This is a genomic window from Ruegeria sp. YTSA226 (assembly GCF_059609905.1).
Window position 1 is genome coordinate 227,152 of sequence record NZ_JBXWMQ010000003.1, and the last position, 109,014, is coordinate 336,165.

124 protein-coding genes (2 of these 124 cut by a window edge) are annotated in these 109,014 nt (G+C 57.7%); 59 read left to right on the plus strand and 65 right to left on the minus strand.

The genetic code is table 11. The annotated features are described in order from the left end of the window. Both AC2FFF_RS06075 and AC2FFF_RS06080 read left to right on the plus strand, forming a co-directional pair. Positions 1-825: the 3' portion of a sulfite exporter TauE/SafE family protein gene (locus tag AC2FFF_RS06075; protein WP_142635531.1), read on the plus strand. 96 nt of this gene lie to the left of the window's left edge; only the last 825 of its 921 coding nucleotides appear in the window; its start codon lies off the left edge, out of view; it ends in the stop codon at positions 823-825. Between the two features lie 2 nt (positions 826-827). Further along, the gene (locus tag AC2FFF_RS06080) at positions 828-1,595 is read left to right on the plus strand and encodes a TIGR02186 family protein (RefSeq protein ID WP_142635529.1); all 768 of its coding nucleotides are present in this window, start codon (positions 828-830) and stop codon (positions 1,593-1,595) included. Positions 1,596-1,599: 4 nt separating this feature from the next. Here AC2FFF_RS06080 and AC2FFF_RS06085 read toward each other — a convergent pair whose 3' ends face one another. The 6 genes from AC2FFF_RS06085 to AC2FFF_RS06110 form a co-directional block, all read right to left on the minus strand. After that, a complete protein-coding gene (locus AC2FFF_RS06085; RefSeq protein ID WP_142635527.1) occupies positions 1,600-2,328 on the minus strand; it encodes an SDR family oxidoreductase in 729 nt (242 codons plus the stop codon). After that, the gene (locus AC2FFF_RS06090; RefSeq protein ID WP_142635525.1) at positions 2,325-3,857 is read right to left on the minus strand and encodes an ATP-dependent DNA helicase; all 1,533 of its coding nucleotides are present in this window, start codon (positions 3,855-3,857) and stop codon (positions 2,325-2,327) included. Before AC2FFF_RS06090 ends, AC2FFF_RS06085 begins: the two co-directional genes overlap by 4 nt. Positions 3,858-3,918: 61 nt before the next feature. Continuing rightward, positions 3,919-4,557 (minus strand): acyl-homoserine-lactone synthase, encoded by a 639-nt coding sequence (locus tag AC2FFF_RS06095; protein WP_281972535.1) that lies wholly within the window; start codon positions 4,555-4,557, stop codon positions 3,919-3,921. An 82-nt stretch (positions 4,558-4,639) separates the two neighbouring features. Beyond that, positions 4,640-5,359 carry a helix-turn-helix transcriptional regulator gene (locus AC2FFF_RS06100; protein ID WP_142635521.1) on the minus strand — a complete coding sequence of 240 codons (720 nt, stop codon included), beginning with the start codon at positions 5,357-5,359 and terminating at the stop codon, positions 4,640-4,642. A 367-nt stretch (positions 5,360-5,726) separates the two neighbouring features. Further along, positions 5,727-7,013, minus strand: a complete 1,287-nt coding sequence (ccrA, locus tag AC2FFF_RS06105; RefSeq protein ID WP_142635517.1) for a crotonyl-CoA carboxylase/reductase — start codon at positions 7,011-7,013, stop codon at positions 5,727-5,729. Positions 7,014-7,128: 115 nt separating this feature from the next. Then, positions 7,129-8,514, minus strand: coding sequence for a 1-acyl-sn-glycerol-3-phosphate acyltransferase (locus AC2FFF_RS06110; protein ID WP_281972536.1), 1,386 nt, complete (start codon positions 8,512-8,514; stop codon positions 7,129-7,131). A gap of 129 nt (positions 8,515-8,643) precedes the next feature. On the opposite strand from AC2FFF_RS06110, the gene AC2FFF_RS06115 reads away from it, so the two are divergent. From AC2FFF_RS06115 to deoD, 3 genes are all read left to right on the plus strand, one after another. After that, complete coding sequence (locus AC2FFF_RS06115) at positions 8,644-10,626, plus strand: protein meaA (RefSeq protein ID WP_281972639.1); 1,983 nt, start codon at positions 8,644-8,646, stop codon at positions 10,624-10,626. A gap of 125 nt (positions 10,627-10,751) precedes the next feature. Beyond that, positions 10,752-11,069 (plus strand): H-NS histone family protein, encoded by a 318-nt coding sequence (locus tag AC2FFF_RS06120; RefSeq protein ID WP_281972537.1) that lies wholly within the window; start codon positions 10,752-10,754, stop codon positions 11,067-11,069. Between the two features lie 17 nt (positions 11,070-11,086). Continuing rightward, positions 11,087-11,797 (plus strand): purine-nucleoside phosphorylase, encoded by a 711-nt coding sequence (deoD, locus tag AC2FFF_RS06125; protein ID WP_281972538.1) that lies wholly within the window; start codon positions 11,087-11,089, stop codon positions 11,795-11,797. A 39-nt stretch (positions 11,798-11,836) separates the two neighbouring features. Here deoD and AC2FFF_RS06130 read toward each other — a convergent pair whose 3' ends face one another. The 3 genes from AC2FFF_RS06130 to AC2FFF_RS06140 all read right to left on the minus strand — a co-directional run bounded on the left by AC2FFF_RS06130 (position 11,837) and on the right by AC2FFF_RS06140 (position 13,141). After that, positions 11,837-12,034 (minus strand): hypothetical protein, encoded by a 198-nt coding sequence (locus AC2FFF_RS06130; RefSeq protein WP_142635508.1) that lies wholly within the window; start codon positions 12,032-12,034, stop codon positions 11,837-11,839. 50 nt (positions 12,035-12,084) lie between these two features. Then, a complete protein-coding gene (locus AC2FFF_RS06135) occupies positions 12,085-12,225 on the minus strand; it encodes a hypothetical protein (protein ID WP_185956642.1) in 141 nt (46 codons plus the stop codon). 136 nt (positions 12,226-12,361) lie between these two features. Beyond that, positions 12,362-13,141: a succinate dehydrogenase iron-sulfur subunit gene (locus tag AC2FFF_RS06140; protein WP_142635506.1), complete on the minus strand. Its 780-nt coding sequence runs from the start codon at positions 13,139-13,141 to the stop codon at positions 12,362-12,364. A 254-nt stretch (positions 13,142-13,395) separates the two neighbouring features. Between AC2FFF_RS06140 and AC2FFF_RS06145 the strand changes: the two genes are divergently transcribed. Both AC2FFF_RS06145 and AC2FFF_RS06150 read left to right on the plus strand, forming a co-directional pair. After that, on the plus strand, positions 13,396-14,367 hold the full coding sequence (locus AC2FFF_RS06145) for a glycosyltransferase family 4 protein (RefSeq protein WP_281972540.1): 972 nt from the start codon (positions 13,396-13,398) through the stop codon (positions 14,365-14,367). Beyond that, a complete protein-coding gene (locus AC2FFF_RS06150; protein WP_281995216.1) occupies positions 14,360-15,226 on the plus strand; it encodes an FkbM family methyltransferase in 867 nt (288 codons plus the stop codon). The genes AC2FFF_RS06145 and AC2FFF_RS06150 overlap by 8 nt, the downstream gene beginning before the upstream one ends. Positions 15,227-15,304: 78 nt before the next feature. On the opposite strand, the gene sdhA is transcribed toward AC2FFF_RS06150, so the two are convergent. From sdhA to AC2FFF_RS06190, 8 genes are all read right to left on the minus strand, one after another. Next, positions 15,305-17,113 carry a succinate dehydrogenase flavoprotein subunit gene (gene sdhA / locus AC2FFF_RS06155; protein WP_281972542.1) on the minus strand — a complete coding sequence of 603 codons (1,809 nt, stop codon included), beginning with the start codon at positions 17,111-17,113 and terminating at the stop codon, positions 15,305-15,307. A 25-nt stretch (positions 17,114-17,138) separates the two neighbouring features. Further along, positions 17,139-17,510: a succinate dehydrogenase, hydrophobic membrane anchor protein gene (locus AC2FFF_RS06160; RefSeq protein ID WP_142635498.1), complete on the minus strand. Its 372-nt coding sequence runs from the start codon at positions 17,508-17,510 to the stop codon at positions 17,139-17,141. Positions 17,511-17,521: 11 nt separating this feature from the next. Further along, complete coding sequence (gene sdhC, locus AC2FFF_RS06165) at positions 17,522-17,905, minus strand: succinate dehydrogenase, cytochrome b556 subunit (RefSeq protein ID WP_142635496.1); 384 nt, start codon at positions 17,903-17,905, stop codon at positions 17,522-17,524. A 199-nt stretch (positions 17,906-18,104) separates the two neighbouring features. Next, positions 18,105-18,767 (minus strand): DUF1194 domain-containing protein, encoded by a 663-nt coding sequence (locus AC2FFF_RS06170; protein WP_142635494.1) that lies wholly within the window; start codon positions 18,765-18,767, stop codon positions 18,105-18,107. Positions 18,768-18,817: 50 nt separating this feature from the next. Continuing rightward, complete coding sequence (locus tag AC2FFF_RS06175) at positions 18,818-19,846, minus strand: MaoC family dehydratase (RefSeq protein ID WP_142635492.1); 1,029 nt, start codon at positions 19,844-19,846, stop codon at positions 18,818-18,820. Further along, a complete protein-coding gene (locus AC2FFF_RS06180; RefSeq protein ID WP_281972543.1) occupies positions 19,846-20,052 on the minus strand; it encodes a DUF1737 domain-containing protein in 207 nt (68 codons plus the stop codon). Before AC2FFF_RS06180 ends, AC2FFF_RS06175 begins: the two co-directional genes overlap by 1 nt. A 12-nt stretch (positions 20,053-20,064) precedes the next feature. Next, positions 20,065-20,619, minus strand: coding sequence for an NnrU family protein (locus tag AC2FFF_RS06185; RefSeq protein WP_142635488.1), 555 nt, complete (start codon positions 20,617-20,619; stop codon positions 20,065-20,067). A gap of 6 nt (positions 20,620-20,625) precedes the next feature. Further along, positions 20,626-21,483 (minus strand): HpcH/HpaI aldolase/citrate lyase family protein, encoded by an 858-nt coding sequence (locus tag AC2FFF_RS06190; protein WP_281972544.1) that lies wholly within the window; start codon positions 21,481-21,483, stop codon positions 20,626-20,628. Between the two features lie 171 nt (positions 21,484-21,654). Here AC2FFF_RS06190 and AC2FFF_RS06195 point away from each other — a divergent pair, with 171 nt between their 5' ends. After that, positions 21,655-21,954, plus strand: coding sequence for a hypothetical protein (locus AC2FFF_RS06195; protein WP_271948426.1), 300 nt, complete (start codon positions 21,655-21,657; stop codon positions 21,952-21,954). Here the strand turns inward: AC2FFF_RS06195 and AC2FFF_RS06200 are convergent. Beyond that, positions 21,951-22,706: a sulfite exporter TauE/SafE family protein gene (locus tag AC2FFF_RS06200; RefSeq protein WP_271948427.1), complete on the minus strand. Its 756-nt coding sequence runs from the start codon at positions 22,704-22,706 to the stop codon at positions 21,951-21,953. The genes AC2FFF_RS06195 and AC2FFF_RS06200 overlap by 4 nt on opposite strands. 161 nt (positions 22,707-22,867) lie before the next feature. Here AC2FFF_RS06200 and mdh point away from each other — a divergent pair, with 161 nt between their 5' ends. The 13 genes from mdh (at position 22,868) to lpdA (ending at position 36,032) form a co-directional block, all read left to right on the plus strand. Beyond that, entirely contained in the window at positions 22,868-23,830 is a 963-nt protein-coding gene (gene mdh / locus AC2FFF_RS06205; protein WP_142635480.1) for a malate dehydrogenase, read from the plus strand. A 69-nt stretch (positions 23,831-23,899) separates the two neighbouring features. Further along, positions 23,900-24,748 (plus strand): putative nucleotide-diphospho-sugar transferase, encoded by an 849-nt coding sequence (locus AC2FFF_RS06210; protein WP_281972545.1) that lies wholly within the window; start codon positions 23,900-23,902, stop codon positions 24,746-24,748. A gap of 216 nt (positions 24,749-24,964) precedes the next feature. Next, positions 24,965-26,158, plus strand: coding sequence for an ADP-forming succinate--CoA ligase subunit beta (gene sucC, locus AC2FFF_RS06215; RefSeq protein ID WP_281972547.1), 1,194 nt, complete (start codon positions 24,965-24,967; stop codon positions 26,156-26,158). A gap of 214 nt (positions 26,159-26,372) precedes the next feature. After that, positions 26,373-26,621, plus strand: coding sequence for a hypothetical protein (locus AC2FFF_RS06220; protein ID WP_281972548.1), 249 nt, complete (start codon positions 26,373-26,375; stop codon positions 26,619-26,621). 72 nt (positions 26,622-26,693) lie between these two features. Next, positions 26,694-27,575 (plus strand): succinate--CoA ligase subunit alpha, encoded by an 882-nt coding sequence (gene sucD, locus AC2FFF_RS06225; RefSeq protein WP_496882889.1) that lies wholly within the window; start codon positions 26,694-26,696, stop codon positions 27,573-27,575. Between the two features lie 204 nt (positions 27,576-27,779). Next, positions 27,780-28,028, plus strand: coding sequence for a hypothetical protein (locus tag AC2FFF_RS06230; protein WP_281972550.1), 249 nt, complete (start codon positions 27,780-27,782; stop codon positions 28,026-28,028). 27 nt (positions 28,029-28,055) lie between these two features. Then, positions 28,056-28,598 carry a DUF805 domain-containing protein gene (locus AC2FFF_RS06235; protein ID WP_425595585.1) on the plus strand — a complete coding sequence of 181 codons (543 nt, stop codon included), beginning with the start codon at positions 28,056-28,058 and terminating at the stop codon, positions 28,596-28,598. Between the two features lie 57 nt (positions 28,599-28,655). Further along, positions 28,656-29,354 (plus strand): sulfotransferase family 2 domain-containing protein, encoded by a 699-nt coding sequence (locus AC2FFF_RS06240; RefSeq protein ID WP_281972552.1) that lies wholly within the window; start codon positions 28,656-28,658, stop codon positions 29,352-29,354. Between the two features lie 37 nt (positions 29,355-29,391). Continuing rightward, on the plus strand, positions 29,392-32,349 hold the full coding sequence (locus tag AC2FFF_RS06245; protein WP_271948442.1) for a 2-oxoglutarate dehydrogenase E1 component: 2,958 nt from the start codon (positions 29,392-29,394) through the stop codon (positions 32,347-32,349). Between the two features lie 2 nt (positions 32,350-32,351). Continuing rightward, positions 32,352-33,854 carry a 2-oxoglutarate dehydrogenase complex dihydrolipoyllysine-residue succinyltransferase gene (gene odhB / locus AC2FFF_RS06250; RefSeq protein WP_271948445.1) on the plus strand — a complete coding sequence of 501 codons (1,503 nt, stop codon included), beginning with the start codon at positions 32,352-32,354 and terminating at the stop codon, positions 33,852-33,854. A 2-nt stretch (positions 33,855-33,856) separates the two neighbouring features. Beyond that, positions 33,857-34,126: a hypothetical protein gene (locus tag AC2FFF_RS06255; RefSeq protein WP_142635953.1), complete on the plus strand. Its 270-nt coding sequence runs from the start codon at positions 33,857-33,859 to the stop codon at positions 34,124-34,126. A 43-nt stretch (positions 34,127-34,169) separates the two neighbouring features. Further along, on the plus strand, positions 34,170-34,559 hold the full coding sequence (locus AC2FFF_RS06260) for an MAPEG family protein (protein WP_142635462.1): 390 nt from the start codon (positions 34,170-34,172) through the stop codon (positions 34,557-34,559). A gap of 84 nt (positions 34,560-34,643) precedes the next feature. After that, positions 34,644-36,032 carry a dihydrolipoyl dehydrogenase gene (gene lpdA / locus AC2FFF_RS06265; protein ID WP_142635460.1) on the plus strand — a complete coding sequence of 463 codons (1,389 nt, stop codon included), beginning with the start codon at positions 34,644-34,646 and terminating at the stop codon, positions 36,030-36,032. Positions 36,033-36,048: 16 nt separating this feature from the next. Here lpdA and AC2FFF_RS06270 read toward each other — a convergent pair whose 3' ends face one another. Further along, positions 36,049-36,627 carry a TetR/AcrR family transcriptional regulator gene (locus tag AC2FFF_RS06270; RefSeq protein ID WP_142635458.1) on the minus strand — a complete coding sequence of 193 codons (579 nt, stop codon included), beginning with the start codon at positions 36,625-36,627 and terminating at the stop codon, positions 36,049-36,051. 99 nt (positions 36,628-36,726) lie between these two features. Here AC2FFF_RS06270 and AC2FFF_RS06275 point away from each other — a divergent pair, with 99 nt between their 5' ends. Beyond that, positions 36,727-37,320: an NAD(P)H-dependent oxidoreductase gene (locus tag AC2FFF_RS06275; RefSeq protein ID WP_142635456.1), complete on the plus strand. Its 594-nt coding sequence runs from the start codon at positions 36,727-36,729 to the stop codon at positions 37,318-37,320. Positions 37,321-37,422: 102 nt separating this feature from the next. Here AC2FFF_RS06275 and AC2FFF_RS06280 read toward each other — a convergent pair whose 3' ends face one another. From AC2FFF_RS06280 to AC2FFF_RS06300, 5 genes are all read right to left on the minus strand, one after another. Next, the gene (locus AC2FFF_RS06280) at positions 37,423-38,475 is read right to left on the minus strand and encodes a sterol desaturase family protein (protein ID WP_271948450.1); all 1,053 of its coding nucleotides are present in this window, start codon (positions 38,473-38,475) and stop codon (positions 37,423-37,425) included. A 91-nt stretch (positions 38,476-38,566) separates the two neighbouring features. After that, the gene (locus AC2FFF_RS06285; RefSeq protein WP_281972554.1) at positions 38,567-39,172 is read right to left on the minus strand and encodes a pyridoxamine 5'-phosphate oxidase family protein; all 606 of its coding nucleotides are present in this window, start codon (positions 39,170-39,172) and stop codon (positions 38,567-38,569) included. After that, entirely contained in the window at positions 39,159-39,899 is a 741-nt protein-coding gene (locus tag AC2FFF_RS06290; RefSeq protein ID WP_496693568.1) for a lysophospholipid acyltransferase family protein, read from the minus strand. Before AC2FFF_RS06290 ends, AC2FFF_RS06285 begins: the two co-directional genes overlap by 14 nt. Then, complete coding sequence (locus AC2FFF_RS06295; RefSeq protein ID WP_281972556.1) at positions 39,899-40,801, minus strand: cell division protein FtsX; 903 nt, start codon at positions 40,799-40,801, stop codon at positions 39,899-39,901. Before AC2FFF_RS06295 ends, AC2FFF_RS06290 begins: the two co-directional genes overlap by 1 nt. Beyond that, complete coding sequence (locus tag AC2FFF_RS06300; protein ID WP_142635446.1) at positions 40,798-41,475, minus strand: cell division ATP-binding protein FtsE; 678 nt, start codon at positions 41,473-41,475, stop codon at positions 40,798-40,800. Before AC2FFF_RS06300 ends, AC2FFF_RS06295 begins: the two co-directional genes overlap by 4 nt. Before the next feature lie 182 nt (positions 41,476-41,657). Here AC2FFF_RS06300 and AC2FFF_RS06305 point away from each other — a divergent pair, with 182 nt between their 5' ends. Then, the gene (locus AC2FFF_RS06305) at positions 41,658-42,392 is read left to right on the plus strand and encodes a zinc-ribbon domain-containing protein (protein WP_142635444.1); all 735 of its coding nucleotides are present in this window, start codon (positions 41,658-41,660) and stop codon (positions 42,390-42,392) included. On the opposite strand, the gene AC2FFF_RS06310 is transcribed toward AC2FFF_RS06305, so the two are convergent. The 5 genes from AC2FFF_RS06310 to argH form a co-directional block, all read right to left on the minus strand. Then, the gene (locus tag AC2FFF_RS06310; protein WP_281972557.1) at positions 42,393-44,930 is read right to left on the minus strand and encodes a TIGR02302 family protein; all 2,538 of its coding nucleotides are present in this window, start codon (positions 44,928-44,930) and stop codon (positions 42,393-42,395) included. A gap of 37 nt (positions 44,931-44,967) precedes the next feature. Next, positions 44,968-46,233: a diaminopimelate decarboxylase gene (gene lysA, locus AC2FFF_RS06315; RefSeq protein WP_271948459.1), complete on the minus strand. Its 1,266-nt coding sequence runs from the start codon at positions 46,231-46,233 to the stop codon at positions 44,968-44,970. 65 nt (positions 46,234-46,298) lie between these two features. After that, on the minus strand, positions 46,299-46,454 hold the full coding sequence (locus AC2FFF_RS06320; RefSeq protein WP_185956656.1) for a hypothetical protein: 156 nt from the start codon (positions 46,452-46,454) through the stop codon (positions 46,299-46,301). Between the two features lie 82 nt (positions 46,455-46,536). Next, the gene (locus AC2FFF_RS06325) at positions 46,537-46,719 is read right to left on the minus strand and encodes an argininosuccinate lyase (RefSeq protein ID WP_281972558.1); all 183 of its coding nucleotides are present in this window, start codon (positions 46,717-46,719) and stop codon (positions 46,537-46,539) included. After that, the gene (gene argH, locus AC2FFF_RS06330; protein ID WP_281972559.1) at positions 46,719-48,107 is read right to left on the minus strand and encodes an argininosuccinate lyase; all 1,389 of its coding nucleotides are present in this window, start codon (positions 48,105-48,107) and stop codon (positions 46,719-46,721) included. The genes AC2FFF_RS06325 and argH overlap by 1 nt, the downstream gene beginning before the upstream one ends. Before the next feature lie 21 nt (positions 48,108-48,128). Between argH and AC2FFF_RS06335 the strand changes: the two genes are divergently transcribed. The 11 genes from AC2FFF_RS06335 (at position 48,129) to yddG (ending at position 56,492) form a co-directional block, all read left to right on the plus strand. Beyond that, positions 48,129-48,695, plus strand: a complete 567-nt coding sequence (locus AC2FFF_RS06335; protein ID WP_281972560.1) for a TlpA disulfide reductase family protein — start codon at positions 48,129-48,131, stop codon at positions 48,693-48,695. Positions 48,696-48,761: 66 nt separating this feature from the next. Continuing rightward, complete coding sequence (locus AC2FFF_RS06340) at positions 48,762-49,127, plus strand: hypothetical protein (RefSeq protein WP_281972561.1); 366 nt, start codon at positions 48,762-48,764, stop codon at positions 49,125-49,127. 117 nt (positions 49,128-49,244) lie between these two features. Continuing rightward, entirely contained in the window at positions 49,245-49,631 is a 387-nt protein-coding gene (locus AC2FFF_RS06345; protein ID WP_281972562.1) for a hypothetical protein, read from the plus strand. Continuing rightward, positions 49,628-50,599 (plus strand): sterol desaturase family protein, encoded by a 972-nt coding sequence (locus AC2FFF_RS06350; RefSeq protein WP_142635430.1) that lies wholly within the window; start codon positions 49,628-49,630, stop codon positions 50,597-50,599. Before AC2FFF_RS06345 ends, AC2FFF_RS06350 begins: the two co-directional genes overlap by 4 nt. Before the next feature lie 88 nt (positions 50,600-50,687). After that, on the plus strand, positions 50,688-50,876 hold the full coding sequence (locus AC2FFF_RS06355; protein WP_142635428.1) for a hypothetical protein: 189 nt from the start codon (positions 50,688-50,690) through the stop codon (positions 50,874-50,876). A gap of 85 nt (positions 50,877-50,961) precedes the next feature. Continuing rightward, entirely contained in the window at positions 50,962-51,795 is an 834-nt protein-coding gene (locus AC2FFF_RS06360; protein WP_142635426.1) for an EAL domain-containing protein, read from the plus strand. A gap of 179 nt (positions 51,796-51,974) precedes the next feature. Next, positions 51,975-53,150 carry an acetyl-CoA C-acetyltransferase gene (locus AC2FFF_RS06365; protein WP_142635424.1) on the plus strand — a complete coding sequence of 392 codons (1,176 nt, stop codon included), beginning with the start codon at positions 51,975-51,977 and terminating at the stop codon, positions 53,148-53,150. 7 nt (positions 53,151-53,157) lie between these two features. Further along, on the plus strand, positions 53,158-53,544 hold the full coding sequence (locus AC2FFF_RS06370; protein ID WP_496882890.1) for a hypothetical protein: 387 nt from the start codon (positions 53,158-53,160) through the stop codon (positions 53,542-53,544). A 113-nt stretch (positions 53,545-53,657) separates the two neighbouring features. Further along, positions 53,658-54,380, plus strand: a complete 723-nt coding sequence (gene phbB, locus AC2FFF_RS06375) for an acetoacetyl-CoA reductase (protein WP_271948478.1) — start codon at positions 53,658-53,660, stop codon at positions 54,378-54,380. 301 nt (positions 54,381-54,681) lie between these two features. Continuing rightward, the gene (locus AC2FFF_RS06380; protein ID WP_142635418.1) at positions 54,682-55,629 is read left to right on the plus strand and encodes a transcriptional regulator GcvA; all 948 of its coding nucleotides are present in this window, start codon (positions 54,682-54,684) and stop codon (positions 55,627-55,629) included. Continuing rightward, positions 55,626-56,492 carry an aromatic amino acid exporter YddG gene (yddG, locus tag AC2FFF_RS06385; protein WP_496882891.1) on the plus strand — a complete coding sequence of 289 codons (867 nt, stop codon included), beginning with the start codon at positions 55,626-55,628 and terminating at the stop codon, positions 56,490-56,492. Before AC2FFF_RS06380 ends, yddG begins: the two co-directional genes overlap by 4 nt. Here the strand turns inward: yddG and AC2FFF_RS06390 are convergent. The 3 genes from AC2FFF_RS06390 to AC2FFF_RS06400 all read right to left on the minus strand — a co-directional run bounded on the left by AC2FFF_RS06390 (position 56,489) and on the right by AC2FFF_RS06400 (position 57,760). Beyond that, positions 56,489-56,653, minus strand: coding sequence for a YdcH family protein (locus tag AC2FFF_RS06390; RefSeq protein ID WP_142635414.1), 165 nt, complete (start codon positions 56,651-56,653; stop codon positions 56,489-56,491). The two genes, yddG and AC2FFF_RS06390, sit on opposite strands and share 4 nt — an antisense overlap. A 121-nt stretch (positions 56,654-56,774) precedes the next feature. Beyond that, positions 56,775-57,548, minus strand: a complete 774-nt coding sequence (locus AC2FFF_RS06395) for a tRNA1(Val) (adenine(37)-N6)-methyltransferase (RefSeq protein ID WP_281972565.1) — start codon at positions 57,546-57,548, stop codon at positions 56,775-56,777. Beyond that, positions 57,545-57,760 (minus strand): putative signal transducing protein, encoded by a 216-nt coding sequence (locus AC2FFF_RS06400; RefSeq protein WP_281972566.1) that lies wholly within the window; start codon positions 57,758-57,760, stop codon positions 57,545-57,547. Before AC2FFF_RS06400 ends, AC2FFF_RS06395 begins: the two co-directional genes overlap by 4 nt. Positions 57,761-57,816: 56 nt before the next feature. Here AC2FFF_RS06400 and AC2FFF_RS06405 point away from each other — a divergent pair, with 56 nt between their 5' ends. Then, a complete protein-coding gene (locus tag AC2FFF_RS06405) occupies positions 57,817-58,815 on the plus strand; it encodes a polyprenyl synthetase family protein (protein WP_281972567.1) in 999 nt (332 codons plus the stop codon). Here AC2FFF_RS06405 and AC2FFF_RS06410 read toward each other — a convergent pair. The 4 genes from AC2FFF_RS06410 to soxR all read right to left on the minus strand — a co-directional run bounded on the left by AC2FFF_RS06410 (position 58,808) and on the right by soxR (position 63,673). Then, entirely contained in the window at positions 58,808-59,629 is an 822-nt protein-coding gene (locus AC2FFF_RS06410) for a 4-(cytidine 5'-diphospho)-2-C-methyl-D-erythritol kinase (protein WP_281972568.1), read from the minus strand. The genes AC2FFF_RS06405 and AC2FFF_RS06410 overlap by 8 nt on opposite strands. Continuing rightward, a complete protein-coding gene (locus AC2FFF_RS06415) occupies positions 59,619-61,331 on the minus strand; it encodes a tetratricopeptide repeat protein (RefSeq protein ID WP_281972569.1) in 1,713 nt (570 codons plus the stop codon). Before AC2FFF_RS06415 ends, AC2FFF_RS06410 begins: the two co-directional genes overlap by 11 nt. A gap of 103 nt (positions 61,332-61,434) precedes the next feature. After that, on the minus strand, positions 61,435-63,081 hold the full coding sequence (locus tag AC2FFF_RS06420; protein WP_281972570.1) for an electron transfer flavoprotein-ubiquinone oxidoreductase: 1,647 nt from the start codon (positions 63,079-63,081) through the stop codon (positions 61,435-61,437). Between the two features lie 136 nt (positions 63,082-63,217). After that, positions 63,218-63,673, minus strand: coding sequence for a redox-sensitive transcriptional activator SoxR (gene soxR, locus AC2FFF_RS06425; protein ID WP_142635400.1), 456 nt, complete (start codon positions 63,671-63,673; stop codon positions 63,218-63,220). A gap of 86 nt (positions 63,674-63,759) precedes the next feature. Between soxR and AC2FFF_RS06430 the strand changes: the two genes are divergently transcribed. The 3 genes from AC2FFF_RS06430 (at position 63,760) to AC2FFF_RS06440 (ending at position 65,859) form a co-directional block, all read left to right on the plus strand. After that, on the plus strand, positions 63,760-64,140 hold the full coding sequence (locus tag AC2FFF_RS06430; RefSeq protein WP_271948494.1) for a VOC family protein: 381 nt from the start codon (positions 63,760-63,762) through the stop codon (positions 64,138-64,140). A gap of 238 nt (positions 64,141-64,378) precedes the next feature. Further along, positions 64,379-64,849 carry a transcription elongation factor GreA gene (gene greA, locus AC2FFF_RS06435; RefSeq protein WP_142635396.1) on the plus strand — a complete coding sequence of 157 codons (471 nt, stop codon included), beginning with the start codon at positions 64,379-64,381 and terminating at the stop codon, positions 64,847-64,849. 17 nt (positions 64,850-64,866) lie between these two features. Next, on the plus strand, positions 64,867-65,859 hold the full coding sequence (locus tag AC2FFF_RS06440) for a hypothetical protein (protein ID WP_142635394.1): 993 nt from the start codon (positions 64,867-64,869) through the stop codon (positions 65,857-65,859). Here AC2FFF_RS06440 and AC2FFF_RS06445 read toward each other — a convergent pair. Genes AC2FFF_RS06445 through AC2FFF_RS06465 form a run of 5 tightly spaced genes read right to left on the minus strand, consistent with a single transcriptional unit; the run spans position 65,856 to position 69,667 of the window. Next, on the minus strand, positions 65,856-67,121 hold the full coding sequence (locus tag AC2FFF_RS06445) for a molybdenum cofactor synthesis domain-containing protein (protein ID WP_281972572.1): 1,266 nt from the start codon (positions 67,119-67,121) through the stop codon (positions 65,856-65,858). The genes AC2FFF_RS06440 and AC2FFF_RS06445 overlap by 4 nt on opposite strands. After that, positions 67,118-67,609, minus strand: a complete 492-nt coding sequence (gene mobB, locus AC2FFF_RS06450) for a molybdopterin-guanine dinucleotide biosynthesis protein B (protein WP_271948498.1) — start codon at positions 67,607-67,609, stop codon at positions 67,118-67,120. The genes AC2FFF_RS06445 and mobB overlap by 4 nt, the downstream gene beginning before the upstream one ends. Next, positions 67,606-68,250 carry a molybdenum cofactor guanylyltransferase MobA gene (mobA, locus tag AC2FFF_RS06455; RefSeq protein ID WP_281972573.1) on the minus strand — a complete coding sequence of 215 codons (645 nt, stop codon included), beginning with the start codon at positions 68,248-68,250 and terminating at the stop codon, positions 67,606-67,608. Before mobA ends, mobB begins: the two co-directional genes overlap by 4 nt. After that, a complete protein-coding gene (locus AC2FFF_RS06460) occupies positions 68,247-68,783 on the minus strand; it encodes a hypothetical protein (RefSeq protein ID WP_281972574.1) in 537 nt (178 codons plus the stop codon). Before AC2FFF_RS06460 ends, mobA begins: the two co-directional genes overlap by 4 nt. After that, the gene (locus AC2FFF_RS06465; RefSeq protein ID WP_281972640.1) at positions 68,780-69,667 is read right to left on the minus strand and encodes a formate dehydrogenase accessory sulfurtransferase FdhD; all 888 of its coding nucleotides are present in this window, start codon (positions 69,665-69,667) and stop codon (positions 68,780-68,782) included. The genes AC2FFF_RS06460 and AC2FFF_RS06465 overlap by 4 nt, the downstream gene beginning before the upstream one ends. A 49-nt stretch (positions 69,668-69,716) precedes the next feature. On the opposite strand from AC2FFF_RS06465, the gene AC2FFF_RS06470 reads away from it, so the two are divergent. Next, positions 69,717-70,427: an AzlC family ABC transporter permease gene (locus AC2FFF_RS06470; RefSeq protein WP_281972575.1), complete on the plus strand. Its 711-nt coding sequence runs from the start codon at positions 69,717-69,719 to the stop codon at positions 70,425-70,427. Further along, positions 70,424-70,756, plus strand: coding sequence for an AzlD domain-containing protein (locus AC2FFF_RS06475; RefSeq protein ID WP_142635382.1), 333 nt, complete (start codon positions 70,424-70,426; stop codon positions 70,754-70,756). The genes AC2FFF_RS06470 and AC2FFF_RS06475 overlap by 4 nt, the downstream gene beginning before the upstream one ends. Here AC2FFF_RS06475 and AC2FFF_RS06480 read toward each other — a convergent pair. The 7 genes from AC2FFF_RS06480 to AC2FFF_RS06510 form a co-directional block, all read right to left on the minus strand. Beyond that, a complete protein-coding gene (locus tag AC2FFF_RS06480; RefSeq protein WP_271948503.1) occupies positions 70,745-71,377 on the minus strand; it encodes a hypothetical protein in 633 nt (210 codons plus the stop codon). The genes AC2FFF_RS06475 and AC2FFF_RS06480 overlap by 12 nt on opposite strands. A 21-nt stretch (positions 71,378-71,398) precedes the next feature. After that, positions 71,399-71,533 (minus strand): aa3-type cytochrome c oxidase subunit IV, encoded by a 135-nt coding sequence (locus tag AC2FFF_RS06485; RefSeq protein ID WP_142635378.1) that lies wholly within the window; start codon positions 71,531-71,533, stop codon positions 71,399-71,401. 68 nt (positions 71,534-71,601) lie between these two features. Then, complete coding sequence (locus tag AC2FFF_RS06490) at positions 71,602-72,162, minus strand: hypothetical protein (RefSeq protein WP_281972576.1); 561 nt, start codon at positions 72,160-72,162, stop codon at positions 71,602-71,604. Then, positions 72,149-74,014 carry a glycerophosphodiester phosphodiesterase gene (locus AC2FFF_RS06495; RefSeq protein WP_281972577.1) on the minus strand — a complete coding sequence of 622 codons (1,866 nt, stop codon included), beginning with the start codon at positions 74,012-74,014 and terminating at the stop codon, positions 72,149-72,151. The genes AC2FFF_RS06490 and AC2FFF_RS06495 overlap by 14 nt, the downstream gene beginning before the upstream one ends. A 36-nt stretch (positions 74,015-74,050) precedes the next feature. Next, positions 74,051-74,500: a DUF6173 family protein gene (locus AC2FFF_RS06500; protein ID WP_142635374.1), complete on the minus strand. Its 450-nt coding sequence runs from the start codon at positions 74,498-74,500 to the stop codon at positions 74,051-74,053. A gap of 5 nt (positions 74,501-74,505) precedes the next feature. Continuing rightward, the gene (locus AC2FFF_RS06505; RefSeq protein ID WP_281972578.1) at positions 74,506-75,552 is read right to left on the minus strand and encodes an MBL fold metallo-hydrolase; all 1,047 of its coding nucleotides are present in this window, start codon (positions 75,550-75,552) and stop codon (positions 74,506-74,508) included. Further along, on the minus strand, positions 75,552-77,258 hold the full coding sequence (locus AC2FFF_RS06510) for an acyl-CoA dehydrogenase (RefSeq protein WP_281972579.1): 1,707 nt from the start codon (positions 77,256-77,258) through the stop codon (positions 75,552-75,554). Before AC2FFF_RS06510 ends, AC2FFF_RS06505 begins: the two co-directional genes overlap by 1 nt. Positions 77,259-77,396: 138 nt before the next feature. Here AC2FFF_RS06510 and AC2FFF_RS06515 point away from each other — a divergent pair, with 138 nt between their 5' ends. Further along, positions 77,397-78,347: an L-threonylcarbamoyladenylate synthase gene (locus AC2FFF_RS06515; protein WP_281972580.1), complete on the plus strand. Its 951-nt coding sequence runs from the start codon at positions 77,397-77,399 to the stop codon at positions 78,345-78,347. Here AC2FFF_RS06515 and AC2FFF_RS06520 read toward each other — a convergent pair whose 3' ends face one another. Beyond that, positions 78,348-78,902 (minus strand): YqgE/AlgH family protein, encoded by a 555-nt coding sequence (locus AC2FFF_RS06520; protein ID WP_142635367.1) that lies wholly within the window; start codon positions 78,900-78,902, stop codon positions 78,348-78,350. It lies immediately after the preceding gene. A 145-nt stretch (positions 78,903-79,047) separates the two neighbouring features. Here AC2FFF_RS06520 and AC2FFF_RS06525 point away from each other — a divergent pair, with 145 nt between their 5' ends. Both AC2FFF_RS06525 and AC2FFF_RS06530 read left to right on the plus strand, forming a co-directional pair. Then, on the plus strand, positions 79,048-79,860 hold the full coding sequence (locus AC2FFF_RS06525) for a protein-disulfide reductase DsbD domain-containing protein (RefSeq protein WP_281972581.1): 813 nt from the start codon (positions 79,048-79,050) through the stop codon (positions 79,858-79,860). A 7-nt stretch (positions 79,861-79,867) separates the two neighbouring features. Continuing rightward, positions 79,868-80,284: an NUDIX hydrolase gene (locus AC2FFF_RS06530; RefSeq protein WP_345741806.1), complete on the plus strand. Its 417-nt coding sequence runs from the start codon at positions 79,868-79,870 to the stop codon at positions 80,282-80,284. Here AC2FFF_RS06530 and AC2FFF_RS06535 read toward each other — a convergent pair. From AC2FFF_RS06535 to AC2FFF_RS06560, 6 genes are all read right to left on the minus strand, one after another. Continuing rightward, on the minus strand, positions 80,281-83,679 hold the full coding sequence (locus tag AC2FFF_RS06535; RefSeq protein WP_271948515.1) for an efflux RND transporter permease subunit: 3,399 nt from the start codon (positions 83,677-83,679) through the stop codon (positions 80,281-80,283). The genes AC2FFF_RS06530 and AC2FFF_RS06535 overlap by 4 nt on opposite strands. A gap of 5 nt (positions 83,680-83,684) precedes the next feature. Continuing rightward, positions 83,685-85,139 carry an efflux RND transporter periplasmic adaptor subunit gene (locus AC2FFF_RS06540; protein ID WP_282021656.1) on the minus strand — a complete coding sequence of 485 codons (1,455 nt, stop codon included), beginning with the start codon at positions 85,137-85,139 and terminating at the stop codon, positions 83,685-83,687. A gap of 104 nt (positions 85,140-85,243) precedes the next feature. Further along, positions 85,244-85,786 carry a molybdenum cofactor biosynthesis protein B gene (gene moaB, locus AC2FFF_RS06545; protein WP_281995252.1) on the minus strand — a complete coding sequence of 181 codons (543 nt, stop codon included), beginning with the start codon at positions 85,784-85,786 and terminating at the stop codon, positions 85,244-85,246. 6 nt (positions 85,787-85,792) lie between these two features. Next, positions 85,793-86,413: a LysE family translocator gene (locus AC2FFF_RS06550; RefSeq protein WP_281995253.1), complete on the minus strand. Its 621-nt coding sequence runs from the start codon at positions 86,411-86,413 to the stop codon at positions 85,793-85,795. Continuing rightward, positions 86,413-87,009 carry a metallophosphoesterase family protein gene (locus AC2FFF_RS06555; RefSeq protein ID WP_496750605.1) on the minus strand — a complete coding sequence of 199 codons (597 nt, stop codon included), beginning with the start codon at positions 87,007-87,009 and terminating at the stop codon, positions 86,413-86,415. The genes AC2FFF_RS06550 and AC2FFF_RS06555 overlap by 1 nt, the downstream gene beginning before the upstream one ends. Next, positions 87,009-87,773 (minus strand): uracil-DNA glycosylase, encoded by a 765-nt coding sequence (locus AC2FFF_RS06560; protein WP_281995292.1) that lies wholly within the window; start codon positions 87,771-87,773, stop codon positions 87,009-87,011. The genes AC2FFF_RS06555 and AC2FFF_RS06560 overlap by 1 nt, the downstream gene beginning before the upstream one ends. Positions 87,774-87,857: 84 nt before the next feature. Here AC2FFF_RS06560 and AC2FFF_RS06565 point away from each other — a divergent pair, with 84 nt between their 5' ends. The 10 genes from AC2FFF_RS06565 to AC2FFF_RS06610 all read left to right on the plus strand — a co-directional run bounded on the left by AC2FFF_RS06565 (position 87,858) and on the right by AC2FFF_RS06610 (position 95,267). Continuing rightward, on the plus strand, positions 87,858-88,472 hold the full coding sequence (locus AC2FFF_RS06565) for a scavenger receptor class F, member 2 (RefSeq protein WP_142635943.1): 615 nt from the start codon (positions 87,858-87,860) through the stop codon (positions 88,470-88,472). A 74-nt stretch (positions 88,473-88,546) separates the two neighbouring features. After that, a complete protein-coding gene (locus AC2FFF_RS06570) occupies positions 88,547-89,482 on the plus strand; it encodes an aspartate carbamoyltransferase catalytic subunit (RefSeq protein WP_142635354.1) in 936 nt (311 codons plus the stop codon). Then, positions 89,479-89,997, plus strand: a complete 519-nt coding sequence (locus tag AC2FFF_RS06575; protein ID WP_496882892.1) for a hypothetical protein — start codon at positions 89,479-89,481, stop codon at positions 89,995-89,997. Before AC2FFF_RS06570 ends, AC2FFF_RS06575 begins: the two co-directional genes overlap by 4 nt. Further along, entirely contained in the window at positions 89,982-90,368 is a 387-nt protein-coding gene (locus tag AC2FFF_RS06580) for a hypothetical protein (protein WP_142635350.1), read from the plus strand. Before AC2FFF_RS06575 ends, AC2FFF_RS06580 begins: the two co-directional genes overlap by 16 nt. Next, complete coding sequence (pyrC, locus tag AC2FFF_RS06585) at positions 90,365-91,645, plus strand: dihydroorotase (protein WP_281972588.1); 1,281 nt, start codon at positions 90,365-90,367, stop codon at positions 91,643-91,645. The genes AC2FFF_RS06580 and pyrC overlap by 4 nt, the downstream gene beginning before the upstream one ends. Further along, complete coding sequence (gene plsY, locus AC2FFF_RS06590) at positions 91,645-92,253, plus strand: glycerol-3-phosphate 1-O-acyltransferase PlsY (RefSeq protein WP_142635346.1); 609 nt, start codon at positions 91,645-91,647, stop codon at positions 92,251-92,253. The genes pyrC and plsY overlap by 1 nt, the downstream gene beginning before the upstream one ends. A gap of 81 nt (positions 92,254-92,334) precedes the next feature. Next, positions 92,335-92,877 (plus strand): GbsR/MarR family transcriptional regulator, encoded by a 543-nt coding sequence (locus tag AC2FFF_RS06595; protein ID WP_281972589.1) that lies wholly within the window; start codon positions 92,335-92,337, stop codon positions 92,875-92,877. A gap of 65 nt (positions 92,878-92,942) precedes the next feature. Continuing rightward, positions 92,943-93,779, plus strand: a complete 837-nt coding sequence (locus tag AC2FFF_RS06600) for a fatty acid desaturase (protein WP_281972590.1) — start codon at positions 92,943-92,945, stop codon at positions 93,777-93,779. A 216-nt stretch (positions 93,780-93,995) separates the two neighbouring features. Beyond that, positions 93,996-94,472, plus strand: a complete 477-nt coding sequence (locus tag AC2FFF_RS06605) for a YHS domain-containing (seleno)protein (protein WP_271948672.1) — start codon at positions 93,996-93,998, stop codon at positions 94,470-94,472. Positions 94,473-94,733: 261 nt separating this feature from the next. After that, on the plus strand, positions 94,734-95,267 hold the full coding sequence (locus AC2FFF_RS06610; RefSeq protein ID WP_271948532.1) for an outer membrane protein: 534 nt from the start codon (positions 94,734-94,736) through the stop codon (positions 95,265-95,267). Positions 95,268-95,311: 44 nt separating this feature from the next. On the opposite strand, the gene AC2FFF_RS06615 is transcribed toward AC2FFF_RS06610, so the two are convergent. Further along, positions 95,312-96,295, minus strand: a complete 984-nt coding sequence (locus AC2FFF_RS06615; protein WP_281972591.1) for a quinone oxidoreductase family protein — start codon at positions 96,293-96,295, stop codon at positions 95,312-95,314. Between the two features lie 195 nt (positions 96,296-96,490). Between AC2FFF_RS06615 and AC2FFF_RS06620 the strand changes: the two genes are divergently transcribed. After that, a complete protein-coding gene (locus AC2FFF_RS06620) occupies positions 96,491-97,348 on the plus strand; it encodes a DUF2189 domain-containing protein (protein WP_496882893.1) in 858 nt (285 codons plus the stop codon). 9 nt (positions 97,349-97,357) lie between these two features. Here the strand turns inward: AC2FFF_RS06620 and AC2FFF_RS06625 are convergent, their stop codons facing one another. Both AC2FFF_RS06625 and AC2FFF_RS06630 read right to left on the minus strand, forming a co-directional pair. Then, positions 97,358-98,344: an NAD(P)H-quinone oxidoreductase gene (locus AC2FFF_RS06625; RefSeq protein ID WP_271948536.1), complete on the minus strand. Its 987-nt coding sequence runs from the start codon at positions 98,342-98,344 to the stop codon at positions 97,358-97,360. 62 nt (positions 98,345-98,406) lie between these two features. Further along, positions 98,407-99,099 carry a COQ9 family protein gene (locus tag AC2FFF_RS06630; RefSeq protein ID WP_271948538.1) on the minus strand — a complete coding sequence of 231 codons (693 nt, stop codon included), beginning with the start codon at positions 99,097-99,099 and terminating at the stop codon, positions 98,407-98,409. Between the two features lie 111 nt (positions 99,100-99,210). Between AC2FFF_RS06630 and rpsU the strand changes: the two genes are divergently transcribed. Together rpsU and AC2FFF_RS06640 are read left to right on the plus strand one after the other, a co-directional pair. After that, a complete protein-coding gene (gene rpsU / locus AC2FFF_RS06635; RefSeq protein WP_005614280.1) occupies positions 99,211-99,417 on the plus strand; it encodes a 30S ribosomal protein S21 in 207 nt (68 codons plus the stop codon). A 267-nt stretch (positions 99,418-99,684) separates the two neighbouring features. Further along, the gene (locus AC2FFF_RS06640) at positions 99,685-100,812 is read left to right on the plus strand and encodes a CAP domain-containing protein (protein ID WP_142635328.1); all 1,128 of its coding nucleotides are present in this window, start codon (positions 99,685-99,687) and stop codon (positions 100,810-100,812) included. Positions 100,813-100,870: 58 nt separating this feature from the next. On the opposite strand, the gene ppk2 is transcribed toward AC2FFF_RS06640, so the two are convergent. Continuing rightward, positions 100,871-101,788, minus strand: a complete 918-nt coding sequence (gene ppk2 / locus AC2FFF_RS06645; protein ID WP_142635326.1) for a polyphosphate kinase 2 — start codon at positions 101,786-101,788, stop codon at positions 100,871-100,873. 276 nt (positions 101,789-102,064) lie between these two features. Between ppk2 and AC2FFF_RS06650 the strand changes: the two genes are divergently transcribed. After that, positions 102,065-102,904 carry a CPBP family intramembrane glutamic endopeptidase gene (locus tag AC2FFF_RS06650; RefSeq protein WP_496882894.1) on the plus strand — a complete coding sequence of 280 codons (840 nt, stop codon included), beginning with the start codon at positions 102,065-102,067 and terminating at the stop codon, positions 102,902-102,904. 1 nt (position 102,905) lies between these two features. Here the strand turns inward: AC2FFF_RS06650 and AC2FFF_RS06655 are convergent, their stop codons facing one another. Next, positions 102,906-103,364 (minus strand): Lrp/AsnC family transcriptional regulator, encoded by a 459-nt coding sequence (locus tag AC2FFF_RS06655; RefSeq protein ID WP_142635322.1) that lies wholly within the window; start codon positions 103,362-103,364, stop codon positions 102,906-102,908. Positions 103,365-103,500: 136 nt separating this feature from the next. On the opposite strand from AC2FFF_RS06655, the gene ald reads away from it, so the two are divergent. Further along, positions 103,501-104,619, plus strand: coding sequence for an alanine dehydrogenase (gene ald / locus AC2FFF_RS06660; protein ID WP_271948547.1), 1,119 nt, complete (start codon positions 103,501-103,503; stop codon positions 104,617-104,619). Positions 104,620-104,813: 194 nt separating this feature from the next. On the opposite strand, the gene AC2FFF_RS06665 is transcribed toward ald, so the two are convergent. Then, entirely contained in the window at positions 104,814-105,623 is an 810-nt protein-coding gene (locus tag AC2FFF_RS06665; protein ID WP_281995264.1) for a mechanosensitive ion channel family protein, read from the minus strand. Positions 105,624-105,721: 98 nt separating this feature from the next. Continuing rightward, positions 105,722-106,150 (minus strand): large conductance mechanosensitive channel protein MscL, encoded by a 429-nt coding sequence (gene mscL, locus AC2FFF_RS06670; RefSeq protein WP_142635318.1) that lies wholly within the window; start codon positions 106,148-106,150, stop codon positions 105,722-105,724. A 134-nt stretch (positions 106,151-106,284) separates the two neighbouring features. Here mscL and AC2FFF_RS06675 point away from each other — a divergent pair, with 134 nt between their 5' ends. Continuing rightward, entirely contained in the window at positions 106,285-106,983 is a 699-nt protein-coding gene (locus tag AC2FFF_RS06675) for a glutathione S-transferase family protein (protein ID WP_281972595.1), read from the plus strand. A 36-nt stretch (positions 106,984-107,019) separates the two neighbouring features. Here AC2FFF_RS06675 and AC2FFF_RS06680 read toward each other — a convergent pair whose 3' ends face one another. From AC2FFF_RS06680 to pheT, 3 genes are all read right to left on the minus strand, one after another. After that, the gene (locus AC2FFF_RS06680; RefSeq protein ID WP_271948554.1) at positions 107,020-107,469 is read right to left on the minus strand and encodes a YtoQ family protein; all 450 of its coding nucleotides are present in this window, start codon (positions 107,467-107,469) and stop codon (positions 107,020-107,022) included. Positions 107,470-107,533: 64 nt separating this feature from the next. Then, positions 107,534-108,493 (minus strand): hypothetical protein, encoded by a 960-nt coding sequence (locus AC2FFF_RS06685; protein ID WP_496882895.1) that lies wholly within the window; start codon positions 108,491-108,493, stop codon positions 107,534-107,536. Positions 108,494-108,756: 263 nt separating this feature from the next. Beyond that, positions 108,757-109,014 carry the end of a phenylalanine--tRNA ligase subunit beta gene (pheT, locus tag AC2FFF_RS06690; RefSeq protein WP_496882896.1) on the minus strand. 2,139 nt of this gene lie beyond the right edge of the window, so 258 of the gene's 2,397 nt are visible here — the last part of the coding sequence; its start codon lies beyond the right edge, outside the window; it ends in the stop codon at positions 108,757-108,759.

Consider the following 109,014-nt stretch of genomic DNA (forward strand, 5'->3'; position numbering starts at 1 on the left):
GTCGGCGGCGGGTTTCTGATGACCCCGCTGTTGTTTTTCATTGGCATCCCACCAGCAGTTGCCGTAGCCACCGAAGCGAACCAGATTGTCGCCTCGTCATTTTCTGGTGTTCTGGCCCATTTCCGCCGAAAGACGGTCGACCTGAAGATGGGCACGGTATTGCTGGTCGGGGGACTGATCGGAGCTGCGTTCGGGGTGGTGATCTTCAACTATCTCAAAAGCCTCGGACAAGTCGATTTGCTCGTAACCCTGTGTTACGTGGTCTTTCTGGGCGTCGTCGGCAGCTTGATGTTCATCGAAAGCTTGAACGCGCTGCGTAAATCCAAAAAGGGCACCGCCGCCCCTGTTGCACGTCGTCAGCGCGGCTGGATTCACGCGATGCCGTTCAAAATGCGGTTCCGTACATCGGGCCTCTATATCTCGGTCATCCCCCCCGTCCTGGTCGGGCTTAGCGTAGGTATCCTTTCTGCGATCATGGGTGTCGGAGGCGGCTTTATCATGGTTCCTGCCATGATTTACCTGCTGGGAATGCCCACCAAAGTCGTTGTCGGCACCTCCCTGTTCCAGATTATTTTCGTAACAGCGTTCACCACGATGCTGCACGCGACAACCAACTACACAGTCGACATTGTTCTGGCTGTGTTGTTGCTGGTCGGCGGCGTGATCGGGGCGCAGATCGGAACGGTGATCGGCGCACGAATGCCTGCCGAGCAGCTGCGCGTATTGCTGGCTGCACTGGTCTTGGTGGTTTGTGGCAAACTGGCGCTGGATCTGCTTCTGGAACCCTCCGAGCTCTATTCGCTCGGCGTTGCAGGGGGGCACTGATCATGCTGAGACGGTTGATCCTGCTACTCGCCCTCTGTGTCACCCCGGCCATCGCCGAGGAGGAACAGGTCGTGCTTGGCCTAAGCCAAGACCGGGTTGCCATCACGGCGAATTTCGATGGCTCGGAAATTCTTATTTTCGGTGCCGTGAAACGTGAAACGCCGATCCCTTCCGGCCCACCGCTTCAAGTTATCGTGGCCGTTGCAGGCCCCTCGAGCCCAGTGACGGTCCGGCGAAAAGAACGCAGGCTGGGTATCTGGGTCAACACCGACAGCGTCTTGGTCGACCTTGCGCCCAGTTTTTATGCGGTTGCCACCAGCGCTCCGCTTACAGAAATCCTGTCAGATACAGAAGACCTGCGGTACAGGATCTCGATTGAACGGGCCATTCGATCAGTGGGTGCCGCGATGAATATCCGGGGCGCGCAGAATTTTGCCGAGGCCGTCGTTCGCATCCGTGAGGATGAGGGCCTGTATTCTATCCGCGAAAATACGGTTGCGGTGGACGAGCAGACATTGTTCCGAACATCAATCGACATGCCAGCCGATTTGACCGAAGGCGCCTATTTCGCGCGCATATACCTGACCCGCGGCCGAGAAGTTGTTTCCCAGTTCGAGACCACAATCGACGTGCGGAAGGTCGGGCTGGAACGGTTCCTCTACAACATGTCCCGTCAGCAGCCGGTCTGGTACGGCCTGATGTCTTTGGTCATCGCCATCGCGGCGGGTTGGGGAGCGTCCACAGCCTTCCGACTATTGCGCGAGAACTAAAGCCCTATCCACGCCCGATATAGGGCATCGTAGTGGCCATGACGGTCATGAACTGGACGTTTGCCTCTGCAGGCAAAGACGCCATGTGCAGTACAGAACGTGCGGCATCGTCAACAGCCATCGTCGGGTCGGGCTGCTGCCCTCCCGCGATGGCGTTTTCAACCAGGTTTTGCACCATCTGTGTTCGCGCGTTGCCAATATCGATTTGACCACATGCGATACCAAAGGCGCGCCCGTCCAGTGATAGGCTGCGTGTCAGGCCTGTTATCGCGTGTTTCGTAGCGGTGTAATGGACCGAATTCGGACGCGGTACATGCGCGGCGATCGAACCGTTATTGATGATCCTTCCCCCTTGCGGGGCCTGATGCCGCATGATGCGAAAGGCTTCGCGCGCGCTTAGGAACATCCCGTTCAGGTTCACGCTGACGCTCTGGTACCAATCCTCCAACTGGATTTCGTCTATCGTGCCGCCGGGGGCAAAGATTCCGGCATTATTGAATAATACGTCAAGACGTCCCGTCTCATTCTGGAATGTCTCGAAAGCACCCGAAACAGCGGTGGGGTCGGTAACATCGGTCACCAAGGGGATCGCATTCTTGTGCCTTTCAGCCAATTTGCTCAGCACATCCGCGCTGCGCGCCAGCAGCCCGACCGCCCAGCCCTCGGCCAAAAACAGCTCGGCAGTTGCCCGTCCGATACCTGAACTGGCGCCTGTGATTATGATAGATTTCATATCTCTTCGGCCTCCAGGGTCAGCGTCGCCGCCGGAGCCGCGCGCAAGTCATCCACGCGCAACGGATAAGTGGGCTTGGCCAGCCTGTTGCGCACCACCCAAATCAACCTTTCTTGCGCCCGCGTGATCGCAACATAAGCCAGACGTTTCCACAAAGGTTGCCCAGCCTCGGTTCGCCCCATCCGAGCAGCCGCATATATATCCGGCGCAAACACCTGTACCGTGTCCCACTGCGACCCCTGCGCCTTGTGTATGGTCACTGCTGCGCCATGCAAAAAGGTAGCCCCCATTCGCGCAGCAAATGGAATAAACGGTTCTTCCTCATCAGGCATTTCGATTTTGACAATCGACGCTGCGCTGACCTGCGGATCCTCGGCCCCCATCACATGCAGGCGCGAAAACCCCGGTTTTCGTCCTGGCCCCAGATAGATGACCTGAGCACCCTTGATTAGCCCGCGCGCCTCAAGATCCAGCCTTTTCTTGCGGTGCTTCAGCGGCAGTTCGATTCCATCGCAAATCAGCGGCTCTCCCGCCAGAAGCTCGGTGTCGGGTGCAGCGTGAACATTGCGGAAGGCCTGAATCAAGCGAATTCGGGTGGCATTTCGCCAGACCAGAACCGGGCTGCGGGCCATCAGGTCAACTTCAACACGCTGCCCCCAAACAACACGGTCATCCTGTCGGGCGGTCTGTTCGACAAGCCGTTCAAAATCCTCAAACCCCATCTGAGGGTCGGCCAGCGCATGCGCGAGGTCCAGGATCGGGTTGTCTGCCGTCTGCCTGTGGACCCTGTGCAATACCTGCTTTCGCGGCTCGGGCAGCGTCTCAAATACCATGCTGCCAGACTGATTGACCGGGGCGAGCTGCGCCGGATCGCCAAAAAGCAACAGGGTCGGAAAGATCTCTTTCAGGTCTTCGAACTGCCGGTCATCCAGCATCGAGGCCTCATCTACAAAGCCTATGTCCAGCGGCTCCTCCCGACGTTTCCAGCCGGTGATAAAGTCGGACCCACGAAGGCCCGCAGCGGCCAGCGCGCCGGGGATAGACTTGTTGTTCTGATAAAAAGCAGCCGCCCGGTCCAGGGCTTCGTCAGTCAGCCCTTCAACCTCGGGGCGTTCATCGTTGCCCGCCAGCCATTCGGCAATGCGTTCATATTCCGGGTCATAAACCGGCGTATAGAGGATGCGGTGGATCGTGGTCGCAGGCACACCCCGCAGGCGCAAAACACTGGCGGCCTTGTTCGTTGGCGCAAGAATGGCCAAGCTGCGTTTCTCGCGCGCTTTGCGGCTTTCGAAATCACCGGAAACGATCTGAAGACCCGCGTCAGCTAATGCTTTGTAAAGCTCTGCCAGCAGTAGCGTTTTCCCTGAACCCGCCTTGCCGATCACGGCCATCACCCCGGATTCGCCATTGCCGGGCATTTTCAGCAGGGCATCATCATCCAGGTCTACACCAGCAGATTTCAGCATCTCGGAAATGCTGTCATAGGCGGCGGCTTGATCGTCAGAAAAGGTTACTGTGGGTATAGACATGGCGCGACCCTACAGGGCCACGCCAGCTATCGCCAGATATGGAATTGGCTTTCAGACCCCGTCAGGCGGACAGGGCAAACCGGTGTTGCCGGACAGTGCCAAACGCGGCTTTGAACCACATCCTGGACAGCTCACGTGGGATGCCCGCCCGTTCAGCCACCCGATTGCAATCCTCGGGCGAATAGGGCCAGAGCCCAACCGAAATCTGATCACGCCCTTTCCCTCGTGACCCCAGAACGACTGGAGACGATCCGATCAGACGGTAGATCCGAATCATGCGCGCATCAAAGACGCCAGCAATATGGGTCAGCCCGAACCCTTCCATGATTTCGCCGCCACTCAGCATGATGGCACCGGCAGTATGGGCACTGGCCGTTCGTGACAGGCAGAATCGCGTCACCTCCCAGATCAGCGGGCTGTGGACAGGCTTACCTCCTGTCAGATGCCCAAACACCTCATTCACCATGACAGGTCCTGTCGTCGGCAAAACCCGCATCGACCCCCCATGGCTGCCATCCTCTTCTTCCCAGATGACATAGAGCGGATTCAGGTCATCATACTGATCCCGCTCTTCTCCTTTTTCGTCCACGTGAACATCCCAGCCCAGACGTGTTTTGAACTGATCCGCTCGATCCCGGAACATCCCTTGGGCCAAATTCGGAAACTTATGTAGTTCGTCGGCAAACAAATAGCGCAACATGACTTTTCCCCTTGTCGTCCTGTGCAGGAACGAAGGGGGTACAAAGTCGTGGTTAATTTCCCGTTTTTGGCGCGCGCGCTTGTTAAACCACTATTAATCCACGGCTGAGTGCTGTTGCGATGGCATGGGTTGTGTTCTGCGCCCCAAGCTTGGCACGCGCACTTTCAATATAGACACGCAGCGTATGTTCCGAGATTGACAGTGAGTGCGCGACTTGTGCCCGGCTGTATCCAAGCGCCAGCAAGGTCATGGCATCCGTCTCACGAGGCGACAGGCCTCGGGTCGTATCCGGCTGCCTGTCGGTTTCGAACTCCAGAGCCTTTCGGTTAAAGTAATGCGCGATCAAAATCAGCTCGCGGCCATGGGCCTCGATGAAGGACTTCCATTTCTCATCATCACATGAGTGATTCACTGTGAATAAGGCAAACTGGCCGTTCGGCCCCCGGATGGGGATCGAATAACCCTGATTGCCAACCCCATGTTCAAGCGCATCCTGCAAAAAGGCTTTCGCCACTTTTCCAGACCAGTCCAGAAATTTCCAGTCAACCGGGTGGAACCGTTGGAAACACCCAAGGATCACTGGATCTATGCGGTGATAATTCCGCTCCCGGTATCGCTCGGCCCAAGCGTCCGGGTAAGTTGTATAGCCGTATTGATCCCCGGCACCATCAACCCAATGATAGATAAGATGTTCAACCTGCAGCCGGTCGCGCAATCGAACGGCTACATCGCCCAACTCGTCAAGCGTGTTGGTGCTTTCCAAGTCCTCTAGGACCTGACTCATGTCGAGTTGTGTTCCCATTCGCGGGCGCCTGTGCCTTATCTTGCATGGACGCAATCTCGGCCGCTGCGATCAACTTGGTATCATCAAGCTGCTCGGCAAGTGCGGTCAAACCGTTTTCAACAGCGAAGGCGTTGAGGTCCGACAAAACGTCCAGTATCCACTCATTATGCGCCATCTAAAGTCACTCCGAAACGGTTAACGAAGGGTTAACACAACCGTAACATGTGAGATGATTTTAAGCCTATTCACTGGTTTCTACTCCCCAAAACTAGCGGGTCACGATTCTGTAACCCACTGTAATTATTTCCTTATGCCTCTAAATAGATACACCCGCGCTCGCTCGATGCGATTCGCGGGTGCTAATATTCTATTCTTTTTGGGGGGCTCAGCCTTTTGCGTCTAGAACCTCTTCAAGCGTGCGCAAGCCCGTCTGCGGCGCCTGAACCAGAACCGACATGTTGCCTGGTTTATGCTCATTCCGCATCATCTTCATATGCGCGTCGGGCAATTCACCCCAGGCAAACACTTCGGACATGCAGGGATCCAGACGGCGTTCGACCATCAGTTGGTTCGCGGCAGCAGCCTGCTTGAGATGCGCAAAATGCGAACCTTGCAGACGTTTCTGATGCATCCACATATAGCGAACGTCGAAAGTCAGGTTATAGCCGGTGGTACCGGCGCAGATCACAACCATACCACCTTTTTTCACGACAAAGGTCGACACCGGAAATGTGCTTTCGCCGGGATGTTCAAACACCATGTCGACATTCTTGCCTTTGCCGGTGATTTCCCAGATCGCCTTGCCGAATTTGCGCGCCTCTTTGAACCAGTCCGCATATTCCGGTGTGTTTACTGTGGGCAACTGACCCCAGCAGTTAAAGTCTTTGCGATTCAGCACGCCCTTGGCGCCCAGACCCATGACAAAGTCACGCTTGCTTTCGTCCGAGATCACGCCGATTGCGTTGGCGCCTGCGGTATTGATCAGCTGGATCGCATAAGAGCCAAGGCCGCCCGAGGCACCCCAGACCAGAACGTTCTGGCCCGGCTTCAGATCATGCGGCTCGTGCCCGAACAGCATCCGATACGCGGTCGCCAGCGTCAGAGTATAGCAAGCGCTTTCTTCCCATGTCAGGTGCTTGGGGCGCGGCATCAACTGCTGGGCTTGAACATTGGTGAACTGTGCAAAAGACCCATCCGGCGTTTCATAACCCCAGATCCGCTGGCTGTCCGAATACATCGGATCGCCACCATTACAATGTTCGTCGTCGCCATCGTCCTGGTTGCAGTGAATGACAACCTCGTCGCCGACTTTCCAGCGCGTTACTTTCGAACCCACGGCCCATACGATCCCCGAAGCGTCAGAACCGGCGATATGATACGGGGCCTTGTGGCCGTCAAAGGGCGAGATCGGCTTGCCCAGGGATGCCCAGACGCCGTTATAGTTAACGCCCGCCGCCATCACCAGAACCAACACCTCGTGGCTGTCCAGCTCTGGTACGTCCACGACTTCCTGGACCATCGCAGTATCCGGTTCCCCGTGGCGTTCCTTACGGATTGCCCATGCATACATTTTCTTAGGCACAAACCCCATCGGAGGGATTTCACCCATTTCATAGAGGTCTTTTTCCGGCGCGTCGTAAGTTGCGATACCGCTGTCGGTGTCCAGAGCCATGTTGGCCTCCTTATTTCTCATTCCTGTTTGCCGCGATGCAGAAGCGCTTGCGTTGGATGATGAGATATTGGCCTGAAGGAAATAATGCAATAGATTTTGCATCATTTTTGTAATTTTATGACCCAGCGCCTGCAGAAATTTCTTTCGCTGCCGCAGCATCAGGCCAGCCGTCGCCAATCGGGGCTGAGGCTGCATAGTAGTCGAGCAGATCAACCCTTTGCCCGGATTGAGATATTTTCCCACCTTCTCGTTTCAGAATTCTGCGTTCGACCAGCTGATCCAAGGCAGCTGAAACCGCAGACTCATCCTGATCACCCAAAGTTCCGTCACGTTGCAAAAACCCGGTGATCAAGCTTTTAAGCTCGTCTTCGGGCATTTCTCCTTTGGTGCGAACCAGCCAGCACGCTGCAGGAACAGGCGCCTGCGGAATCGCTTCTTTGATCCGTTGCATGAGTTCGCGCGCGAGATCAGTCATCACATCGTCATGGGCGGTGCGGAATTCCTTCAATGAAATAGGGTGACCATATCGCACCCCAGCAAATCCAAACCGCTGGTAGCGACCGGTCAGACGCCTACCTATCTGTTTCAACATCCACCCAGTTATGACCCCGATCCGGGCACGAAATTGCCTTTGATTGCCGAGTGCGGCCTTGGTCAGGATCGTATCTTCAAGAACCCGGTCATAGTTTAGCGCAACGGGAACAAACACCACATCCGCCCCATCCGCGCTGGCACCATCGATTATGTATTTCAAAAGCCCCAGCTTGGGGCGTGCCATAGCCCCCGTCAGGCTCAGCCCGCCTTCGGGGAACATAGCCTGTGTGACACCGGCATCGGTGGCATGCCGGACATAGCAGGCCAATACCTGACGATAGAGTTCGCTGCCGGACTTGCGGCGAATAAAATAGGCCCCCATCGCACGAATCAACCGACTGAGCGGCCAAACACGCGCCCATTCGCCAACAGCATAAGACAAAGCCGATTGCTGGGCCGCCAGATAGGTGACCAGCACATAATCCATGTTGCTGCGGTGGTTCATCACAAAAACAACTGTCGCATTTGGATCAATATCTTTCAGGGCATCTTCATCCTGATAACTAAGCCGTACATCATAAAAGGCGTTGCTCAGAATCCGCGCCAACCGGATGGCGATACTGAAATAGGCAACGGCGGAAAAAGAAGGCACGATCTCGCGCGCATACCGCTGGGCCTGTTCAAAGGCGACCGCTTCGGGGATGCCTTCTTCACGTGCGTGCTGCTGCACGGCCTGCCCTACTTGAGGATCATAGATCAGGCGTTGAATCATATCGTGGCGTCGGGCCAGCTTGAACGGCTGTATCGGGCGCTGCAGGCGCGTGTTCAGGCGTTTGACCGCGCGCTCCAACCTACGACGAAAAAACCACCGCACAGACGGAAACAGAAAATGCGAGGCCAGTGTGACCGCGGCGAATACCAGGATCAACAAAAACAGCCAAAGCGGAAGTTCCACGGTCTGTGTCATAAATGCACCCTGCCACCAATCGCTGCATCCCACAATCGGCACAACCGGAAATGCCGCGACGCAGCGAATTGACATGTCCCGAAAATTGCGCTTTAGAACCCATGAACGTAATTTTCTTGCCCACCCGCAATACGAGGCCCAGTTATGACGCAGACGCAGAAAGATCGCCCCTGGCTCATCCGAACCTATGCCGGTCATTCCACCGCCAAAGCGTCCAACGCGCTGTATCGCGGGAATCTGGCCAAGGGTCAGACGGGTCTGTCAGTGGCCTTCGATCTGCCGACGCAAACCGGCTATGACAGCGATCACACGCTGGCACGCGGCGAGGTTGGTAAAGTGGGTGTACCGATCGGCCATCTGGGCGACATGCGGGTTTTGTTCGACCAGATCCCGTTGGAACAGATGAACACGTCGATGACGATAAACGCCACGGCTCCTTGGTTGCTAGCGCTCTATATAGCGGTTGCCGAGGAACAGGGCGCGGACGTGTCGAAACTGCAGGGCACGGTTCAGAACGATCTGATCAAGGAATACCTGAGCCGCGGCACCTATGTGTGTCCGCCGAAACCGTCGCTGAAGATGATCGCGGATGTGGCCGAGTATTGCTATTCCAATGTGCCGAAATGGAACCCGATGAATGTGTGTTCCTATCACCTGCAAGAGGCCGGCGCGACGCCGGAACAAGAGCTGGCCTATGCGCTGGCCACAGCCATCGCCGTGTTGGATGAGCTGCGCCCGCGCGTCCCAGCCGAGGATTTCCCAGCATTGTGCGGACGGATTTCGTTCTTTGTGAATGCCGGCATCCGCTTTGTCACCGAGATGTGCAAAATGCGCGCCTTTGTGGATCTTTGGGATGAAATCTTGCAACAACGTTATGACGTAGAAAACCCGAAATTCCGCCGCTTCCGTTATGGGGTGCAGGTGAACTCACTGGGACTGACCGAGCAGCAGCCGGAAAACAACGTCTACCGTATCCTGATCGAAATGCTGGCGGTGACCTTGTCGAAAAAGGCCCGTGCCCGCGCGGTTCAGCTGCCCGCATGGAACGAGGCCCTTGGCCTGCCCCGCCCGTGGGATCAGCAGTGGTCGATGCGGATGCAACAGATTCTTGCCTATGAAACCGACCTGCTGGAATATGGCGATCTGTTCGACGGCAACCCGGCCGTAGACGCCAAAGTCGAAGAATTGAAACAGGGCGCGCGGGCCGAACTGGCGAACCTGGATTCGATGGGGGGTGCTGTCGCTTCGATCGAATACATGAAGTCCCGTTTAGTCGATTCCAACGCAGAGCGCCTCAACCGGATCGAGCGCAACGAGACCATTGTGGTCGGCGTGAACAAATGGGTCGAGGGCGAGCCCTCACCCCTGGAAACCGAAGACGGCGGCATCATGGTCGTTGATCCGGCAGTAGAGCAGGAACAGATCAACCGCCTGAACGAATGGCGCACCGAACGGGATGGCGCGGCAGTTGCAGCAGCGCTGGCCGCTTTGCGTGAGGCCGCACAATCCGGTGCGAATGTAATGGAACCGTCAATCGTCGCCGCCAAGGCTGGCGTCACCACCGGCGAATGGGCCGAAGAGATGCGCAAAGTCTATGGCACATATCGCGGCCCGACCGGCGTTTCCGGCTCGGTCTCAAACAAAACCGAAGGGCTGGAGGACTTGCGCTCGGCCGTTGACGCGGTCAGCGACAAGCTTGGACGTCGCCTGAAATTCCTGGTCGGTAAGCCCGGCCTGGACGGTCATTCAAACGGCGCCGAACAGATCGCCTTCCGCGCCCGCGATTGCGGCATGGACATCAGCTATGACGGCATCCGTCTGACACCCGAGGAAATTGTGGCCGCCGCAATCGAGGACAAAGCCCATGTGATCGGCCTGTCGATTCTGTCCGGCAGTCACATTCCGTTGGTTCAGGACGTTCTGAACCGTCTGCGCGAGGCGGGCCTGAAACATGTTCCTGTTGTTGTCGGTGGCATTATCCCAGATGACGATGCTGAAAAGCTCAAAGCGATGGGTGTGGCCAAAATCTACACGCCAAAAAACTTCGAGTTGAATGCAATCATGGGCGACATAGTTTCCTTGGTTGATCCGCAAAACCTGGCCGCTGAATAACCGCCGATTTGCCACCCATTTTCCCCGTATCTATCGCCTTCGCGAAAGGGATAGATAATGGATGCTTTTAGAACTACGGTGACTCTTCGGGGACATTGTAATTCGGTAACATCAGGGGAATGTAAATGGGAATGAATCTCGAAAAGATGACGCGCAATGAACTGTTGGAATTGCGTGCCAATGTAGATGTGGCGCTGAAAGCAGCCGAAAGACGTGATAGGAAAGAGGCTTTGAAAGCCGCTCAGAAAGCCGCAGCGGAATTTGGGTTTTCCCTTTCCGAACTTTCTGATGGGTCCTCGAGATCTCTTAAGATTTCGAAAACAAAAGCAAAATACCGAAATCCATCCAACCACGATCAAACCTGGTCGGGACGCGGTCGCAAGCCGCATTGGGTACACGAAGCTTTGAAAGCCGGAGCGGATATTTCGGATATGGAAATCTGAATGGAATTGATAACGAAATGACGATTCATATAGGCGCCGAAAAAGGCGAAATCGCTGAAACAGTTCTTTTACCCGGTGATCCTTACCGGGCAAAATGGGCGGCAGAAACTTTTCTGGATAACGCCAAACTGGTGAATGACGTGCGTGGCATGTTGGGCTTCACCGGAACCTGGAAAGGTAATCCGGTCACGATTCAAGGCAGCGGTATGGGAATGCCCTCGCTGTCAATTTACGTGAATGAATTGATCCGCGATTTTGGCGCCAGAACTTTGATCCGTATTGGGTCATGTGGCGGGATGCAGGACAGTGTGAACATTCGTGATGTCATTTTGGCGATGACTTCGACCACGCTCAGCACGCCGTCTCGGGGGATCATGAAAGAGCTCAACTTTGCACCTTGCGCGGATTGGAGCCTGTTGCAGGCCGCCTTTGAGGCTGCGGCAAACAAAGGAACACCAACTCATGTTGGCGGGATTTATTCCTCGGATGTGTTCTACGATGAACGTCCCGATCTGAACGAACAGATGGTGCGTCACGGCATTCTGGGCGTCGAAATGGAAGCCGCCGAACTTTACATCCTGGCCGCGCGCCACAAGTGCCGGGCCCTTGCCGTGCTGACCGTTTCCGACCACTTGCTGACAGGAGAAGCTCTGCCATCGTCCGAACGTGAAAGCAGCTTTGGCGACATGGTTGAGATCGCACTTCAGGCGGCGTTTCCAAAGGCTTAGAAAACGGGTTGGGGCAGGGTCGACCCTGTCCCGCATCGGCTATCCACCGGTCGATCCCTTTAAACACTGCTTGGGGCTTTCCGCCCCATCGGTCTGAGCACCGCAAAACGAACAGACCCATTGCCCTTCTTTTCGGTGCTGGCGCCAACGGCATTCACGCGTCAGTGACGAAGTACGGGCGCGCCACAGAAAATAGGCGAATACGGCGGCGGCAAGAAGCAGAAGAAAAACAGGCATTCTCCTGCTTTGCTGATCAGTCGGTTGTTTTCAAGCCCTGCAATCGCAGATCAGGCAGCATTTGCGTATTCGAACAGCTCTGGCATCCGCTCTGAAGTGGGGATTACCGTTTCCGGCGTATAATAGGCCCATGCCTGTTCCAGCAATTCCAGGGCTTCGGCGGCATCAGCGGAGTTGGTTTTGGTTCTCATCGGAGTGATCCCATTGTGACATAATCACTCCTCCCTGAGCCAAACATAGGACAGGCTGCAGGCGTTCACACCACATATTCTTGCAAATGGGAATTGCACCTGCCGCAACAGAGCAGGCACATGGATCAAGCCCGCCTCACACCGTGCGTTCGACCATCATCTTTTTGATCTCGGCGATTGCCTTTGCAGGGTTCAGACCCTTCGGGCAGGTCTTGGCGCAGTTCATGATCGTGTGGCAACGATACAGCTTGAACGGATCTTCCAACTCATCCAGGCGCTCACCCGTTGCCTCATCTCGACTGTCAATGATCCAACGATATGCATGCAGCAGAGCCGCCGGGCCAAGATAGCGGTCGCCATTCCACCAATAACTTGGGCACGAGGTCGAGCAGCTGGCACACATCACACATTCATAAAGACCATCCAGCTTTTTGCGGTCTTCAATGGATTGCTTCCACTCTTTCGCAGGCCGGTTGGTCTTGGTTTCTAGCCAGGGCATGATGCTTGCGTGCTGGGCATAGAAATGGGTCAGGTCCGGAATCAGGTCCTTGACCACAGGCATATGGGGCAAAGGATAGATTTTCACATCGCCCTTGATCTCATCCATGCCATAGATACAGGCCAGCGTGTTGATCCCGTCGATATTCATCGCACAGGACCCACAAATGCCCTCGCGACAAGACCGGCGGAAGGTCAAGGTTGGGTCGATCTCATTCTTGATCTTGATCAGCGCATCCAAAATCATCGGACCGCAGCTGTCCATATCGACGAAATAGGTATCCACCCGGGGATTTTGACCGTCGTCAGGATTCCAGCGATAGATCTGGAACTTGCGCACATTCGTCGCGCCCTCTGGCTTGGGCCATGTCTTTCCGGTGGTAATCCGAGAATTTTTTGGCAGGGTGAGTTGTACCATTTCCGACCTCGCTAAATTCCCGTGTATAGATACACGCTGCAAGTGCGAAAGCCAACCATTTAGCCTTGAAAACAGTCAATAAAGATGGGTGATTTCACCTTTACATTGAGCTTATGTGCATGGAGTCTGCACCCGAGAAAGCAAAAGCTGAGTGCCGTATGCAGACACGAGTATTGAATATTCCCTACGGCACCAAAAACCCCTATCAAAACATGATGTACAGCGCATGCGAACCAGAGTTTTCTCTAGCTGCAATGAAACAGCTGAACTTTGCAGAGATTGCGAAACCAGAATTTCAGACCGAACACGGAATCCTGCATATCCAATGGGATGACAGGCTGTTTCCGATCAAGGATGGTGAAGATTCCGCGAACAACGCCCTGTTTCAAGATGCCGTGTCGGGACTTGAACTGTATAAATCAAACGGTGGTCGCGTCATCTGGACCATTCACAATCGCACCGCGCATTCAGCGCGTGAGGGCAACGATGGATTTCACGCAGCGCGACGCAAGTTGGCGGAGCTGGTCGATATGATCCATGTCCATACCCCAAATGCGCGGCAACATATGATCGCCCAATATGACGCGGAACCGAATAAGATTTGCCTGATCCCTCACCCAAGCTATCTAGGCGTTTATGAAAGCGCCGAAATCACGCTTGCACGCCTGATGCAACCACGCAATCAGACCCATTTTTTGACATTTGGCGCGATGCGCGGAAACCGCGAGTTGGACCGGCTTCATTTCGCCATCCGGAAGCTAACCAACAGGGGTTTCGACTTTCATATGTCAGTGGTAGGCCGAGTCTTTCGGCCCAGTCGGCGATTGGTACGACGGCTGGACGCCATTTCAAACGTAACCGTGATAGGCGAACGCGTAGAAGATGAGGCTATTCCGAGTGTTTTTTCCCAAGCTCACGCCTATGTTTTGCCATCTACACAAACCTTCACCTCTGGAACCGCAATGCTTGCCATGACCTTCGGCTTGCCAGTTGTCGCTCCGGACATTGAACCCCACCGGCAGACGACCCCGGAATCCTGTCATGATCTACTGTATCCGGCACAAAACCCACGAGGCCTGATCCGCATGATGATGAAGGTGATGGAAATGTCCGATTCAGAACTCGCTGAAAAACGTAGGGCGTGCTTCGAATTCGCTCAGGAACGCGCGCCAGAGCGGATCAGCCGCAAGTTGGCCGAAGCGCTTACGGTTCTAAGAAATGGATAATCTTTTCAGCGCCCGCATTTCTGCTTTGTACAATCTTCTGGATTTGACCAGTTTTGTACGCATTGCCGATATTGGCGCCAATCCAATGCGCCATGACGCCCCTTACCGTGATTTGCTAAAGAACGACCTCTGCAATGTCGTCGGTTTTGAACCTCAGGAAGACACGATGAAAGAGGTCGTCCGCAATAAAGGTGCAAATGAAGAGTATTTCAACTTTGCAGTCGGAGACGGCAAACCGGCCTTGTTGAATATCTACAAGGGCTCGGGTTTGACATCCTTGCTGAAAATAAGGGAAAAAACACTTTTTTACCTACGTGGCCTACGCAATGCTGCAAGGCAAATTGGCAGTATGGAGATGCAAACCCAGCGGCTGGATGATATCGCAGGTTTGGGTCCAGTGGATTTTCTGAAAATTGACATTCAGGGTGCCGAACTTTCGGTGTTTACCTCGGCGGAAAACACGCTGAAAAATGTCGCCGCTATACAGACCGAAGTATCGTTTTTTCCATTGTACGAGAATCAGCCAGGTTTTGGCGAGGTTGACACATTTCTCAGAAAATTGGGGTTTTTGCCCCATAGTTTTGCGCATATCGAGAACAGGCTGGTCGTATCGAAATGGTCGGGAGTTCTTTCGGACTTTGAATCGACACAAATGCTGGACGGGGACATTATCTATCTCAGGGACTTGTCTGATCCTGCAGAGCTGAACAGCCAGATACTAAAGCGACTGGCAATTCTAACCGAAGGTGTTTTTGGGTTCACAGATGTCAGCCTGAAAATTCTCGACATATTGGCACAGCGTCAGGAAATCTCTGAAGCCGATGTGAATCAGTACATTGAAACATTCATCTCGCCATAGCCGATTGGCTAAGTACAGATATTACTGACCCATAGAATTTGAGCAGTCCGGTGGTTGGTCGCGGACTGCCCAATCACATCAGAAAGTCCGCGCCTTGGGCGCGATTTTCTTCAGACTGATTCCGCCTTCTGCTTCGGTGCTCAGCGGATCGACGATCACCGGGCGATAGCTGAGGTTCACTTTATTACCGTCCACGCGGGACACCGTGTGAACGCGCCAGTTTTTGTCGTCGCGTTCGCTGAAATCCTCATGCGCATGGGCACCACGGCTTTCCTTACGCGCTTCGGCACCGACGATGGTGGCCAGCGCACTTGGCATCAGGTTGGTCAGTTCCAGCGTTTCCATCAGATCGCTGTTCCAGACCAACGAGCGGTCGGTGACTTTCAGGTCGTCCATTTTGGCGGCAATCGCCGTCATCTTTTCAACGCCTTCGGCCATGGTTTTGGCGGTGCGGAATACGGCCGCGTCAGCCTGCATGGTCTTTTGCATCTCAAGCCGCAGATCGGCGGTCGGGATCGCTCCGCTTGCGTTACGGACGGTGTCAAAGCGATCAAAGGCTTTGTCGACCGACCCCTGGTTCAGAACCGGGTTGGCGCTATCGGAATCCACAACCTTGCCGGCCCGGATCGCCGCCGCGCGGCCAAAGACCACCAGATCGATCAGCGAGTTTGAGCCCAAACGGTTCGCCCCATGGACCGAGGCGCAGCCCGCCTCACCCACGGCCATCAGACCGGGGACCACGGCGGTGGGGTCCTTGGCGGTGGGGTTCAGAACTTCACCCCAATAGTTGGTCGGGATACCGCCCATGTTGTAATGCACGGTCGGCAGAACCGGGATCGGTTCTTTGGTCACGTCCACACCGGCAAAGATCTTGGCGCTTTCGGAAATACCCGGCAGACGCTCGGCCAAAGCCTCGGCAGGCAAGTGGCTAAGGTTCAGGTGGATGTGGTCGCCCTCTGCACCCACACCGCGCCCTTCGCGGATTTCCATAGTCATTGAGCGCGAGACATAGTCGCGCGGTGCCAGGTCTTTGTACTGAGGCGCATAGCGCTCCATGAACCGTTCGCCTTCGGAATTGGTCAGGTACCCGCCCTCACCCCGCGCACCTTCGGTGATCAGACAGCCCGAGCCGTAGATGCCGGTCGGGTGAAATTGAACGAACTCCATATCCTGCAGCGCCAGACCCGCGCGGGCCACCATACCGCCACCGTCACCGGTGCAGGTATGGGCCGAAGTGGCGCTGAAATACGCCCGGCCATAGCCGCCGGTCGCCAGCACCACCATCTTGGCGTTGAAGACATGCATGGTGCCATCGTCCAGCTTCCAGCAGACGACACCCTGACACTGTCCGTCGTCGGACATGATCAGGTCGATGGCGAAATATTCGATGTAGAACTCAGCATTGTTTTTCAACGACTGACCATAGAGCGTGTGCAGGATTGCGTGGCCGGTCCGGTCAGCAGCGGCACAGGTCCGCTGAACCGCGGGGCCTTCACCAAATTCGGTGGTGTGGCCGCCAAAGGGACGCTGATAAATCTTGCCTTCCTCGGTCCGGCTGAAGGGCACACCGTAATGCTCTAGCTCATAGACCGCCTTGGGTGCCTCACGTGCGAGGTATTCCATCGCGTCGGTGTCGCCCAGCCAGTCCGAGCCCTTGACCGTGTCGTACATATGCCACTGCCAGTGGTCAGGACCCATATTCGACAGCGACGCCGCGATGCCGCCCTGCGCGGCAACCGTGTGCGAGCGGGTCGGGAACACCTTGGTCACGCATGCCGTACGCAGACCCTGTTCCGCCATACCCAGCGTTGCGCGAAGACCTGCACCACCTGCGCCTACGACAACGACGTCGTATTCGTGGGTTTCGTATTCATATGCTGCTGTCATTGTTCTTATTCCTTACCGCGCATCATCACAGGGCGAGTTTCACCAGGGCGAACAGCCCCGCAACCATCAGCGTGTAGCCAAACGCCCACATCGCAACCAGCGTCACTTTTTCGGCGACACCATGGATATAGTCTTCGATGGCCTCCTGCGCTTCGTACATCAGCTGCAACAGGGCAACGATCAGTGTCAGCGCGCATACGATCGCCGGGAAGGGACGACTGAAATAAGCCAGAACCTCTTCGTAGGTTCCGCCCAGACCGGCACCAAATGTGAAGATGAAGAGAGGAATCAGAACGGTCAGGATCATGGCCCGGACCATTGTGTTCCAATGTGTTTGGGTTCCGGATTTGCCCGCTCCCAGACCCTCGGCGCGTTTACGGTCAGTCAGGTATCGCATCGAACGTCTCCTTAAACCACAAGAACGGTGATGATGGTCAGGATCGTGGCACCAACGAACATGCCCCATCCCAGCTTTTCAGAGAGATCAACATCCAGGCAGTAGCCGAAATCCCAAAAGACATGACGCAAGCGGCCCAATGTGTGGTACCACAAACCCCAGGCCGCTCCGGTCATGACAAGATCACCGAACCAGCTGCGCAGAAATCCGTCTATGCCTGCAAAGGCCGCCTCAGAGGTTGCCGCCGCCAACAGCCACCACACCACAAGTGCTGCGATTGCGAACACGGCCAATCCAGTCATCCGAACCATGATCGATGACAGAGACGTCATCTGTGGGCGGTAGATGCGGATATGCGGTGAGAGCGGGCGGTTGCCCCGATTTACATCGCTCATGGCGGCTCCTTTTCGGTTGGCTTCCGAAGGTTTTACTGGTTTTTGCGACACTGTCACGTGCTGCAGCTGCAAAAAAGCTCAGAATTCGCGCAAAATGACAGATTAAGCGATAAAGTGATCACACAAAATATTCTTGTGATCACAAATCAAATAAGACGAAACAGATGTTAGCGCCTGCAGCTCCGAATCCCTGCCACACTTATTTCAGACCGGCCGTTTGCTGGGTCACTTCCCGCAACAGTTTCTTTCGGATGCGGGCCGGATAATCCTCGAACCCGGCCGCCGAAACGACAAACGCTCCCTCACCTACAATGACGTTCTCAAAGAAATAGGCCGTCAAGTCGGGTTCGCTTTCCTCGATGGCGATGGCATTTACCGTGACACCTTTCCCACGCAACACATCGTGAATCTCGGACGGTTCAACCCCTTCGTTGGAAACCCCATCACCCGAAATATCAATCAGGTGCCGTTTGCATTCGGTTACCTCGCTGAAACTGGACATTGTGGTCTCAAGCGCCTCACCGATTGCAGTCGAAAAATTGCGCCAGACTCTGGCATCCGCAGCCACCTGTCTGGCGAAGCTATCTATGGCTTCAAAGCTATCCATATGTGTCCAGGGGATCGTCACCTTCTGACGAGAGGCTCCGGTCCATTGGACCAGCATCAACCGCGCATTCCCGCGCACCAGCGCCTCGGAGACGATGGGGTCACGCAATCCAGCGGCCAGGCCGTCCATTTGTATGCGGTATTCGTTCGAATCCACCGATCCCGAGACATCAACGGCCAGAGCCAAAGCAAGATCACACGCCTCGGCGGTCGGGGCCAGAAAGAAACAGGCGACGAAAGAGCGAAGCAGAGACATGGTTGCAGCCTAGCACGAATATTGCAGGCTGCGTTCAAATGAATGTGGGGTCAGACTGGCATCAAAGCCCAGTAGTCGAGGTCCAACAGAACGTTGGGCAGATATCGGCCATCGTCATTTTTCAACTCGAATGGCTCTCCACCCTTCGTGGCGACCAGCCGCAACCGGACCGCCCCAACGCCGGGGATGCCAGTTTCGGCTTTGTCCAGCACCTCAGACCAGGCCTTAATGGTATAGCCTGAGAAGCAAGGGTTGGCATGGGCGCCACCGTTCAACCCGACGATCATCTGCGCATTTGCCAATCCATTGAACGACAGGGTCCGCGCCATCGAGATCACGTGCCCGCCATAGATCAGACGGCCTTCGGGGCGGAAGGTCAGATCGAAATGAACCTTGGCAGTGTTCTGCCAAAGCCGCGTGGCCAGCATATGCTCGGCTTCTTCCACCGTGACGCCGTCCACATGATCAATCTTTTCACCAATCGCGTAATCGCCCCACCGATGCGCTTCACCGGCCTGAACAAATTCATAGGAGGAAAAGTTCAGCCCTTGTGGCACTACCAGATCCTGAGGCTCCAGCGCCTGTTTCAACTCGGGCACCACCGTGTCCGGGGCGGGCGCGTCAGGGTTCGATTTGCGCACCATCACCCAGCGGACATACTCAATAACCACCTCATCGCGCTGGTTCAGGCCACGGGTTCGCACCCACACCACACCGGTTTTTCCGTTCGAGTTCTGCTTGACCCCAATCACTTCGGATTCCGACCGCAGCGTATCGCCGGGATAAACCGGCTTCAGCCAACGCCCCTCAGCATAGCCCAGATTGGCCACTGCATTCAGCGATACATCAGGGACAGTCTTGCCAAACACCACGTGAAACGCCGCCAGATCATCAATCGGGCTTTGCGGCAGGCCACAATTCCGGGCGAACTCATCCGAGGAATACAGAGCATGACGCGCCGGATAGAGCGCATGATACAACGCCCGTTCGCCATCGGTCACGGTGCGAGGCACCGCGTGGTGCAGCACTTGCCCTACAGAATAATCCTCGAAGAAACGGCCCGGATTGGTCTTTGCCATTATTGCTGTCCCAGTTTCATTTCAGGGGAATAGTCGGCCGCAACCTCTTTGGTCACGGCCTGCGCACAACGCATCACGTTGTTTGCAGTGTCAAAGGCATAGGACGGGTCGCCATACAGCTCCCACCCTTTTGCCAGCGCGTCCGACACTTTGTGACAGAAGGCTGCGGTGTCTTCCTCGGTCAGCAGACGATAGAGTGTTGCCATGTTGTCAAACCTTTATGAACCAAACGGCGACGGGCCGACCAACCCGTGAATATAGCCGATAATGCCCAGCAGAACGATCGACGCGATAAAGAACATCGCATCCTTGCCGTAAGTGCCCGGCTCGCCCGGTGTCCAGTCCGGCTCGGATTTGTTGATCACGATCACTTCGACCACCGCCCAGGCCAGCAAGCCGCCAAACAGGACGATTGAGGCCAGATCACCATTGACCAGCAAATGCGCAAAGGCCCAGAGCTTCATGCCGCCCAGCATCGGGTGACGCAGCTTGTTCAGCAAACGACCCTTTTGGCCTGCGGGGCTCATCATATAGATGGCGATCAGCACCAGCAGGTTGTTGACGTGGATCAGAAAGGTCGGCGGCGACCAGATTGGGATGAAATCGGTCATGCGATAACCGAAGATCATCAACAGGATTGACGCCAGCAGCGCCAGCGCCACCGCGCCCGCACCGCCTTTGCCCATCGCCGCGCGCTGGTCCGGCATCACGCGTTTGAACAGATGTGCGGCCCACCAGAGCGCCACACCAAGAATCAGAAGAACAAAGCCCATGCTGGCTTACCCCGCTTGCAAAGCTGAAATCGCCTCTGCTTTTGCCAGAATTTCACGGGCGGTTGCAACGTGCAGGTTTTCCACGATCTTGCCATCGACGACCGCGACGCCCTGCCCTTGTGCTTCGGTCTCTTCAAACGCGGTGATCTGGCGGCGGGCCAGATCGATTTCCTCATCCGATGGGGCGAAGGCGTCGTTGGTGACATCGACCTGTGCGGGATGGATAAGGGTCTTGCCGTCAAAGCCCATATCGCGGCCCTGCGCGCATTCGGCCGCCAGGCCTTCGCTGTCCTTGAAGGCGTTATAGACGCCATCGACGATGATCAGCCCCTCAGCCTTGGCGGCTAACAGGCACAGGCCCAGCGACGTCTGCAACGGCAGGCGGTCTGGGTGGAACCGTGTCTGCAATTCCTTGGCCAGATCGTTGGTGCCCATGACGAAGCCCGCCATCTGCGGATGCGCGGCAATTTCGGCGGCGTTCAGCATCCCGCGCGGCGTCTCCATCATGGCCCATATCGGCAGATCACCGGTTATTGCGGCCAACGCATCCACATCTGCGGCAGAATTCACTTTGGGCAGCAGAACCACATCCACGTCCATGTCCCGCACGGCTAGGGCATCGGCCCGGCCCCATTCGGTATCCAGGCCATTGATTCGTACGATCTTGACCCGCGCCCCATAACCGCCAGCAGCCAAGGCAGCCCCCAGCGTTTCACGCGCGTTGTTTTTTTCGTCCGCCGCGACCGCATCTTCGAGGTCAAAAATAACCGCATCAACAGGCAGGTTGCGGGCCTTGTCCAACGCCCGGTCTTTGGAACCGGGAATGTACAATACGGAACGGTAGGGTCGCTGACGGGAGTCCATTGGCTTCGGCCTCTTGAAATAATGTTGCGCAGAATGGGGCATTTTCTGCAGGAAAGTTCAAGCGCAAACTTGCCGCACCGCAGCATTAACGACGCAACGTGCGTTCCTTTAACCGTATTTCGGTCTGCACCGGTCACCGTCTTGGCAGATCGCAATCAAAAGGGTTCACCGATGAGCAAGACGCTGTTCAATATGACAATGGGGCTGGGTATCATGGTTCTGGCCGCCCAGCAGGTGCAGGCTCAAAGCTGCGCCCCCCGCGACGAGGTCATAACTCGACTGGCCGAGACTTATGGCGAAACGCGTAAGAGCATTGGCATCGCCCGACAAGGTGCGGTGATGGAAGTCTTTGCCTCTGATCAAAGCGGAAGCTGGACTATTACGGTGACATTACCGGATGGAATGACCTGCCTTGTGGCTTCGGGCCAGTCCTACGAAGATATGGCCGAAGCACTGCCGCCCAATGTCTAGCTCAGGGCCTCCCAGATCAGTTTTGTTCCGGTCAGCATCAGCAAAACGTAGGCAATACCGAAGAACAGGCGTTCGGATATCATGAAATGCGCGCGCACACCTAGCCATGCACCAAGCACGGCAAATGGAGCCAGCAACAAGTCGGCCAGCGCAGTGTGCCATGTGAACAGACCCAGATAGGCATACGGAATGAATTTAGCGACATTGATGACCCAGAAGACCAGCACTGTGCTCGCCTGAAACTCGGTTTTAGACAGACGCTGCGAGATCAGATAGACGGCGGCGGGTGGGCCGCCCGCATGACTGACAAAGCTGGTGAATCCGGCGACCAACCCCGCAAGAATTCCCGCAAATGGCGGCAGGCGATTGGCAAAGCCGCGGATCCAGCCCTTTCTCTGGGCCACATGCCAGATCACGAACCCCACTGAAATCCCTCCGATCAGCAGGCGCAGAAGGTCGTCATTCGTGGCGCGATACAGCCAGGCGCCCACAGCCACACCCGGCACTGCCCCCACGATCAGCAGGCGTGAATCCGGCCAGCTCCAGCGTTTCCAATAGGGGCCCAGCGTAGCGACGTCGATTACCATCAGAATTGGCAACATCAGTGCAAGCGCCTGTCCCGGTGTCAGGATCAGTGCCAGAATCGATGACGCGGCAAACGCCACCCCCGAGCCGAACCCACCCTTCGAGATGCCGGCGAAGATCACAGCAGGGATCGCCACGGCAAAAAACATCAGGTCCATCTCGAACATGCGGCGTCCCGTAAATATGCATGAGTCACAGGCGGTTTAGCGCAATCGGTAGGAGACATGCAAACGGTATGCGGTGGCATGCCGCGCCGCAGAAGGCTTGCGCAGCGCCGGTTTTAGGACTAGCAAAACCGCGATTTCAATACCGACCGGAGATTTTCCAAATGGCCAGACCCAAGATCGCGCTGATCGGCGCAGGTCAGATCGGCGGCACGCTCGCCCACCTCGCAGCAATGAAGGAACTCGGTGACGTCGTGCTGTTCGACATCGCCGAGGGCACTCCGGAAGGCAAGGCGCTGGATATCGCAGAATCCGGCCCTTCCGAAGGGTTCGACGCCAAGCTGAAAGGCACCCAGTCCTACGAGGACATCGCAGGCGCCGACGTTTGCATCGTCACCGCAGGTGTCCCACGCAAGCCAGGCATGAGCCGTGATGACCTGCTGGGCATCAACCTGAAAGTCATGAAGTCGGTCGGTGAAGGCATCGCCGCCAACGCGCCCGATGCTTTTGTCATCTGCATCACCAACCCGCTGGACGCGATGGTCTGGGCTCTGCGTGAATTCTCGGGCATGCCGCACAACAAGGTCTGCGGCATGGCGGGCGTTCTGGACTCAGGCCGTTTTGCCCACTTCTTGTCGGAAGAATTCAACGTGTCCATGCGCGACGTCACTGCCTTTGTTCTGGGTGGCCACGGCGACACCATGGTTCCTTCGGTTCGTTATTCTACCGTTGCGGGCATCCCGCTTCCCGATCTGGTCGAGATGGGCTGGACCACACAAGAGAAACTGGACGCAATCGTGCAGCGCACCCGAGACGGCGGAGCTGAAATCGTTGGCCTGCTGAAAACAGGTTCGGCTTTCTATGCGCCTGCCACATCGGCAATCGAAATGGCCGAAGCCTATCTGAAAGACCAGAAACGCGTCCTGCCCTGCGCCGCTTATTGCGACGGAGAGCTGGGTGTCGAAGGCATGTATGTCGGCGTCCCCACCGTGATCGGCGCAGGCGGTATCGAGCGTATCGTCAACATCAAGCTCAACGAAGAAGAGCAGGCCGGTTTCGACAATTCGGTCAACGCCGTGAAGGGCCTGATCGAAGCATGCAAAGGCATCGACAGCTCTCTGGCCTGATCCGTCTTATACGGTTAAACAGAACCCGGCTCACCCATGGTGGGCCGGGTCATTTTTTGGAAGATTGCCATGTCGTCTCAGGGATTTGTCATTGCCGCAAGCGGTAAGGATTACATCGAAACAGCGGTGGCAGCGGCTCGGTCGTTAAAGGTCGCCATGCCGGATGTATCGGTCGACCTGTTCACCGACCTCGAAAACATCCCGGGAACAGAAGTGTTTGACCAAATCCACATGCTGGACAAAAGCTGGTTCCGACCCAAGTTCGAAAGCCTTGTGCGGTCCCGGTTCGAAAAGACGGTCTATTTGGATGCCGATGTGCGCTGTCTGGCAGATATGTCGGATATCTTCACCGTCCTAGAGCAGTTTGATATCGCGATGGTCCATGACCCTTTGCGCAACTCGGCCCATGCGCAACGTGTTTGGAAAACTCCGCTGCCCAACGCATTTCCCCATCTCAATGGCGGGCTGGTTGGAATTCGCACTTCGGACGCAGTGCTGGATTTCCTGCGAGATGTACAAGAGACTATCATCTCGGAAAACCTGACCTCAGATCAGGCGCTGATCCGCGAAAAGCTGTTTGCCAGCGCGTTGCGACTGGCAGTTCTGCCACCCGAGTACAACTTCCTCGATTATCGTCAGGCCGAGATGTTCGGTTTTCTCCACAGCGCCCCGCGCCTGCTGCATCACTACAAATTTCACAGCCGTCACGACAAGCGGCTGGACAGCGCTAGAACTGTCGCCGGTTTGGTAGGGCCCGATCTCGAACGTCATATCAACAGCCTTATCGAAGCCGACGCACAGCTCACGCCCGGCGCGTCGAAAAAAGTCCGACCACTGGTCGACAAAGGCTTGTTGGGCAAACTGCGCAAACTGGTGATGTCTGTGAAAAAGGGTATCGTCCGCCTCAGACGCGGATAGGTTAGCGCTAGCTTGAAAACGTCATATTCTATTGGGTGAATTTCCTGCCGAATCAACGCTCAATACCAGCTCAAGTTTTGTGATCACACCCTGAAAAGCTGTGATCACAAATAATGAAAATCTTCGTGAAAAACCTCCTTTACGTCAAAAAAGCCTTTAAACTTACCCCTTAGACACGCCTATATCGGTCAATCGTAGTCAGACGGGACAGTTTCGATGAACATTCACGAATATCAGGCCAAAGCGCTTCTTCGCAGCTATGGCGCCCCGGTTTCCGACGGTCGCGCGGTCCTGCGCGCCGAGGAAGCTAAAACCGCAGCCGGTGAGTTGGACGGACCTCTTTGGGTCGTCAAAGCGCAGATCCACGCGGGCGGCCGCGGCAAGGGGTCTTTCAAGGAATCCGATGCCGGTGAAAAGGGCGGTGTCCGTCTGACCAAGTCGGTTGAAGAGGCCGCGGAGGAAGCCAAAAAGATGCTAGGCCGCACACTGGTCACGCATCAGACCGGTCCTGCGGGCAAACAGGTCAACCGCATCTATATCGAGGCCGGTTCCGGCATCGAACGCGAACTGTACCTGGCCCTGCTGGTAGACCGCCAGACCAGCCGCATCTCATTCGTCTGCTCGACCGAAGGCGGCATGGATATCGAAGAGGTGGCCGCAGCCACGCCTGAGAAAATCTTGTCCTTCTCGGTTGACCCAGCCACAGGCTATCAGCCCTATCATGGCCGCCGCATCGCCTTCTCGCTGGGCCTGGAGGGCGCGCAGGTCAAACAGTGCGTCAAACTGATGAGCCAGCTGTACGCTGCCTTCGTCGAGAAGGACATGGAGATGCTGGAAATCAACCCGCTGATCGTGTCCGACAAGGGCGACCTCAAAGTGCTGGACGCCAAAGTCGGTTTTGACGGTAATGCGGTCTACCGCCATCCGGATATTGCCGAGCTGCGCGACACGACCGAGGAAGACCCCAAGGAACTTGAAGCCTCTAAGTACGACCTGAACTACATCGCGTTGGATGGTGAGATCGGCTGTATGGTGAATGGTGCCGGTCTGGCGATGGCGACAATGGACATTATTAAGTTGTATGGCGCCGAGCCTGCCAACTTCCTCGACGTGGGTGGCGGTGCCACCAAAGAGAAAGTGACCGAGGCGTTCAAGATCATCACCTCTGACCCGCAGGTTAAAGGCATCCTGGTCAACATCTTCGGCGGCATCATGCGCTGTGACGTCATCGCCGAAGGCGTTGTCGCCGCGGTGAAAGAGGTCGGTCTGCAGGTTCCGCTAGTCGTGCGTCTGGAAGGCACGAACGTTGAGAAGGGCAAAGAGATCATCAACACATCGGGCCTGGACGTAATCGCGGCGGACAACCTGAAAGACGGTGCCGAGAAGATCGTGAAGGCGGTTAAGGGGTAAATTCGTGGGTCTTTTCAGTAAGCCACTGTTGTTTGCAGGCGCACTGCTTAGCTTGGCCGCCTGTCAAACAACAACTGAGAGCACGTCACCGTCGAACCCGCCAGAAATCAAGCGGTCATCAAACGCGGGTCCAGGCGCCAATCCGGTCTCGGCCGGACAAGCTACGGCGTATTTCCGCGCGCTGTGTGGTCAGGCAGAATTGGGACGCAGTGCTTTGGAAGACGCAGCGGCGGCAAATGGATTTGTCCAGAACTCGAAAACAACGACATACTTTCATCAGAAACAAGATCTTTCGGTCAAACTGACCGATACTGCCTGCTCAATTGTGTTTGTGTCCAACGAAAATCCATCAACGGTCAATGGGACTTTTAACGCTTTGCAAAGCGACTTGGGTCCGATCAGCATCCGGGACGTGGGTGTACTCGGCGGCGAACACTACTTCAGCGCACGGATCAAAGTTTGAATGGGCGTGAGCCTACAACCAATACCTTAAGGGTCACCTGACCCATCAATGGTAAAAATAGGAGAACGCCAAATGGCAGTCCTCATCGACGAAAATACCAAAGTGATCTGTCAGGGCTTTACCGGCTCGCAGGGCACATTCCACTCTGAGCAGGCCATCGCCTATGGCACCAAGATGGTCGGCGGCGTGACCCCCGGCAAAGGCGGGATGGAACATCTGGGCCTGCCTGTGTTCAACTCGGTCCATGAGGCCAAGCATGTGACTGACGCGAACGCCAGCGTGATCTATGTTCCGCCGCCGTTTGCAGCCGACTCGATCCTTGAGGCGATCGATGCCGAGATGGAGGTGATCGTCTGCATCACCGAAGGCATCCCGGTTCTGGACATGATGAAGGTGAAACGCGCGCTGGAAGGCTCAAGCTCGCGCCTGATCGGCCCGAACTGCCCCGGTGTCATCACACCAGACGCCTGCAAAATCGGCATCATGCCCGGCCACATTCACAAGCGCGGCTCGGTCGGCGTTGTGTCACGTTCGGGGACCCTGACTTATGAGGCCGTCAAACAGACCACCGATGTGGGTCTGGGTCAGTCCACTTGTGTGGGCATCGGCGGCGACCCGATCAAGGGTACCGAGCATATCGACGTGCTGGAATGGTTCCTGGCCGATGACGAGACTCACTCGATCATCATGATCGGTGAGATCGGTGGCTCGGCCGAAGAAGAAGCCGCGCAGTTCCTGGCGGATGAGGCCAAGAAGGGCCGCTCGAAACCCACCGCCGGCTTTATCGCAGGCCGCACGGCCCCTCCGGGCCGCCGCATGGGCCACGCGGGCGCGATTGTTGCCGGTGGCAAAGGCGGAGCCGAGGACAAGATCGAAGCCATGCGCGCAGCCGGTATCGTCGTGGCCGAAAGCCCGGCGCAGCTGGGTGAGGCTGTGCTGGAAGCGATCGGGTGAGCTGTGACTCCCTGTTGCCCATATGAGCTGAGGGCGGCGCCCAACTGCGGGTGGGTGCGAAGCACCTGCCCGTCAATTCTTTGGTTTGCCTTCGGCAAAACGGGGTGGACGGACGCTGCCCGGCGATGCCGCTGGGCAGGACTCGTTGTAGCGGTCGCCTGCTTAGGTAACCTAGCCAGCGCCGACGCATCTAGTGAAGCACCGATGGATCAATTCATCGTTCGCGCCATTCCTGGCGTCACAGGTGGCTCGACAAAAACATTGGGCGATGACCACATCTCATTTACTTATTTGAGCATTCGTGTCGACGATGAAGAGTTGCAAGCAGCTGCCGATTTTTGGTGCTCGCAATTTGAAGGATCCGCTAGACTTGTTTCCGATACTTCGGTCGGCAGCTCACTTCTGCTATTTGAACGCCGCCAGTCAGTTTTCGACTGCCCGGTCCAAAATTAGGGGCAAGGCATGAGCCAAACAACAACCATGACCTTCTCTGACGCCATCCGCACCTGTTTCGCCAAGTTCTTCACCTTCTCAGGGAGAGCCTCGCGGCCCGAATACTGGTTCTTTTTCCTGTTCATCCTGATCTGGAGCATCATCGCCGGGATCATCGACGCGCAGTTCTTCACGCAAGTCGCTGTGACTGAAACCGAGACGTCCAGATCCGTGTCCGTCACGTCTTCGCAGCCTGTGCAGGGTATTGTTGGTCTAATCGTGTTCTTCCCGCATCTGGCCGTCGCCTGGCGGCGGATGCATGATACCGGGCGCAGCGGGCTGTATGCGCTGCTGCCAATCCTGCTGTTCTTTGGCGCCGGGGCCGTGATGGTCTTTGGCATCGGCCTCGCCTCGCATTTCCAGCATGGCGGCAATCTGGACATCCTGTTCACCCGCGCCACTCTGTTGATCGTCATTCCGACGCTTCTGATCCTGTTTGTGTCGCCCCTCCTGGTCCTATGGTGGCTGACCCGCCCCAGCCAGCCAGGCACCAACCAATACGGTCCCAATCCTTCAGAGGTCCCTCAATGAACCTGCTGAGCGTAAACTCTCTACAAGCGGCCCCTGTGGCCAGAAAGGCCATCTGACATGGTTTTGGTTTGCCATGAGCACAAATTCATCTATCTCAAGACGACGAAGACTGCGGGAACCTCTACCGAGATAGCGCTACAGCCTTTATGCGAAGAACCCGGTCTTCCGCGGCTTGAAAATGGGCAAATCCGCGTATCGAAATACGGTATTGTCGGTGCTCGTGGGAAAACTGCAGGTTTGGTCCGGCCAAAATGGCAGTTTTGGCGCAAATACGCATGGCGCAACCATATGCCTGCGAAACAGGTTCGAGCCAATCTTGGGTCAAAGACCTTTGATTCCTATACAAAGATCGCCAACGTACGAAATCCTTTCGATCGTGCTGTATCCGACTACCACTTTCGGAAACATCAGCAAGGATTGCCCTCGGAAGACCCGCAGACCGAAATTGCTCAGTTCAAAGAGTTCATCCGGTCAAAGGCCTGGGGCAATAACTGGGAGATAGTCTCGATCAACAACAAGCTGATCGTGGACAAGTTCGTCCGCAAGGAAAACCTGCAGTCAGATCTGAAAGAGATTTATCGCTCCTTTGGGTTGCCGGAAGACAGCTTTGAATTGCCGCACGAAAAGTCGATGGCCGAACGACGAAAAGGCATTCCAGTGCCCGATTATTTCGACGCAGATACGATAGACATCGTTCGACGAAGAATGACCTGGGTATTCGAGGCCGGAAACTACCCCGAAGATCCGCAAGACTAAATCCTACCAAATCCGAAATCGCATTTGAGGTCCTACAATGACCGAACATTCGCCCAACTCTGCCTTCCACGCCTCAAGCTTTATGCAGGGGCATAATGCCGAATATCTGGAGCAGCTCTACGCCCAGTATACCAAGAACCCCGGCGCGGTGGATGCCGCCTGGGCCGAGTTCTTCAAGGCCATGGGCGACGCCTCGCCTGATGTCCAGCGCGAGGCCGAGGGGCCTTCGTGGGCGCGGTCCGACTGGCCGCCGATGCCGACGGATGATCTGACCGGTGCGTTGACTGGCGAATGGGCCGAGATCGACGCCAAGGCGGCGGGCAAGAAGATCAAGGAAAAAGCCGCCGACAAAGGTGTTGCCGTCAGCGAAGACCAGATTAAACGCGCAGTTTTGGACAGTCTGCGGGCGCTGATGCTGATCCGGGCCTATCGTATTCGGGGTCATCTGGCCGCCGATCTGGACCCGTTGGGCATGCGGGCTGCCAGCACGCATCCGGAATTGGACCCCAAGACTTATGGGTTTACCGATGCCGATATGGATCGCCCGATCTTTATCGACAACGTGCTGGGCCTGCAGATGGCCAGCATGCGCCAGATCGTCGAGATCGTGAAACGCACCTATTGCGGCACCTTCGCGCTGCAATACATGCATATTTCGAACCCGGAAGAGGCTGCCTGGCTGAAGGAACGGATCGAAGGCTATGGCAAGGAAATCGCGTTCACCAAAGAGGGCCGCAAGGCCATCCTGAACAAGATGGTCGAGGCCGAAGGGTTCGAAAAGTTCCTGCACGTGAAATACATGGGCACCAAGCGCTTTGGTCTGGACGGCGGCGAAGCATTGATCCCCGCGATGGAACAGATCATCAAACGCGGCGGGGCCCTAGGCCTAAGCGATATTGTCATCGGCATGCCACACCGCGGACGTCTGAACATTCTAGCGAATGTAATGGCCAAGCCATACCGCGCCATCTTTAACGAATTCCAGGGGGGCAGCTTCAAGCCTGAGGACGTGGATGGCTCGGGCGATGTGAAATACCACCTTGGTGCCTCAAGCGACCGTGAATTTGACGGCAACAGCGTCCACCTGTCGCTGACCGCCAACCCAAGTCACCTTGAGGCGGTGAACCCGGTTGTTCTGGGCAAGGTTCGCGCCAAGCAGGATCAATTGAACGACACCGACCGGACCAGAGTCATGGCCATTCTGCTACATGGCGATGCGGCCTTTGCCGGTCAGGGTGTCGTTGCCGAAGGATTCGGCCTGTCCGGCCTGCGCGGTCACAGGACCGGCGGCACCATGCATATCGTGGTGAACAACCAGATCGGCTTTACCACTGCACCGCATTTCTCGCGCTCCAGCCCTTATCCCACAGATATCGCACTGATGGTTGAAGCCCCGATCTTCCACGTGAATGGCGACGACCCCGAGGCGGTGGTACACGCAGCCAAGGTTGCGACCGAGTTTCGCCAGAAGTTCCACAAGGACGTGGTTCTGGATATATTCTGCTATCGCCGGTTCGGGCATAACGAGGGCGACGAGCCCATGTTCACCAACCCGATCATGTACAAGAAGATCAAGACCCATAAGACCACGCTGTCACTATACACGGAACGGCTGGTCAAGGACGGGTTGATCCCCGAAGGCGAGATCGAAGATATGAAAGCCGCCTTCCAGGCCCATCTGAATGATGAGTTCGAAGCCGGCAAAGACTATAAGCCCAACAAGGCCGACTGGCTGGACGGGCGTTGGGCGCATCTGGATAAGAACAAAGACGAATATGTTCGCGGCGATACTGCGATTGCACCAGAAACCCTGGCCGAGGTTGGCGCATCGCTAACCCGGGCCCCCGAGGGATTTGCACTCCATAAAACTGTCGGCCGCCTGCTGGACCACAAAAAGCAGATGTTCGAAACCGGCAAAGGCTTTGACTGGGCCACGGGTGAGGCGCTGGCCTTTGGGTCATTGCTGACCGAAGGCTATCCAGTTCGCCTGTCGGGACAGGACGCAACGCGCGGTACGTTCAGCCAGCGCCATTCCGGCTTTATCAATCAGGAAACTGAAGAGCGGTACTATCCACTGAACAACATCCGGGCTGGTCAATCACAATATGAGGTGATCGACTCGATGCTGTCGGAATACGCGGTTCTGGGCTTTGAATACGGCTTTTCCCTGGCTGAACCCAACGCTCTGACCCTGTGGGAGGCGCAATTCGGCGATTTCGCCAACGGTGCGCAGATCATGTTCGATCAGTTCATCAGCTCGGGCGAAAGCAAATGGCTGCGCATGTCCGGTCTGGTGACCCTGCTGCCGCACGGGTTCGAAGGGCAAGGGCCTGAACACTCGTCCTCGCGTCTGGAACGTTTTCTGCAGATGTGTGGTCAGGACAACTGGATCGTAGCCAACTGCACGACGCCTGCGAACTACTTCCACATCCTGCGCCGTCAGCTGCACAGAACCTTCCGCAAGCCGCTGATCCTGGTGACACCGAAATCGCTGTTGCGCCACAAGCTGGCGATCAGCACGGCCGAGGATTTCACCACCGGCTCCAGCTTCCACCGGGTGCTGTGGGACGACGCGCAAAAGGGTAACTCGGACACAACCCTGGTCAAGGATGACAAAATCAAACGGGTCGTGATGTGTTCCGGCAAGGTCTATTTCGACCTGCTGGAAGAGCGTGACGCGCGCGGCATAGACGATGTCTATCTGATGCGAATCGAACAGTACTATCCGTTCCCCGCGCATTCGCTGATCAATGAACTGGAACGGTTCAAGGGAGCCGAAATCATCTGGTGTCAGGAAGAGCCCAAGAACCAGGGGGCGTGGTCCTTTATCGAACCCAATATCGAATGGGTCCTGACCCGGATCGGCGCCAAGAATACCCGCCCGGTCTATGTCGGCCGCGCCACCTCGGCCTCGCCTGCAACGGGTCTGGCCAGCCAACATAAAGCCCAACAAGAAGCGCTGGTGAACGAAGCGCTGAGCATTGAAGGAAAGTAATGATGTCCATTGAAGTTCGTGTTCCCACGCTGGGCGAATCCGTTACCGAAGCCACCGTTGCCACCTGGTTCAAGAAACCCGGTGATGCAGTCGCGGTCGATGAAATGCTGTGCGAGCTTGAAACCGACAAGGTCACGGTCGAGGTCCCCTCGCCCGCCGCTGGCGTGATGGGTGAGGTTGTCGCCGCCGAAGGCGAAACCGTAGGCGTCAATGCCCTGTTGGCAACAATCGTCGCCGGAGAAGGTGCCGCCCCGGCCCCAGCCGCCGCACCTGCGCCTGCCGCAGCACCGGCAGCCTCGGGCGGCAGCGTTGATGTGATGGTGCCCACGCTGGGCGAATCCGTGACCGAAGCGACGGTCTCGACCTGGTTCAAACAGGTCGGTGACAGCGTCGCACAGGACGAGATGCTGTGTGAGCTGGAAACCGACAAGGTCTCGGTCGAGGTTCCCGCCCCTGCGGCGGGTGTTCTGGCAGAAATCGTTGCCCCTGAAGGCGCAACTGTAGACGCCGCAGCCAAGCTGGCGGTGATCTCGGGTTCAGCAGCAGGGGCGGCCGCCGCTCCGGTCGTAGCCGCTCCGGCGAGCGGCGGGGATTCCGTTGGTGGCAAGGACGTCGCCAATGCGCCTTCGGCCCAAAAAGCCATGGCCGAGGCTGGCCTGTCCGCTGATCAGGTCACCGGCACCGGTCGCGATGGTCGTATCATGAAAGAAGACGTAGCCAAGGCAGTCGCCGCCCCGGCGGCCGCAGCGGCGGCACCTGCACCAGCGGCCCAAGCACCACGCGCACCCGTTGCCGCACAGGATGCCAGCCGCGAGGAACGCGTGCGCATGACCCGTCTGCGCCAGACCATCGCCAAGCGCCTGAAAGACAGCCAGAACACCGCCGCCATGCTGACCACCTATAACGAGGTGGACATGACAGAGGTGATGGCCCTGCGTAACCAGTACAAGGACCAGTTCGAGAAGAAGCACGGCGTCCGTCTGGGCTTTATGTCCTTCTTCACCAAGGCCTGCTGTCATGCACTGAAAGAAGTGCCCGAAGTGAATGCCGAGATTGATGGCACCGACATTGTCTATAAGAACTTTGTGCATATGGGTGTCGCCGCAGGCACGCCGACCGGTCTTGTTGTTCCGGTCATCCGTGATGCAGATTCGATGTCATTTGCCGCGATCGAAAAGGCAATCGCCGAAAAGGGCAGGCGCGCCCGTGACGGCAAGCTGAGCATGGAAGAGATGCAGGGCGGCACCTTCACCATTTCGAACGGCGGCGTCTATGGCTCGCTGATGTCCTCGCCGATTCTGAACCCGCCGCAGTCGGGTATTCTTGGTATGCACAAGATTCAGGACCGTCCGATGGCCATCAACGGTGAGGTCAAGATCCGCCCGATGATGTATCTGGCTCTGTCCTATGACCACCGGATCGTGGACGGCAAAGGTGCTGTGACCTTCCTAGTGCGCGTGAAAGAGGCACTGGAAGATCCACGCCGCTTGCTGATGGATCTATGACCATGGCAACTCATGTTCTCTGGCAGGCTGACGTTGCTGATTTTGATGTCTGGCTGAAAGTGTTTCGCGAAGACAAGCCAATGCGGGAGGCCGCGGGTATCCGCGACCTCCACATCTGGAAAGACCCCGATCAGCGTGATCATGCCGTTGCAATGTTTGAGGTGGTTGATCTTGAAAAGGCCCTGAGTTTCTTTGATTCCGAGGAATTGGCCATGCATCACGAACGTGGCGGGATCGCGCATATTCAGGTGAAGCTTCTGACGCCAGTTTAAACCGATTTATCGCATCCGTTCCTAGTGCGAGGAAACAAACTGAATGACCACGGAATTGACCGTCTTGTCGCTGGCAGCCCTTCTTTGGGTCGCTCAATTTGTCGCCTATTTGATCTCTGGCCACGGTAAGGTCGATGTGCTGCACGCGTTGGGACCTCGTGATACCCCGTTTGACAAACCTGCTGCAATGGGACGTCTGCACCGTGCACTTAGCAACCATTCCGAAGGGTTGGTTTTGTTCTCTATCGCATCTTTGGTCATTACGACCTCGGGGCAATCCAGCGCTTTTACTGCCGCCTGTAGTTGGGTCTACCTGATCGCACGCGCTTCCTATGTTCCGGCCTATGCATTTGGCTGGACACCATGGCGTACGGTGATCTGGATGATCGGGCTGCTGGCGACCACTGCAATGCTGTTGGCAGCTGTGTTTTGATTCGAGCTGCCGCATAGATTATTCAATGGGGGTGCATTGCGCGGACAAGCGCATCCGACCCCACCAAATACAAGGACCGGACAAATGGCAAACTATGACGTCATCGTAATCGGAGCAGGCCCCGGCGGCTATGTCTGCGCCATCCGCTGCGCGCAGCTGGGGTTGAAAACCGCCGTGGTCGAAGGGCGTGAGACGCTGGGCGGCACTTGCCTCAACGTGGGCTGCATTCCGTCCAAGGCGCTGTTGCATGCCAGCCATCAGCTGCACGAGGCCGAACATAACTTTGCCAAGATGGGCCTCAAGGGCAAAAGCCCTTCGGTCGATTGGAAGCAGATGCAGGCCTATAAGGACGAAGTCATTGACGGCAACACCAAGGGCATCGAATTCCTGTTCAAGAAGAACAAGATCGACTGGCTGAAAGGCTGGGGTTCGATCCCGGCCGCTGGGCAGGTCAAGGTGGGTGACGAGGTGCATGAAGCCAAGAACATCATCATCGCGTCCGGGTCCGAGCCATCCGCGCTGCCCGGTGTCGAAGTGGACGAAAAGGTTGTCGTGACCTCGACCGGTGCGTTGGCGCTGGGAAAAATCCCGAAAAAAATGGTCGTCATCGGCGCAGGTGTGATCGGGCTTGAACTGGGCTCGGTCTACAGCCGTCTGGGCGCCGAAGTGACAGTTATCGAATTCCTCAAGGAAATCACCCCGGGCATGGACCCTGAGGTTCAGAAAACCTTCCAGCGCATCCTCAAGAAACAGGGCCTGAACTTTGTCATGGGTGCTGCGGTGCAAAAGACCGAAGCCACCAAGACCAAGGCCAAGGTAACTTATAAGCTGCTGAAGGATGACAGCGAGCATGTGATTGACGCCGATACCGTCCTTGTCGCTACTGGGCGCAAACCGTTCTCGGATGGTTTGGGGCTGGACGCTTTGGGTGTTGAAATGACACCCCGCGGTCAGATCAAGGTAGGCGCCGATTGGCAGACCAACGTCCCCGGCATCTACGCCATCGGCGACGTGACCGAAGGCCCGATGCTGGCGCATAAGGCCGAAGACGAAGGCATGGCCGCTGCCGAACAGATTGCGGGCAAGCATGGGCATGTGAACTATGGCGTCATTCCGGGCGTGATCTACACCTGGCCCGAGGTCGCCAATGTCGGCGAGACCGAGGCGACGCTCAAGGAACAGGGCCGTGCCTATAAGGTCGGAAAGTTCATGTTCATGGGCAATGGCCGCGCCAAGGCGAACTTTGCCTCGGATGGTTTCGTCAAGATTCTGGCAGACAAGGAAACCGACCGCATTCTGGGCGCGCATATCATTGGCCCGGCTGCGGGTGATTTGATTCACGAGGTCTGCGTGGCGATGGAATTCGGCGCCTCGGCCGAAGATCTGGCGCTGACCTGTCACGCGCATCCGACATATTCCGAAGCGGTGCGTGAGGCGGCCCTGGCCTGCGGTGACGGGCCAATTCACAGCTAAAAAAGGACCCCGGTGACTAGGTCGCCGGGGTCAACCATGCATCGAGATAGACCCTCAACCGGTCGGTAAAACCGGTCGAGGCGTGCAAGGCGCAGAACTTAAGGGACATGGCCTGAATGGCAAAGGCCTGAACACCTTCGGCCAACAGCTCGGTCGGAATGTCCTGTCGGACATCCGCAGCGTCAAGCCACATCATCACCACACGAAAGTAGCGCTCAAAGCAATATGCGATCGGTCCGATATCGGCGATAGCCGTCGCCCCCGAATATCTTATCAACAAGTCAAAGACATACCGTTCGGATGTCATGAAGCTGTGAACCGGCTGCAGGGCGGTCATGATATCATTCACCGATTTGGGCGCTGTCCCAGCCTCGGCCTGATCGAGGCAGGCATTCAGCCGATCTGCGATCAGAAGCTCCATCAAGGCATCCTTGTCGCGAAAATGCGCGAAGAACGTCCCTTTGGCGACGCCAGCGCTCTGGACGACCTCTTCTACCCTCAGCGCCTCGTATCCGCTGTTTTCAATGAGCGCCTCGGCAGCCGCCAAAAGCCGGGCCCGAGTTTTGAGAGTTCGTTTCTGGGGTGGTTTTTGCATATGGTTTGCTCGCATGTTTTCTGACCATGGTCAAATTTTTATTGACCGCGGTCATTTTCTGATTCTATAAGTGACCATGGTCATTTTCAGGAGAGCCCCATGCAACCGAAGAAAATACTCGTCCTCGACGGACACCCCGCCGATAGCAGCCTGTCGCGGACCTTTGCTGAAACTTATGCCGACGCCGCCCGAGGCAAGGGACATGACGTACGTCTAGTCCATCTGAGTGAGATGCAGTTCGACTTTGATTTTGGCCAGGGCAATTATCACGATTTCAAACCGCTAGAACCGGTTCTTGAGCAGGTATTGCAAGATTTCGAATGGAGCGAGCATCTGGTCTTGACCACACCAATGTGGTGGGGCGGATTGCCCGCAAAACTCAAAGGTCTGATCGACCGGATGTTCATCCCCGGACGCACCTTTGACACGCGAAACACCACTAAGATTGGATTGCCCGCCCCGATGCTGAGCGGACGCACCGCGCGCGTCATTCTGACATCAGATACGCCGGGTTGGTTCATGCGCCTGATCTATCGCCAGGCCCTGATCCGCCAGGTACGCGATCAGATATTGGGATTTGTTGGCTTCAAGCCGACCCGGTTCACCTATTTTGCCGGGGCAAGTTATCCCAAACCGGGTCACGTGGACCGCTGGGTCAGCAAGATCGCCAAGATCGGAGCCGCCGCGGCTTGAGGGCGTTTGCGTCACTATGCCCAGCCGAAACCACCGCCAAGGCGTTGCCGGGCACAGGCGATCAGCGGATCACGTCAGGCCGGCAACCACCGCAGATGCTCGCTATTTGACCGAATGGCGACTGGCGGCATCTGCATCGGGCGCTTGGTAAGACGATGGCCGCCGTTTCTTGTTCAGAATACGCCACGCATCTCTGAACGGCAGGAAATAGAGCTTCATGCAGGTGTCCATCTCGTGACCCTTGTCCTTCTCGGTCACGCCGAATTTCACGTCCCTGTTATCCTCGGGCATGATGTAGGTGCCGAACAACACATCCCAGAACGGAAACATGAAGGCGAAGTTTTTGTCCAGATGGTCCGGGTGGCAACTGTGATGCACGTGGTGATGCGCCGGCGAGGGAAAAACTTTCGACCACACACCCGGCCAACGCAACCAGATATGGGAATGTCGCAGATTATAGCCTCCGACATTGAACAAGAACATCAGCACCGGCACGCCCAGCAATGCCGGCATGTTCGGCTGGTACCCTAACAGTCGAAACGCAAACCCGGTTACTGCGCCAGCACCAAACCCAATCGCAACATTGTAGAGGATATTGTCTATCGGATGTTCGCGAAAATTCGACAACGGGTGCATCACCTCGGCGCTGTGATGAACTTTGTGAAATTGCCACAACAGCGGGACCTTGTGCTGCAGGTAATGGGCTGCGTAGCCGATGAAATCCATAATCAGGAATAGAATGAGCATGTAGGTGAAGGTAGCCAAAGCCCCCAACCAGCCAACCAAGGGCTCTGCCCGGGGTGAGTTATTGGGGTCAAGCCCACCGCTTGCCCATTGATAGGACAAGGCGGCTGATCCGGCCAGCAGACCCAATATCAGGAAATGCCCGATCAGTTTGTGGAAAAAGAAATAGCGGATATCGAGCCATGCCGAAGGGTGGTCCCAGACCTTGCGGGGAAACAGAAACCCCAGAAAGCTGCTCTCACCGTCGACATGTGACGCGTTTCTGCGCTTCACGGCATAGATGGCGAAGGCAATCAGCAGAGAACTGCCGACATAGACATAGAAAATCCGGTTCGTGGGATCCAAAGGAGACGTAAACACATAGCGGGCGTGGTTCAGAAAAGAATCCCAAACTGAACTAAGCTGCTCCATTGACGGCTCCTGTAACCTGTATTTGCCTCACGGTTCTCTACTTACCTATCCGTGTGACGATTCTTTGACCAAACCTTGATAAGTAAACAGGCTACCACATCGTTTTTGCGGCGCGTTGCCCCCAGGCCTCATCATATTGCGTGCCACCTTCCTCGCCGTCTGACGCTTCGGCCAGGATTTCACCCATTGTCGGCAATATGGCGGCTTCGTCCCCGCTGCTCCAAGTCCGCGCACGCATCAGCGCACGGGCACACTGAGTGTAGACCTCGGTAATGTCGATGACGATCACGGTGGCCGGAAGCCTGCCTTGTTTTTCGAACCGGGTTCGAAGGTCTTGGTCCGCTGTCAGTCGGGCCGACCCGTTGACGCGCACAACATTGTTCGACCCTGGGACCATGAACATCAAGGACACACGCGGATCGCGCACGATATTGCGCAAGCTGTCCAGCCGGTTGTTTCCGCGCCAGTCGGGCATCGCCAATGTCTTTGGATCCAGTTCCAGAATCACCGGACCATCATCGCCACGTGGGCTGCCATCGACCCCTTCGGGCCCAACCGTACTGAGTACGCATAGCCGCGAAGCCATGACCCATTGCCGGTACAGAGGCGTCAACCGGTGCGCTACTTTACGCAATGATGGGGCGCCCGGTGCGCTGTAATGTCCATCGAGCGTTTCGATATCGTCAATGAACTGCATCAGGATCAAACCCCACTTCTGTCATCAAAGCGTTCGAGCGCGTCTCGATCACATCTTCCAATCGGTCCAGAAAGCGCGCACGTTCGACGCCGGGTTCGATCGGATCAAGGAAGTCGACGATCGCAAGGCCGGGTTTGCGCATCACGCCGCTTCGGGGCCAGAACACTCCGGCATTTGTTGCAACAGGTACGCAAGGGATTCCCAAGCCTTCGTACAGGACGGCAGTTCCAACCTTATACGGTTTGTGAACGCCTGGCGCGACACGGGTGCCCTGCGGATAGATCACCAACTGGCCAGGTTCTGTAAATTCCTTCGCCACATCCTGGACCATCTTGGCCACAGCGGCGCCCTTCTTGCCGCGATTGACCGGGATGCACCCTAGGCGGCTTGCGTAAAGCCCAATGACTGGCGTCCACAGCAATTCGCGCTTCATAATGAACTTGCCATGAGGAATCGCGCTAAAGATCATGATGATGTCGAGGAAAGACTGGTGTTTGGCCCCGATGACCACCTCGTCCACTGGCACAGTCCCGCGAATTTCGCATCGAATACCAACCATCCAACGCGCCAGCCACATGGTTGTGCGCGCATAGGTCTTGCATGCATGCAGCGCTCCGCGCTTTGCAAACATGGCGTAAGGAGCAAACACGAGGCCAAGGACCAGCATCCACATGTAGATCACGATCATGAAGACCAGTGAGCGGATCCATTGAATTGGAGTGGCCATTACGAAAGCTCCTTCAATTTGCGGTTTGCCGCAGTCCATGTGGCTAGAAAGGCCACCGCAGCACCCAGTACCGGGATGAGGGCTGGCAACAGCCACCCTGCCCCCTGAAAGCCCAGGCCCGTCAGAAAGCCGCCCTCGTCCGACGATGCCTCGGGCAGCAACAACACACCTGTCATTCCGAACAGCACACCAACCATCGCGCCAAAAAATGCGCGGTAGGTGAAGCGGCGAACAAACGCATTGGCAATAAATCGATCCCGGGCCCCGACAAGACGCAGCACCTCGATAATCTGCGCGTTGGCTGCCAGCGACGCATTGGCCGCCAATGTGATCATGGCGGCGGTCGCTCCGCCAATCAGAAGGATTGAGACCCAGCCAAGCCTCCGGAGCGAGCGGGCCGCATCAACCAAAGGTTCGCGCCAGCGCGAGTGGTCGTCCAGAACGGCTCCGGGCACCTCGGCCCCAAGACGCAGGCGCAATCCTGCTGCGTCCAGACCTGGCTCACCTTCGACAATTTCGATCAGCTGCGGCACGGGCAGCGTGTCCAGTGGCAAATCCGGGCCAAACCAGGGCGACAACAGCGCAATCTGCTCCTCAATGGTCAACGCCCGGGCAGAGGCGACACCGGGTGTTTGCGACAACACCATCAGCGCAGTTTCAGTCTGGGCGGCCATCTGGTCGGCCGGGGCATTGATCCGCACCGTGGCAGCGCCGGCAAGTTCGCTTGCCCAGCGGTCTGCCACTCGCCCCGACGCCAATGACAGAGCCAGCGCGAACACCGCAAGAAAGCCCATCGCACCGGACACGAACAGTGTGAGATGTGCAGTATAGCCAGTGGGCGGAACAACTCGATCGGCACGACCATCACGTTTCAACAGGTTGCGGAAGGTTTCCATGTTCATAGATCCGCCCCCGCCAGTTGAATTTGGCGCTGCGAGATGCGCAAAACACGCGCCTGCACCTGGCTTTTCGCCGCACGGATCAGGCTAAGATCATGGGTCGCAATCAAGACTGTCTTGCCCATCTTGTTCAATTCGACCAGCAGGCGCAAAAGGCGCTGAGACATTTCCCAATCCACATTGCCCGTCGGCTCATCGGCCAGCACGACATCCGGCGACAGCATTACCGCACGGGCCAGCGCCGCACGCTGGCGTTCACCGCCTGACAGCTCTGGTGGCAGCGCGTCAAGACGCGCACCCAGCCCGACCCAGTTTAACAGATCTGACAGATCTGTTTGCTCGGCAATTTCCGCCTTACCGGATACCATCAACGGCAAAGCGACATTCTCGGCCAAAGTCATGTGATCCAGAAACCGGCAATCCTGATGCACCACACCTATCCGGCGGCGCATCAGGGCCATCTGATCGCGGTTAAGGCGGGCGATATCCTGATCGAACACGCTCAGCCTTCCCGATGTGGGCAGCAATGCGCCATAGCAGAGCTTTAGCAGGGTTGTTTTGCCAGCACCGGACGGCCCGGTCAGGAAATGAAACGACCCCGGTTGAAGCTTAAGCGATACGTCGCTCAGCAATTCACCTCCACCATAGGTGTAGCTGACATGGTCCAGCTCGATCACGGGGGCCCCCAATTTTTGTGCCGCTCTTCTTGCCCCAGCGCGGTTCAGGTTTCAATGCCCGTACCGGGTCCAAATGGTGACACTTGGCCCGCGAAACCGAAAACGCGCTTTGCTGTTTGGTTCTAACGGAATATCATTCTTAAAAAAACTATTATCAGGCCAACCCCCGGCCCGGAGGCAGCATGCGTCTTACTTGTCCCAACTGCAGTGCCCAATACGAGGTGCCAGACGAGGTCATTCCAGAGGAAGGCCGCGATGTTCAGTGTTCGAATTGCGAGAAAACGTGGTTCCAGGCCAAACATCCGGCGGATCCAGCCGTTGAGCAACCTGCAGATGAAACGACTGCCGAGGATAAGGCTGTTCCACCGGCGGAGTCAGAAACCGCCGACCAGACCGAGCCCGAGCCCGAAACCCCACCAAAGGATGGTGCGCCGGTCAGCAATGTGGATCCTTCGGTCGCCGATATTCTGAAGGAAGAAGCCGCACGTGAAGCCGAATTGCGGGCCCAGGAAGGTAGCAGTCTTGAAAGCCAGCCTGATCTTGCTCTTGATCCACCTTCCGAGCCGGAACCAGACCCCGAACAGGCGGTCAAGGAACTGACAGCTACAGAAACCGCTAAAGATTCCGGGCAAGGTGACGCCCTGCCCGATGTCGAGACGATCAATTCTGGATTCCGCGGCGACGCCTCTGCAGATGCACCCGAGGTATCAGCGCCTGCGCCCCGCAAATCCGGTGGCTTTCTGCGTGGGTTCGCTCTGATCTTGATACTTGGTGTGATCCTGTTCCTGATCTACGGCAATGCTCCGCAAATCAGTGAGGCTGTTCCTCAGGCGGATGCAGTTCTCAAACCTTATGTGTCTTTGGTGGATCAAGCCCGGCTTTGGCTGGATACCCAGGCTGGCGCTTCTCAGAACTGATCAGAACCGTTCAAGCAGGCGCTTGAGATATTCCAATTCAATCTCGGGACGTTCGGATTCACCGGTCCGGCGGCGAATTTCGTCCAGCAACTCGCGGGCCCGGCGATAAACGTCCTCACCCTGCAGCAGGCTCTCATCGGTTGACATCGACCCGTTTGCCCCAGGGTTGCGGCCCAGCGGATCGCGGTTGTTGGCTTGCATATCACCTTCCTGGCTGCCTTGACCTGGTTGATTCTGCTGGTTCTGGGCCAAGGCCTCACCTAACGAGCGCATCCCTTCCCGCAGCGCATCCATCGCTTCGGACTGGTTGTCGATAGCATCAGCCAGCTCGTCATTCCGCAGAGCCTGCTCAGCCTCATCCATGGCGCGGCCAGCGCGCCCAAGCGCATCACGGGCGGCTTCGCCTTCCGGGGTACCGGCACCGGGCAGGTTTTGTTGCTGGCGGCCCAGCTCATCGCGCAGGGCCTGTTGACGATCGGCCAGCGAACCCTGACCCTGCTGACCTTCATCAGCCTGGTCCGAACCCTGCCCCTGTCCGCCCTGGCCTTCGTGGCTCTGCCCACGGCCCTGACCGCCATTGCGGCCCTGATTGCCCTGGTTTTCACCAGTCTGCGCACCGGGATTGAACTGCTCTTGCAGATCGCGGAAAGCCTGATCGCTCAGCCCCTGTTGATCGCGCAATGTCTCTGCCAAACCCTCCATCGCCTGTTGGCCTTCGGATTGCTGACCTTGACCCTGACCTTGCGTGACGCGCATGTTCTCCATCATCTGCTGGAATTCCTCCAGCGCCTGCTGCGCCTCGGCCATACGGCCCTGCTCCATCAGATCCTGAATTCGATCCATCATCCGTTGCAGATCATCCTGCGTCATCTGCAAGGATTCTCCGTCTTGCCCCTGCTGACCTTCTTCACCGTTCTGCTCTGCCAACCGCTGTAACTGTTGCAGGTAGTCCTGGGTGGCCTCGCGCAGCTCTTGCATCAGCTCAGCGATCTCTTCGTCGCTTGCCCCGTTCTGCATCGCCTCCGTCAGGCGCTCCTGCGCCCGGCGCATCCGCTCAAGAGCGTCGGCAAGCGTACCGTCCTCGATCAATACGGCCAGCTTCCATAGTGAGGCCGCGATTTCTTCCTGCTGCGTCGGCTTCAACCCGTATTCGGTAAATGTCTCAAGCCGCCGAAGTGTCACCCGCAGGCGTAAATAGGCCGTATCCGAGCGGAACAGGTCCTCGGGCAGATACGATACCGCCCGCAGAATCTGAGATACCCGTTTCGCGTTGTCCCGTGACCACAGCAGATCGCGCCGCTGTTCAACGATTGCAGCCGCCAGCGGATCAAAGAACCGACGCGCCGGAAGCGCTGTTGTATAGGGTTCAGACTGCCCTTGCTGATCGGCAGCATCACGCGCCATCAAAGTGATCTTTACTGGCAGATGCGCCCAGGGATGTTGTGAGAAATCCTCGATCAGATTCTCGGTGAAATCGGCCCGGTCGCCTGTAATGGGCATCGGTAACTCAACCTCGATCACCTCACGCGGTTCTGGAATCGCCATCAGACCATAGCGCCGATCAACTGCATCCAGATCCAGTTCGATCAGGGCAGAGCCTGCTATCACACCGTAATCATCTTTGGCCGCAAAGGGCAATTTCATCTGGCCGCCCGCTTCGGATCTGGCAACGTCCGACACGGTGATCTGTGGAGACGTATCTGCGATCACTTCCAACGCCCAATCGCGCCCGGAAGGCCCGTCTATCGTCATTCGGCCCGAACGTTCGACGACAAATTCCTGTTCAGGGTCGGTGACCGCTTCCGTGCCCAGCGGTGTCGAGGTTTCGGTCAAGCTGTGCGCACCGACCTCGCCGTAGAATCGCAATGTGATGCGGCTGCCTTGCGGGACCGAAAGTGTCGGGTCGGATTGATCTGCCAGATAAAGCGTTGGCAAGCCGGTATAGCGTGGCGGCTCGACCCAGCCTTCCCAACTTGGTCCCTGACCGGCAACGGCTGCACCCGGTGTCATCTCTGTCACGGATCCTATGCGCCAAAATGAGCCGAAAAGCACCGCAATCACCAGCGCCAGCAAAGCTATGAACCGCAGAGCATAGGGGTCGCGGTCGGCCAGTCGGAGATCGGGCTTTACCGGCGCAGCCTGTGCGGCACGTTCCGCCATACGCGCCTGATGAGCCCGCCACAGGGCCACAGAATCAGCATCCATCGCGCCGATGGCCTGTTCATCCATCAGTGCCTGGATAGGACGCCCTGGCAGGGTCTCATCCATCCGGATCAACGCTTCGTTTCGTGTTGGGATACGGAACCGCCGCACGCCGTGGATCAGTGCAACCAACAGCCCAATCAACGCCGCCGACCCCGCGACCCAAACGGTTTCCACCCCGACATGGTCCTGCAGTCCGAGCATCAGCGCGGCCAACAGCGCCATGGAAATTGAGAAAAACGGCCAGAAAGACCGCCAAACCTGCTCGCTTAGCATCCCCACCTGCGTTAGCAGCAAAGACAATCTGGGGATCGGCAAGGTTTCTCTTGCGGTCAAGTCGGGCCTCCGTTCACCGGCCCGCGCGTCTATTGCGTCAGAGCCACTCGGGTATGGTATCGCGGTTTATGATTTCGTCAAAGCTCGGACGTTCACGAATTACGGCAAATTGATCTCCGTGCACCAGAACTTCGGGTATCAGGGGCCGCGTGTTGTATTCGCTGGACATGACCGCGCCATAGGCCCCTGCGCTGCGAAAGGCGACCAGATCACCAGCACCCAGTGACGGCATCTGCCGTTGCTTGGCAAATGTATCGCCGCTTTCGCAAACCGGACCGACGATATCATAAGGTTGCTGTTCCGTGCCCGGCACGGGTTCGATCACCGGTACGATATCGTGATAGGCTTCGTACATGGCCGGGCGGATCAGGTCGTTCATGGCACCGTCGAGGATCAGGAAATCCCGGCCCTCGCCGGATTTCACATAGATCACTTTGCTGACCATCAAACCAGCATTACCGGCAATCAGGCGGCCCGGCTCTATTTCGATTTCGCATCCCAGATGACCCAGAGTGTCTTTGATCAGCGCACCGTATTCCAAAGGCAGCGGCGGCGCGTCGTTCGAGCGCGCATAAGGAATGCCCAACCCCCCACCCAGATCAAGGCGGCGAATATTGTGGCCCTCACTGCGCAGCGTCTCGGTCAGCTCAGCAACCTTCTGATAGGCCAATGCAAAAGGCTCCAGCTCGGTCAGTTGCGAGCCGATATGGACGTCGATGCCAATGACCTTCAGCCCGGGCAGGCTGGCAGCGTGGGCATAGACTTCTGACGCACGGGCGATCGGAATGCCGAATTTATTCTCGGATTTTCCGGTGGCTATTTTGGCGTGGGTCTTGGCGTCCACATCCGGATTTACTCTAACGGTGATCGGAGCAACGACGCCCAAATCAAGCGCAACGGCGTTGATCACCTCCATCTCGGGTTCGGATTCCACGTTGAACTGACGAATGCCACCGGTCAGAGCAGTGCGAATTTCTTCGGCTGTTTTGCCAACGCCCGAAAACACGATCTTATCGCCGGGCACTCCGGCAGCTTTGGCCCGCAGGTATTCCCCACCCGAAACAACGTCCATCCCCGCGCCTGCCTCGGCCAGCGTCTTCAGGATCGCCTGATTGCTGGCGGCCTTCATCGCATAACATACGAGGTGGTCGGTCCCGTCCAACGCCTCATCGAACAGCTGGAAATGACGCAGCAGCGTCGCCGTCGAATAGACGTAAAAGGGTGTCCCAACCGCAGCTGCGATTTCGGAGATCGGGACATCCTCGGCGTAAAGCGCGCCGTCGCGGTAAAGAAAGTGATCCATAAAGACGCGCTTAGACCAGAATGCCCCGGCGGATCAATGGATTCTACGCAAACAGGGGTGTCGCGTCATTCAATATGCGAAACGCCGACCCGCCCATAACCGGATATCGAAATTCCAGATCCGCCGGATTGGGGTTCGGGATCGGGTCGCGGTTTATAGGATGGGTCGCAAGCCGCAAGAATGGCGAGGCCAAAGAACAGGCCTAAAATCTTCATATTCATTTCTTTTTCCAAGGTTTACGGCCAAGCGCCATTGATCGGTCTGAAATGGGAACTGAGTGCTGAAACTGCAACTCGGGAAACACTACCGCCCGAGAAAAACGCTCAGGGGGCCGCGTTGCAGGCCAACGCCGCCCCCGACATAGGCACCGCTGGTGCCGACGCCGATATTGGCGCTCATCGTTGGTTGGATCGGTTCACCATCCGCACCGCATCCGGCTAGGGTTACCCCGGCCAGAATCAACAGAACCGCAGTCAGAATTCGCATTACACCAACGCCTTCCATCGCTTGACCTGAGCCCGCACCTGATCCGGTGCCGTGCCGCCGTAAGACTGGCGCGAGTTTACCGAATTTTGCACCGTAAGGACAGAAAAGACGTCATCGGTGATCTGCGCATGCACTGTTTGCATATCCGCAAGCGTCAGGTCCGGCAGATCGCAGCCCTTGCTCTCGGCCATCGCAACCAGCGATCCGGTGACGTGATGGGCATCGCGGAACGGCAGGCCCAGAACGCGCACCAGCCAGTCGGCCAGATCAGTCGCGGTCGAAAAACCCGACCCTGCAGCCGCAGCCAGGCTTTCGCGGTTGGCGGTCATATCCTTGACCATGCCTTCCATCGCTGCCAGCGCCAGCATCCAGTTATCGGCAGCGTCAAAAACCTGTTCCTTGTCTTCCTGCATGTCCTTGGAATAGGCCAGCGGCAAGCCCTTCATCACCATCATCAGCGCGGTGTTGGCGCCATAAATGCGCCCGACCTTGGCACGGATCAGTTCTGCCGCATCCGGGTTCTTCTTTTGCGGCATGATAGACGAGCCAGTCGAAAAACGGTCAGACAGGGTGACAAAGCGGAACTGGGCAGAAGACCAGATCACCAGTTCTTCGGCAAAGCGCGACAGGTGCATTGCGCAGATCGAAGCAGTTGACAGAAATTCCAGCGCAAAATCGCGGTCACTGACGGCGTCCAGCGAATTGGCAGCGGGACGGTCAAAGCCCAGCGCCTCGGCGGTCATGACCCGATCAATAGGGAACGAGGTTCCAGCCAGCGCGGCAGCCCCCAGTGGGGATTCGTTCATCCGCGCGCGGGCATCGCGGACGCGCGACAGATCACGCCCGAACATTTCGACATAAGCCATCATGTGATGACCCCAGGTCACAGGCTGGGCGGTTTGCAGATGCGTAAAGCCCGGCATGACCCAGTCCGCCCCGGCCTCTGCCTGCGCTAAAAGCGCGCGGATTAGGGCCAGCAGACCGGTATCGGCGGCATCGAACTGATCACGCACCCACAGTTTAAAATCGGTTGCCACCTGATCATTGCGCGACCGGCCTGTGTGCAAACGGCCTGCAGGTTCGCCAATGACCTCTTTCAGCCGTGCCTCGACATTCATGTGGATGTCTTCCAGCGCGGTCGAGAACTGAAACGCGCCACTCTGAATTTCTGACAATACGGTGAGCAGCCCTTCCCGAATAGCTTCAGCATCACTATCAGTTATAACGCCTGTGGCAGCCAACATGGCGGCATGGGCGCGCGAGCCTGCAATGTCCTGGGCTGCCATCCGCTGATCGAACCCGATCGAGGCATTGATTGCCTCCATGATCGCGTCTGGACCGGCGGCAAAGCGGCCGCCCCACATCTGGTTCGAAGATTGATCGGTCATGTAAGAAAACCCGGAGTTGATATGCGCCTATTTCGTCTGATCCCCCTTTATATGGCCCTTGCGCTAGGTGCAAACGCGGCTTTGGCCACAGATGCGGAAACTCTGGGTCCGCTGCGCGAAGGCACCCTGAAGCGGTTGATCCTGCACAAAGAGCCCAAACCGCACACCTTGGTCGAATTTCAGTTGGAAGATGACGGTGGCACCGCAACGCTTGCCAACTATCAGGGCAAATACGTTCTGCTGAACTTTTGGGCCACATGGTGCGCACCGTGCCGCAAGGAAATGCCTCAGATCGCCGAGTTGCAGGCGGAATTCGGGGGTGACAAATTCGAAGTCCTGACATTGGCCACTGGGCGCAATTCACCCGCGGGGATCAAGAAGTTTTTCGAGGAAAACAACATCGAGAACCTGCCGCGCCATCAAGATCCGGGCTCGGCCGTGGCACGTGAGTTCGGTGTCATTGCCCTGCCAATCACGGTCATTCTTGACCCCGATGGCAATGAAGTCGCCCGCCTGATCGGGGATGCCGAGTGGAATTCAGACAGTGCCAAGGCGATCATTGCGGCACTGGTCGCGGAAGAAAGCTAAGGTCGTTTTCCTGAAGTCCTGAATTTATGATAGCCTCCCCGTTGTTGTAACGAGGAGGCTTTCTTTATGAAGAACGTATTCACTCTGGCCATTGCTGCCTGTCTGGTTTTGGGCTCGGCATTGGTTGCCGAGGCCAAAGACATCAAGAAAGAACAAGATTTTCTGAATGCTGTTGCCGGTAAGAAACTGGTGAATGGCGGCACCTGGGTGCTTATTTCACCCGACGGGAAGATTTCCGGGCAAACCAGCGACAAGGTCAAATTCTCGGGCGCATGGGCCTGGAACAAAAGGTTTTGGTGCCGAACGCTTGTTGTTGGCGGAAATCAGATCCCGCAGGATTGCCAGAAAGTAACGATAGAAGGGAACCAGGTGACCTTTACCCGCAACAAGGGCAAGGGTGATTCCGGGGGGACCTATACGATTACCAACTGACCTCTTTACAAAGGCGCCGTGATTCCCAACCGGTGCCACAGGTCCAATTCCAGCTTACGCGACGCCACCTTTGACAGCCGCGCATCTGCTTTGCAGTTTGTCGGTCAGGAGGATGTCATGCCGCTTGAGATATTGTTGGTTCTGGTCGTTGGGGGGATCGGCGGAATTACTATTCTGCTGCATCTGACGGGCCGTTCGCGGCAGTTCGCCCTGACGCCTGATCTGGCCCGCGCGCAATGGTCGCGCCATTTCCCCGATGACGTGATCGCAGATGTAACCGTAGCGCATGACGAACGTTCCGCGCTGATCCGAACCACAACCGGTTCTGGCCTTTTGTGGTCGTTCGGCGCGGATACCGTGGCCCGCCACCTGCAGGATTATGACTGGATCGAGCATCCGGACGGATTCGAAGTTCAGTTTCATGATTTCGGAACCCCCTCAACCCGCATCCACCTCGATGACATCGAACGCGCCCACTGGCGACACCTGATGGAGCCCGCATGACCGACCAGATTTCCTTTCCCGATGCCGTGCAATGGGCAGTCCCGTTCTTTATCGCCGCAATTCTGGCCGAGTTCGTCTGGATCGCTTTCAAGGGCCGGGGCGGGCGCTATGAAACGCGGGATGCGGTCACTTCGCTGATCATGGGCGCGGGCAATATTGCCTCGGGGTTTCTGCTCGGTTTCATCGCCTACGGGTTCTTTATGTGGTTGTGGCAGATTACTCCGCTGAACCTGGGCACCTCGATCCCGGTGATTGTCCTGTGCTTTTTGCTGGACGATTTGCGTTACTATTGGGTGCATCGGTTCGGGCATCGCATCCGTTGGGTCTGGGCCAGCCATGTGAACCATCATAGCTCTCAGCATTACAACCTGACCACAGCGTTGCGTCAGACCTGGACTTATACATTCACCTTCATGATGGTCGTGCGCGCGCCGCTGATCCTGCTGGGGTTTCATCCGGCAATGGTTCTGTTTGTCGGCGGTCTGAACCTGATCTATCAGTTCTGGATTCACACCGAGGCCATCGGCAAGATGCCCCGCTGGTTCGAGGCGGTTATGAACACCCCCAGCCACCACCGCGCCCATCATGGCCGCAACGCGCGCTATCTGGATTGCAACTATGCTGGCGTGTTCATCATCTGGGACAAGATGTTCGGCACCTTTGTGCCAGAGCAGGTCGATGACAAGGTCGACTATGGGTTGGTTCACAATATCGGAACCTTCAACCCGTTGCGCGTCGCTTTTCACGAATGGGTCGGAATCTGGCAGGATGCCACGCAATCGGGGCTAACTTTGCGCCAGCGGTTGGCCTATTGCTTTGCCCCACCCGGTTACAGCCATGACGGCAGCCGGGATAGCTCGGAGCAGATCAAAGCCAAGCATATCTCGCGCAACCCCAGGGATCGAGGGACGCCCGGATTTGAGCATTTTGAGACCGAAACGCACAAATCCGAAGCAAAACAAGCTTGAATCCGCCGGTCACGTGCTGATTTTCTTGAAAATTGGCTCAGCCTGCACATATCCAAACGATGTGCATTACGAGTGACCGGAGATTATCATGACCCGTTGGACAACATTTTCCACAGTTTTAGGTCTGATAGGCCTGCTTCTCGCAATGCTGACAGCGCTGGCCGCCGGGACCGCAACGCTGATCGCGTTTGGACTGGCCATGATGGTGCTGGGTTTTACGGGTTCAGTTATTGGTGCCGCGAGATCTCTGGGACGTGTTCTGGACGCAGCCCGCTGACATTTTCATTTCCATTAACCGCAGATTCACATCTTTGCCCTGAAATTGGATCCTGACCGACGACGGTAGGGAAGCGATTTCGATCATGCGGGACAGGAAACTGGCAGATTTACCCGAAGGATCAGACAGCCCGTTAAACGCGGCTGTGCTGTCGCGCGACAACTCAACGATCCAGATGGCTACGGATGCTGTCAAACACAAACAGTGCAAACTGGCCTTTCAACCGGTCATGCAGGCTAACGCGCCACATGGTATCGCCTTCTACGAGGGCTTCATCCGGGTGCTGGATGAAACCGGTCGTGTCATCCCGGCACGCGAATTTATGCCTCAGCTTGAAAACACCCCGATTGGCCGCGAATTGGACTGCATCGCGCTTGAGATGGGCCTGCGCACATTGGCGCGCACCCCGGACATCCGCATGTCGATCAATATGTCCGCACGGTCGATCGGATATGGACGTTGGTCGCGTGTTCTTGACCGGTTCATGAAAAAAGACGCCAGTATCGGTGAAAGGCTGATCCTTGAAATATCCGAAAGTTCGGCCATGACCGTGCCGGAACTCGTGGTTGATTTCATGGACCGGTTGCAACCACGTGGCGTTGCATTTGCGCTGGATGATTTTGGTGCTAGCAATTTCTACTTCCGCCATTTCCGCGAGTTTCTTTTTGATGCCGCCAAGATTGATGGCCAATTCATCCGCGGCATCAGTGAAAACCCTGATAATCAGGCGCTGGTTCGTGCCCTGATCGCAGTTGCAAGGGAATTTGAGATTCTGGTCACGGCCGAATCGGTCGAAACCAAGGCGGATGCTGAGTTTTTGGTGGCCAATGGCGTCGATTGTCTGCAAGGATTTCTGTTCGGCGCACCTACGGTTTCTGCGCCCTGGAAAACGGAAAACGAACAGAAATCGGCGGGTTAACCCCAAAAAACCAGAGACCTTGGGTCCTGAGACAAGCTGCCCGTTGCTGCAAATGCAGCATTGCGCTATTGCAGTGATACTTGAGCGGGGGATTACGGGGCGGTCTTGTTGCGGGGGGAACCTCTCGACCTGCGCCGTCAGACATTCCGCCGGACCATGACGGTAAAGGACTGATCATAATGACCAATGTAGTTATCGCATCCGCCGCACGTACAGGCGTCGGCAGCTTTGGTGGTTCGTTTGCGAACACCGCAGCCCATGATTTGGGCACAGCCGTTCTTGAAGCCGTTGTCGAACGCGCCGGAATCGAAAAAGGCGAAGTCAGCGAGACAATTTTGGGTCAGGTTCTGACCGCAGCCCAGGGTCAGAACCCGGCGCGTCAGGCGCATATCAACGCCGGTCTGCCGCAAGAAAGCGCGGCCTGGGGCATCAACCAGGTCTGCGGATCCGGCCTGCGCGCCGTGGCACTGGGCGCACAGCATATCCAACTGGGCGATGCTGATATCGTCGCTGCTGGCGGACAAGAGAACATGACCCTGTCGCCCCATGCCGCCGCTCTGCGCGCCGGACAAAAGATGGGCGACATGAAGTATATCGACACAATGATCCGCGATGGACTGTGGGATGCGTTCAACGGGTATCACATGGGTCAAACCGCCGAAAACGTTGCTGAAAAGTGGCAGATCAGCCGCGATATGCAGGATGAATTCGCCGTCGCAAGCCAGAACAAGGCCGAAGCTGCGCAGAAGGCAGGCAAATTCGCCGATGAGATCACCCCCTTTACCATCAAGACCCGCAAGGGTGACATCGTGATGGACAAGGACGAATACATCCGCCACGGCGCAACCATGGAAGCCATGGCCAAACTGCGCCCGGCTTTTGCTAAGGACGGATCGGTCACCGCCGCCAATGCCTCGGGCCTGAACGACGGCGCGGCTGCGACCCTGCTGATGTCGGCGGCAAATGCCGAAAAGCGCGGGATTGAGCCTCTGGCGCGGATTGCATCTTATGCTACCGCTGGTCTGGACCCGTCGATTATGGGCGTCGGCCCGATCTATGCCTCGCGCAAGGCGCTGGAAAAGGCGGGCTGGTCGGTTGACGATCTGGATCTGATCGAAGCCAACGAAGCCTTTGCCGCACAAGCTTGTGCAGTGAACAAAGACATGGGCTGGGACCCGTCCATCGTGAACGTCAATGGCGGCGCCATTGCCATCGGTCACCCGATCGGCGCCTCGGGCTGCCGCGTTCTGAACACTCTGTTGTTCGAAATGAAGCGGCGGGACGCGAAAAAAGGTCTGGCGACTCTGTGCATCGGTGGCGGCATGGGCGTCGCCCTATGTGTCGAGCGCGACTGATCTAACAATGCCTTCTCGGCCCACTCTTATTTCGGCCCTTGTGATTTGCTTTGCAGGGGCCGCAGACGCACAGAACCGTCAACCGCTTTCGACCAGCCTGACGGAGTGCAGCGTCATCTTTACAGAGCAGGCCGAGCTGAGAGCACGCCGGAACAAGGACCAAACAACCACAAACGCCGTGCTTGCCAGCGCGGCGTTATTCGTTGTGGAAGCTCGTGATCAGGCCGCAATGGAAGGCATTAAGAACCCCTACAAACACATCCAGTCCGCGCAGGTTCGATTGTCCGAGACATGGCACGTTCGCTTTGGCAATTTGGCTCTGCTGAACGAAAATAAGGACTGGATCGACTATTGCCGTGCATTGGGTAAAGATCGTGGCCTCACACTACCCTGAGGCGAAACCAAAAAACCCAGCGCTGCGGCAACTTGCCTGCGCAATATTGTTGCGCTGGTTGGTTCGGAATAGTAACAGCATTACCAAGACGACTTAAATTGGAGGATTCCTAAATGGCACGAACAGCACTCGTCACCGGCGGTTCCCGCGGCATTGGCGCAGCAATTTCCAAGGCGCTTAAGGCCGAAGGGTACAATGTTGCAGCCACCTACGCGGGGAACGACGAAGCCGCCGCGAATTTCACCGACGAGACCGGAATCGCCACCTACAAATGGAACGTTGCGGATTATGACGAATCCAAAGCGGGCATCGAAAAGGTCGAAGCCGAGATTGGCCCGATCGACATCGTTGTTGCCAATGCCGGCATCACCAAGGACGCCCCATTCCACAAAATGACACCCGAGCAGTGGCATCAGGTGATCGACACCAACCTAACCGGCGTATTCAACACCGTTCACCCGGTTTGGCCTGGCATGCGTGAGCGCAAGTTTGGCCGTGTCATAGTCATCAGCTCGATCAACGGTCAAAAGGGTCAGTTCGCTCAGGTGAACTATGCCGCAACCAAAGCGGGTGATCTGGGAATCGTGAAGTCGCTGGCGCAGGAAGGCGCACGCGCGGGCATCACCGCCAACGCTATCTGCCCTGGCTATATCGCAACCGAAATGGTCATGGCTGTCCCCGAGAAGGTTCGTGATTCCATCATCAGCCAGATTCCAGCGGGCCGACTGGGCGAACCGGAAGAGATCGCACGCTGCGTTGCTTTCCTGGCCTCTGAAGACTCGCAATTCATCAACGGATCGACCATCTCGGCCAATGGTGCTCAGTTCTTCGCCTAAGTTGGCTGTCAAAATGCAAGCGGGCCGGTTCTAAGCAGAACCGGCCCTTCTTTTATCCCGTAAGACCGCGCGCGCTGCGATCAGCGGGAACCGAAAATCCACTTCAACACATTCAGAACCGCTTTGCCCCGCGCCTCATGCGCGCGCAGAATCGCCGATTGTGCAGCTGGATTTGTTGTCATCTCAATCATGGCAGCCTCTCAGTTCAAAACAGTTTTCCTTGACTTATGAGCAATATGAACTCTAGTTGGCAAAGCCACAAACGAGCTTTTTTGAACATTCAGTTAAGAATTTCTATACTATGAGCGACTACCTGCCGCCCTTGACCGCTTTGCGTGCCTTTGATGCCGCCGCCCGGCACATGTCTTTTGCCAAAGCCGCGGCAGAGCTGCATGTAACGCCTGCGGCCCTGTCCTTTCAGATCAAATCCCTTGAGGAGCATTTGGGCCGCCCTCTGTTTCACCGCCTGAACCGCGCGGTGGAGCTGACAGAGGCTGGGCGCACCCTGGCCCCGGGCGCCGCGGATGGATTTGCCACGTTACAAGCCGCATGGCGCGCCGTGAGCAGACAGGGTGACGACACTAGCCTGACCGTCACAGCGGGCCCTGCCCTGACGGCCAAATGGCTGGCGCCCCGCCTATACGAATTTGCCCGCGCACATCCCGAAATAGATCTGAAATTCTCGGCCACGTTACGCATCATCGACCTTGAACGGGATGATGTGGATGTGGCCATCCGATTTGGCGAAGGTGCAGATAAGGGGCTGTATTCCGTGCCAGTGCGCCGGGAATGGCTGACGCCGGTCATGACGCCCGAGCTCGCCCGCCAGTTCACCACGCCGGAAAGCCTGCGGGATGCACCGTTGATCCATGACGCCTCGATCCGCTTTCTGACCCCACCCAGTGATTGGCCCGCCTGGTTCAGGGCCGTGGGCATCGCACATACCCCGACCCATGGTGCCGAGTTTTCGAACGCCGATCACGCAATTGACGCGGCTGTTGCGGGCGTTGGCGTCGCGCTTGGCCGCCGGGCCATGATCCTGAAAGATCTAACCGAAGGCACGCTGGTCGCACCTTTCAAGACCGCCATCGAAACAAAGGGGCGCTTTCGCTTCCTGTGCCTCTCGGGGGCCGAGAACCGCCCTCAGATTGCGGCGTTTCGGGATTGGTTTCTGGCCGAGATTGAAAAGACCGCACATATATCCGATGAGTTCGACATCATTCCAGTCGAGGACCTGTCAGCCGCATGACCCGAAACCGCGCCACTACTATCGGTTTTGTCGCCGTTTTACTCTGGTCCCTTCTGGCCCTGTTCACCGTCGGCTCAGCCCCCGTTCCTGCGCTGTTGCTGAATACGATCTGCTTCTCGATCGGGGGGACGCTGGGGCTGATCTGGACCTGGGCCAATGGCGGGCTGGGGCAGCTGCGGACCGTGCGTTGGACCACCTATCTGTTCGGCACCATCGGGTTGTTTGGCTATCACGCGCTCTATTTCTCGGCTCTGCGCATGGCCCCTGCGGCCGAGGCCGGGCTGATCGCCTATCTCTGGCCGCTGCTGATTGTGCTGTTCTCCGGCCTCCTGCCGGGCGAGAATCTGCGCGCTGGGCATCTGATCGGGGCCTGTCTGGGTTTTGCCGGGGCCGCTGTGATCATCACCGGGGGTGGTGGCGCAGGATTTCAGGCCAGCCACCTGCCCGGTTACGGGCTGGCGATGCTGTGCGCTCTGACATGGTCGGGCTATTCCGTTTTGTCCCGCCGTCTGGGGGACACCCCCACAAGCTCGGTCGCGGTGTTCTGCGTCTTTACCGCCATCGCATCGGGCGGCTTGCATCTGGCCATCGAAGAGACCGTTTGGCCGGACACAGCCTTTGGCTGGACCTCGGTCATGGCGTTGGGGCTGGGGCCGGTCGGATTGGCGTTCTATGTCTGGGATATTGGGGTCAAACAGGGTGACATTCAGATCCTCGGCACCGCGTCTTATGCAGCGCCCCTGTTGTCTACCGTTGTTTTGGTAGTCGCCGGGATCGCTGCGCCATCCTGGGGCCTAGCAATCGCGGCGGTTCTGGTCACCGGCGGCGCGGTCATAGCCGCGCGCACCAGCCTAAAAGGTTAACTGGAAAGTCGCTCTATTTCTTCCTTAAGCCTTAGCTTCTGCTTCTTGAGTTGAGCGATATGAAGATCGTCGATACCTGGCGCGCGCTGGGCTTGTTCTACTTCGAGACCGAGAGTTTCGTGCTTCTTCTTCAGTTCCGTCAGATGTGCGCTCACGCTCATGGCGATACTCCTTCATTGGTGTCTCTGAATAACGTAGGAAGTTGAGCACATCGTTTCCAGCCTGTCACGCTGCAGACGCACAGATTCTATAATAAATCTGACAAATTCGGCTGGTTGGCGCCTATTGATCCGAAAACCCGTTCAGCGCAGCACCGTCGCGCAAAACGTACGATATCTGAGAGGTATAGCTTTCGCCGTCTTTTTCGTGGCGCACACCCTTGTGCAAAATCAGCGGGGCATGCAGTTGAAACGCAGCTCGACCGCCTTTTCTGGCCCTAAGGACCACCAGTTCAGCCTTCCGACCTGCCCGCGCGGCCAGAGGCAGAACTTCGACTGAGCCAAGCCGCCCCTCACAGGCTGACAGCATGTCGGGCAACCGATCGGCCTTTTGGATCATGTGCAGATAACCCCGCGGTGCAAGGCGCTTTGCCGCACAATCGAACCAATCGCGCAACGGGGTATCCTCGCCCAAGGCAATTCCGCGACCTGAGTCCGCCGCAGGGCTATGGGCACCGGCCAAGTAATAGGGCGGATTCGCAATCACATGATCGAACTGCTGTTGTTTCAGCTCAGTTGGCAGTTTGCTCAGATCGGCCTGCACCACTGTCAGCGCCTGCGCATTCTGATCCGCGTTGCGGCTGGCCAGATCGGCATAGGGCGATTGCAGCTCAACACCCGTGGCGTTCAATCCCGGCACGCGCGCCATCAGGCACATGATGGCGGCACCAGCGCCACATCCCAGCTCCAGCACGGATTGCCCAGCCTTTGCCGGTACCGCTGCCGCCAGCAACACAGGATCGACCCCGGCGCGATAGCCGGACAGGGGCTGCCAAATCCGAACGCGCCCATTCAAAAAGTCGTTCAAACTTAGCTCTGGGTCAGTGAATTGCATCATCGGCCCAGCGGGATCTCATTGTCGCGCATCACCCGTTCAGCGCGGGTCAAATCATCTGCCCGCACCATAAGGCGCCGGGGGAAAATACCAATGCCGCCTTCTAGGATGCTCATATTTACGTCCATCTGAAAGCAGTCTATATCCTCGCCCTGAAGAAGGGCGGATGCAAAGGCCAGGATCGCCGGATCGGTGCTGCGCAAAAGTTCTTTCATGGGGATGGATGTAAGGGCAAGGTGAGGCGGAAGTCGAGCCTTGTATCAGGAGTGTGATGAACATCAGCACAGTCTCAAAACCGCATGAGCGGCTGGCCGAGATTCTTTCGGGTGAAATGGACGCGGTCAATGACCTGATACGCACGCGCATGGCCTCAGAACACGCGCCCCGCATTCCCGAAGTCACCGCACATTTGGTCGAAGCTGGTGGCAAGCGCCTGCGTCCGATGCTGACACTGGCCGCGGCGCGGCTGTTCGACTATGCCGGGGATCACCATTTGCGTCTGGCGGCAACGGTTGAGTTCATCCACACCGCGACCCTGTTGCATGACGATGTTGTCGACGAAAGCGCACAAAGGCGCGGACGGCCAACAGCGAATCTGCTTTGGGACAACAAATCCAGCGTTCTGGTTGGGGATTACCTGTTCTCACGCAGCTTCCAGCTTATGGTCGAGACCGGGTCTCTTAGGGTTCTGGACATCCTTGCCAATGCGTCTGCCACGATCGCCGAGGGCGAAGTGCTACAGATGACTGCTGCAACCGATCTGGGCACGGATGAGGCCATCTATCTTCAGGTTGTGCGCGGCAAGACCGCAGCCTTGTTCTCAGCCGCAACCGAGGTGGGCGGGGTCATCGCCCAAGCGTCAGAGGCCCAGGTCAAGGCGCTCTTCGATTATGGCGATGCGCTGGGGATTGCCTTCCAGATCGCTGATGACCTGCTGGATTATCAGGGCGACAGCAAAGCGACCGGCAAGAATGTCGGCGACGACTTCCGCGAGCGTAAGCTGACGCTGCCGGTGATCAAGGCGGTGGCGCAGGCCACCCCCGAAGAACGTGCCTTCTGGCAGCGCACCATAGGCCGGGGCCGTCAAGAGAGCGGTGACCTCGAAACCGCTCTTGGTCTCATGGGTAAATACGGCACGCTTGCGGCGACGCGCAAAGATGCGCTTGGCTGGGCCAATAAGGCCAAGGCGTCGCTGACCATCCTACCCGATCATGAGATCCGTACCCTGCTGAGTGACCTCGCCGATTTCGTCGTCGCGCGCCTTAGTTAAGCTGAACCGCACGGCACCACCAGTCGGGGTGGGCTGCGCCGATCTCATAGGCGGCGAAATGGGCGGCCTTCATCGTGGGGTACAGTGCGAAGCAGGTCGATCCTGACCCTGACATGCGCGCCAACAACGCCGCTTTTGTATCGCTCAGCGCGTCCAGCACCTGCGCGACTTCGGGGGCCAGCAATGTGGTTGGACCTTCCAGGTCGTTTCGCTGTTTCCCCAGCCATTCGGCACAATCCTGAGGCCCCTCAAATACCGGGATATCCTCTGCCATGGGCGGGTTTTCCCTGCATTCCAAAGCCGCGAATATCGCAGGCGTTGGAACCTCTACGCCCGGGTTGACCAACAAGGACGGTAGATGCGGGAGCGTGACTGGGTCCAAACGTTCTCCGATGCCGCGCATACGGCTGGGACTGGCCGCCGTGCAAACAGGAACATCCGCCCCTAGGCGCAGCGCAGTTCCCGGCGGGATAGCTCCACCCTCATCTTCTATCATCCGCAAAGTTGCGGCGGCATCGGAAGAACCGCCGCCGATCCCGCCCCCATGCGGCAGCTCTTTGTTCAGGTCAATATGCCCAGTCCAGCCTGCAGCCTCGGCGGCTTTCCACACCAGATTGCGACTATCGCTTGGCACACCCGCCGCATGTTCGCCGGTGACAGAGATCGACAGCGCCTCACCTGCGGTGAAATGCAGCGTATCGCCCAGATCGGCAAACACCACGAGCGAATCCAACAGGTGATAGCCGTCCACGCGCTGGCCGGTGACGTGCAAAGTAAGGTTGATCTTGGCGGGCGCGAAAGCCTTAGCCTTCATTGGCGACCTTCAGCGGCGCGGCACCTTCTTCGATCAGAACCTCGTCCAGCCCGACCTCGATCTTGCGGCGAATACGCTCGGGGTCGGCCTCACCATCGGCGTCTTCGAGGTCAATGAAAGACAATGCCCGCTTCCACTGGAACTCGGCTTCGCGTGCGCGGCCCACGGCCCAGTAAACGTCACCCAGGTGATCATTCACCACTGGGTCTACCGGCATCAGCTCGACGGCACGCTCCATATGCTCGACCGCCTCTTCATAGCGGCCCAGTCGAAACAGAACCCATCCCAAGCTGTCGACGATATAGCCGCTACCAGGGCGTGCGGCGACGGCGCGTTCGATCATGCCAAGCGCTTCGTCCAGATTTTCGCGCCGTTCTACAAGCGAATAACCCAGATAATTCAGGACCTGCGGTTGGTCGGGGTTAAGTTCTAGCGCACGGCGGAAATCGGCCTCAGCATTGTCCCACTGCTTTAGTCGCTCGTACGAGATACCACGGGCGTAGTGCAGGAACCAGTTGCCGCCACCATCAGCATCAATCAATTCAATCGCTGTGCTATAGGTTTCGACAGCCGCAGCATAGTTTTCTTCACGTCTTTGCAAATCAGCCAGCGCCACGTGAACACTTGGCAGATCCGGTCTCTGCGTCGCAAGGGTCTGCAAGACTTCTTCCGCCGCATCGGTTTTGCCTGCCGTGACAAGCACCTCGGCCCGGCCCAGTTCAGCAGCGTGATAGTCACTGCTGCTCGCGGGCACTTTGCGATACGCTTCGACGGCAAGATCGTATTGCTCCAACTCGTCCAAAAGTTCGGCACTCAACAAGATTGCGTCCACGTGATCCGGGCGCAGAAAGGCTGCGACCTGCGCATAAAGCAGGACGTAATTCTCAGCCGCCTCACTGCTAAGCGCGGCTCCCACGGAAAAGAACACTTCTGCGATACCGTCCTGCGATGTGCGGACATGAGTAAAGGGCAGCGTTTCGCCAGCGCTCAGACGCGATTCGTACCCTTCAATCGAGGGATCAGAGCCGGACTCGAACACGTCATCCAGAAACTGCAGCGCATCCTCATTGCGGTCCAGCTGCGACAGAACCTCGGTCCGTGCCAGCGCTGCGCGGCGGGTAAATCGCGCCACAACACCGTTATCGGCCGCAAAGACTGCCTCGGCGCCTTCAAAGTCTCCGACTGAGGCCAGTGCCAAAGCTTTGTGGTAAAGCGCGAACTCGCGCAGACCTTCCTGCGCTGCAACTTGGTCAAACTGCTCCAGCGCGCTGGTCATCGCACCCTGGCCCATATGGGCCCAGCCCAATATTAACCCGTCAACCAGCGGCCCGACGCCTTGCGTTTCAGGGTCGCGGGCCAGCAGTTCATCCAGCTTGCCTTCAGCCACCAGATTAGCGGCAATCGCCATTTTCGCGGGCTGGTTGGGCAGGCCCAAATCTTCGATGGTTTGGGCAATCGGCAAAGCGCGCTTAACCTCGCCCAGCGACAAGCGCGCAACGACGACATTCTCCAGCAACCGGTCGTTTTGAGGATCTGCGCGCAATGCTTGCGCAAAGTATTTCTCAGCCGCCGTATAGTCGTCCTGAAAAATCGCCTGACGCCCGGCAAGATACGCACCGAACCCAGTGTCGGCATAAGCCGGAATGGCGAATGACGTGGTAAACAGCACAGCCAACGCTGTGCGACGAATGAGAAAAGTCACCAAATTCCTGCCTTGCGATTGTCGGTTGCGCAATAAGCTAGGGCTTTGACCAGAAAGAGGCAATGGCAGAGCCTTCACGACGCCGCCATTGCCCATTTTTCGCTTACATATTGGGATAGTTCGGACCATCCCCTCCCTGCGGCGTGGTCCAGGTGATATTCTGGCTGGGATCTTTGATGTCGCAGGTCTTGCAGTGAACGCAATTCTGAAAGTTGATCACGAATCGCGGACCATTTTCATCCTCGACCATCTCATACACCCCCGCCGGGCAATAGCGCTGCGCAGGTTCGTCGAATTCGGGCAGATTGACACTGACCGGAATCGCCGGGTCCGAGAGTTTTAGATGGCAAGGCTGACTTTCCTCGTGGTTCGTCATCGCGAACGAGACGTTGGTCAGGCGGTCGAAGGACAGCGTGCCATCCGGCTTTGGATAGTCGATCGGTTTATGTTTACTTGCTTCTTCAGTCGATTCCGCGTCGTTCTTACCGTGGCCCAGAGTGCCAAACAGCGAAAAGCCCAGAGTGTTTGTCCACATGTCCAAACCGCCCAGCGCCAGCGAGGGCATCAGACCCCACTTTGACCACATCGGTTTGACGTTGCGCACTTTCTTGAGGTCTTTGCCGATGGCACCTTCGCGAACATCTGCTTCATAGACATTCAATTCATCGCCCGAACGCTCGGCTTTGATGGCATCAAATGCCGCCTCGGCCGCAGCTTTGCCAGACAGCATCGCGTTGTGGTTGCCCTTGATGCGCGGCACATTGACCATGCCCGCCGAACAGCCCAGCAGCGCCACGCCTGGCGCGACCAGCTTGGGCATCGATTGATATCCACCCTCAGTAATCGCACGAGCGCCATAAGCCACGCGCTTGCCGCCTTTCAGCAGCTCGGCCACCATCGGATGATGCTTAAAGCGCTGGAACTCCATATAGGGGTACAGGTGCGGGTTCTTGTAATTCAGGTGAACCACAAACCCGACATAGACCTGATTGTTTTCCAGGTGATAGATGAACGACCCGCCGCCCGCGTTGCTGCCCAGGGGCCAGCCCATCGTATGGGTGACGGTGCCTTCCTTGTGCTTGGCCGGGTCGATCTCCCAGATCTCTTTCATGCCGACGCCGTATTTCTGGACTTCTTTTCCGGCTTGCAGATCGTATTTCGCGATCACTTCCTTGGACAGCGACCCGCGCACACCTTCGGACAAGAAGACATATTTGCCGTGCAGCTCCATGCCCGGCTCGGTGTTCGGGCCGTAGGAGCCATCGGCCTCAAGGCCGAAGACACCGGCAACAACGCCTTTGACTTCACCATTGTCGCCATAGACCAGCTCGGAACAGGCCATGCCAGGGAAGATTTCCACGCCCAGCTCTTCGGCCTGTTCAGCCATCCAGCGGCAGACATTGCCCATCGACACGATATAGTTGCCGTGGTTGTTCATCAGCGGCGGCATCGGGAAGTTCGGAATGCGGATTTTTCCGGCCTCACCCAGCATATAGAAGTTATCTTCGGTAACCGGCGTGTTCAGCGGCGCACCTTTTTCCTTCCAGTCCGGTATCAGCGCATCCAGGCCGCACGGGTCCAGCACCGCACCTGACAAGATATGCGCACCCACCTCCGAGCCCTTTTCCAGAACGACGACGTTCAAATCGGCATCCAGCTGTTTCAGACGGATGGCCGCCGACAGTCCCGCGGGGCCGGCGCCCACGATCACCACGTCATATTCCATCGCTTCGCGTTCAATCTCGGCCATTGCGGGCTCCTTCGCTAACTTTCCGAATTGGCGCATCTAACGCACGGTCGGCGCAATTTTGTTTCACGGCTGATTACATGCTGGGAAAGCCACAGGTCAATCGAAACACGGCGTAACTATGCCGCTATGCGGCAGATCACGTGTCCGGAGTGTCACCCATCAGGTATCTGGGGCCACTTCCCTTGGATTTGGCACGGTCATCAGGATTGTAAAGAGCACATTTGGGCAAACTAAGGCACCCACAGCCAATGCATCCGTCCAGATTGTCACGCAGGCGCATCAACGTATCGATTCGCTGATCCAGATGCGACCGCAGATCCTTGCTGATGTTTTTCCAATCCTGCGGCGTTGGTGTACGATTTCCGGGCAAGCCGGACAGGACTTCTCGGATTTCGGGCAGGGTTAGTCCGAATTGCTGCGCTATCATCACAAAACTCAACCGTCTTATGTCGGCGCGCTGATATCGCCGCTGCCCACCCGCATTGCGCCAGGGGGCAATCAGACCCTGCGCCTCGTAATATCGGATCGCTGAAACCGCCAGCCCGGTGCGCTGGGCCAAAGCGCCTATTGCCAGCCCCTCTGAAATCGCCATCTCGCCCTCAAAAAATTCCTTGACCTAAAGTTAGGTTTAGAAATTACGGTGAGTCGGGACAAGCCTCAAATTGAATAGGAGATCCCATGAAGGCGACACTTGAACACACCAATTTCACCGTCCGCGACCCGCAGGCTTCGGCAAAATGGATGCAGGATGTCTTCGGTTGGAAAACCCGCTGGGAAGGCCCTGCAATCGCGGGTGGCTATACCGTGCATGTCGGTAGCGCACATACCTACCTGGCGCTTTATGCACCCAGCGATCCCAAACCCTCGGGTGAAAGCAGCTATGACATCATCGGGGGGCTGAATCATGTCGGCGTTCTGGTCGAAGACATCGACGCAACCGAAGACAAAGTGGTCAAAGCAGGTTTCACCCCCAAGTCGCATGCAGATTACGAGCCCGGCAGGCGGTTCTATTTCGATGATGAGAACGGCATCGAGTTTGAGGTGGTGCAATATGCTTGAAGCACTCTGGATGGCCTCAACCACCTGGAAATGGCAGCGCGGTCAGCTGTTTGGACAGCGTAACAGGTGCCCACGGCGCCCGATCCAACGGCGTTAAGTCGCAAATCCAGCTTGCTGTCTTCTTTGACCTCTTGCATTTCACGCATCATTTGGGTCAGGTATTTGCCAACCCATCAAATCGCCCCGGCGCTGGTTCCATGCGGCGGGGCGTTACAATTTCAGCGTGGACGACAAGAATATGGAAAAAATTCCCATGACGCCTGCGGGCAATGCTGCGCTTCAGGCCGAACTCAAGAACCTAAAATCCGTCGAGCGGCCAGCTATTATCGAAGCCATCGCCTCGGCCAGGGAACTGGGTGACCTGAAAGAAAACGCCGAATATCATTCGGCCCGGGAAAAGCAGGGTTTTATCGAAGGCCGCATCAAAGAGTTGGAAGGCATCCTTTCACTGACCGATGTGATCGACCCTGCCAAACTGTCTGGTGCTATCAAATTTGGCGCCAAGGTCACGCTTGTTGACGAAGACACTGACGAGGAAAAGACCTGGCAGATTGTAGGGGAATATGAGGCCAATATCGAAGCCGGCCTGCTGAACATCAAATCCCCTATTGCCCGCGCCCTGATTGGAAAGGACGAAGGCGACAGTGTCGAGGTACGCACACCTGGCGGCGTACGTTCTTATGAGGTCCTGAGTATCACCTACGCCTGAGCCCCGGAGCGTTCACAATGTCCGAGCCCACGCCAGAGCAGGAAGCCAATCGGCCAACCTCACTGGGCATATATGATAGGCCAACCAAGCCTTCGATAACCGAGATCGAAATTGCAGCCGTCGCCCTCAGCGTGATCTGGCTGATAGTCTCGGTTGTTTTTCTGGTGCTGCCCGACGAGGTCGACGGCGGAGGCTTTGTCGTGACCTTGCTGGCGGTCTTCATGCCGGTAGCGATGATCTGGGTCGCGGCAATGGCCATGCGCGCCAGCCGGATCATGCGCGAGGAAAGCGCACGACTACAAACCTCGATTGACGCCATCCGAAACGCATATATCGCTCAGCAACAGCGATCTTCCAGCACCTATGAGCCAGCCGTATCCAAAAAGCTGGATCAGATCGCGGAAACGGCCAAGAAAGCCGAAAGCGCGCTGGCCACGTTTTCAACCAAGCGCAGGGAACCCGCACAGCAACCGACAGCCGTGGGGAACGGCGATCAGACTTCGCTGGAACTGGGTACACAAGCTGGGGATATCGTGCCCCCGCTTGGCACCGACATCTTTATCCGTGCGCTGAATTTTCCGGAAACACAGGAAGATACCGAAGGCTTTGATGCCCTACGGCTGGCGCTCAAGGACCGCAAGACAGCCAAGCTTGTACAGGCCTCTCAGGACGTGCTGACCCTGCTCAGCCAAGAGGGCATCTATATGGATGACCTGCGCCCTGACATGGCCCGCCCCGAGATCTGGCGGCAATTTGCGCAGGGTGGGCGCGGACGGGCTGTCGCGGCCTTGGGCGGCATTCGCGACCGCTCCTCGCTGGCGCTGACTTCGGCCCGGATGAAGCAGGATCCCATTTTCCGGGACGCCGCCCATCACTTTCTGCGCCGGTTCGATCACATGATCATCGAGTTTGAACCCCGTGCCAGTGATGCAGAGCTGACCGCTTTGGGTGATACAAGAACCGCGCGGGCCTTCATGTTGCTGGGGCGTGTGGCCGGAACCTTCGACTAGATTCCGAAACTTCCATAGGGGATGAACCGGACAAGATCACCCGGTTGGATGTGGCGCGCTCCGTCTTCGATCTCGACCAGCCCTTCGGCCCAGCTTAGCCCGCTGATCCGCCCGGACCCTTCCGAGTTGAAAACTTCGGCTTTTCCGTCTCGGATACGGGCCCGCAGATATTCCCGCCGCCCGGGCTTCTTGCGCTTATCAAAGGCGGCTGGCAGATCGAACCCCTGCGGGTCCCGCCAGCCCTCGCCAGCCATCAGGCCCAGCGCCGGGCGGGCAAAGATTAGGGTGCAGACCAATGCCGCTACTGGATTGCCGGGCAGTCCGAAAACCGGCACTCCGTCCCAAATCCCCAAAGCCAGAGGTCGCCCCGGTTTCAGGGCAATACGCCATTCCTGCATCGCTCCGGCCTGCCGCAACAGCGCGGAGACATGGTCTTCGTCCCCTGCCGACGCGCCGCCACTAGTCAGAACAACATCCGCCTCTTTCGCAGCTTCGTTCAGCCGCTCGCGCAGGGTTTCACGATCATCGGCAACGCGGCCCATATCCAGTGGCTGGAATCCCATCCGCTGGATCAGAGCCAGCAACATTGGGCGATTGGCATCGTAGATTTGCCCTGGCTCAGCAACCTCACCGGCCTCGACTAGCTCATCCCCCGTTGACAGGACGGCCACCCGCAGAGCTTTGCGAACCAGCAGATCACCAGCACCCGTCGCGGAGAGAAGGGCTAGATCGGCAGGTGTCAACCGGCGTCCAGCGGGCAAAGCCAGATCACCTCCAACCACATCTTCGCCCGCATTGCGGGTATTGGCACCCTGTTTCAGGGGGCCGCGAAAGGCGATATACCCATCCTGAACTGTCACGTCCTCTTCCAGAATAACGGTGTCCACCCCATCGGGCAGGGCCGCACCAGTCAGAATCCGTATGGCGTGGCCGGGCGCAAGCTGACCATCAAAGGGAACACCAGCCGCCGCACGCCCGTCTTGCAGCGGCATCACCTGCGGCCCATCCGGAACCGGACCGGCAAAGCCATAGCCATCTACCGCCGTATTTGCCTGCGGCGGGTTCGAACGTTGGGCATATACATCGGCGGCCAAAATCCGACCTGCGGCTTGTGCCAACGGAACGGTTTCAGCCCCCATCACGACCGAAAGGCGGTCGCGCAGCAGGTCCAACGCCTCGTCAACCGGCGTCCAGCTCACGCCCGCAGGCAAGGCAAAACAATCGTTGCGCAGGGGCGGTGGGGCAATGTCCGGTTTGCTCATAATCCTACCTCTTGCAGAATGAACCCTGCGATGGCTGCGGTGTCGTCCAGATCAAAAACCGGACGGTCGAAGTTCAGCTCTGTGTCACTGGCAACCGCGCGCACAGTTTCGTTCTCGGCCGCGATCAACGGATTTCCAGCGGCCACCCGATACGCCTCGACCTTGGGGTGGGCTTCGCGTTTGAACCCCTCGATCAGCACAAGATCAACGGGAGCCAAGCGTGCCAGTAGATCAGAGAGAGGCGGCTCGGGTGCGCCGCGCAGTTCCTGCATCATCGCAATGCGCTTGCCGGACGCCAACAGCACCTCGGACGCACCGGCTTCTCGATGGCGGAAACTGTCCGTGCCGGGCTGGTCGACATCGACGGCGTGATGGGCATGTTTGACGGTCGAAACCGAAAAGCCACGCGCAGTGATCTCGGCCACCAAACGCTCCATCAGGCCGGTCTTGCCCGCGTTTTTCCAGCCGGTGACGCCATAGACCTTCATGCCTGCTCCAGCAGCTTTTGCGCCCGCGCCAGATCGTCGGGTGTATTGACATTGAAGAAGGGGTCAAACGGCTCCGCCGGAAACAACGCCTCACGCCCATCATGTTTATCTGTCCACAGCACAACCTTGCGCAGCCCGTCATTCAAGGCATCTCGCAAATCATCTCGCAACGCGACAGGCCAGAGGCCAAATGTCGGATGCCGGTCGACCCGTTTGCCGCCGCCGGATTTCAGTGCTTCATCCCCGGTTCGAGGCGTAGTCGCCAGCACCAACGGATGGGTTTGCCCTTGAGCAGCATCCGTTAGGCGCGCCACAAGATCGCGCGGAAAAAACGGCGTGTCGGCAGCGGCGGTGACGATGCTGTCGGCCCCCTGTTCTGCTGCCCAATCGAGCCCCGCCAGCACACCCGCCAGAGGCCCGGCGAAACCTTCAATCGTGTCGGGAAGAACCGGCAGGTTGAGGTCGGCGAACCGTTCGGGATCACCATTGGCATTCAGCGCCAGACCGACCACCTGCGGGCCAAACCGGTCAATGACATGAGACAGCAGGCTCTGCCCACCGACTGTCAGCAAGCCTTTGTCGCCACCACCCATCCGAGTGGCAAGGCCTCCTGCGAGGATGATGCCGAGAGGGCGGGTCATTTGATCTCCTCAAGCGCGGGCCATTTCCTGAATTTCTGGGTGGGCAGGAAAAGCAATGGACAGACGGCCAATCCGAATGCTGTAAACCAAATAATTGCAGGCCACCCCGTCAATTCGGCCGCCTTGTAACTCAGGCTATAGTGGGCTGGCAAAAACACTAAGACGGCCCCAACAGCAAAGATAAGACCAAAACAGCACCGATACGTGCGCACCGCCTTTCTGACCTCATCTGGTATCCCGGCAAACTCTGGCAGACCGTGCATCAAAACCCGCTGAAGCACGAGTGCTTGTTTTTGAGACAACTCCCCCCATGCCTGCCAACCAAGCCGAAAGGGGGCAGCGATGTTCCAAATGCTGATGTATTCCTCTGGCGCCCACCCCAGACGGTTACGCAGGTTGACGTCCAATTGCGCCATACCCTCAATGATCGCGCGTTTCGACCGCTCAAGGAGCCAGAACACATAGACCATCATTGGCAGCAAGCCCAATGTCGCGACGAATAAAATAGATAAACCAAAGACTTCCAAAATCATTCCGCACTCTTCCGTCTATGCTTTTTATCTTCGACCGCCACTGTCGACGGGTCGACGTCGCGCACCAACCGGTCCTCGCCCGCAAGACACACGAACCGCTGCCCCCGCATGCGGCCGATCAGGGTCAGGCCAACCTCACGCGCGATTTCGACACCCCAGGCGGTGAAGCCTGACCGTGACGCCAGCACCGGGATGCCCATCATCGCGGTCTTGATCACCATTTCCGAGGTCAAACGACCTGTGGTGTAGAGGATCTTATCTTCGGCCCCTACACTTTCGGACAGCATCCAGCCTGCAATCTTGTCGACCGCGTTGTGGCGGCCCACGTCCTCCATATAGACCAACGGCCGGTTTTCCCGACACAGGACCGTGCCGTGAATTGCACCAGCCTCAAGATACAATGAAGGGGTTCGGTTGATTTTGGCTGCCAGATCATACAGCCATGAGGTGCGGACCTGAACCTGCGGCAGGCGCACGTCCTCCAGCCCTTCCATCATGTCACCAAACACAGTGCCGACCGCGCAGCCGCTGGTTCGGGTCTTTTTCTTCAGCTTGTCCTCATATGAGGTTTCGCGCGCGGTGCGCACCACCACGGTTTCCAGATCGTCATCGTAATCCACGCCGGTAATGTCATCATCGGCTAACAGCATCCCCTGATTGCGCAGGAACCCCAGCGCCAGATATTCAGGGTAATCGCCGATTGTCATTGCAGTCACGATTTCCTGCGCGTTGAGGAAAATCGTCAGGGGGCGTTCCTCGACAACCGAGATCCGGCTGACCGCGCCATTCTGGTCGATGCCTTCGACCGCACGGGTCAGGCGGACCGCGCCAGGATAAGGGGCGATGATGTAGTCGGTGGCATCCGGTTTCGTGGCCAATTGCAACCCTTTCCCAAGATCGCTACTGCTGTTGGCGATACCATAGGAATTTGCCATGGCTTACACCACATCCAAGTCATACTTCTGGAAGGGTTTTCGTGATGGAGCGCCGTTTATCTTTGTGGCAATTCCGTTCGGCACCCTTTTCGGCGTATTTGCGACCGAGGCTGGGCTGGATATTGTTCAGACAATCGCCTTTTCGGCGGCGGTCTTTGCCGGGGCGGCCCAGTTCACCGCCCTGCAGCTTTTGCAGGATAACACACCCAGCCTGATCGTTCTGGCATCGGCCCTCGCGGTAAACCTACGCGTGGCAATGTATTCGGCCTCACTGACACCTTATCTTGGGGCGGCCCCCCTGTGGCAACGGGCCTGCGCCGCCTATCTGACGGTCGATCAGTCCTATGCCTGCTCCATTGTACAGTTCGAAAAAGAGCCCGATATGACCGTGCCGCAGCGCATGGCCTATTTCTTTGGCTCGGTCACACCGATCACGCCGCTTTGGATTTTGGCAACTTATCTGGGCGCAGTTTTGGGCGCACAGATTCCAGAAAGCTGGGCGCTGGATTTTGCACTTCCGATCACATTCCTGGCAATGATCGGGCCGATGATGAGGACGCTTGCCCATGTCATCGCCGCCTTAGTCGCCATAACCGTTGCTCTGTTGACCGTAGGCGTGCCGTTCAACCTGGGCCTGCTGATCGCCGGGACCGCCGGGATGATCGCAGGGGCGCAGGCCGAATTGATGTTAGAGCGGAATAGGCCATGACACAGATTGATCCGGTGACCATGTGGAGCATTATCGTTGGCTTGGCGATTGGCAGCTTTGCCCTACGCTTTACCTTTATAGGCATCGTCGGAGACCGCCCGATGCCACCCTGGTTGTTACGCCATCTGCGCTATACCGCCGTTGCCATCGTCCCGGCCCTGATTGCGCCGCTGGTGGTCTGGCCAACCGCAACGGATGGTCAGCCCGACGTGCCGCGCATGGCCGCCGCAGCGGTTGCTTTGGCGGTTGGTGTCATCACAAAAAACGTGGTCATTGCCATCTTTGCCGGGGCGGGCACGCTCTATGGCTTGCTGTACCTATTGGGTTGAGGCCGCTTCCAACTGGTTCAGGCGCGCATTGTTCGAGGCCAAACCGGCCTGCAGGTCAGCATCGTCATTCTCGCGGTATTCGGTGGTCACGACGCCGGGGAGTTCACCGAACTGATCGGACAGCTTGACCGGGTAGAAGGTCGTATTGATCTGCTCGAAACCCGGCACCTGCTGCAAAAGCTGCGAGGTCGAGTTGGCGCAAAAAGCTTCGGAGACAGGGCCCATCTGCTTGGCCAGTTGCAGGGCAATTTCGGCCTGCTGTGGTGTCACCTGAATCGTCTGGATACGCGCATAATGCGTTTCGCGCGCGTGGCTGCTGCGATAAGCGCGTTCGACATTCGGCGTGATGCCATACAGAACATCGTTCCGGATCGGCACTACATCGGCGCGAAACGATCCGGCGGGGTCAAAGATTACCCTCTCGCTGCCGCTTATCATCAGCGAGGTATGCGCCCCCGAACCGGTCCGGGTGCTGATCATGGTATAGAGCGTCAGTGTTGATGGTCCCGGATCACGATAGGAACGGGCCACAACTTCGGTCTGATCGGCCTGCGGACGCTGCGAACCGGCGCAGCCAGCCACTGTTGCTGCCAGCAGGCAGGCAATCACAAATCTGATCACGGCGGTCAGCCTCGCCCGGGATTAAGCGGCGAAAACCGCCAGAAACAGGCAAAGGAAAGCAATCGCCACCACGCACCATGTGGTCGCTTTTACGAAACCGTTGAAGGTTTTGGTTTGAACGGTGATGTCCATTTCGCCGTGCTTATGTTCAGCCATGATTTTCAGAATCCTAATTCGCGTGTTTGATACGTTGGATAGTCGAAAATCCCGGGCCTGTCACCACGTCATTCGGGCGCAGGTGACACGGAATCAAAGACCGAACACCCGCGATATCCGAACCCCCACCGCCAGGGCAGGCCCGAACAGGGCGCCCCGCCCAATCGCACCGCGCCATACATGGCCTCGGCGGTTATGGCATGGGCGGATCGTATCTGATCCGAAGTCATGTCATAGCGTTCGGCGTAAATTTCGGCGTTCTCATCCCCGTGTTGCTGCACGCAGGCCCTCAGGCTGTCATCGGCTGACAGGCGCGCGTCATAACTGTCTTCGGGGCGCAGACCTCCGCCCGCGTGGTGATAGGCCCGGTCATGGCTGACACAGCAACTCTCCCATGGGGGATGCGCCTCGAACAAAGCCTGAAAGCTGGGAAACCTGTCGGCCACAAAGCGCCAACTGGCTGACAACCCGCCCGAGCAGCCATCCGTTTCAAACGGCGTCAATTCCGCAGCGCCCCGCTGTGCGATCAGCGCGCGATGGGCGGGCATCTCAAGACTGCGCATAAAGTCCTGCGCGCCGACTGGCGCCGCGATCAGCGCCAGAGAAACGGCCAGTTTACGGGCTTTCATCGCGCATCGCATCGGTATCAACGGCCATGCCGAGCACCGTTGCCAGCCACAGCATCAGACGTTCAGCCGGCCCCATTTCAGCGCGGATACGCAAGACTTCTTTGGCCATTGCCGGTCGGTCCGTGATCAGCCCATCCACCCCCATCGAGGCCATGGCCGACATCTGCAACGGGTCATTCACCGTCCAGACATAGAGATCCTTGCCCGCGGCCTGCACCGAACGTACCAGCCCCGGCGTGGCCATGGCGGCGTTGACAGCCACAAAATCCCCTTCGAGACCCGACAGATCGCCCACAGCGGTTGCCGCCAAAACCCCCGCGCGCCAATCCGGGCGCAGTGCCTTCATCTTTTGCACAGCTGGATATTTCAACGACATGGTGGCGATGTCATCCTCCATGCCGAATTCCTCGACCAAGGCCACCACGCGGTTTTCCAGATTGACGTCATGACCGTAATATTTCAACTCGATGATCACCTTGGCCCTGCCTTTGGCCGCAGCCAGTACGTCGCGCAGTGTCGGCGTGCGTTCATCTGCGTATTCCGGGCCATACCAACTGCCGATATCGATCTCGGCCACGTCTTCCATCGTGGCATCCCAGACCTTCAGGTTCACCCCGGCCAGCTTCATGAAATCGCTATCATGGGCGACGATTATCTCATCATCCGCCGTTTCCTGCACGTCGATTTCAACCCAGTCCGCCCCGTCCTCAATCGCCTTCAGAACCGAGGCCATGGTGTTTTCCGGCCGCAACGCAGCGGCACCACGGTGGCCGATCACCTCGGCCCTGTCAGGGGCCTGAACGCGTTCCAGCAGGGATTGACCGAACCAGAGCCCGACCAATACCGCCACCGCCGCAATGCCAACAGCACTCAGCAGACCAATGCGCAGATTGCCTGGTGCGGGATGTGGTGGTTCAGAAGTCCGGATCTCGAAAAAACCGTCCAGCAAAACCGCCAGTGCTCCCAGCGCGGTGGCTGCCAAAACCAGCCCGGCCAACGACCAGAGCCCGGCGACCAGAAGGCTGTAAACTAGCGCCAGCCGCAGATGCTCTGCCCCCTGCAGGGGCACCAACACGAATAATGATCCCGCGCCCCAAGCGATCAGCGCGGCAAGAACTGCCCTCAGCCCCAGCCAGAACACCAGTGCGATCTTGAGCCGCCCGCGCTTGCCCTCCATCCGATCCGCGCTGACCTGGAAAGCATCAGCCGGTGGCAGGTTTTCGAACAGAACCAGATGCAGTCCCAGCGCCCATGCGGACAGCTTGCGGATCAGCACCCATGCCATGACCAGCACCACAACTCCGATCAGCGCAACGGCGATCCAGAAAGACGGCGGATGGAAGGTCAGGTAATAGTTGATGTCATACTCGGTCAGCGTCCACCAGGCGATCAGAGCAGCGACAGCGGCGAAAGGCAGGATCAACAGGATGATCCGCAGAACCAGGCGTGCAGCAAATCCAAACAGCGCAGGCAGGCGCGACAGGATCAATTTGATCGCCGCGCTCCCCGCGCGCCACGGATCGCTTTCGCCCATCCTCAGCGACCCGGCCATGACCGAGAAGACAAAGATCTCGGCCAGCAGGAACAGGCTGAGCATTGCGATTGCGACCGCAAACCCCAGCGGAGACAGGATGAACGCGGCAATATCCTGATCCGTCAGGGCGGTCTGGCTGGAGAGCGAAACCGCTAGGTTCACCGCAATCGCCACGCCCGGCGCAATCAGCGCAATCAGCAACAGGCGCACGACGACATAGATCGGCACAAAGACCCGGCGGCGTGCCCACGCGCCCTTGTATGCTTTTGTAACGGCAGAGAAAGTGGCCACGTTGCGCCCCCCAAATGATTGATTCATTCAAGGCTGCGCAGACGAGAATTGCAAGTCAGGCTATCAGTTTTCTTCCAGATCAGCCGCCAGTCGGAATCCGATGCGATTGGCGGGCTTATCCTCGACCGATTTGGGCAGCGCTCGCAGCATTACATTCAACTGGCTGACATGCTGCACGAGTTGGGTTCGCGCCCCGGACCCATCTGCGCCGTAAAAAGTGATGATATCAGGGTCGAAATAGCCCATTCCTTCGATCCGCATTACCCCGGCATCACCGCCAGTAAATCCCATGGCGACCTCATGATCCGCATCCAGCGTATTCTCGAAATTCTGGATATACAGGATCAACCGTTCATAGGCCCATTGCGCCGAGCTTTTGGTGGCTACGGGCTTTTGCAACTGGCCGGGCAGGTCCTTGGCGCCGGATTTCGCATCCGGGTTGGCATGCACCTCGTAACATCGGGGCAATGCTGCTGATTCCGCTGCCTCGGCTGAGGTTTCGATCTTGTCCATGCCTTCTACCCTTTGCGCTGAAACTCCCACGCCCCGTCCGCGTGCCGCGTTCGGGTAACAGCACCAATGTGGTAGAGATGGTTCAGATGTGCAACTGCTTCGACCAGAGCAAGCCCATACTCTCCTTCACCGATCTGGCGTTTGAACAAGGGCACAAAGCACTCAGCAGCGGTTTTGGGCTGGTCCAGATAATTCTGCAGACGGTCCAGCGCGCTGTGGTGGTTGTCGATCAACTGCCTCATCCTGACCGGCAGGCCGGTAAAGGGCAGTTTGTGCCCGCCCAGCGCCATATGATCCGGGCGCGCCAGGTCCTGCAGGCGCTCGCAGGCTTCCATCCACTCCGCCACTGGATCCGCCATGGGCTCGGTAACATAGACGCCCAGATTGGGGCTGATCGAGCTGAGAACCTGGTCACCCGTGATCACAAGATTATCGTCACGGCTCCAAAAAGTTGCATGTTCGGGAGCGTGGCCATTGCCCATATGAACATCCCAGTCGCGCCCACCCATACGAATGACGCTGCCCTGTTTGATCCGGGTAAAGCCCAGCGGCATCGGATAGACCGTGTCGCAGAAATTGAAGGGCCGTTCTGTCATCCTTTTGGCAAGGAAATCGGCATCCATCCCGGCGCTTCGGTAGTAATCCAGCGTTTCCTGCGGCCAGTTTTCCTGCACATCCAGAGTCAGCATCCGTGCAAACAGCCATGCAGTACGCGACGTGACCAGCTCGGCCCCGTGTTCAGATTGAAACCAACCAGCATTGCCAACGTGATCGGGATGGTGATGGGTCACCACCACGCGCGTCACGGGTTTTCCCCCCAGCGGTCCCGCCATCAGGTCCGCCCAAATACGGCGCGTCTTGTTCGAGGACATGCCAGTGTCGATCACCGTCCATCCGTCGCCATCATCCAGCGCATAGATATTGACGTGATCCAGCGCCATAGGCAGCGGCAACCGCATCCAAAGCACGCCTTCGGCAATTTCAACGGCCTCGCCCAGGGCCGGAGCCTCGGGCCAAGGATAGCGGATCGTCAAATGTGTATCACCGTCCATCAGGCAGCTACCATTTCCTCGGCGCTGAGAGCAAAGACGTCATCTGCACCGTTCTGCGCCTGAACCAAAAGCCCCGAAAACTCAGGCAACAGCGCATTGATATAAAAGCGTGCCAGCTTGAAACGGGTGCCGTTTGGCTCGGCCAGGGCCGCCTTGAGGTGATAGTGACCGCCCAGAACGCGGGCGAATGCCTTCAGATAGGGCACGGCGCCGGCAAATCGCGTGTTCATGTCGGACTGCGATATCAGCCACTCGGTCGTTTCACGCAGGCTTTCCGTGGCCTCCCAGACAGGACCCGCCAGTTCCGGCATCGACCCACGCGCACGTTCGGCGTGATCCTCGATTTCGTCCAGCAAACGGGACGCCGCTTCGCCGCCATCCATCATCTTGCGTGCGACAAGGTCCATGGCCTGAATGCCGTTGGTGCCCTCGTAAATCGCGGTCACACGGACGTCGCGATAGAACTGTGCCGCGCCGGTTTCCTCGATAAAGCCCATACCGCCATGGACCTGCACGCCTTCTTCCGAAACCCGCATACCGGTTTCGGTACCGAAGGCCTTGTTGATCGGCGTCAACAAGGCCGCGCGCGAAACCCAGTCTGCGTCGCCTGTTGCATTGGCCATATCAATCGCGGCTGCGTTTGCAAGCATGATCGCACGCGCAGCAAAAGTATCCGCACGCATGCTCATCAGCATCCGGCGTACATCGGCGTGATCGAGGATTGTGCCCGAAGGTGTCTTGCCTTGTTTCCGCTCAAGCGCATATTCTAGGGCCTGCTGATAGGCGCCTTCGGCGGCACCGATACCCTGTCCGCCGACGCCCAGTCGCGCGTTGTTCATCATGGTGAACATCGCAGCCATTCCGCCATGTTCCTTACCCACAAGCCAACCTTTGGCGCCATCATACTGCATCACGCAAGTTGGCGAACCATGCAGGCCCATCTTGTGCTCGAGCGAAACCACTTTCAGGTCATTTGCCACACCTGGATTGCCATTCTCGTCCGGCAGGTGCTTGGGGACCAGAAACAGCGATATTCCCTTGGTTCCGGGAACTGCATCGGGCAGGCGTGCCAACACCAGATGGCACACGTTTTCAGCAAAATCGTTGTCACCCCAGGAAATGAAGATCTTCTGACCAGACACCGAATAAGTGCCATCTCCATTCGGTTCTGCCTTCGACGTCAGCGCACCCACATCCGATCCCGCCTGCGGCTCGGTCAGGTTCATCGTGCCCGACCATTCACCAGCGATCATTTTGGGCAGGTACAGGTTCTTCAGCTCATCACTTGCGTGGTGCTCCAGTGCTTCGATCTGGCCCTGCGTCATCAGCGGCGCCAGTTGCAGTGACAGGCAGGCCGCAGACATCATCTCGTTGACGGCAGTGGTCAAGGTCATCGGCAGCCCCATACCGCCATATTCGGGATCAGCGCTCATGCCGATCCAGCCCCCCTCAGCTATAGCGTTCCAACCGTCGCTAAATCCTGGCGAGGTACGCAACACGCCGTTTTCCAGACGCGCGGGCTCTAGGTCTCCGTTCCGCTGAAGCGGCGCCATGACCTCTTCGCAGAGTTTTCCAGCCTCGGTCAGGATGGCGCTGACGACGTCTTCGCTTGCTTCCGCGAACTTGTCGGTCGCTGCAATACGATCAAAATCAACCGCATGGCGGAACAGAAATTCGTAATCTGCAACTGGTGCGCGATAGGGCATAATATTACCTCGGGGCTGTCTTGAACGGTCCGCGACGCCGGGGTTGGAAATCCGCTGACTCGCCGTTATTCATCTGGGTTTGAACGATTACGTACCCATCCTTATGCTACAAGCAATCAAAACGCGGCGTCACTCACAATGATCTCTAACACTACACTCGAACTGTCAGCCGACCCGGCGGGAATTGCTCAGGCTGCGGATCTTCTGAGGCAGGGACAGCTGGTCGCTTTCCCGACTGAAACGGTCTATGGGCTGGGTGGGGATGCCCGCAACGGAGAGGCTGTCGCCAGCATCTATGCCGCCAAGGGCCGACCCAGTTTCAACCCTCTGATTGCGCATGTCGCATCGGTAGAGTCCGCGCGCAGGTTTGTTGAATGGTCAGATCAGGCCGAGGCGTTGGCACAGGCGTTCTGGCCCGGCCCGCTGACTCTGGTTCTGCCGCTGCGGGAAGGGCACGGTGTATCATCGCTTGTCACTGCCGGGCTGGATACATTGGCGGTTCGGGTGCCTGCGCATCCTTCTGCCCGGGCTATTCTCGAGATGTTCGACGGGCCGGTCGCTGCGCCCTCGGCCAACCCTTCGGGACAGATCAGCCCGACAACAGCCGCGCATGTCCGCGCCGGTCTGGACGGGCGCATCGCTGCCATTCTGGATGACGGTCCCTGTGGTGTCGGACTGGAATCCACCATTGTCGGCCTCGCTGGAGAACCTGCTCTGCTACGCCCCGGAGGGGTGGCTTTGGACCAGATCGAGGCAGCTCTTGGCTCGGCATTGCATCTGCATCAATCGGGCGACACGCTAACAGCACCCGGACAGATGCTGTCGCATTACGCCCCGGACGTGGCGGTCCGGTTGCACGCGCAGACTACACATGGTGACGAGATTCTCTTGGGATTTGGACCGGTCAAATGCGACCTGAACCTGTCCGCTGATGGCAACCTGACCGAGGCGGCGGCCAATCTGTTTGCGGCTTTGCACAAGCTCAACAGCACCGGACGCCCGATTGCCGTGTCCCCTATTCCGGACCACGGATTGGGTGCCGCTATCAACGACCGGTTGCGCCGGGCCGCAGCGCCACGTGACAGTTGATCAGGCGCGCCCTGCGCTGGCCGACAAAGTCAGAGGATCGACGCCCAGCGTTGCCAGCGCCGCCTCCCATTTCTGATCATCGGGGACATCGAACACCAGCTTCGAATCCGCCTCGGTTGTGAGCCATCCGTTCATCGCGATCTCATCCTCAAGCTGCCCGGGTCCCCAGCCTGAATACCCTAGCGTCAGCATAGAATTCAGCGGCCCTTGCCCCGAGGCCAGGTCTTCAAGCACGTCCAACGTTGCAGTCATGCTGAAATCGTCCGAAATCTGCAGGGAATGGAGGTTCGCGTCATAATCGGCGCTGTGCAGGACGAATCCGCGCGACATCTCGACCGGGCCGCCGAAATGCACCAGGCGCTCACCCACGATCGGGATACGGCAAGCGATGTTCAACTGACCCAGCAGCGTCTTTATGCGTAAATCCGAAGGTTTGTTGATGATCAGACCCATCGCGCCATCGTCGCCATGGCTGCAAATATAGACAACCGAATGATCGAAACGCGGATCGCCCATCCCAGGCATCGCAATCAACAGTTTACCGGTCAGATCCATAAGACGACATCTCTTGCTGAGCTCCCATCAACAATGCCCCCGCAGTCCCGGTATTGGCAAGGGACGAGCGGCGATTTCGCTAGATTTCATTCGAGTGACCCGAACGTGACTTGGAATTCGCCTCGAGACCACGCATTTATAGGGTATGAACATTCACAAGACATTTCTGGCAGCCGCCCTTGCCGTGACCGTTGGCGCGATTGGACCGGCATCTGCACAAGTGGTCGGCTCGGTGGCCGAATTGGATATCCTGGACGGCGGGCGCACAGCAAATGGAGCCTATCTTGGGGCGCTGCGGGTGACCCTGCAGGACGGCTGGAAGACCTATTGGCGGGCGCCGGGCGATGCGGGTATTCCGCCACAGTTCGACTGGAAAAGATCAACCAATGTCGGCAGCGTGTCGATCACATGGCCCGCGCCGGATGTTTTTGACCAGAATGGCCTGCAGTCGATTGGATACGAAAATCAAATGGTCCTGCCGGTCGAGATTTCGCCGAAGAACCCGGCCAAACCCGTGCGGCTGAAAGGCACGGTGGATCTGGGGGTCTGCAAAGACGTCTGCATCCCGGAACGTTTGGGCTTCGATCATACCCTGAACGCTGAGGCAGAGCGCAACCCGACGATCGCGGCGGCACTGGCCAAGCGTCCCTATTCCGCCAAAGAAGCCCGGGTCGCCAACGCGCGGTGCCACCTGACCCCGACATCTGACGGAATGCAGATCGAGGCGCGCGTCACCATGCCATCCGCAGGTGGCCGCGAGATCGCCGTGATCGAACCCGGCAACCCCGAGCTGTGGGCCTCGCAAACCGACGCCAAACGGCAGGGCGGTACTCTGGTCGCCACATCCGAGGTGATCAACGCCTCGGGCGGTCCGTTTGCGCTGGATCGCTCAAAGATCCGGATCACTGTTCTGGGTGCCAATCACGCGGTGGACATTCTGGGGTGCAGCGCTGGCTGACCCCATGATGCAAACTCCGAAAATCGGTGCGCTTGCGGTCGTCATTCATGACGGGCACGTCCTTCTGGTTCAGCGCAGCAAGCAACCGGATAAGGGGCTATGGGGCTTTCCCGGCGGCCATGTGGAATGGGGCGAAACCGTCCTGCAGGCAGCACAGCGGGAACTGCGCGAAGAAACTTCGGTCATCGCTGAACCGTTGCGTTATCTGGATAATCTAGACCTTTTACGCCGCGACGCCCTGGGCGCTGTTCTGTCTCATTACCTGTTGGTTGGCGTGGCCTGCCGGTATCAGACCGGGCAACCGGTTGCGGGGGATGACGCAATGGATGCACGCTGGTTTCCACTGGACTTGATCCGACAAGGCGCACTGCCCATGAGCGACCGGGTCTCAAACCTGCTGGAAACCGCACTACGTCAGGGCTAGGCGGTGCGTCCTTTGAGACGGGCGTACAACAGGCCCGACAAAACAATGCTCACCACCAGAATCACCGTGGCGCCGGCAGTAAAAGCTCCTAACCCCATCCGCAGGATTGAGGGGCCCTCTGGCCCGGCATAAAGCCCCGAAACAAGGCCCGGTGGAGACCCGGTCACCGCAGGCCAGATCATCGTCAACGCAAACCAGAGCATCAAGGCAAACCCGGTGACAACAAGCGCCCCCTGCACCACACGATCCGGCGCCCGAATTGCGCGACGCATGGCCGTCATTGGCCGCGACAGATCGTTCAGGATCCCCAGCAGGGCAGGAACGAGCAGCAATACCAGCACCATACCAAACGCCAACCCATAGACCAGCGTGATCACGGTCGGTTTGAGGAACTGTGCCTGCTGCGATCCTTCGTACAATAGCGGGGTCAGGCCCAGAACCGTGGTCAGCGTCGTAAGCATTACTGGCCGCAATCTGTCCGATGTCCCCTCGACGATGGAGGGCATCAGCCCACGAGTCTGCTGATACTCGTCAATCGTCGTCACCAGAACAATCGAGTCGTTGATGATGATTCCGGTCATCCCAAGCAGGCCAACGACCGTGAACATGCTGAGCGGGACCTCCCAGATATAATGACCCCAAATGGTTCCGACCAAACCAAACGGAATGATCGCCATCACCACCAATGGTCGGGTCCAACTGGCAAAGACCCAGGCCAGCACCAGATAGATGCCCGTCAGGCACAGGATCAGACCGGTACGGGCTTCGGACAGAAACTCTTCTTCCTGCTCGCTCAGACCTGCCATGGTCCACTCGACCTGACGTGTGGCTGCGATATTGGGCAGAATTTCCTCGCTCATCGCACGGGCAATCTCGGCCGCGCGTGTTGGATCATCCTCGGAGATATCGCCATAGACCGAAATCACCCGCAGTCCGTTTTCCCGCCGCACGGTCGAGAATCCGGATTTGCGCTGAACCGAAACGATATCGGCCAACGGGACATAGACTCCATCGGGCGTGCGCATCAGTGTGCGTTCCAGGAAATCGGCGGTCAGTTCTCCTTCAGGCAATTCAACCCGGATCTCGGCACTGCGCGGGCCATCCGGGAAGGTCGCGGCCTCGATCCCGTTCAGACGGTCCCGCAGCACCCGGCCCAATGTTTCGATCCGAAAGCCCAGCGCCTGTCCCTGCGCGGTCAGATCCAAAATGTATTCTTCCTTGTCATAGGCCAGATTGTCTTCCAGCGCTGAAACCTCAGGGTATTTCGAAAGCGCGACCTGCAAGTCCTCGGAAGCCGTTTTAAGCGTGTTCACATCGGCGCCGTAGAGCTGCACGTCAATCGCATCTCCTCCCGGACCAGACCGCCAGCCCCTGAAGCTGAGCAGCTCAAGTTTGGGATGGCTTGGCGCCATTTCCTGCAACTCTCCGACAAACTCGAAGCTCGAATAGGGGCGCAGGTCGGCATCTATCAACTCGATCGAAATCCCGCCCAGCAAATCCGTGTCCTTGCCATCCGCTGCCGAAAGTGCACGGCCCGCGGATCCCCCGATCTCGGCCAGCACGTAATCAATGGGGTTGCGCCCGTGCCGCTCTTCATAGCGTTGGCCAAGCGCCTCTACCGAGGCCTGTAGTTGGTGCATCATGGCCAACGTATCCGCGCGGCCTGCGCCCTCGGCCATGATAAAATTGCCTGTAACCGATCCACGCTCGGGCGCATTGAAGAACCGCCAGTTCACGTCCCCGCGGATGAACAGGGAAATCTGGCTGGCCAGAATGACGATCATCGCCGACACCACCACATAGCGTGCCCAGATTACCCAGGCGATCAGCGGTCGGAACAGCGTATCGCGCACCCAGCGAAACCCCTTGTTAACCACACGGTTCGGCAGATCATACCAATGTTCCTTGGCAGAGTGCGCAATCGCGTGGGCCATATGGTTGGGCAGGATCAGAAAGCATTCGATCAGCGAGGCGATCAATACCGCTATCACCGTGAAGGGGATATCGCGGATTAACTCTCCGAAACGTCCACCAATCGCAGTCAGGCCAAAAAAGGCAATAACCGTGGTCAGCGTCGCAGCAAAGACCGGCATCGCCATGCGACGTGCGGCGCGTTCGGCGGCCACCATTGGTGGCTCACCCAGCCGTCGCGCGCGAAAATCGGCATGTTCACCCACAACGATGGCGTCATCCACGACGATACCCAGAGTGATAATCAAGCCGAACAACGAAACCATGTTGATCGACAGGCCACCGATATACATGAACGCAATCGCCGCCGACATTGCCACCGGGATACCCGCGGCAACCCAAAAGGCAATCCGCGCATTCAGAAACAGAAACAGAAGGCAGACCACAAGACCCAGCCCAACCAGCCCGTTATCGACCAGAATATCCAGCCGGTCGGTGATCGCTTGCGCCCGTGTCCGGATCAGCTCGGCCTTTACGCCCTCGGGCAGGCTGGCTTGCATCTGCGAGACGACATCTTCGACCGTGTGTTGAATTTCTATCGCGTCGCCCAGATTTGACCGGTCCACACGGACGGACATTGCCGGGTTCTTGCCAACAAAATAGCTGCGGTTTCGGGTAACCCCCTCGATCCGGATCTGCGCCACATCACCGATCAACAGCTTTGAGCCATCGGTGAAATTGCGCAGCGTAATCCCTTCGATCTCTTCCGGGCTGCGCTTTTCGGTGCCGGTGCGAATGCGCGCATTGGCCCCTGTCACATCCCCTGCCGGATTGGCGTTGACCTCGGCAGCGATGGCTATGGCGATCTCGGATAGGGTGATGTCGTTGGCGATCAGCTGTGCTGTGGGCACCTCGACTACAACGCGCGGCGCGGCGAGGCCCCGGATCGTGGTGCGGGTCACGCCAACAGCGAACAAACGGTTGATCAGCTCATCGGTGAACTTGGCCAGCTGTTCAGGATCGACAGGGCCGGTGACGACAACATCCGTGACGCGATCGCGCCAGGCACCGCGTCGGATGGTCGGCTCATCAGCGTCGTCTGGCAGGTTGGTGACACTGTCGACCGCTGTTCTGACCTCTTCGACCGCGCGAGACATATCCCAGTTCGGCTCGAACTCCATCCGGATCTGGGCTGTGCCCTCGCGCGAAGTCGAAGAGGTGCTGGACACGCCTTCAACGGCCAGAAGGGCCGGCTCCAACAACTGAACGATGCCATTATCGACATCTTCAGGACCAGCTCCATCCCAGCTAACGCTGACATCCACCCGTTCAAGGATCACATCGGGAAAGAACTGCGCCCGCATATTCGGGATGGCCGCCGCGCCCAGCACCAGCATAACTAGCAGCAGCAGGTTGGCGACCGTCCTGTGGCGCGTGAAATAGCTGAGTATCCCCCCAGCCGCGCCGGGAATTTCGCGCATCATCGCGCCTAACCTCCGGCTCGGTTTTCGATGCTGCGCACCAACGACGCGGGAACCTTGGCTTCGCCCAGTTGGCCAAGCACGCGGGCTTTGACATCTTGAGGCAATGCATCACTGGCTTCGACCTGCGCCACCAGCTGGGCACGCTGTTCCTCGGACAGCTCGACCATATCCGTCTGGCCCCCTGCGTTGGCCTCATCCCGCAGCGGCCTGACCCGGACACCGGCCCCAAGCAGAGGCGTTCGACCAATGACAACCTCGCGACTTTCCAACCCCCGCCCGCGCAGCAGCACCTCATCACCCTGACGGCGGATCAACTGCACCGGTAGAACCTCAAGCCGGTCATCCTTGCCCAGAATCAGAACCGTCCCTGCTGAATCCAGAACCGAGGACGGCAGGCGCACCACGTTCTCAAGCGGCTGTTCCTGAACCGAGACTGTCACGAAATCACCAGGCTTGAATCCCGAAGTATCCTCGAGCAAGGCATAAAGCAGGCGACCAGTTTGCCCTTCTCCGGCCGAGCCGCTATCGCGGCTTATGCGGCCCTGTGCCGCAAGATCTGCTCCTGTGACCTCTAGCGATACAGTGACCGGGGAATTGATCAGATCCCCTTCAGCATCCAGCAGGCGCACGAATTGCGCGGTCGAGACGCGAAAGGCCACCTCAAGTGCTTTAGGATCAACCAATTCGGCCAGTTTTTCGTTGGCTGACACCAGGCGACCCTCAACCAAAGTCACGTCGGTCAATGTTCCCCCAAACCGAGCGTGGATGGTCATGTCTTCCAAATCACGTTCGGCAGCCGCAAGCGCGATACGGGCACGGGCCAGCAAAGTCGTTGCCTGATCGACGCGCGATTCCGCCTGTGCCAGCGCGATCCTACGGGCCAAAACAGATTGCTGTGCCGATGCCTCGGCCAGTTCCGCCTCTTCCACGGATGCCGCCGCGCCTACTCCCCGGCTTTTCAAGTCTTTTTGACGCTGCAGGGCACGGCCCCGCAATTCGGCCTGCGCCTCGGCCGAGTTCAGCTCATCCTGCGCCAGTAGCAGCGACCGTTCGGCATCGCGTTCCTCAAACTGAGCATCCAGCAGGTCCGACTTGGCGCGATCCAGCGCCGATTGTGCATCCGCCGGATCAAGCTCGACCAGAACCTCTCCTGCAGTGACAGCACCGCCATCTTCGAAATCTTCGGACAAGGTTATCACACGGCCACCAAGCGCTGCACGTAGTTCCAGGCGGCGGCGGCTTTGCACCTCACCAAATGCTTCAAGATGAGGCGTTACGGTTTCCACTTCGGCATTCCGGACAGTAACCGCAAAAATGCGCTCCCGCGCCTGCGGAGCGGCATCCTCGCGCGTCAGAACATCCTGCACTGCACCCGCGATCATCTGAACCGCCACAAACAAGAGTGCCAACGTCAAGGACGTCAGGAAAACTCCGGCAAGGCTCTGCCTCAGAAAGCGCATTTACTATCACCCCGTTCGCATCAGGCTGGCATTTCAAAAGGTAGCTTTGCCCCGAAAAATGCCAAGCCACAAAGCGGTAATACACATTTGAACGTGTAACCAGCTTACTTCCGTCGCAGATGTTCGTCCAATCTGGGCATAATTTCCACGAAATTGCAGGGCCGGTGACGATAATCGAACTGTTTTAGCAATATTCCATCCCAGGCATCCTTGCAGGCACCGGGGCTGCCGGGCAATGCAAACAGATAGGTGCCCCCGGCGACGCCACCTGTGGCGCGCGACTGGACGGCAGAGGTGCCGATCTTTTGCATCGACAGGATTGTAAAAACCGTACCGAATGCGTCGATTTCCTTCTCGTAGACATCCCGATGCGCCTCGACTGTAACGTCGCGCCCTGTCAGGCCGGTACCCCCGGTCGAGATGACGGCATCTATTTCAGGATCTGCGATCCACACGCGCAGCTGTTCTGCAATCTGGGCGCGCTCATCCGGAAGGATCTTGCGGTCCGCGACCAAATGGCCCGCCGCCTGAATCCGATCCACCAAAGTCTGTCCCGATCGGTCCTCGGGCAGCGTCCGCGTATCCGAGACAGTGAGGACGGCGATCCGAACTGGAATGAATTTTTTGCTTTCGTCGATGCGTGACATATGACGTCAGGCCCTTTCCATAATAGCAAGCCGAATGGCGAGCGCCGTAAAAATCCCTCCGGTCACCCAGCCCATGAAACGCGAGGCACGCGGGTTCGAGACCAAGACTCGGCCCGCGCCACCGGCAAACATGCCGACCATCCCGTTCACCACAAAGCCGCCCACCGCGATGATAAGGCCAAGGGTCAGGAACTGCGGCAAGATTGGCCCCAAGGTCGGGTCCACAAATTGCGGGATGAAGGCCAGCACGAACAGGATGACCTTTGGATTGGTGAGATTGACCAGCAGCCCATCACGAAACGCAAGTTTCCCGCTATGTGCCGGTGCCTCGGCCGGCACGGCACCGTTTTGGATCGAACGCCAGGCCAGATACAGCAGATAGGCCACCCCCAACCAACGGATCACATCAAACAGCCAGGGCAGCGTGGATACCGCCGCGCCAAACCCAAGCCCAGCCAGCAGGACATGCACCATCGACCCTGCAGAAATACCGGCGCTGGCCGCAAGCGCGGGCCGTGCGCCTTTGCGCAGGCCCTGCCCAAAGCAGAACATCATATCAGCTCCGGGTGTGAGGTTCAGAGCGAGCGCGGCCGGGATAAACGCCAGAAGGGTTACAGTTTCGATCATCAATGCAGCTCAAACCAATTTGGTTTGGGCCCCAGATTGGCCACCTGGGTGCGCCCGATTGCCCCGCGATACCCCCAGCTGTCATGGATATGGCCATGCAGAGAAAGCTGCGGCTGCACCCGCTCGATCGCGTCGCGCACCGCGACCGAACCGACGGCGCCGCCCATCGACGTGACATCGCCATGCCCTTTGGGCGGAGAATGCGTAATCAGAATATCGGCAGCGTCGCACCGATCCAGCAACTCGGCGGCCTCGGCCTCGGTCAGATCGCAGGACCAACCGCCAAAAGGCGTCACGGGCACACCATATCCCAGACCAAACAGGCGCACCCCGTCCACAGTCATCCCGGTGCCGTGCAGCACGTGGACACCTTCGGGCACAGCCGCTGTCAGCTCTTGGACGCTTTCGGCATTGCCGGGGGTTAGGACCAGAGGGGCCGAAATGCCTGCAAGCATCTCCATCGCCTGATCCAGCCCTTGCCGCATATTGCAGAAATCACCAGCACCGATCACCAGATCCGCCTCGGCGCTGGCGGCAACCAATTCGACCGCCCGGCTGCGCGCCATATGCAGGTCGGAAAAGGCCAGGATGCGCATCACTTGCCCTCCAACCGGGCCTTCAACTCCAACAGATCTGCCCAAGCCTGCCGTTTCATTGGCGGTTGCCGCAGCAAGTAAGCAGGGTGAAACATCGGGATGACCGGCAGCCCCCAAGCCTGATCCCACTGGCCGCGCAACCGAGTTATACCGCGTTTGCCCAGCACCGCCTGACAGCTGATATTGCCCATCACGACCAGAACCTCGGGCTTGGCCAATGCGACGTGGCGCTCCAGAAACGGCTTCATCATGCCGATCTCTTCGGGCTTGGGATCCCGGTTCTGCGGGGGCCGCCAGGGCAGAACATTGGTGATATAGACGTTTTCGGCACGGTTCAGCTCAATCGCGGACAACATCCTGTCCAGCAACTGCCCGGCCCGGCCAACAAAGGGCTTGCCCTCGCGATCTTCATCCCGGCCCGGAGCCTCGCCTATAATCATCACCCGAGCACCCGGCGTCCCGTCGGCAAACACCAAATGGCGCGCACCACGTTTCAAATCGCAATGATCAAACGCATCCATCGCAGCGCGCAACTGGTCCAGCGATCCAGCAGTCTTGGCGACTGAATCGGCAATCGCCAACGCATCGACCGGCTTGGGCTTTTCCGGCGCCGTTTGTACCGCTGTGGGCTTTTTGGATTTGGGCGCTGTGTCGGGCAACGTATAGCGGTTCACCGGGATATCCCCGATCGCATCCGTCGCGCCCAGTTCAATCTGCCAGTCCAGCAGAGCCCGCGCTGTGTGAAAGTCCAAAGCCGATTCCATAACACTCAATCTAACCTCCTTTTGACCGAGGGAAAGCGAATTGGCCTTGATTGCGCGCTCGGTCGCACCGACCATTGGGCAATCATGCTGATCCTGTTTCGAATCCTCTCAATTTGGGCGCTGTTGGCCATGGCCAGCGGGCCTGTTTCGGCGCAGCTGTTTGACCGTAACGACCAGTGCCGCGCGGGGCAGTTCGCCTGTGGCAGTCGGTGCTGTTCCGGTGGGCAAAGATGCAGTTTCGACAATCATTGCATCCCGCTGGGCGGCACCTATTGCGGCGGCGGCCGCAGCTGCGGGCCGTTCGAGCGCTGCGTGGCAGGCGGGTTGCGCTGCGCACCCAAAGGGGCCAACGCATGCACCACGCGTCTGGACTGCCCCGGCGACAGCTTTTGCAACGCGCGCGGGGAATGCCAGCGAAACACCCCCGAATTCGACCCGGATTCAGCCACCAGCGGCAGCCCCATCACCTGTGACGACGGCTTGACCTGTGCGGCCGGATCATCCTGCCTGCCAGGCGGAGGATGCGCACAGCCTGGTTGGTTCTTGTGCGAGAAAACCGGATCGCAATGTCGCCCCGGATTCAAATGCTCGGACCATCAGGGATGTGTCCCGGTTAAGGCCGTCGACTGCGGCTATGGCAAATGGTGCAAACCCGGCGAGCAGTGTTTGCCTGAAGGCGGATGCGAGAAACTGCCCTAACGCCTTGATCCCAAGGTTGCCTTGCGCGGCGCGGCTTTCTATAAGCGGGCCGATTGTCAGACAGGAGTCCGCCCATGCGTTTCGCCCATCGTCACCTTCTTGGCATCGAGCACCTGTCCCAATCCGATATTACTGCCATTCTTGATCTGGCCGAGACCTATGTCGAGATGAACCGGCAACCGAACAAGCACTCGGATGTGCTGGCCGGGCTGACGCAAATCAACATGTTCTTTGAGAACTCGACCCGTACTCAGGCCAGTTTCGAACTGGCAGGCAAGCGGCTGGGTGCGGATGTGATGAATATGGCAATGCAGGCCAGCTCGATCAAAAAGGGTGAGACGCTGATCGACACGGCGATGACGCTGAACGCAATGCATCCCGACCTTCTGGTGGTGCGGCACCCGCATTCCGGCGCGGTTGATCTGTTGGCGCAGAAGGTGAATTGCGCCGTACTGAACGCAGGCGACGGGCGGCATGAGCACCCGACACAGGCGCTGCTGGATGCGTTGACCATTCGCCGCGCCAAGGGTCGCCTGCACCGGTTGAACATCGCGATCTGCGGCGACGTCGCCCATTCCCGCGTGGCGCGGTCGAACTTGATCCTGCTCGGCAAGATGGAAAACCGCATTCGCCTGATCGGCCCACCAACGCTGGTCCCCAGCCAATTTGCCGAGTTTGGAGCCGAGATCTATGACGATATGAACGAAGGCCTTCAAGACGTCGATGTCGTGATGATGCTGCGCCTTCAGAGAGAGCGGATGGATGGCGGGTTCATCCCCTCGGAACGTGAATACTATCATCGCTACGGGCTGGATGCCGCCAAACTGGCGCAGGCCAAACCCGATGCCATTGTAATGCATCCCGGCCCAATGAACCGCGGGGTCGAGATTGACGGAACGCTAGCCGATGATATCAACCGCTCGGTCATTCAGGAGCAGGTTGAGATGGGTGTCGCCGTCCGCATGGCTGCGATGGAACTGCTGGCCCGCAATCTGCGCGAGGCCGCATGAGCGATCTGGCCGTCGCATCCCATGAACACGGCGTTATCCGCCTGTTCGCACTCGACATGCGCCCGGAAGAGGCCAAGTTTCTGCGCGAACCCGGAGCCGCCGATCAGATTCTAGGGGTAGCGGGGCTGGATCCCGAACAGGTTGACGTCTTTCCCGTCTCGGACCTCGAAGACCTTGGCCTCTATGGCTATCTGACCGAGGGCTGCGACGTGTCCGCAGATCAGCTGGACCACACAGCGCTGGATGCGATTGACGGCTGGGTTCTGGTGGTCCGCAGCGCCGTATTTCGCGGTCGTGCAGCCGCTTTGCGCCCCGACCGCAGGCTGCGCCTGATCGGCCTCTACACCGAAGAAGCAACAAGCTGGGCAGGTGGCCGGATTGAGACGGAAAGCGCGAAACCGTATTCGGCGCCGCAATCCGCACCGCAAAATGACAGACCGCGTCGCATGGGCTCTGCGGTTCTGGTGCTGCTGATCCTTCTGGTTATCGGAGGTGCCCTATGGCTGATCCTGTGACTTTCCCACCCGACAAAGGGGCCTATATCCGCACCAACACGTGGATGGCAGCCGCGGCTATGGCAGGGGCCATGATCATTCTTTGGCTGATCGGTAATCCCTATGTGTGGACCGGCGCGCCAGCGGGCCTAGCTGCAATCGGCATTCGTGCGTGGTATCTGGCCTCAGAAGAGCTGACGGCCGCGTGGGAAATGACAGACACTACTCTGACCGGCCCTGGCCCGCGCAAAGTGGCGCTGAACCAGATCGAGGCTGTCAAAACCATGGGTAGCTTTGTTCAAATCGTCACAAAAGGCGGGGACAAGCACCTGATCAAGTATCAGGCAGATCCCGCTGCTACCAAAACCGCTATTGAAAGGGCCATGGCATGAGCAATCTGATCTTCACCAACGCCCGCCTGATCGACCCCGAAACTGGCGCGGACGCACCGGGATGGGTGCATGTGGCTGATGGCCGTATCGTGGCCAAGGGCGAAGGTGCGGCCCCGTCGATTGACGCGCAGGTCATCGACTGCGGCGGGCATTGCCTGGCACCGGGCATAGTCGATCTCGGCGTCAAGGTTTGCGAGCCGGGCGAGCGGCACAAGGAAAGCTATAAATCCGCAGGACTGGCAGCGGCGGCAGGGGGTGTGACCACGATCGTGACGCGCCCCGATACCTTACCCGCCGTGGACACGCCGGAAACGCTGGAATTTGCGACCCGGCGCGCGCAGGCGGATGCCCCAGTCAACGTGCTGCCCATGGCGGCCCTGACCAAAGGGCGCGAAGGGCGCGAGATGACCGAGATCGGATTTCTGCTGGATGCCGGTGCCGTCGCCTTTACCGACTGTGATCATGTCATTGCAGATACCAAAGTGTTCACCCGCGCGCTGACCTATGCGAAATCCTGCGGTGCGCTGGTGATCGCCCACCCTCAGGAACCGGGGCTGAGCGCTGGCGCCGCCGCCACCAGCGGCAAGTTCGCCGCCTTGCGCGGATTGCCCGCCGTTTCCCCAATGGCCGAGCGTATGGGGCTGGACCGCGACATCGCTCTGCTGGAAATGACGGGTGCGGCCTATCACGCCGATCAGATCACCACCGCCCGCGCCCTGCCCGCGCTGGAACGGGCCAAGCGCAACGGGCTGAACATCACCGCCGGCACCTCGATCCACCATCTGACGCTGAACGAGTTGGATGTGGCCGACTATCGCACCTTCTTCAAGGTCAAGCCTCCGCTGCGGTCGGAAGATGATCGGCAGGCGGTGATCGGGGCCGTGCGCTCCGGTCTGATCGACACCATCAGTTCCATGCACACACCACAGGACGAAGAAAGCAAACGCCTGCCGTTTGAAGAGGCAGCCTCGGGCGCGGTGGCGCTGGAAACACTGCTGCCTGCCGCGCTGCGTCTCTACCATGCGGATCAACTGGACTTGCCGACTCTGTTCCGCGCGATGGCTCTGAACCCCGCTAAACGACTGGGTCTGGACAGCGGTCGCCTGTCTGAGGGCGCGCCGGCCGACCTGGTTCTGTTCGACCCGGATGTGCCATTTGTGCTGGACCGGTTCACGCTTAGATCCAAATCGCAGAATACGCCATTTGACGGCCAGAGGATGCAAGGTAAGGTCACCGCAACCTATGTAGCAGGCCAAGAAGTTTACCGGAGACCCTGATGCCCCTGATCGACAGTACGATGACCCAGCTGATCCTCTGGGCCGCGATTGGATATCTGATGGGGTCGATCCCCTTTGGCATGATCATCGCCAAGGTGATGGGACTGGGAAATCTGCGCGATATCGGGTCAGGCAATATTGGGGCGACCAATGTACTTCGCACCGGCAACAAGGCCGCCGCCGCGCTGACTCTGATCTTTGACGCCGGGAAAGGGGCCGCTGCCGTCTTGCTCGCCCGTGCCATGGCCGGGGAAGACGCCGTACAGGTCGCCGCATTGGCCGCGTTTCTGGGCCACTGTTTTCCAGTCTGGTTGGGCTTCAAAGGTGGCAAGGGTGTCGCGACCTTTCTGGGCCTCTGGCTAGCGCTTGACTGGGGCGTGGGCATTGCCTGCTGCATAACTTGGCTGGTGGCCGCTGCCATCTGGCGGATTTCGTCGCTTGGGGCCCTTGCAGCAGCGTCCCTGTCTACAACCTGGGTCATGGTTTTGAGTGACGGGTCGACGTTTATTCTGGGAATCGTCCTGACATTGCTTGTGTACTGGCGCCATGCCGCCAATATCTCGCGCATCAAAGCTGGCACCGAACCCAGGATCGGGTCCAAGACCTGATATCCGCCTGAGTTAATTGGTTCTTGATCGAATCATTTCTATCTGTAATTTCTGTCATTACAGAAATTACTGGATGCAATCATGCACCTTACTGAATCCATGCGCGACTTTATCCTCCATTGGGGGGAAATGGGTACCAAGTGGGGTGTGAACCGCTCGGTCGCGCAAATCCACGCGCTATTGCACATCTCGCCCGAACCGATGACTGCAGATGAGATCTGTGAAACGCTCGGGCTGGCCCGCTCGAACGTCTCGACCGGGCTGAAGGAACTGCAAGGCTGGAAGCTGATCAAAGCCAGCCGAAACCTGGGTGACCGGCGCGATCACTTTCATTCGATCCGGGACATGTTTGACCTGACCAAAGCCGTGGTCGAAGGCCGCCGCGAGCGGGAATACGCCCCCACCCTGGACGCGCTGCGTATCGTGGCCCAAGAGGCCCAGAGCGACGGCACCTCGCCCAAAGTGCGCCAGCGGATTGATGAGACGCTAGAAACCATGCAAATGTTCGACGACTGGTATGTCGATGTGAACCGTCTACCTCGCCGCGTTCAACTGGCAATCGTCAAACTTGGCGGACGCATCGCCCGGCTGCTGCCCAAGGGACAAGGGGACAAGTCGCCCTAAAAATTTTACCCTCAAATTTCTCTCAATACAGAAATCTCAGAAAAAGTTGCAAGAAGGAGCATGACATGATCCAGCCCAAACGCCCGCCCGAACTCGCCCCGAAAGGCATCCAATGGGCCGACCTGGTTCCCCTGAACCGCTGGAACAAGATCAAGGAACCGATGCTGCCGCTGCCCTGGCTGCTGCTGTCTCTGACGCTCTACAGCACTGCCCTCTGGCCACTTGGTGCTATCGCCAGCTTTCTGTTCTTTCTGTGCGCCCTGCGCCTGAACCACGAAGCGATCCACGGCAATCTGGGGCTGTCGCGGCGGCAGGATTCCTTGGTGATGCATGTGCTCAGCGCGTTTATGTTGGGTTCTAATCACGCTTTCTGCCAATGCCACCTGCTGCATCACAAACACGCCATGGGTCCGGGCGATTGCGAGGGGAATTGCGGGCACATGACTCTGGCGCAGGTCTTGGTATACGGACCCCGGTTTCCCTTCGACATCAACCGTGCGGCCTGGCGGATCGCCAACGTCAAGGCCCGTCGCCGCATCCTGATCGACTGGGGGCTGGTGCTTGCCGTGATCGCCGCTGCTGTGCTGAGCGGATCGCAAACCCTGCTGCTGCACGTGGCTGCGATGAGCACAGCCCAATGCCTTGCCGCCCTGTTTGCGGTCTGGATAACCCATCAGGGCACGCATGACAGTGGCGTTGCCGCGCGCAGTCAGCGCGGGGTGCTGGCGCGGCTGGCCTATCTGATGTTCTACCACCGCGAACACCATCTGTTCCCGAAGGTTCCAGTCAGCCGGTTGCCCGTTCTTGCGGATCGGCTGGAACGTTCGGTTGCAGGATATGCCGCAAGTCGCAAGCCGGTCATCGGCTGGCTGGAACCCCGCCGGTTCCGGGTTGAACCCTAATCCTTACTGAAACGCGCACCCAAGGATCCTGAGCGGAAACGCACAGGATCCGTTTGCCAGCACACAATCACCTTTAGTTGTTTTGAACGTGATCAATACGCTGCCCACTTCGGGGTCGTGGCGGCCAATTACCGACCGCACGGAACAAAACAATCAGGGTTGCCCAGACTCAATTACGGAATCCCCCGGCAGCTCGATTCACGAAAGGTGAAAACAATGAACAAGATCAAATCCCTTATCGGCGGCGTCGCGCTGTCTGTTGCCATCGCAAGCTCAACCCTGGCTGCAGGCGTCGAACTGAACGCAAGTTCGACCGGTCTGGCGCTGCAGGGCTATGACCCGGTCGCTTACTTCACCGCTGGCGAAGCCACCAAGGGCGATTACCGCATCACTGCGCTGCACAACGAAGCCTTGTACCGCTTTGCCTCGGAAGAAAACAAAGTCGCGTTTGAAGAAAACCCCGAAGCCTACCTGCCCGCATATGGTGGCTATTGCGCATTCGGCACCGCGATGGGCTTCAAGTTTGACGGCGACCCGAACTATTGGAGAATCGTCGACAACAAGCTGTACCTGAATCTGTCCGCAGATATTCAGGAACGCTGGGAAGGCGACATCCCCGGCTTTAACGAGCGCGCCGACACCAACTGGAAAGATATCGCCGACAAGAGCCCTTCGGAATTGCAGGCGCAATAATCCGCCCAAGAAAAACACCGGATCGGCGGCAGTTCACCCTGCCGCCGATTGTCATTTGAAACCGCCATTTTTCGCCCTAATTGTTCAAACAGGAACGAGCCCCATTAACGCGGGCCAGTGCCCCAAGGCAGAGGCACAGAAATCAGGTACGGAAACAGCCAAAAAACAGCGATCCGGTCGTCAGACCGGGCCCTGGCAATACCACGTACAAATGAGCAGCACAGGTTTGCTGAAGACCAATTCGAAAGAAAGGTTAACAGAATGACAGGAAGATTTTTTATTGCGGCCTTTATCGCCTCTATTGCGGCCGGAGGCGCCTCGGCGCAATCCTCGGGCAACTGGACGGGCTTTTACGGCGGCCTTCAGGTCGGCTATGCCGATATCGACACCAATGTTTCGGGCGTCGACGGTGATGGCGCGATTGGTGGTATCGTGTTGGGATATGATTATGATCTGGGGGATTGGGTTGTCGGTGGCGGCTTTGACTATGACTGGACCAGCATTGAACTGACCCCCGGCGTCGAGGTCGAAGACGTTTGGCGCCTGAAAGCACGCGCCGGATACAAAGTGACTCCGGTGGGGCTGCTATATGGTATCGGGGGCTATGCCGAGGCGAGTACTGACAATCTTGGCAGTGACGATGGTTGGTTCATCGGCGCTGGGTATGAACAAATTGTCGCCCCCAATGTCAGCGTTGGAGGCGAAATCCTGTATCACGAATTCAACGATTTCGATTCGACCGGAATTGATGTGGACGCGACCACAATCCAGGCCCGCGCCACCTACCGGTTCTAAGAAAACAGTGACGGAACCCGGCACAAACGCCGGGTTCCTTTCATTTACAGCTCAAGAACAGTGCTGCCTGTGGTATGGCGCGCCTCAAGTGCGCGATGGGCCTCGGCCACCTGATCCAGCGGGAACCTCTGATCAATGTGGATTTTGACCTCGCCGCCTTCGACCTTGTTGAACAGGCGCCGCGCCATGGCCTGACAGACCGCGTGGTCCGAAATATGTGTGAAGAGCGTTGGCCGCGTTATCTTGAGCGATCCTTTCTTGGCCAGAATGCCAATGTCGATCAAAGGCACCGGGCCAGAAGCATTGCCGAACGAGATCATCATGCCCAGCGGTTTCAGGCTGTCGAGCGACCCGTCAAACGTGTCCGACCCGATAGAATCCATCACCGCGTCTACGCCTTTGCCCTTGGTGATCTGCGCGACACGCTCGGCAAAGTTCTCGGTCCGGTAATTGATGCAATGCGCGGCACCGTTGAACTGCGCCAAACTGCATTTTTCATCGGTTCCGGCAGTACCGATCAACGTGATCCCCTCGGATTTGGCCCATTGGCAGGCAATCAAGCCAACACCCCCGGCAGCTGCATGAAACAACACGGTATCCCCGCGTTTTAGCGGTGTGGTGCGATGAAACAGATATTCGACTGTCATCCCCTTGAGCATCATCGCGGCCGCCGCATCAAAAGAAATTCCATCCGGAAGCGGGCACACCTGTGCGGCGGGCATGACCCGTGCCTCGCAATAGGCTCCGGGTGGAGAGGCAGCATAGGCCGCGCGCTGCCCGGGTTCCAGATGCGTTACACCTTCCCCGACGGCTTCGATCACGCCAGCGGCCTCCATGCCCAAAGCCTGAGGCAGATCCAGCGGATACAGCCCAGTGCGCTGATATACATCAATGAAATTCAGCCCGCAGGCATGATGACGAATACGAACCTCACCGGGGCCGGGTTCACCAAGTGGGCGATCTTCGATCTTCAGAACCTCGGGGCCGCCGTGTTCATGGATGACGACGGTTCGTGCCGTTTTCTGCATGTTGTCCTCCTCTAGCCTCAGGCCAAGCTAACATGCCTGTGACGCAGGGCAATCGACACGATTACGCGAGGCGCAACCCAAACGCGAAAATTTGTGCTATACTATGCCCAAGGCGTTGCTGGCTGGTCCGGCCAAATGCAACAAGTCGCCGGATTGACCCCGCTGCGCAACATCGCAATGCAGGAGGGGACGGCAATGGACAAAACGATTGGCAATCCGATCACCTGGGCGGCACGGAACATAGGTGCAACCGGGGATCACCTAGCTGAAAACATCAGCCATATCGGCAGCGCGGATACACGGCACCTGCCAGTGGTTCGTACGCTGACGATGGATGATCTTTGGGCCTGCCTGAGGGCAGGATACAGCGATTTTCTGGATACAAGGGCCGATGCGATATTCGTGGTGCTCATCTATCCGATCGCAGGTTTTCTGATGTTCGGAATTGGGCTGAACACAAACATGGTTCCACTGCTGGCACCGCTGGTTGGTGGTTTTGCGCTTGTGGGTCCGGTAGCCGCCCTTGGCCTGTACGAAATCAGCCGCAAACGAGAACAAGGTGGCGAGGCTGGATGGCTGGATGCGTTTGGCGTATTCCGGTCCCCTTCCCTGGGTGCAATTCTGGCTTTTGCGTTTTACATGGTCATGCTGTTTCTGGTCTGGCTGATGGTCGCGCATAGCATCTATGTTCAGACACTCGGCCCTGACCTGCCCGCGTCGCTGGGTGCCTTTCTAACCCAAGTGTTCACCACCGCCGCTGGATGGACCATGATCTTGTTCGGGCATGCTGTTGGGTTTCTGTTTGCCCTCGTCGCCCTGGCAATCAGCGTCGTCAGCTTTCCGCTGCTGCTGGACCGCAAAGTGGGCGTTCCGGTCGCCGTGGTGACATCCGTACGGGTGTTGCGTCGCAATCCGGGCGTCATCCTGAGCTGCGGATTCATCGTTGCCGCGCTGCTGGTCATCGGAGCGATCCCGATGTTGCTGGGCCTGATCGTCGTGATGCCGGTACTGGGCCACGCCACCTGGCATCTCTATCGGCGTGCTGTGGCCTGAAACATAGCTTTATCCCGCAACTTTCAGAACAATCTTGCCAATATGGCCAGAGCTTTCCATCCGGGCATGGGCCGCCGCCGCATCAGCCAGATCAAACTCACTATCCATGACAGGGGCAACTTTTCCCGCCTCGAGCAAAGGCCAGACCGCTTCGTGCAGATCCGAAGCGATTTTTGCCTTGGCCAGATCGCTTTGCGGGCGCAGGGTACTGCCAGTCAAGGTCAGGCGTTTGACCATCATAAGCGCAAAATTCAGCTCGACCACGGGCCCCTGAAGGAAGGCTATCTGCACCAGCCGCCCATCCTCGGCCAGCGCCTTGACGTTGCGTGGGATATAGTCGCCGCCCACCATGTCCAGTATCAGGTTCGCCCCGCCCTCGGCCCGCATCGCGGCTACGAAATCCGCGTCACGGTAGTTGATCGCCTGTTCGGCACCCAGCTTTTCACAGGCCTCACATTTTTCAGCCGAGCCTGCAGTGGCAAAAACCCGCGCTCCAAAGGCGTTCGCCAGCTGAATCGCCGTTGTGCCGATACCACTGGAACCACCATGCACCAGAAACCGCTCACCGGCCTTTAGGCTGCCGCGCATAAAGACGTTGGACCAGACGGTAAAGAAGGTCTCGGGCAGGCAGGCGGCTTCTTTTAGGCCCATCCCCGCTGGCACCGGCAAACAATGCGCCGCAGGTGTGGCCACATATTCGGCATAGCCGCCGCCCGGCAGCAAGGCACAGACCTGATCGCCAACGGATAGGTCTTCGACCCCCGCCCCGATGGCCACGACCTCACCCGCGGCCTCAAGACCCGGCAGATCACTGGCACCCGGAGGTGGATTATAGGCACCGGCGCGCTGCAGAGCGTCCGGGCGGTTCACCCCCGCATAGGCGACTTTGAGGATCACTTGACCGGCCAAAGCTTGGGGCATCGGGCGTTCTGTCAGTTGCAGAACATCCGGACCGCCGGGTTCGGTGATTTCAACGGCGCGCATCATCTGAGTCATGGGTAGATCTCCTTTGGCCAATGCCTAGCAGGCTGAAACGTCAAGGCCCAGTAGCAAGAGGACTACTTGCGCGGTGTCAGGAATCCGGGAAGCGTGCCGTGGGTTTTAGCCGGAGCCTTAACCTGCCCGGCCAACCAATTCGGAACAGCAAGAAACGGTCTGAACAGAGGATTGTCCCTCACCTGCCCCTTAAGCTTTTCGAACTGCATGACATTGTCGATACGACGGTCCAGAAACTCCCACGTTTTCTGATTCCCGGGCGAATCGTCCCCCAACCAGAACAACAGGGTCGAGGAATAGACCCCCGACAATGTCGCCCGCTTGGTGTACCAGTTCACGTCGTCCGACGTGTCTCCCAACGTGTCCCAGATCAGATCACAGGTTTGCCATACTGCCCTTGCGCCATCAGCCGCGTGGCTTGGCAGCGAAAACATGGTCATACCCCGGCGCACGAGCTCCTTATCCGGCACGGCCTGCAGCCGGAAGCGGACGGCAGCAGCGATCCGGTCACGGAATTTGATATCGCCCAAATCCTCAGTTTTAAGGCGATCTGCCATCACTGCGTCCCCGCGCGCATGAAATGTCAACGCCAGGTCAACGGCACCACGCGGACAAATCGCACGCACCAGAACGTCATCCATTCCACATTCTTCAATCGCCGCGCGAAAGCTGGTTTCCGACCAGCCATCGAAGGGAACATGTGTCAGCATCGCATCCAAAAGCTGCTGCTTGGCGTCTTCATAGGTGGTGGTCATGGCGGTTCTCCGGTTATCAGGACCAGTACTAGACAAGATAGAGGTGCTTTGCTATACGGCCAATTCCTGCAATTTCCTTGCAACTCTATCTAGAAAGGTGGTGACAACCACATGCAGGTTAGTGTTCGCGACAATAACGTCGATCAGGCGCTTCGTGCCCTGAAGAAAAAGCTGCAGCGCGAAGGCGTGTTCCGCGAAATGAAGCTTAAGCAACATTTCGAGAAACCGTCCGAGAAAAAAGCGCGCGAGAAAGCTGAAGCGATCCGCCGTGCCCGTAAACTGGCACGTAAGAAAGCACAGCGCGAAGGTTTGCTCTAAGCACCTTCCTCGTCCAGTTTTGGATGACACTATTTGACGACCCCCGAGGCATCGCCCGGGGGTTTGTCGTTTTCAGGGTGACGTTGCGCGCTTTTTCGCGACTGGCTGACGCAACCCCGCGTCAATGCGCGATAAATCGCGAACTCAGATTCAACTTCCGGTGGCGATCTGCCCACCAACCCCGAGCGGCACGATTGTGTCTTCTCGTCGCCAAGTTCTCGCCACTAATGTCCCGCCAAAATAACGCAATCTATTGGAGGCAGAATCATGTCAACGGCCAGCGATCTAGAGCGGCAGATGCTCGCATTGATCAATGCAGAGCGGGCAAAGGCGGGCTTACAACCGGTCAAGCTTGAGCTTCGGCTGAACGCAGCGGCGGAAGATCACAGCGAGTGGATGCTGAACGTCGATAAGTTCAGCCATACCGGCGCCGGAGGTTCGCGACCATCGGACAGAATGGAAGATGCGGGCTTCGAATTCTCCGGAAGCTGGCGTGCGACTGAAAACATCGCATGGCAGAGTGTCCGCGGTGCGCCGGGGCTGTCGGATGACGTTCAGGATCTGCACAACAGCCTGATGAACAGTTCCGGCCATCGCGCGAATATTCTGGACGCCAACGTGACCGTTATCGGAATTGGGATTGAGGTCGGAAACTATGACGGCTGGAACGCCATCATGGTGACCCAGAACTTTGCACGGACCTCTGCGCCTTTGCAGCTTGATACCAGCAGTTCGGGTGGTTCCGGTGGTTCCACACCTCCACCGCCCTCGGGGCAGTTGGACGTCAGGGCTGGCAAGATCGGCACTGCTGCGGATGACTGGTTCGTTTTGAAATCCGGACAGGCTGGCCTTTTGGATGGGCGCGGCGGTGATGATATCCTGGTTGGCGGCGGCGGCCGAGATAAGCTGCTTGGCCGCTCCGGCGACGACACCCTGAACGGCGAAGGCGGAAATGACACTCTGGTTGGCGGCGCTGATAATGACGACCTGAATGGGGGTGATGGCAAAGACCTTCTGAAAGGCGGCTATGGCATTGACCAGCTGGACGGCGGCGCCGGAAACGATGTGCTTAAAGGCGGGCAGGACAACGACATTCTTATCGGTGGCGCTGGCAACGATAAATTGCTTGGTGGCAATGGAGCAGATGTCATGACCGGTGGCACCGGAGTGGATCAATTCTACTTCACCAAGGGCGCGGATACTGTGACGGATTTCACCGACGAGGATATCGTCAACCTCCGGCAGGCCAAGTCTATCGTTGGGTATAACGATCTGATGAAGAACCACATTTCGCAATCCGGAAATGACGTCATCATCGATGCCGGTAACGGCCACACCCTGACACTAGAAGATACCTTGTTATCGGACCTGGCCAGAGACGACTTTGTGTTCTGAAGGCCGGACAAGCGAAAACTAAAGCCACGCCCCCGGAATCCGGGGGCGTTTTTCGTGATCAGTAAATCTTGGGCACGTACAGCTCGTCCGGCAAAACACGCCGTTCGTATTCCGGATTATATTTGCGATCCGGGAGATCAACTTTTTCCTGCGGTACATCCGTATAGGGGATCTTGGTCAGAAGATGCTCAATACAGTTCAGGCGCTCACGCTTTTTGTCGTTGCCTTCGACGATGTACCAGGGCGCCTCTCGGATGTTGGTACGGAACAGCATGTCCTCTTTGGCTTTGGTATAGGCCTCCCAGCGGATACGGGATTCCAGATCCATGGGGGACAGTTTCCACTGTTTCATAGGATCGTGAATCCGCATAAGGAATCGCAGCTGCTGTTCCTCATCCGTGATCGAGAACCAGTATTTCAGCAAGATGATCCCGGATCGAACCAACATCCGTTCGAATTCGGGAACGTCCTGAAAGAACTGATCAACCTGATCATTGCTGGCAAACCCCATCACCCTTTCGACCCCGGCACGGTTATACCAGGACCGATCGAACAGAACGATCTCACCGGCGGCGGGCAGATGCGGGACGTAACGCTGGAAATACCACTGGCTCTGCTCACGACGACTGGGCGCCGGCAGAGCAACCACCCGGGCAACACGCGGATTCAGGCGCTGCGTAATCCGCTTAATCACCCCACCCTTGCCAGCACTGTCCCGGCCTTCAAACAGGATACAGACCTTGGCACCGGTATGTTGCACCCAGTCCTGCACCTTGATCAGTTCAGCCTGAAGTCGCAGCAAGTTACGGAAATAGACTTTGCGATCCAGCATGTCGGGATGCTGATCCTTGTAGATCTTCCGCACTTCCACCGACAGCATGGGCTCGCTGAATTCGATCTCAAAATCTTCGTCCAGCGCGTCTTCCAACTCGGCTTCGAGCCAGTCTTTTGGTGCATGGTTAAATTCGTCGGTCAAGGTCTGCTCCTTATCAATTAACGGGTCAGGACCCTATCAGGCGCGTGTAACCGCCTGATGTCATCACAGAGGTAGATGAAAGCCTTTTTCTAAGCTTATCTGCCGGGGTCAGCAAGATCACTGCCCCAGGAATTCGGAAACTTGGCATTTCCGCTCGGCTGGATCATTCAATCGCCAGAGCCACCCCTACTTCAGCTTGTATGAAGCCTGTTAACATGACTTGCCAGCCCGAGTGTTCTGAGGGCATCAAAGCACAGGTCATTTCAGAGAGGGGCCGTGGCGCATTTCATATCTGTTCTGCCGGTTGTTTGGCCCTGGTTTATCCTGATCGCCGCGCAGATATGCGCTGTTTCAGGGAAATGGTCTTTGGGGTTCGTTCTGCTGACCTGTTTTGGCCTGATTGCTCTGACCTTGGGTCTGGTCACGCCCTTTGCCGCAGCTATTGCGTCAGCAGGTCTTACCGGAGCGTTGATGCTACGCGGTTTGAACGGTGCGTTTTCCTTTGTTGGACATATCGCCTTGATCCTGTGGTGCCTGGCCATGGGCGCACATCTGGTTCCGGGCTTTCATAACCTTCTGGTACTGGACCAGGCTCATTCCGGTCCGGGCAGCACCGATTTCACGATGTACCTGAACCTGGACAAGCCTCTGATCCTGTTCGCCGTCCTTCTGGCCTGGCCACGCATGAATGATGGGGTAGCGTATATACGCAAATCGCCGCTGGCGGTCGGGCTGGTCGCATTGCCGGCCCTGTTTCTACTTGGCCTCTCAGTTGGTGCCATCCGGCCAGAGTTCACCCTTCCCCATTGGTGGATGATCTTTGCACTTTCCAACCTGTTTCTGACCTGCCTCACGGAAGAGGCCTTTTTCCGTGGCTATCTGCAATCAGCACTTTCCAAACGCCTGGGGGTTGCTGCGGGGATTGCTGCGGCCAGCCTGCTTTTCGGGCTTGCACATTTTGCAGGTGGACCTGCATTGGTTTTCTTTGCAGCCCTTCTTGGCGCGGCATGTGGCCTGGGATATTACGCGACAGGACGTCTTTGGGTTCCGGTTCTGATGCATTTCGCCTTTAACGCGGCGCATCTGGTGATTTTCACCTATCCCGGCCCAGCCTAGGTTAAACCGGCAACGCCGTCGTCTTGAACACAGTCCGAAGCGCGAATGAACTTTGCATCTGTGCCACGCCTGGAAGTCGAGACAGATATTGGCGATGGATGCGGGCAAAATCCTCGGTGTTTTCGGCAACGACCTTCAGGATGTAGTCCGCAGTTCCTGCCATCAGGTGGCATTCCAAAACATCCGGGATCCGCGCAACAGCTTTTTCGAAGGCCTCCAGTACTTCCTCGGCCTGGCCCTGCAAGGTGATCTCGACAAACACCGTTGTTGGCACATTCATCTTGCGCGCGTCCAACAAGGCAACGTAGTTGCGGATATAGCCATCGGCCTCAAGCCTCTGTACCCGCCTGTGGCAGGCCGAAGGCGACAAATTCACCTGCTCGGACAATTCGGCATTCGACATACGACCATTCCGCTGCAAGGCGGCTAGAATCTTTCTATCTGTCGTATCAAGGCTCATACACGCAATTCCTTTGCGGGTTTTACCCATTGTAGCGAAGATTTTCCCGAAGAAAAGCCGGAATGCGGGCAGAGTTTCACAGAAATTGCACCCGAAACCGCCCATTATTTAGGCAGTTTAGGAACGGAGAGACCTAATGAAAATCGGTTGCCCCAAAGAAATCAAGCCGCAAGAATTCCGTGTCGGCATGACGCCCAACGCCGCACAAGAGGCGGTGTCTCGTGGCCATGACGTGATAATCGAAAACGGAGCTGGCATTGGCGCCGGGTTTGACAACGATGATTACGTCGCCGCAGGTGCCCGCATCGTGGACAGTGCAGAAGAAGTTTTTGCCACCGCAGAGATGATTGTCAAAGTCAAAGAACCCCAGGCGGGCGAACGCAAGATGCTGCGTGAAGGGCAGCTTTTGTTCACCTACCTGCATCTGGCCCCGGATCCGGATCAGACCCATGACCTGCTGGAATCGGGCTGTACGGCTATCGCCTATGAGACAGTGACCGATGCAAATGGAGGTCTGCCCCTGCTTGCACCCATGTCCGAGGTTGCGGGCCGTCTGGCACCACAGGTCGGATCCTGGACGCTGCAAAAGGCGAATGGCGGCCGCGGAGTGCTGATGGGTGGCGTCCCCGGCGTTGGTCCAGCAAAAGTTGTGGTTATCGGTGGGGGCGTCGTCGGTACCCATGCCGCCAAGATCGCTGCAGGTATGGGCGCGGATGTGACGGTACTGGACCGGTCTCTGCCCCGGCTGCGTTATCTGGACGACGTGTTCGGCGGTCAGTTCAAGAACCAGTATTCAACTGCAGGTGCGACCGCGGAGCTGATCCAGACAGCCGACATGGTGATTGGCGCTGTGCTGATCCCGGGTGCGGCAGCGCCGAAACTGGTGACGCGCGCGCAGCTGTCCACGATGAAACCCGGCGCGGTTCTGGTAGATGTTGCCATCGATCAGGGCGGCTGTTTTGAAACCTCAAAGGCCACAACCCATGCGGACCCGATCTATGAAGTTGACGGCGTCATGCATTACTGCGTGGCCAACATGCCCGGAGCGGTTGCAAGAACATCAACAATAGCACTGGGCAACGCCACAATGCCGTTCATGCTGGCGCTGGCGGATAAAGGATGGAAACAGGCCTGTCAGGATGATCCGCACCTGCTGGCTGGCTTGAACGTTCACGCCGGCCAACTCACCTATTATGCGGTTGGCAAAGCGCTTGGGATTGACGTGGTATCCCCCAACGTCGTCATCAAATCCTGACGAAAGCCTCCAGCCCCTGAAGCGCCCTCTCCCGAGGGCGTTTGCAGCGTTGGGCATAGCGCCGCCTTTTCGAAGCGGCGTGACCTGTTCACAGCGTTGAACGGGGCACCAAAAACAACGACGCCGCGCGATTAGCGCGGCGCCGGGCCCAACCGGAGGAGGGTATTTCAATGCCCGAGCGACGGGCGGGAGCATCATCCCTGTTTCTGGATCTCGACCGAATGCGGGTATGGAATCGAAACGCCTTTTGCATCAAACGCTTCTTTGACTGCTTTGGTCATTTCAAATTTGACATCCCAATAATCGACAGCGGCACACCACAAGCGCGCCGTCAGATCGACCGAGCTGTCCCCCAGATTTGTGACCCGCACCCAGGGCTCGGGATCGCCGTGGATGCGCCCATCAGCCATTGCGAGGTCCAGAATGATTTTCATCGCCTCATCCGCGCTATCGCCATAGTCGATACCAAACACCAAATCTACACGACGCGTCTCGTGTGCCGAGTAGTTGGTGATAACTGACCCCCAAGCCTGGCCATTGGGTACAATGATCTGCACATTGTCGGGGGTCACGAGTTCGGTCGTGAACAGATTCAGATCTTTGACAGTTCCGGCTGTTCCGCCGATGTCGACATATTGGCCAAGCTTATACGGCCGGAAGACAACCAACATCACGCCTGCCGCCAGATCACTAAGTGTACCCTGCAGCGCCAGGCCTATGGCCAGCGAAGCAGCGCCCAAAATGGCAACGATACTGGTTGCTTCGATCCCGAAGATGCCCAGAACAGCCACAATTACCATGGCCAGAATGGCCCATTTGATCATGCTGGCGGCAAAATTGCCCAGCGTCGGATCAATATGGGGCGTTTTGTTGATACGGCGGCGAACAACCCCAGCGATCATACCTGCCGCAATCCAGCCCAATATCAGAACAATCAGAGCCTTGCCCGCACTCATCAAGATTGGCACATAGCCGTTTGCCATATCCATGGCTTGATTTGCCATTTCCATCGTCTGCTCCAATTCGGGTTTCCTTCTGCTTTCAGATCGTTAATTGAATCCCACCTATCTGGTGGGCTCCTCTTCTGCCGTAACTGCAGGAGTCACTTTTTCAGTGCGTCGCGGATTTCCATCAGGATGTCCAGCTCGCTTGGTCCGGCTGGCGCTTCTTCTTCCGCCGGTGCTTCCTCTTCTGCCGCCTCTTTGACCCGGTTCACCATTTTGACCAGCATGAAAACCACCCAGGCGATGATCAGAAAGTTGATGATCGCCATGATGAACGCACCATATGCAAAAACAGAAGCACCGGTTTCCCGCGCCGCTTCCAGGCTCGCCCCTTCGGCGACATCACCGGCCAGAACGGAGTAGTTGTTGGTGAAATCAACCCCACCCGTAAACAGGCCAATCAATGGATTGATCAGATCGCCAACAAGCGACGTAACAATTGCGGTAAATGCGGCTCCAATGATGATACCCACCGCCATATCCATGACATTGCCCTTGGCAATGAATGTCTTGAACTCCTGGAACATAACTTCCCTCTTTCCCTGTTGTCATTTTCATGCGCCTAAACGCACGGCAACTGTGCGCTAATTGCACTATAAAATGTATGTTTTTATGGGAAATCGTGACTATTTTTCCCCAATCGGCTTATTCAGGAGACCCCATGACACATTTTGCGTCTTATTCCATTACAGACAAATGGCCTGCCAAAGACCCTTCGGTCATTCAGCTCTATTCTTATCCGACGCCTAATGGCGTCAAAGCCTCGATCATGCTTGAGGAAACCGGCCTGCCCTACGAGGCGCATCTGGTCACGCTTGCGGATGCGGATGTCAAAAGCTCCGAGTTCCTGTCGCTGAACCCCAACAACAAAATCCCTGCAATCATTGACCCGAATGGTCCTGATGGACATCCCCTGGGCCTGTTCGAAAGCGGTGCGATCCTGTTGTACCTGGCCGAGAAGTCAGGGAAATTCATGGGCCAGACACAAAGCGACGGACATCGCATTACCCAATGGCTCATGTTCCAGATGGGTGGAATTGGTCCCATGCTTGGGCAACTTGGCTTTTTCCACAAATTCGCCGGGAAAGAGATCGAAGATCCGCGCCCCCGTGAGCGCTATCTCAACGAGGCAAAGCGGCTGTTGAATGTCGTGAACAATCAACTTGATGGCCAGGAATGGATCGCCGGGGATTACTCGATCGCCGACATTGCAATCGTCCCCTGGCTGCGCGGGTTGGATTTTTATGGTGCCCGAGACATTGTTGGCTGGGATGAGTACTCAAATCTCCAATCTTATCTTGATCGGTTTCTTGCGCGTCCCGCCGTTCAGCGCGGGCTGCAGATTCCTTCCCCAGGTTAACACGTGTGGGGTGAGGCAATACCTCACCCCATCCATTTAGCTTGGAAGCTTACCCGTCAAAACATACCGCAGCACATCCACCACCTGCGAGGGATGTTCAGCAACAGCCAGGGCAGCTGCATCAACCTCTTTCAACGCGTGCTGATGATCTGGCCCGTGAACTACGATGATCGACTTGCCCAAAGCCGCCGCATATCCCGCGTCAAAGGCTGCGTTCCATTGCTTGTATTGATCGCCAAAGCGGACGACCACGACATCCGCGTCTGAAATGCCCTTGCGGGTTCGGATCGCATTGACCATCGCACCCTTGTGGTCATGCCAATACTTGTTTGGCTCGGACCCCAAAATTGCAACGCCACAATCGTCGCTGGCTTCGTGAACCGTGACAGGGCTGTTGAACGAAATGTCCAACCCTTTCGCCCCGTCAATGATCTGCTCGCGCCAGTCGGTGTGTATCTCTCCGGACAGGTAGACGTTCAGGCCCATTGATTTCTCCTTTGATTTTATTGGCGACCCTAAAGACAAAATGGACCTGACCCAAGGGGGGGGCTCAGAAAGCCAGCCGCCAAAACACCGGCTGCCCGTTGGGAACTGCCTTACGGGCCGCGCTGCGCTGCTTGCTTCCCAGAAACCCCGGCATCTCGGATGTTGGCTCGAACCCGAAACTGCGGGGCAAACGGGTATAGATCGACCGAGGCGGCAACCGTCCCCAGGTGATCCCTTTCAGCTGCGCGCCCGGTTCTGGCTGGTGCATCCAGACTTCGCGAATGGCGAATTCGTCGCGCAGCAGCACCAACACTGCCAACATCATGACCTCGGCCCATATTTTCGCGTATTTCTGCTGCAGCGCCTGCTCGTATTCACGCGTCAAACGCAACTCACGCGACCGGGGCGCCCGGCATTGCAGTCGACGCCGGGCATGGCCGACAAAGCGCAACCAGTCGGACTGAATTTCTTCAATCAGACAATAGCCACTTGTTAAATCTATATCCAAGCGGCACCAGGCCAGAGTCGGACAGCCATGCGTGCGTACCGGGTGCCAACAGCTTTGGAACGCACCCACCGCCGCGCGCTGTTCGAATTTCCACAACAGCTCGGCATGCTCGGTCGGGAAGCCCAACTGCACCACAAGGTTATGCGCCTTGCGCGTGGTTTGTTCATCAGACCAGCGCTCAAAGCTCAGGCAGAAATCCAGCCATTCGGACTGATAGACCGCTTCTAAACCATGGAACGCCGCAGGGCTTAGCCCCTTCAGACGCACGGCGCGATCCGCATGGGCCACGGCCAGCACATCGTGCCGCCGCAAAACCCCGCCGCACCGCGCGATCATGGGTTTCAGCAAAGGACGCGCCAGCAAACGGGACAGCCCCGATTGCTTTAGATCCGAAACCGACATTTCGGCCTCCATCGACTGGCACAGCAACCAGGGGCTTTGCCGGTCGGTATAATAGTAGAATGGCATCTCTTCCGGCAGAATCTGCCGGATCATCGAGATGTCTTGGCGTTTCATGACAACTCTCCAACGGGAAACAGGCCCGCCGGTCAGTTGGCGGGCAATCAGGGTTTGGGCATTGCTTTTGCGAGGCTGGGATCTGGCATCTGGCAGACTCCGGATTGTGATTGCATCAGGGGGCTGGACTTACGGCCAGGGGGTGATTCCACTCAACCCCTGGATTTTCAGGACGCAGGGACGTTGCAGCACGGCAACACTGGCGTCTGAGAAACGAGAAAAGCGCGCCAATTGGCGCGCTTTGCATTTGGATTAAGGTCGCGTTAGCCGCGCAGAACGCCGCCTGTTGCCTTGGAAACCTTGGCGATGATCTTCTCGGCCACCGCTTCGATGTCTTTTTCTTTCAGGGTCACATCTGTTGGCTGCAGCCGAACAGTGATGGCCAGAGATTTCTTGCCCTCACCCAGGCTGCCGCCAATGAATTCATCAAAGACGCGCACATCCTCGATCAGCGCCTTGTCGGCCCCGGCAGCGGCATTCACCAGCGCCAGTGCCTCGACGCCTTCATCGACGACAAAAGC

Excerpts from the sequence above, each read along its gene's own strand:
- AC2FFF_RS06080 (WP_142635529.1), top strand. The coding sequence starts at position 828 with ATGCTGAGACGGTTGATCCTGCTACTCGCCCTCTGTGTCACCCCGGCC.
- AC2FFF_RS06085 (WP_142635527.1), bottom strand. The coding sequence starts at position 2,328 with ATGAAATCTATCATAATCACAGGCGCCAGTTCAGGTATCGGACGGGCA.
- AC2FFF_RS06090 (WP_142635525.1), bottom strand. The coding sequence starts at position 3,857 with ATGTCTATACCCACAGTAACCTTTTCTGACGATCAAGCCGCCGCCTAT.
- AC2FFF_RS06095 (WP_281972535.1), bottom strand. The coding sequence starts at position 4,557 with ATGTTGCGCTATTTGTTTGCCGACGAACTACATAAGTTTCCGAATTTG.
- AC2FFF_RS06100 (WP_142635521.1), bottom strand. The coding sequence starts at position 5,359 with ATGGGAACACAACTCGACATGAGTCAGGTCCTAGAGGACTTGGAAAGC.
- ccrA (WP_142635517.1), bottom strand. The coding sequence starts at position 7,013 with ATGGCTCTGGACACCGACAGCGGTATCGCAACTTACGACGCGCCGGAA.
- AC2FFF_RS06110 (WP_281972536.1), bottom strand. The coding sequence starts at position 8,514 with ATGACACAGACCGTGGAACTTCCGCTTTGGCTGTTTTTGTTGATCCTG.
- AC2FFF_RS06120 (WP_281972537.1), top strand. The coding sequence starts at position 10,752 with ATGGGAATGAATCTCGAAAAGATGACGCGCAATGAACTGTTGGAATTG.
- deoD (WP_281972538.1), top strand. The coding sequence starts at position 11,087 with ATGACGATTCATATAGGCGCCGAAAAAGGCGAAATCGCTGAAACAGTT.
- AC2FFF_RS06130 (WP_142635508.1), bottom strand. The coding sequence starts at position 12,034 with ATGCCTGTTTTTCTTCTGCTTCTTGCCGCCGCCGTATTCGCCTATTTT.
- AC2FFF_RS06135 (WP_185956642.1), bottom strand. The coding sequence starts at position 12,225 with ATGAGAACCAAAACCAACTCCGCTGATGCCGCCGAAGCCCTGGAATTG.
- AC2FFF_RS06140 (WP_142635506.1), bottom strand. The coding sequence starts at position 13,141 with ATGGTACAACTCACCCTGCCAAAAAATTCTCGGATTACCACCGGAAAG.
- AC2FFF_RS06145 (WP_281972540.1), top strand. The coding sequence starts at position 13,396 with ATGAAACAGCTGAACTTTGCAGAGATTGCGAAACCAGAATTTCAGACC.
- AC2FFF_RS06150 (WP_281995216.1), top strand. The coding sequence starts at position 14,360 with ATGGATAATCTTTTCAGCGCCCGCATTTCTGCTTTGTACAATCTTCTG.
- sdhA (WP_281972542.1), bottom strand. The coding sequence starts at position 17,113 with ATGACAGCAGCATATGAATACGAAACCCACGAATACGACGTCGTTGTC.
- AC2FFF_RS06160 (WP_142635498.1), bottom strand. The coding sequence starts at position 17,510 with ATGCGATACCTGACTGACCGTAAACGCGCCGAGGGTCTGGGAGCGGGC.
- sdhC (WP_142635496.1), bottom strand. The coding sequence starts at position 17,905 with ATGAGCGATGTAAATCGGGGCAACCGCCCGCTCTCACCGCATATCCGC.
- AC2FFF_RS06170 (WP_142635494.1), bottom strand. The coding sequence starts at position 18,767 with ATGTCTCTGCTTCGCTCTTTCGTCGCCTGTTTCTTTCTGGCCCCGACC.
- AC2FFF_RS06175 (WP_142635492.1), bottom strand. The coding sequence starts at position 19,846 with ATGGCAAAGACCAATCCGGGCCGTTTCTTCGAGGATTATTCTGTAGGG.
- AC2FFF_RS06180 (WP_281972543.1), bottom strand. The coding sequence starts at position 20,052 with ATGGCAACACTCTATCGTCTGCTGACCGAGGAAGACACCGCAGCCTTC.
- AC2FFF_RS06185 (WP_142635488.1), bottom strand. The coding sequence starts at position 20,619 with ATGGGCTTTGTTCTTCTGATTCTTGGTGTGGCGCTCTGGTGGGCCGCA.
- AC2FFF_RS06190 (WP_281972544.1), bottom strand. The coding sequence starts at position 21,483 with ATGGACTCCCGTCAGCGACCCTACCGTTCCGTATTGTACATTCCCGGT.
- AC2FFF_RS06195 (WP_271948426.1), top strand. The coding sequence starts at position 21,655 with ATGAGCAAGACGCTGTTCAATATGACAATGGGGCTGGGTATCATGGTT.
- AC2FFF_RS06200 (WP_271948427.1), bottom strand. The coding sequence starts at position 22,706 with ATGTTCGAGATGGACCTGATGTTTTTTGCCGTGGCGATCCCTGCTGTG.
- mdh (WP_142635480.1), top strand. The coding sequence starts at position 22,868 with ATGGCCAGACCCAAGATCGCGCTGATCGGCGCAGGTCAGATCGGCGGC.
- AC2FFF_RS06210 (WP_281972545.1), top strand. The coding sequence starts at position 23,900 with ATGTCGTCTCAGGGATTTGTCATTGCCGCAAGCGGTAAGGATTACATC.
- sucC (WP_281972547.1), top strand. The coding sequence starts at position 24,965 with ATGAACATTCACGAATATCAGGCCAAAGCGCTTCTTCGCAGCTATGGC.
- sucD (WP_496882889.1), top strand. The coding sequence starts at position 26,694 with ATGGCAGTCCTCATCGACGAAAATACCAAAGTGATCTGTCAGGGCTTT.
- AC2FFF_RS06230 (WP_281972550.1), top strand. The coding sequence starts at position 27,780 with ATGGATCAATTCATCGTTCGCGCCATTCCTGGCGTCACAGGTGGCTCG.
- AC2FFF_RS06235 (WP_425595585.1), top strand. The coding sequence starts at position 28,056 with ATGACCTTCTCTGACGCCATCCGCACCTGTTTCGCCAAGTTCTTCACC.
- AC2FFF_RS06240 (WP_281972552.1), top strand. The coding sequence starts at position 28,656 with ATGGTTTTGGTTTGCCATGAGCACAAATTCATCTATCTCAAGACGACG.
- AC2FFF_RS06245 (WP_271948442.1), top strand. The coding sequence starts at position 29,392 with ATGACCGAACATTCGCCCAACTCTGCCTTCCACGCCTCAAGCTTTATG.
- odhB (WP_271948445.1), top strand. The coding sequence starts at position 32,352 with ATGTCCATTGAAGTTCGTGTTCCCACGCTGGGCGAATCCGTTACCGAA.
- AC2FFF_RS06255 (WP_142635953.1), top strand. The coding sequence starts at position 33,857 with ATGGCAACTCATGTTCTCTGGCAGGCTGACGTTGCTGATTTTGATGTC.
- AC2FFF_RS06260 (WP_142635462.1), top strand. The coding sequence starts at position 34,170 with ATGACCACGGAATTGACCGTCTTGTCGCTGGCAGCCCTTCTTTGGGTC.
- lpdA (WP_142635460.1), top strand. The coding sequence starts at position 34,644 with ATGGCAAACTATGACGTCATCGTAATCGGAGCAGGCCCCGGCGGCTAT.
- AC2FFF_RS06270 (WP_142635458.1), bottom strand. The coding sequence starts at position 36,627 with ATGCAAAAACCACCCCAGAAACGAACTCTCAAAACTCGGGCCCGGCTT.
- AC2FFF_RS06275 (WP_142635456.1), top strand. The coding sequence starts at position 36,727 with ATGCAACCGAAGAAAATACTCGTCCTCGACGGACACCCCGCCGATAGC.
- AC2FFF_RS06280 (WP_271948450.1), bottom strand. The coding sequence starts at position 38,475 with ATGGAGCAGCTTAGTTCAGTTTGGGATTCTTTTCTGAACCACGCCCGC.
- AC2FFF_RS06285 (WP_281972554.1), bottom strand. The coding sequence starts at position 39,172 with ATGCAGTTCATTGACGATATCGAAACGCTCGATGGACATTACAGCGCA.
- AC2FFF_RS06290 (WP_496693568.1), bottom strand. The coding sequence starts at position 39,899 with ATGGCCACTCCAATTCAATGGATCCGCTCACTGGTCTTCATGATCGTG.
- AC2FFF_RS06295 (WP_281972556.1), bottom strand. The coding sequence starts at position 40,801 with ATGAACATGGAAACCTTCCGCAACCTGTTGAAACGTGATGGTCGTGCC.
- AC2FFF_RS06305 (WP_142635444.1), top strand. The coding sequence starts at position 41,658 with ATGCGTCTTACTTGTCCCAACTGCAGTGCCCAATACGAGGTGCCAGAC.
- lysA (WP_271948459.1), bottom strand. The coding sequence starts at position 46,233 with ATGGATCACTTTCTTTACCGCGACGGCGCGCTTTACGCCGAGGATGTC.
- AC2FFF_RS06320 (WP_185956656.1), bottom strand. The coding sequence starts at position 46,454 with ATGAATATGAAGATTTTAGGCCTGTTCTTTGGCCTCGCCATTCTTGCG.
- AC2FFF_RS06325 (WP_281972558.1), bottom strand. The coding sequence starts at position 46,719 with ATGCGAATTCTGACTGCGGTTCTGTTGATTCTGGCCGGGGTAACCCTA.
- argH (WP_281972559.1), bottom strand. The coding sequence starts at position 48,107 with ATGACCGATCAATCTTCGAACCAGATGTGGGGCGGCCGCTTTGCCGCC.
- AC2FFF_RS06335 (WP_281972560.1), top strand. The coding sequence starts at position 48,129 with ATGCGCCTATTTCGTCTGATCCCCCTTTATATGGCCCTTGCGCTAGGT.
- AC2FFF_RS06340 (WP_281972561.1), top strand. The coding sequence starts at position 48,762 with ATGAAGAACGTATTCACTCTGGCCATTGCTGCCTGTCTGGTTTTGGGC.
- AC2FFF_RS06345 (WP_281972562.1), top strand. The coding sequence starts at position 49,245 with ATGCCGCTTGAGATATTGTTGGTTCTGGTCGTTGGGGGGATCGGCGGA.
- AC2FFF_RS06350 (WP_142635430.1), top strand. The coding sequence starts at position 49,628 with ATGACCGACCAGATTTCCTTTCCCGATGCCGTGCAATGGGCAGTCCCG.
- AC2FFF_RS06355 (WP_142635428.1), top strand. The coding sequence starts at position 50,688 with ATGACCCGTTGGACAACATTTTCCACAGTTTTAGGTCTGATAGGCCTG.
- AC2FFF_RS06360 (WP_142635426.1), top strand. The coding sequence starts at position 50,962 with ATGCGGGACAGGAAACTGGCAGATTTACCCGAAGGATCAGACAGCCCG.
- AC2FFF_RS06365 (WP_142635424.1), top strand. The coding sequence starts at position 51,975 with ATGACCAATGTAGTTATCGCATCCGCCGCACGTACAGGCGTCGGCAGC.
- AC2FFF_RS06370 (WP_496882890.1), top strand. The coding sequence starts at position 53,158 with ATGCCTTCTCGGCCCACTCTTATTTCGGCCCTTGTGATTTGCTTTGCA.
- phbB (WP_271948478.1), top strand. The coding sequence starts at position 53,658 with ATGGCACGAACAGCACTCGTCACCGGCGGTTCCCGCGGCATTGGCGCA.
- AC2FFF_RS06380 (WP_142635418.1), top strand. The coding sequence starts at position 54,682 with ATGAGCGACTACCTGCCGCCCTTGACCGCTTTGCGTGCCTTTGATGCC.
- yddG (WP_496882891.1), top strand. The coding sequence starts at position 55,626 with ATGACCCGAAACCGCGCCACTACTATCGGTTTTGTCGCCGTTTTACTC.
- AC2FFF_RS06390 (WP_142635414.1), bottom strand. The coding sequence starts at position 56,653 with ATGAGCGTGAGCGCACATCTGACGGAACTGAAGAAGAAGCACGAAACT.
- AC2FFF_RS06395 (WP_281972565.1), bottom strand. The coding sequence starts at position 57,548 with ATGATGCAATTCACTGACCCAGAGCTAAGTTTGAACGACTTTTTGAAT.
- AC2FFF_RS06400 (WP_281972566.1), bottom strand. The coding sequence starts at position 57,760 with ATGAAAGAACTTTTGCGCAGCACCGATCCGGCGATCCTGGCCTTTGCA.
- AC2FFF_RS06405 (WP_281972567.1), top strand. The coding sequence starts at position 57,817 with ATGAACATCAGCACAGTCTCAAAACCGCATGAGCGGCTGGCCGAGATT.
- AC2FFF_RS06410 (WP_281972568.1), bottom strand. The coding sequence starts at position 59,629 with ATGAAGGCTAAGGCTTTCGCGCCCGCCAAGATCAACCTTACTTTGCAC.
- AC2FFF_RS06420 (WP_281972570.1), bottom strand. The coding sequence starts at position 63,081 with ATGGCCGAGATTGAACGCGAAGCGATGGAATATGACGTGGTGATCGTG.
- soxR (WP_142635400.1), bottom strand. The coding sequence starts at position 63,673 with ATGGCGATTTCAGAGGGGCTGGCAATAGGCGCTTTGGCCCAGCGCACC.
- AC2FFF_RS06430 (WP_271948494.1), top strand. The coding sequence starts at position 63,760 with ATGAAGGCGACACTTGAACACACCAATTTCACCGTCCGCGACCCGCAG.
- greA (WP_142635396.1), top strand. The coding sequence starts at position 64,379 with ATGGAAAAAATTCCCATGACGCCTGCGGGCAATGCTGCGCTTCAGGCC.
- AC2FFF_RS06440 (WP_142635394.1), top strand. The coding sequence starts at position 64,867 with ATGTCCGAGCCCACGCCAGAGCAGGAAGCCAATCGGCCAACCTCACTG.
- AC2FFF_RS06445 (WP_281972572.1), bottom strand. The coding sequence starts at position 67,121 with ATGAGCAAACCGGACATTGCCCCACCGCCCCTGCGCAACGATTGTTTT.
- mobB (WP_271948498.1), bottom strand. The coding sequence starts at position 67,609 with ATGAAGGTCTATGGCGTCACCGGCTGGAAAAACGCGGGCAAGACCGGC.
- mobA (WP_281972573.1), bottom strand. The coding sequence starts at position 68,250 with ATGACCCGCCCTCTCGGCATCATCCTCGCAGGAGGCCTTGCCACTCGG.
- AC2FFF_RS06460 (WP_281972574.1), bottom strand. The coding sequence starts at position 68,783 with ATGATTTTGGAAGTCTTTGGTTTATCTATTTTATTCGTCGCGACATTG.
- AC2FFF_RS06470 (WP_281972575.1), top strand. The coding sequence starts at position 69,717 with ATGGCTTACACCACATCCAAGTCATACTTCTGGAAGGGTTTTCGTGAT.
- AC2FFF_RS06475 (WP_142635382.1), top strand. The coding sequence starts at position 70,424 with ATGACACAGATTGATCCGGTGACCATGTGGAGCATTATCGTTGGCTTG.
- AC2FFF_RS06485 (WP_142635378.1), bottom strand. The coding sequence starts at position 71,533 with ATGGCTGAACATAAGCACGGCGAAATGGACATCACCGTTCAAACCAAA.
- AC2FFF_RS06490 (WP_281972576.1), bottom strand. The coding sequence starts at position 72,162 with ATGAAAGCCCGTAAACTGGCCGTTTCTCTGGCGCTGATCGCGGCGCCA.
- AC2FFF_RS06495 (WP_281972577.1), bottom strand. The coding sequence starts at position 74,014 with ATGAATCAATCATTTGGGGGGCGCAACGTGGCCACTTTCTCTGCCGTT.
- AC2FFF_RS06500 (WP_142635374.1), bottom strand. The coding sequence starts at position 74,500 with ATGGACAAGATCGAAACCTCAGCCGAGGCAGCGGAATCAGCAGCATTG.
- AC2FFF_RS06505 (WP_281972578.1), bottom strand. The coding sequence starts at position 75,552 with ATGGACGGTGATACACATTTGACGATCCGCTATCCTTGGCCCGAGGCT.
- AC2FFF_RS06510 (WP_281972579.1), bottom strand. The coding sequence starts at position 77,258 with ATGCCCTATCGCGCACCAGTTGCAGATTACGAATTTCTGTTCCGCCAT.
- AC2FFF_RS06515 (WP_281972580.1), top strand. The coding sequence starts at position 77,397 with ATGATCTCTAACACTACACTCGAACTGTCAGCCGACCCGGCGGGAATT.
- AC2FFF_RS06520 (WP_142635367.1), bottom strand. The coding sequence starts at position 78,902 with ATGGATCTGACCGGTAAACTGTTGATTGCGATGCCTGGGATGGGCGAT.
- AC2FFF_RS06525 (WP_281972581.1), top strand. The coding sequence starts at position 79,048 with ATGAACATTCACAAGACATTTCTGGCAGCCGCCCTTGCCGTGACCGTT.
- AC2FFF_RS06530 (WP_345741806.1), top strand. The coding sequence starts at position 79,868 with ATGCAAACTCCGAAAATCGGTGCGCTTGCGGTCGTCATTCATGACGGG.
- AC2FFF_RS06535 (WP_271948515.1), bottom strand. The coding sequence starts at position 83,679 with ATGATGCGCGAAATTCCCGGCGCGGCTGGGGGGATACTCAGCTATTTC.
- AC2FFF_RS06540 (WP_282021656.1), bottom strand. The coding sequence starts at position 85,139 with ATGCGCTTTCTGAGGCAGAGCCTTGCCGGAGTTTTCCTGACGTCCTTG.
- moaB (WP_281995252.1), bottom strand. The coding sequence starts at position 85,786 with ATGTCACGCATCGACGAAAGCAAAAAATTCATTCCAGTTCGGATCGCC.
- AC2FFF_RS06550 (WP_281995253.1), bottom strand. The coding sequence starts at position 86,413 with ATGATCGAAACTGTAACCCTTCTGGCGTTTATCCCGGCCGCGCTCGCT.
- AC2FFF_RS06555 (WP_496750605.1), bottom strand. The coding sequence starts at position 87,009 with ATGCGCATCCTGGCCTTTTCCGACCTGCATATGGCGCGCAGCCGGGCG.
- AC2FFF_RS06560 (WP_281995292.1), bottom strand. The coding sequence starts at position 87,773 with ATGGAATCGGCTTTGGACTTTCACACAGCGCGGGCTCTGCTGGACTGG.
- AC2FFF_RS06565 (WP_142635943.1), top strand. The coding sequence starts at position 87,858 with ATGCTGATCCTGTTTCGAATCCTCTCAATTTGGGCGCTGTTGGCCATG.
- AC2FFF_RS06570 (WP_142635354.1), top strand. The coding sequence starts at position 88,547 with ATGCGTTTCGCCCATCGTCACCTTCTTGGCATCGAGCACCTGTCCCAA.
- AC2FFF_RS06575 (WP_496882892.1), top strand. The coding sequence starts at position 89,479 with ATGAGCGATCTGGCCGTCGCATCCCATGAACACGGCGTTATCCGCCTG.
- AC2FFF_RS06580 (WP_142635350.1), top strand. The coding sequence starts at position 89,982 with ATGGCTGATCCTGTGACTTTCCCACCCGACAAAGGGGCCTATATCCGC.
- pyrC (WP_281972588.1), top strand. The coding sequence starts at position 90,365 with ATGAGCAATCTGATCTTCACCAACGCCCGCCTGATCGACCCCGAAACT.
- plsY (WP_142635346.1), top strand. The coding sequence starts at position 91,645 with ATGCCCCTGATCGACAGTACGATGACCCAGCTGATCCTCTGGGCCGCG.
- AC2FFF_RS06595 (WP_281972589.1), top strand. The coding sequence starts at position 92,335 with ATGCACCTTACTGAATCCATGCGCGACTTTATCCTCCATTGGGGGGAA.
- AC2FFF_RS06600 (WP_281972590.1), top strand. The coding sequence starts at position 92,943 with ATGATCCAGCCCAAACGCCCGCCCGAACTCGCCCCGAAAGGCATCCAA.
- AC2FFF_RS06605 (WP_271948672.1), top strand. The coding sequence starts at position 93,996 with ATGAACAAGATCAAATCCCTTATCGGCGGCGTCGCGCTGTCTGTTGCC.
- AC2FFF_RS06610 (WP_271948532.1), top strand. The coding sequence starts at position 94,734 with ATGACAGGAAGATTTTTTATTGCGGCCTTTATCGCCTCTATTGCGGCC.
- AC2FFF_RS06615 (WP_281972591.1), bottom strand. The coding sequence starts at position 96,295 with ATGCAGAAAACGGCACGAACCGTCGTCATCCATGAACACGGCGGCCCC.
- AC2FFF_RS06620 (WP_496882893.1), top strand. The coding sequence starts at position 96,491 with ATGGACAAAACGATTGGCAATCCGATCACCTGGGCGGCACGGAACATA.
- AC2FFF_RS06625 (WP_271948536.1), bottom strand. The coding sequence starts at position 98,344 with ATGACTCAGATGATGCGCGCCGTTGAAATCACCGAACCCGGCGGTCCG.
- AC2FFF_RS06630 (WP_271948538.1), bottom strand. The coding sequence starts at position 99,099 with ATGACCACCACCTATGAAGACGCCAAGCAGCAGCTTTTGGATGCGATG.
- rpsU (WP_005614280.1), top strand. The coding sequence starts at position 99,211 with ATGCAGGTTAGTGTTCGCGACAATAACGTCGATCAGGCGCTTCGTGCC.
- AC2FFF_RS06640 (WP_142635328.1), top strand. The coding sequence starts at position 99,685 with ATGTCAACGGCCAGCGATCTAGAGCGGCAGATGCTCGCATTGATCAAT.
- AC2FFF_RS06655 (WP_142635322.1), bottom strand. The coding sequence starts at position 103,364 with ATGAGCCTTGATACGACAGATAGAAAGATTCTAGCCGCCTTGCAGCGG.
- ald (WP_271948547.1), top strand. The coding sequence starts at position 103,501 with ATGAAAATCGGTTGCCCCAAAGAAATCAAGCCGCAAGAATTCCGTGTC.
- AC2FFF_RS06665 (WP_281995264.1), bottom strand. The coding sequence starts at position 105,623 with ATGGCAAATCAAGCCATGGATATGGCAAACGGCTATGTGCCAATCTTG.
- mscL (WP_142635318.1), bottom strand. The coding sequence starts at position 106,150 with ATGTTCCAGGAGTTCAAGACATTCATTGCCAAGGGCAATGTCATGGAT.
- AC2FFF_RS06675 (WP_281972595.1), top strand. The coding sequence starts at position 106,285 with ATGACACATTTTGCGTCTTATTCCATTACAGACAAATGGCCTGCCAAA.
- AC2FFF_RS06680 (WP_271948554.1), bottom strand. The coding sequence starts at position 107,469 with ATGGGCCTGAACGTCTACCTGTCCGGAGAGATACACACCGACTGGCGC.
- AC2FFF_RS06685 (WP_496882895.1), bottom strand. The coding sequence starts at position 108,493 with ATGAAACGCCAAGACATCTCGATGATCCGGCAGATTCTGCCGGAAGAG.